Origin of the sequence: uncultured Aliiroseovarius sp., from assembly GCF_947497285.1 — a bacterium.
Taxonomy (GTDB): Bacteria; Pseudomonadota; Alphaproteobacteria; order Rhodobacterales; family Rhodobacteraceae; genus Aliiroseovarius.
Genome location: NZ_CANMFT010000007.1, coordinates 114,751 through 226,724, shown reverse-complemented (window position 1 = coordinate 226,724; position 111,974 = coordinate 114,751). Strand labels below are relative to the sequence as shown.

Genomic DNA, 111,974 nt, shown 5'->3' with positions numbered 1-111,974 from the left:
GCCGCACCGGTGATCATGTTCTTCACATAGTCAGCGTGGCCGGGGCAGTCGACGTGGGCGTAGTGACGCGCGTCGGTTTCATACTCAACGTGAGCGGTCGAGATCGTGATCCCGCGTGCTTTTTCTTCCGGCGCGCCGTCAATCTGGTCATACGCCTGGAAGTCACCGAAATACTTGGTGATCGCAGCGGTCAGCGTCGTTTTGCCGTGGTCAACGTGGCCAATCGTGCCAATGTTGACGTGCGGTTTGGAGCGTTCAAACTTTTCCTTAGCCATGTGCCATAAGCCTTGTGTCTGGTGGGGTTCCGCCGAACCCGGATTCATATCGCGCGCTGACTACTCGGTCGCGCAGGGAAAATCAAGACTTCCCTCACCTTTGGCGACTGGAATGCGTATTGTTTTCGCATCAACTCCAAAAGCTGGGCAAAGTTTGGGGTGTCGCCTGCGCAATCAAGCTGCGAGCGGCTTCTACGGCCAGCTTTTCTTGATCGCGTCGTCAGGCTGCGTGGCTGCACCTGTTTCAGGGGTGCAAACAGCTTGCAACGCCGTCCATTCCAACCCCGACAGGATAGAGCCATAGTCGCGTGTCGTGCTAACAGCGGCCTGCGAAGCTGCGATCCGCGCACCCATCTGCGGGTGTGACATGAAATGCGCAATGATACCTTCTGCGTCGCCATATTCGGCCCGCAAACGTTCAAACATGGTGCCCAGTGACGAAGGCGAGATATCAGCATTGTCCAGCAAAGCATGCGCATAGGCGTCGGCGGTAGCTTCCGCGGCTTGGCTGTAGGACGCATTCACCAGTTGGTTGGCCAGAAACAGGGTAATTGTGCCCCCGGCAAAGTCGCCAAACAGTAGCCCCAAAACGCCAAGCGACCCGGCGGACCTAAGCGCATCGCGGGTTGGATCTCGGTGCACGACATGTCCGATTTCATGAGCCAGAACCGCGGCAACTTCTTCGGCAGTTTCGGCTTGATCAATCAAACCACGAAAGAACACGATGCGTCCGCCCGGTAAGGCGAAGGCATTCACCATGTCATGATCAAGCACATGGATCTGCACGCCATACGGCAGGTCAGACGCTGGGTTTAGCCGCTGATACATCGCTTGCATCGCCGCATTGCCTGCAGGGTCGTCGCAAATCGGCGTGCCGGTAAAACCTGTTTCGTCCAGCGCCGTGCGAATCTGTTCGAACGTGGCGTCGCCCAAGGCTTTTTCGCCCTCCGGCGGCAGGATCTCTGCCAGTTGGGCCGCCATCAACGGCACAAGAACGAAAATGATCGTAACGACCGAGGCGACCGCCCCGCCGGCCCAGACCAGGAGCTTTGACAGCGGAACCATGTTGTCCCGCTTCTTGAGGTGCGACGCATGTGCCTGCACCTCGGCGATCAGGGCGGCATCGCGCAAATATAGGCGCGCGAGTTTGTTGTCAGATCGGCCAAGCACCAAGTTTGAAGGGTCCGCCTGGTCGGGAAGGCGTCGCACTTCAGCCCACGGCCAAAGCAGCGCGCTGCCATCCGGCATCTCGATCATCAAACCCGCAGATTGGGGCTGAAGATGCACCCGCGACACAAACGCGCGTTCGCCATGCACGAAATCTGCAAACCCAGTTTGTTGCGCCACCCGGTCGGTCATATCGCAGCCCCGACATCCAGCGCCTCGGCAAACCCTTCAGCCTCGGCGAACTCGTCCCGGTCGCGCTGTGCAATCAGATGCAAATCGGCGGCGTTCACGATGCGGGTTGCTTCGGCGAAATGGGCAGCAAGCGGTAGCGTGATCCACGCATGCGCCATCGCGCGATATCCCAAAAACAGACCGAAATAAGCGAGCACCAGAACGGGCACACTTGTCACAAGCATGTCTTCAAGTTGATCAAGGTCCGCGCCGTCGATCCCGAAATTACCGTGCAGCAAAAACAAACCGCCCAGCAGCACCAGAAAGAACCCGCTGATCACCAAATTCATCAAAAACCAGCCCAGCGCATAGATGCCAATGATGGTCCACGGCTTTGGAGACGACTGGAAACGGATCACGCCAAGCTCTTTCGCTTCGGTCATCCGCTTGAAGCTTTCCGCCCGCCAATAGGCAAGACCGTAGATCAGCCAGGGGGTGGTCAGGACAAACAGGGCAAACCAAGCAGGGTTCTCAGAAAACGCCGCCATTGCGCCACCGACACCGGACAAAAGCACGGGGTAGTAGACGTGCTTCATCGCCCCGAACAGCAAACCGCGTCGCCCCCCCTGCACGAACCGTTGATCCCCATAGTAGGTGCGCCCAGCTTTGTATTTCTCCAACCAAAGGGTCGTCAAAGGCCAAGTCAGCCCAAGCGTCACAAGTGCAAGCAGCCAATGCACGATGGACCGCCATGAAAACCCCCAGGCGCCAGGATCAAGCCCGAACCTGATCCCGCGCCAGCGCGTGCGCGCAAGGATGTAGCGTCGCGCGCGATACTGCGCGAAAAAGATGATCGGTGCGAGCCCAACGAAGCTGAGAAAGTAGGCCGCCACACTGCCCTGCAACAGCGCGAAGCTGAAATACATCAAAAGCAGGTTCATGATGCCGATATAGAACGCCATGAACACGACAGCGACCAAAAACCCCAACAGTTTCTCAAGCGGGTCGCCAACATATTCCAAGGGGATGCCGCCGGGACGGATGGCGCTCCAGTAATATCGGCGCAGTCGTGTTTTCGCCCAGAAGCGATAAAACCCCAACGTCAGAACCGTCAAAACCCCGGTTTTCAGCGCCAGCCAAAGCATCGGCCCCTTGCCCCCGGAATAGCTGATGGTCAGGACGGCAGGGGGCATTGATCACTCGAACTTGTTGTCACGCGGAAAGCCGTGCGGAGGGGCTTTGCCAACACCTGCCCGCTTGCCCAGCCACGGCGACATATCCGCCTCGGTCCGGGTGCGGTCGCCCGTGGCGGGCCAGGACAGGCCAACCTCCCAGTCAAAGGTCTTGAGGTCTGACAACCCACCGTCCAGTTCAAGCACACCCTGCTTGCCGCGTGCGCTGTGGTATTTCTGAAGCCGCACACCCTTGCCGCGTGTCATTTCGTTAATCTCAGTCACCGGGAAAACAAGCAGCTTGCGGTTCTCGGATACGATCGCGACATGATCCCCTTCGACCGGTTTGCATATCTTGGCGCGGGCGTCGCCCACATTCAGCACCTGCTTACCATTCTTGGTCTGCGCCAGAACATCATCTTCGTTGACGATAAACCCGTTCCCTTCGGTCGAGGCAACAAGCAGTCGTCGCCCCGGCTGGTGAATGAACAGATCGACGATCTCTGCCTCGTTCGGCAGATCAACCATCAGACGCAAAGGTTCGCCCATGCCCCGCCCGCCCGGCAGGTTTGCCGCCGACAGCGTGAAGAATTTGCCGTTCGAATCGAAGACCAGCAGCTTGTCGGTGGTTTCCGCATGGAACACGAAGCGGGGGGCATCACCGTCGCGGAACTTCAACTCGCGCGTCAGGTCGATATGCCCCGACATGGCACGAATCCAACCCATTTGCGAGCAGACAACGGTGATCGGTTCCTTCTCGATCATCGCCTCCAGCGGCACATCTTCGACTTCGCCCGCTTCGGCGAATTGCGTGCGTCGTGCACCGCCCTCGTAATCCTTGCCGAAAAGCTTTTTGGTTTCCTTCAACTGCTCCGCGATCCGGGCCCATTGCAGGTCGCCACTGTCCAGAAGATCCTCAAGACCTGCACGCTCTTCCATCAACTTGTCACGCTCGCGCACCAGCTCGATTTCCTCAAGGCGCCGCAAGCTGCGCAGGCGCATGTTCAGGATCGCGTCGGCCTGAAGCTCGGACAACTCACCTTCGCCCGGCGCGGGGCTGACATAATCCGTTTCGTTCATGGCGCGGACGTGATCGCGCGCCCAATCCTCGCGCATCAAGGCCGCTTTGGGGTCATCATCATAACGGATGATGTCGATCACGCGGTCGAGGTTCAGGAAGGCGACAATGAAGCCTTCCAACACCTCAAGCCGGTGGTCGATCTTTTCCATCCGGTGGGTCGAGCGGCGCAACAGCACGTCGCGGCGGTGATCAAGGAAGGCGCGCAGCACCTCCTTCATCGAGCAAACCTTCGGCGTCACACCGTCGATCAGCACGTTCATGTTCAGACTGAACCGTGTTTCAAGGTCCGAGTTGCGGAACATCAGGTTCATCAGAAGCTCGGCATCCACATTCTTGGATTTCGGTTCCAGCACGATCCGAACGTCATCGGCGCTTTCGTCACGAATGTCGCCAAGAATCGGAACCTTCTTGGTCTGGATCACCTCGGCAATCTTCTCGATCAGCTTGGATTTCTGAACCTGATACGGGATCTCGGTCACGACGATGTGCCATTGACCGCGCCCCAGATCCTCAATCTCCCACTTACAGCGTAGCCGGAACGATCCACGCCCGGTGCGATAGGCTTGCGCGATGTTTTCGCGCGGTTCGACGATGATGCCACCGGTGGGGAAATCCGGGCCCGGCACATAGTTCAAAAGGGTGTCGTCACGGGCGTCCGGCACCTTGATCAGATGCAGACAAGCGTCAATCAGCTCTGCGATATTGTGCGGCGGAATATTGGTGGCCATGCCAACCGCAATGCCCGACGAGCCGTTGGCCAACAGGTTTGGAAACTCGGCTGGCAAAACCACCGGTTCCGTCAGGCGACCATCATAATTGTCGCGATAGTCAACGGCGTTTTCGTCAAGACCGTTCAACATGGCCTCGGCGACGAAGGTCATCCGGGCCTCGGTGTATCGGCTGGCGGCGGGGTTGTCGCCGTCGATATTTCCGAAGTTACCTTGCCCGTCGACAAGCGGATAACGCACCGCGAAATCCTGCGCCAAACGCGCCATCGCATCATAGATTGCGGCATCGCCATGAGGGTGGAAATCCCCCATCGTGTCGCCAGAAATCTTGGCCGATTTCAGGAACTTGCCGCCTGATGCCAGTTTCAACCTCGACATCGCGTAAAGGATCCGCCGGTGCACTGGCTTCAACCCGTCACGCGCGTCAGGCAAGGCCCTGTGCATGATCGTTGACAATGCATAAGTCAGATAGCGGTCGCCAATGGCGCGGCGCAGCGGTTCGGCGATGTCCGATCCCTGCCTGTCGGGGTTTTCAGTTACATTATTCATGGAAGCTGTGTATCTTTGAGGGAGACTCGCGTAAAGCGGCTGCGGGGAAACTTATATTACATTCCCCGCGATAGATAAAAAAGTTCTTGTGTAGATGTTGTTTGAGTAGGGGGGATTATTATGGGTCTTATAAAGACAACACTGTTTGCAGCAGGTGCCTTGGGCGTTGCGATGCTGCACTTTGGCCGAGACAGCGGCCTGCCTGCAGACCGAATTGGGCGCGAACCGACCATCGCGCAGGAAACGATTCAGCCCGTTTCTGCCGCAGTTCAGGATGCTGGCATGCTTGCTTCGCCCGAAACTGCCAAGGGTGAGGTGATCGCGACAGCCAATGCGGCAATCGCGGACGCCCCGCAGGCCGCCTTTGCGGCAAGCCCTGTTGCGTTGGAAAACACCGCGCCAGCGCAAACACCAGCCGAACTGGCGGAAGAGGCAGCCCGGCTCATGGCAAGTTGGGTTGGAACGCCCCAACCTGCATCGCCCGCGATCGCACCAAGCCCGTCATCCTTGCAATCCGTTTTTGTGAGCGGCAGTTCGGTGAACATGCGGTCGGGACCATCCACTCAGCACGGCGTCGTTGCACGCCTGTCACGCGGCACCGAGGTCATTGATATGGGCCCTGCAGGAAGTGGTTGGAGCCAGATCAAGGTTGTTGCAACCGGCGACCGGGGCTTCATGGCATCGAAATTTCTGAAAACTCAACTCTGAACGAGCCATAGCAATACACGACATTCAACCGAGTGCACCTGAGCGGCGCGTCCTTTTTGCGGGGCGCGTCGCTTTTACATTGACCCCTTCTTTGACTGCCGCCTAAGTGCCTCTGCGCGACAAACAGGAACAAATATGCCCAAATCTCCTCAATCAATCCTGATCACCGGTTGTTCGTCCGGCATCGGTTATGATGCGGCCCATACATTGGCCAAACGCGGATGGCGCGTGTTTGCAACCTGCCGGCAAGAGGCGGATTGCGAACGTCTGCGGTCCGAAGGGCTGGAAAGCTTCCGACTGGATCACGCCGACGAGCAAAGCATGGACGCCGCCATGGCCGAAGTGCTGAACCGCACAGGCGGCACGCTCGACGCGCTGTTCAACAATGGCGCTTTCGCCATTCCAGGCGCCGTGGAAGATCTGCCGACAGACGCGCTGCGTCACATCTTCGAGACCAACCTGTTTGGCTATCACCACCTGACACGACTTGCGCTGCCTGTCATGCGCGCCCAAGGTCACGGCAGGATCATCAACAACTCGTCCGTGCTGGGCTTCGCAGCGCTTCCATGGCGCGGCGCCTATGTCGCCACAAAATTCGCGCTAGAGGGGCTAACGGATACATTGCGGCTTGAAATGCGGGGCATGGACATCAAGGTCATCCTGATCGAACCCGGCCCGATCACCACGCGCATCCGCGAGAACGCGATCCCACAGTTTGAACGCTGGATCGACTGGGAAAACAGCGCCCGCGCTGGGCTTTACCACAAACTGCGCGAACGCCTTTACGACGACAGCGGCACACCCGACACGTTCGAATTGCCGCCATCTGCCGTAACCGACAAGCTGGTCCACGCGCTGGAAAGCCGCAACCCAAAGCCACGTTATTATGTCACGACGGCCACCCGCATCGCCGGGATTGCGCGCCGCCTTTTGTCGACCCGTATCCTCGACCGGTTTACGCCCAACGGCTAGGCGCGACGGATTACCCCTCGCAATCTTGCGGTTTCGGGGCTATCTGAAACACGAGATACTGACCCAAGGAAACAGCATGTTCGACGATCCGCTATTTGCCCTAGTCGTAGTTGCGGTTGGCAGCGTTGCCATCATTCTATTGATGGGCATCGGCACGTTCGGCATCGGCGGAGAGACATCGCGCAAGCACTCGAACCGGTTCATGCGGTATCGGATATATGCGCAAGCCGTCGCGATCGCGCTGATCCTGCTGTTCGTTTGGATACGAGGAGGAAACGGCTGATGGTTGTCCTGAACAAGATTTACACGCGCACCGGCGACAAGGGCGAAACAGCACTGGGCGATGGGTCGCGCGTTGCGAAGCATTCGGCCCGCGTTGATGCCTATGGCACCGTGGACGAAACCAATGCCACGATTGGGCTGGCCAGACTGCATGCCGAAGGTGACATCGACGCGGCCTTGGCCCGCATCCAGAACGACCTGTTCGATCTGGGCGCTGACCTGTGCCGCCCGCATAGGGACAAGGATGACGAGGCCGAATACCCGCCGCTTCGGATGAATGACGCTCAGGTTGACCGGCTTGAGGCGGAAATCGACGCGATGAACAAAGCGTTGGAGCCCCTGCGCAGCTTCATCCTGCCCGGCGGGTCCGCGCTGGCCGCCTATCTGCATCTAACACGCACCGTAAGCCGCCGCGCCGAACGGCTGACGACCGAGCTTGCAACCGTCGAAGACGTGAACCCCGCCGCTATCAAATACCTGAACCGCCTGTCGGACTGGTGTTTCGTGGCCGCGCGTGTCGCAAATGACGACGGCAAATCGGACGTGCTTTGGGTGCCGGGGGCGAACCGCTAAGTCAGCTTGCAGGGCGTCACTTTACGGGAACCCAGATTTCATACGCCATCGCGTCCGCGCTGTTGCGTGGATCATCCGGGTAGCGTTCAAAACACGCGCCCTCACGTGGCTGTAGCCCTTTGGCCGGCAAATCCTTGGTGAAAACAAGGTCGAAGACTTGTGGCAATTCTTTCATAGGACCAAACGCCCGACGCACGGCATATCGCCCTTCTGACAAATCAACATAGCTTAAACCGGAAGCCAATGTTGCCGACCGGTCGGACACTTCGCGACCGACAGCATAACGAAATGCGCCGGTGGCATCGGCATCGAACGAAACACCAAACATCGCACCTTCGACACCGTGTTCGAACTGAGGGCCCGCATCGTAGAACGCTTGCCATTGGGCAGGAATGGTCGCGCGCGATTGCATGTCATAGGATTTCACTGTGCCCGCTATCGTCCGCGCCGGCGCGTCTAGGACCTCTAATGGTTCCGTTGTTGTCTGCATTTCGGACCCTCCTTGCCGATTCCCGTTCAATATGCACGCTGCTCCCACGCCGAAGCAAAAGGTCTTGATTGGCGCAGGGTGGAAACATTCTCGCAATGAATCCCCTGCAAAACCAAAAAACGCGGCGTCCTTAGCGCAGAACGTGACGATTTTACGCTGTTTTCAGCGCCCACGACCCGGTAAACGGGAGAAGAACTGAGACCGCCCCATCCGGGGCTTAATTGGGAGAGACACGCCAATGAAGGTGCTTGTGCCTGTGAAGCGCGTGATCGACTACAACGTGAAGGTTCGTGTGAAAGCGGACGGATCCGGTGTCGATCTTGCAAACGTAAAAATGTCGATGAACCCCTTTGACGAGATTGCCGTCGAAGAAGCCATCCGCCTGAAAGAAGCTGGTAAGGCCGACGAGATTGTCGTCGTGTCGATCGGCGTAAAGCAAAGCCAGGAAACGCTGCGCACCGCGCTTGCGATGGGCGCGGATCGCGCCATTCTGGTGGTTGCGGCTGATGATGTTCATAACGACATCGAACCGCTGGCCGTGGCCAAGATTTTGGCGAAAGTTGTGGAAGAAGAGCAGCCGGGCCTCGTGTTGGCCGGCAAGCAAGCCATCGACAACGACATGAACGCCACCGGCCAAATGCTGTCGGCCCTGCTGGGCTGGTCGCAAGGCACGTTTGCCTCTGAACTGGACATTGACGGCGACAAAGCCGTTGTGACCCGCGAAGTGGATGGCGGTCTTCAGACCATCAAGGTTTCGATGCCGACCATCGTCACCGTTGATCTTCGTTTGAACGAGCCGCGCTATGCGTCGCTGCCCAACATCATGAAGGCCAAGAAAAAGCCGCTGGACGAAAAAACTGCCGCCGATTACGGCGTCGACGTCACACCGCGCCTTGAGATCGTTTCGACCGCTGAACCCGCTTCGCGTGCCGCAGGCATCATCGTGGGTTCGGTCGACGAACTGGTAGAGAAACTTAAAGAAGCGGGGGCTGTATAATGGCTGTTCTTCTTCTCGCAGAAGTCAACAATGGCGAACTGGCGATGGACGCCACCGCCAAGGCTGTCACCGCCGCGAAAGCACTGGGTGACGTGACGGTTCTGGCCGCTGGCGCATCTGCCGCCGCTGCTGGCGACGCTGCCGCGAAAATCGACGGTGTGTCGAAGGTGCTGATCGCCGAAGATCCTTCGCTGGGTCATCGTCTGGCAGAATCAACCGCAGCGCTGATCGTGTCGCTGGCAGGTGATTACGAGCACATTGTTGCGCCCGCCACCACCGACGCCAAGAACGTGATGCCCCGTGTGGCAGCACTTCTGGACGTTATGGTGATCTCGGACGCATCGGGTGTGGTGGACGCCAACACGTTTGAACGCCCGATCTATGCCGGTAACGCCGTGCAGACCGTCAAATCGTCAGATGCCAAGAAGGTCATCACCTTCCGCACCTCGACCTTTGATGCGGCTGGCGAAGGCGGGTCGGCTTCGGTTGAGACCGTGTCTGCCGCTGATAACCCCGGTCTATCGGAATGGGTCGAAGACAAGGTTGCCGAAAGCGACCGGCCCGAGCTGACGTCGGCTGGCGTTGTCGTGTCCGGTGGTCGTGGCGTGGGGTCCGAAGACGACTTCGCGTTGATCGAGAAGCTGGCAGACAAGCTGGGCGCCGCTGTTGGCGCTTCGCGCGCGGCGGTTGACTCGGGCTACGCCCCGAACGACTGGCAGGTGGGCCAGACCGGTAAGGTCGTCGCCCCTGACCTCTACATCGCCGTTGGTATCTCGGGCGCGATCCAGCACTTGGCTGGCATGAAAGACTCCAAGATCATCGTCGCGATCAACAAAGACGAAGAAGCACCGATCTTCCAGGTTGCCGACTTCGGTCTGGTGGCCGACCTGTTCGACGCAGTGCCTGCGCTGACCGACAAGCTCTGATCAGACGGAAATCGAAAAAGCAAAGGCCCGCCTGAGTGGCGGGCCTTTCTATTTGAAATGGCCCAACGTTGGGAAAGCTCGACCGCCCTTTTCCGGTCGCACCCGCCGCGGTCACCGTCAAATCACCGTCTGAAGCACCTCTTGCAATGCGCGGTTTGCCTTTCGATGTGCAACCGTGCCCAGCATTTGATGGGTCGCGGGTTCATCCATGTCCGAATAGACAAGATCTTCACGCCCGACCGAAATCTCGCTTTCTGCCACGACGACCTCGACCAGTTCGCGCACGAAGGGCTTTACCTCGTTGATCATGTCCTGATCCACGAACAACGGGTCTGTTCCGTGAATACCGTCCCGTCCACCGTCAGCAATCGCGTGGTCCGACATCCACAACAAAACCACGTTGCCGTTCAAACGCGAGATCAGCATTTTCATCCGCGCCACCCAAGCTTCTCGCAATTCCTGCTGGATCATCGCAAACCGGTCAGCCGAAATCTCCTCCAACGTGTTCAGCAAATGACGCGTGAAATTGAATTCCGTAAAATCCACCTCGCGATAGATTGCTTTCAACAGCTTCGAGGCGCGCAGGAACCTGTCATTTCGGCGCGGATGAACCGCATAGAACCGGTTCGACATGTTGTGTGCGCCCATGATCTGCACCACTGTCATCTCTGCCTTCTTGCAAGCATCAATTAGGGTGTCATCATAGACGAAGGCGTCGACACCTGCGTTCGGACAGCCCAGATTTACCGACGTAATCCCTGCATCACGCTCGACCAGCGCCGGATAGGGGCGTTCGACAAATTTTCCATAGGTTTCTGTCCCGCCCAGCATCGCCAGATAGGGTTGCGTCAATTTCTTTTTCGGTCCTCGAAACAAAATCTTCGACGCGCCATATCGACACGGCACGTAATCAAGGGACCCTTTCCCAAGTGTCTCGTAAGCCATACCACCCACTCCAAATATATTTCACCCGAGACAGAGATTCGCACCGACCCGTTGCCAAATCGCTAATGCTCAAATGCAGGTAATTCTCTTAGTGGTCGCTTAACCCTTGCGCCTGTGCCGCAGCGCCGCATAGTCTGAGGCCAGACAAGGAAAGGGATAAGATGACCATCGAGACCGTAGGGGTTGTGGGCGCCGGCCAAATGGGCAACGGCATTGCACACGTGTTGGCATTGGCCGGGTATGAAGTGCGCCTGAACGACATCAGCCAAGACAGTCTGGACGCCGCGATTGCACGCATCGCCAAGAACATGGATCGCCAGGTGTCCCGCGATGCCATTACCCAAACCGAACGTGACACAGCGATGGGTTTGATCTCGACCACGATGAAGCTGCCAGAGCTTGGCGCGACTGATTTGATCATCGAGGCCGCCTCTGAAAACGAAGCACTGAAGAAACAGATTTTCGATGGGCTGCTGCCGCACCTGAAGCCTGACACCATCCTGACATCCAACACCTCGTCGATCTCGATCACGCGGCTGGCCAGCGGCACCGACCGCCCGGAACGCTTCATGGGGTTCCACTTCATGAACCCCGTGCCGTTGATGCAACTGGTCGAATTGATCCGCGGCATTGCAACAGACGAACCCACATTCAACGCCTGTCTTGGCGTCGTGGAGCGGTTGGGCAAAACTGCCGCCAGCGCTGAAGACTTCCCCGCTTTCATCGTCAATCGTATCCTGATGCCGATGATCAACGAGGCCGTCTATACGCTTTACGAAGGCGTTGGGTCGGTGAAGAGCATCGACACCTCGTTGAAGTTGGGGGCCAACCACCCGATGGGGCCGCTTGAGCTGGCTGACTTCATTGGTCTTGATACCTGTCTTGCCATCATGAACGTCTTGCATGACGGGTTGGCCGATACCAAATATCGCCCCTGCCCGCTTTTAACAAAATACGTCGAAGCCGGGTGGCTGGGCCGCAAGTCGAAACGAGGGTTTTATGATTATCGTGGCGATGAGCCGGTCCCGACGCGGTAATCCAGACCAACACGCAAGATCAGGGCCTGATCGGGGGCCTTTTCGCGACAGCCTGCAACTTAGCCTTTTCCAAGCGCCAGCGTGTGATCGCGCAGCCATGTCATAAACCCACGTGGGTCTGTGTGCAGACGTTCCATCTGCTCTTCATTCAGGGGTTCGCCGACAACCGGGCTTACCGGACGATTGCAACTGTTCACGATCTCATGCAGCAAAAGCGCCTGCCGCATCGTTGCTGAAAGTCGGTTTGCAATCTGATACCAACGCGAATTTGCACCCGGGAAATAGATCGGAACGACGCGGGCGCCGGAACGACGAATAAGCTGCGCGGTGAAGACATTCCATTCGCGTTCAATTGCCGGCCCCATCAATGTCTTTGACGACGCAACCACACCTGACGGAAACAAGGTTACAAGCCCGCCAGCTTTCAGATGTGCCATGGTTGCAGCGCGCATATCGACCATCTTTTGTTGCGCGTCTGGATCGTGCGGAAAAGGCACCGGGATCATATAGGATGACGCAACAGCATCCAGACCATCCAACACGGATCGCGTCAGGATGCGATAATCATCCCGGCGTCGCCCGATGAGTTCAGCCAGCACCATCCCATCCACCAACCCATGCGGGTGATTGGCCACCACAACCACCGGCCCCGCGTTGGGGATGTTGGCCAACTGGTCATCAGGCGTTTGAACCTGAATGCCCATGACATCCAGACAAGCGGTCCAAAAGGCATGGCCCATCGGCGCGCCACGTCGTTCAAGCTTGCGCACCATTCGCAAGATAGACAGCTTGCCAGTGCCCCATTCGACCGCGCGAATGACGACAGACTGCACCGGATTGTTGAACGAATTCGCGTAGGTCAGACTGCGTCGGTCGTAGTGATCAAAGGACAGGTTGTCCCGCGCCACTTCTCCGATTTCATTGTTCGCCTTCTGCACCACGGTCCATCCTATCGCATTCACGCAAAGAAAAGGTCATTACATGCCTTCGCCGAACTTGTCAGCAACCAAAGCCTCCAGCGCCTCTAGCAATTCGGGGGCTTGTGGGCCAGCGGTTTCAACATGGATCGATGTGCCCTGCGACGCGGCAAGCATTAACAAGCCCATGATCGAATCCCCTTCCGCATCCAAACCATCCTTGGAAACGCGCGCCGTCGCATCATGACATTCCACTGTCTCGACGAATTTGGCCGAGGCCCGCGCGTGCAGGCCCTTTACGTTGACAATTTCCAGATCACGGCTGGTGCTCATGGCCCTATACCCCCTGTATACCGTCCATACAGTCGATATATTTTCGCCCTGCTGCAAGCGCCTTTTCCGTTGCCTTGCCTATCGGCAAATGTCTGGATTTCGCAAGCTTGACCAACATCGGCAAATTGGCCCCGTAAAGGATCATCCGATCTGGCTTGCTACAGGCAGGCAGCGAAAGATTGGCTGGCGATCCGCCGAACATGTCAACGACAACGATCACGCCGTCGCCCTGGTCGACACTGTCCGCCGCGGTCGAGATTTCGTCACTCTTACTGTCGCGATCGCATTCCGCATCTGTCGAAATAGCACGCATGCCAGATTGCTTGCCGACGACGTGTTCGACAGCGGCCAGGTATTCCCTGGCAAGCCCGCCATGCGCGACGATCACGATGCCGATCACGCTCATTACCCCAACTTGTTTGACGCCAGTCCCGCTTCGGCCCGGCGTTCCAATTCCCGGTGTCTAATTGACACCTGCCAGCCCTTCTGCGCAAGCGTCTTTGCCAACCTTTCCGTCAGGGCAACCGAACGGTGTTGCCCACCTGTGCAGCCAAAGCCGATGGCCAGATGCGATTTCCCCTCTTCCCCGTAGGCGGGGATGAGGAATTCGACCAGCTCGGACACTCGCGTAAAGAATTCGTCGAATCGTTCGTCTGCCGCCACATAGTCCGCGACCGCCGCCGATCGCCCGTCCAATACGCGCAAGTCGGCTTCCCAATGCGGGTTTCGCAGGAAACGAGCATCCAGCACCATATCAAGACCGCGCGGAACGCCGCGTTTATACGAAAACGAGTGGACCGATACGGCCAGATTCTCGGCGCCCGATTCCGACAGCCATCGCATGATTTCATCTTTGAGGTCATGCGGTGACAGCTCGGAGGTGTCGATCAGCACATCTGCGCGCCCGCGCACCGGGATCAACAACTCTATCTCCCGCGTGATCCCATGGTCAGGCGTTTCGGCTGGGGCCAGAGGGTGGCGCCGCCGGGTCTCGGAATATCGGCGGATCAACACATCGCGTGAGCAGTCCAGATACAGAACCTCAACCTCATGGGTGTGGTCCTCGCGCAGGTCCTCGATCACCTGCAGCATCATCTCGGTCGAAAAATCGCGGTTGCGCACATCAACGCCCAGCGCCAGAGGACGCCCCAGCGCAGGCCCCGACAGAACCCGGCTGATCAACGACAGCGGAAGGTTGTCGATCACCTCATAGCCGATGTCTTCCAGCACGCGAATGGCGGTCGTTCGTCCAGCCCCGGAAGGTCCGGTTACCAGAACAACCTTTTGTTCGATCTTGTCGCTGTCATCCGCCATTCTGATCGCCTAGTTAGTGTCGGAAAACCTGCCATTGTTCAGCAGGTGGTATAAGGCACTCGCGAAATAGGGGGCGTCAACCCGCAAGACCCGCTCGACTGCACATCCTACAACGGTTGTGACAAGTTGTGATCTGGGGAACCGCTCAAGCTGATTTTCCGACATATCGACGACCAGATGTAACCGGGCTTCAGCCCCCCAGGGAACTTGGATTAACCCGACACCGCGCGCTTCGATGACACCGTGAAGGTGATCGGGGGCAAGCACGACAGGCGCGCCGTCGATCAGCGCGACACGGCTGATATCATCCGAAATCAGCTTGGCCCCCATCCCGATCAGCTCAAGCGCCAGCGCAGACTTGCCCGACCCGGACGGGCCAACGATCATGGCTGCGGCAGTCCCGACCGCGACGGTGGTCGCGTGGTGGTTTTCAATCAGCGTTCCGTCGGTGTCGATCACACCGGCAAACCCACGACAAAGCGCGCACCCAATGGGTCCGAGGTCACATCCGCATCCGTCGGACGAATGTTTTCGGCCCAGATCACCCCACCATGGGCTTCGACGATCTGCTTCGAGATCGCCAGCCCCAAACCAGAGTTGTTGCCAAACTGGTTTTCTGGCCGTTCGGAATAGAACCGCTTGAAAATCTTGCTGAGCGCCTGTTCGGGAATGCCAGGGCCGGTGTCTTCGATCACGACCAGAACGCGGTTTTCACGCCGCCGCGCCCAGACGCGAATTGCATCGCCTTCTTCACAGAAGCTTAGCGCGTTGGTGATGAGATTGACGAAAACCTGCGCGAGCCGCGCCTCCAGCCCGTTGATGGTGATCGGGTCGGGCGGCAAATCTGTGATAAACTCGACGCCTTTGTCGCTGCCTTCGTTGCCAAGATACTCGGCCAAGTTTCGCAGCATCTTGAGCAGGTCGAAAGATTCCTCCTCCTCCTTCACAAGTTCGCTGTCCAGCCGCGAGGCGTTGGAAATGTCGCTGACCAATCGATCAAGCCGGCGCACGTCATGATCAATGACATCAAGCAGTTTGGTGCGATGTTCGTCTTTCTTGGCAAGACGCAACGTGCCGATTGCCGACCGAAGACTGGCCAGCGGGTTCTTGATTTCATGTGCCACGTCGGCTGCGAATTGTTCGTTCGCGTCGATCCGATCATAAAGCGCGGCCACCATCCCGCGCAACGCACCCGAAAGGCGCCCGATTTCATCAGGGCGCGCCGTCAGGTCAGGGATGCGGACGCGTCCGGGTTTGACGTTCTTGCCATGTCCGTCGCCCCCCAGCTCGGCTGCGGTCGCAAGGTCGGACAAAGGGTTCGCAATGGTCGAGGCAAGCACGAGGCTTAGCCCGATAGACACGAGAATTGCGATCACGAACATCTGCAAAAGCTGTTCACGCTCGGCCCGCACAAGTTCATCCAGTTCACCTGCGGCACTGGTGATTGCCACCACACCTGCCGGCACACCGCCCTGAAGGATCGGCGTCGCCACGGTGAAAACTGTGCCACCATTCTGGTCAACACCGTTAGACACTTGGGTCGTGCCGCTCATCGCGACAGGGTATAGCGTGCGTGCCATCACTTCGGCGTCAAGCGGGACCGAGAACTCGTCGCCCTTTGCAATAAGGCCCGAGACCCCTTCCCACAGAGAGTTCAGCATGTCGGTGATGATCGTCGATCCCACCTCGCGCTGCAGCACGTCTTTGGGCGAAACTTCGTCGCGTGGCTGTCCCACAGATGAAGCGATCAGCAATTCGTCGGCATCAAAGATGAAAACCTCGAGCCCAACGGGCAAGTGAAGATCTGCTAGGGTTTCCACGAAATTCGGTTCGGCAGGTGCTACGGCCACCAGTTCGGTCTCTGCCTCGCTTTCGGACAAGAAGACATCGGGGACGTCCTCTGGATCGACGATCTGCAATTCGCCGACCTGCTCCAATTGCGCCTCGAAAACATCCGCGATCAGTTCGGCTTCGACAACAAGTCCACGCTCACGCTGGAAAAGAAGGCTGTCACGGAACGGGTTCAGATACAGAACACCCGCGACCAGCACGACAAGACCCAACAGGTTGAAGGTAATGATCTTGCGCGCCAAAGGAGACCGATTGATGGAGATCAACCCGCGTTTGGCGCGTTTGTCGCGCAGTTCATAGTCCATCTCGCCAGTCGGCGAGACCCAATCTTCACCCAGAATAAGATCCGAGCCAGATGTGGCTTTGGTGTCTCTCACCTTCGTCACCGTCATTTCCAACGCGTTGGGCGTTATTCTTCGTTGTATCTATACCCGATACCATAAAGTGTTTCGATGGCCGAAAAGTCATCGTCAGCCGTGCGCATTTTCTTCCGAAGCCGCTTGATGTGACTGTCGATCGTGCGGTCATCTACATAAACCTGATCGTCATAGGCAACATCCATCAGCTGGTCGCGGCTTTTCACAAAGCCCGGACGTTGCGCCAAAGCCTGAAGCAACAGGAACTCAGTTACCGTCAGGGACACATCGTTGCCCTTCCAGGTCACCGCGTGCCGCAGCGGGTCCATTGTCAGTTCGCCACGCACCAGCGACTTGCTTTCCTCGACATCGCCAGCATCGTCCTTGGCGATCACCTCCTGCCGCCGCAAAAGCGCACGAATGCGCTCGACCAACAACCGCTGGCTGAAGGGCTTGGTGACATAGTCGTCTGCGCCCATGCGAAGCCCTAAAACCTCGTCAATCTCGTCGTCTTTTGAGGTCAGGAAAATCACCGGCATGGTCTTGGTTTTCTGCCGCAGGCGTTGCAGCAAATCCATCCCGTCCATGCGCGGCATCTTGATATCCAGCACCGCCAGATCAGGCAAACGCTGATTGAACGCGTCCAGCGCGCTTTGTCCGTCATTGAAAGTTTCAACTTCGAAGCCTTCGGCTTCAAGCGTTATCGCGACGGATGTCAGAATGTTCCTGTCATCGTCAACCAAAGCGATCCTCGACATGAGAGGTCTCCTCGCACTGCTCAATTTCTTTTATCGTTTTGAGCCATTGTTCAGTTTTCAGTCTTTCGAATCAACAGGGATCTGCGAATCGAAGGAGCGAAGAGTATCAATCTTTCACGGTTTGTGCGAAATGTTGGCGAATATGCCTCACAATCCTGCATTCGGTTGCGAAACATGGTTGCGCAAACACGCTCTTGGTTGCGCTAACTGCGCGCTTGCGACCTGTTCCATTTGAAACTCACCATGCTATAGCGCGATTATTGGCCCTCGTTCACATGAGGGTCAGCGCGCGGGGTTCGTGCCTTGCGCTTTTATGTGAAACCAGAACACGCCGGCCGCAGACATGCCGGCGACAGGAGCACAACATGACCACTGGACGGGTAAACCCAGAACGCCGCTTGGAAGATCAAGGCATCACGGGGCTTGGCAATGTCTACTACAACCTGATGGAGCCTGCGCTGATCGAAGCTGCCCTCGACCGCGGTGAAGGGAGCCTTGGCAATGGCGGTGCATTCCTGGTCACGACCGGAAAGCACACAGGCCGTTCACCGTTGGACAAGTTCGTCGTCAAAACACCGGGCGTCGAGCCGCATATCTGGTGGGAAAACAACCCGCCGATGGACCCGGCCAAGTTCGATGTTCTTTATGACGACATGCTGAAGCACATGAAGGGCAAGGATTACTACGTGCAGGACCTGTTTGGCGGCGCTGACCCAGCTTATCGGCTGGACGTTCGCCTGGTGACTGAGCTTGCCTGGCATGGCCTGTTCATTCGTCACATGCTACGCCGCCCAGACCGTGACGAGCTGGACGAGTTCGACCCCGAATTCACCGTCATCAACTGCCCGACCTTCAAGGCAGATGCAAAACGGCATGGTTGCCGGTCTGAAACCGTCATTGCGCTGAATTTCGAACGTAAGATCATCCTGATCGGTGGCACGGAATATGCCGGCGAGAACAAGAAGTCGGTCTTTACCCTTCTGAACTACATTCTGCCGGAAAAAGGCGTGATGCCGATGCACTGCTCGGCCAACCACGCCAAAAGCAACCCGGTCGATACCGCAATTTTCTTCGGCCTGTCCGGCACCGGCAAGACGACACTTTCGGCGGATCCAGAGCGCACGCTGATTGGTGATGACGAACACGGCTGGTCGGATACCGGCACCTTCAACTTCGAAGGTGGCTGCTATGCCAAGACAATCAACCTGTCCCCCGAAGCCGAGCCCGAGATCTATGCCACGACGCAAAAGTTCGCGACCGTGATCGAAAACATGGTCTACGACGAAGAGACCAAAGAACTTGATTTCGAAGATGACAGCCTGACGGCGAATATGCGCTGCGCCTATCCGCTGCATTATATCGCCAACGCGTCGAAGTCAGCCATCGGTGGCCACCCCAAGAACATCATCATGCTAACCTGCGATGCATTTGGTGTGCTGCCTCCGATCGCGCGGCTCAGTCCCGCACAAGCGATGTATCACTTCCTTTCTGGCTTCACTTCAAAGGTCGCCGGCACTGAAAAAGGTGTGACCGAGCCCGAGCCCACATTCTCGACCTGCTTCGGTGCGCCTTTCATGCCGCGCCGCCCGGCTGAATATGGTGCGCTGCTGCGCGACAAGATCGCCAAACACGGTGCGACATGCTGGCTGGTCAACACCGGCTGGACTGGTGGTGCATACGGCACCGGGTCACGGATGCCCATCCGCGCCACCCGCGCCCTTCTGACTGCAGCCCTTGATGGATCGTTGGCCGATGTCAAATTCCGCAAGGATGAGAATTTCGGCTTCGAAGTGCCCGTCACCGTTGAGGGCGTTCCTGACCTTCTGCTGAACCCGCGCCGCACATGGCAGGATGCAGCGGCCTATGACGCGCAGGCTCAAAAGCTGGTTAAGATGTTCTCGGAGAACTTCACCCAATACGAAACCGATATCGACGACGACGTTAAATCCGTCGCAATTGGCTAAGACCTCTTGCCCAGATCGACAGAACAAACGCCCCGGTCCTGCGCCGGGGCGTTTTTTTTGCAAGCTAACGCTTCGTCACGGCGAACCTTCACATTAACGACCGGTTGACGGCGCGTTGGGGCAAGTCGGCCGAACGAGTTTTTGCTATCACACTGCCGCGCTTCGGAAACGGATCGCAGGCTAACCCATCAACCCCTTGCGGATCAGATTCAGCCCAGCCACCGTCAGAACCATCAAGGTTGCCCGTTTGAATGTTTTCTGCGGCATTCGGTCATGAAACCAGTTTCCAACCACCATACCGGCCAGTGCCGGCACCAGCATCAACGCAGAAAGCGGCGCGGTCTGCGCATTGAACACACCGGATTTCATATGCGCCATGACCAGCGCGATGGCACCCGCCCCATAGATCACGCCCTGCACGCGCATTTGTTCGGTTTTCGGCGTTTCGATTGCTGTCAGATAGGCGACCGTTGGCGGCCCCCAAACACCGGACAAACCGCCCACGAACCCCGCAAAGGCCCCGATCAGCCCCTCATCACGCAGTCTATGCTCGGGCTTCAGCACGGGCTTCCAGCCGCTCAACTGCATCAGGCAAAACGCCACGATCGGACCGCCGATCACGATGAACAACGTGCTTTGCGGCAATTGGGTGACAAGCTGAGCACTGAGGGCAAGGAAGATGATCATCGCGACCAGGAACACCCGAAACTTTGACACCGCAGCCAAGGCCGCCGCTGGCCCCTGACGAAGCGCTTGTTGAACATTCGTCAACACGGTTGGCAAGATCAAAGCCGCCAACGCCATTTCTGCAGGCATAACCGTCGCCAGACCGGAGATCATGATCAACGGCATGGCAAATCCGACAGCGCCTTTGACGAATCCCGCGAACAAAGTGATCGCGAAAGCCAGAAGCAACGTAACCATCGAAAGCTCGGCCAAAATACCCATCGTTTCTTCCCGTGAAGACTACCTTTTCAGCTTCTATCCGAGGCATCAAAGAAATGCAGTATGCAATTTGTCGCGTCATAAATTTACGTTTTCGGGTCGATTGTTGTATTTTAATTGCGCTGCACCTGCAAAAGGATTATTTCTCTGCAGACGCGAGATATCCAGCCGAATCCCGGCTCAGACTGTGACAGGAGACAGTGATGACAAGCCCCCTGATCGACAACCTTTTGAACCTGACGGGCGCGGCCCTGGCCCCGGTTGAAACCGTTTTCAAGGCCGCCAAATCATCCGTCCACACAATGGTTGTCGATGGCGACCGCATTTCAGGGGCCAAGCTGGAAGAACACCAAGCCGCTGCGCACGCCTTGTCGTGGCTCGCAACCTATGTCGAAAGCCTGCGTCAGATGCACGCTTGGGCGACACGGCTAAGCGAAAACGCCCGCTTGGGCGAAATGGAAAAGCTGATCCTGCAAATCGCCTTCGGGGAATATCTGTCCCAGATGAAGGGCGGTATCATGATGAGCCAGAACGAGTTCGCCCGCCTTTCGGATATGGGGATCGATGGCACCGCGCTGGACACCGATGCGATTGAGACGCTGATCGCTGCGGGCAACAGCCAAGCCGCTCGTTCGCGCCTTGTTGAATTGATGCGCGACAACGCGGGACACGCCACATTCGGCGCCTCTGGCCTGGATGAAGAGCTTGAGATGATCCGCGAAACCTTCCGCCGCTATGCCGATGACCGGGTCGTTCCCAACGCGCATGAATGGCACCTGAAGGATGACTACATCCCGATGGAAATCCTCGAGGAACTGGCCGAGATGGGTGTCTTCGGCCTGACCATTCCCGAAGAATACGGCGGCATGGGGCTGTCGAAAGCGTCGATGGTCGTCGTGTCCGAAGAACTGAGCCGCGGCTATATCGGTGTCGGCTCGCTGGGCACCCGGTCCGAGATCGCTGCCGAGTTGATCTTGGCTGGCGGCACAGACGCGCAGAAGGAACACTGGCTGCCGAAAATCTCGTCGGCCGAGATCCTGCCCACCGCCGTTTTCACCGAGCCCAACACCGGTTCCGACCTGGGGTCGCTGCGCACTCGCGCGGTCAAGACCGCAGACGGTGATTACGAAGTGACGGGCAACAAGACCTGGATCACCCACGCCGCTCGCACACATATCATGACGCTTTTGGCGCGCACCGATCCGAATTCGACCGATCATCGTGGTCTGTCGATGTTTCTGGCCGAAAAGCAACCCGGCGATGACGAAAACCCCTTCCCCACCGAGGGCATGACCGGCGGCGAGATCGAGGTGCTGGGCTATCGCGGCATGAAGGAATTTGAGCTGGCCTTTGATGGCTTCAAGGTGAAGGGTGAAAACCTTCTGGGTGGCGAAGAAGGTCAGGGCTTCAAGCAGCTGATGAAAACCTTCGAGGCCGCCCGCATCCAAACCGCAGCCCGCGCGATCGGTGTCGCCCAGAACGCCCTGGAAATTGGCATGCAGTATGCCGAGGACCGCAAGCAGTTCGGCAAATCCCTAATCAATTTCCCACGTGTTGCCAACAAGCTGGCAATGATGGCGGTCGAGATCATGGTGGCGCGCCAGCTGACCTATTATTCCGCTTGGGAAAAAGACCATGACCAACGCTGCGACCTTGAAGCCGGTATGGCGAAGCTGCTGGGCGCGCGCGTCGCATGGGCCTGCGCTGACAACGCGCTTCAAATTCACGGCGGCAATGGTTTCGCGCTGGAATATCAGATCAGCCGTGTGCTGTGCGACGCGCGCATTTTGAATATCTTCGAAGGCGCTGCCGAGATCCAAGCCCAAGTGATCGCCCGGCGGTTGCTGGGATAGGTAACAGTCGATGCCGCCCTGCGGCATCGGCGGAACTTGGCCTCAAATGGGGGCATGCAGGCAGCTTTCAATATACACGCTTGCGCATGATTTTGGTCGCTGATAGGCCGCGCATACGCCTGCGTATGCAATGCATTGGAAAATCGTAATGACTGCGACCAAACCCCGCCTCAAATCAGAAGACTGGATAGTTGCGGGGTTTAAAGCCCTGTCAGAACATGGCCCAGAGGCGCTCAAGGCAGAACCGCTTGCACGCGTCCTAGGCACGACAAAGGGTTCTTTTTATTGGCATTTCAAGGATGTCCCTGACTATCACCTGCGGCTTCTTGCGCTGTGGGAACAGCAATTGTCGGATGCGATAGATCTTGCGCGATCCGAAGAGCAAGACCCTGTAAAACGACTGCATCGGCTTGGCGACACATTGCACCCACACAACGCGCTGCACGGACCCGCGACTGCCGAACCTGCTATTCGTGCGTGGGCTTACGGATTTTCGGACGCTGCGACCGCTGTCCAGCGTGTTGACCAAAAACGCCTGTCTTATTTGGACGAAACTTTGAAAGAACTGGGGCTCTCCAACCCAGACTTCAAACGCATCGTCTATGGAGCGTATATCGGGCTTGGGTCGCTTTCAGCCACCGACACCAGTGACGACAGAAACACCCTATCGACGCTTCTGGCCGCGATACTGGCCCTTCGTGACGCGTGAGCCTATATTGAAAGCCTGAAACCAGAGGATGAATCCCATGCAAAGAACCGCACTGACAGCCGTCGCAATTGCCGCTCTGACCGTGACGGCATGCAAAGACGAGACGATTTCAGGGTTTGCGGATCGCAAGGACAATTGGGTGCTGCAGGAACTGGATCGCGAGCCATTTGATGCAGTGGCGACGATATCCTTCCCTGAACCCGGGCGCATTTTTGGCCAAGCGCCGTGTAATCGGTATTCAAGCGAACAAAAAGCGCCCTATCCTTGGTTCGAAATCGGGCCCGTTGCCGCAACAAGAATGGCGTGCGACGCGCTGCCGCTTGAACAGGCTTTCTTTGATGCACTGGGTCAGATGCGGCAAATCGAAGTGCTGGATGACACATTGATCATGTCAAACGATGCAGGTCGGCAAATGGTGTTCCGCGTCCAGAACTAAGCACTAGCGGTTAAGCCCTTTCGCACCCAAATCACGCTTTAGTCGATCGACAAGCCGCGCGCGCGCTTCAGGAATTGGCTTGTCACCCAGCGAATGTGCAAGCCAACGGGTTAGAAAATACCCAGTGGTAACAAGCCCGTCGACCACGTTCTGCGCCGAACCATCGCCTGACCCCAAAAGCTCGGGCGGCAAGGGGAGCAGCCGTTCAGCCCAATCACCCGCAGCTTCGGCGGACACCGCGCGGCCCGTTCTGGGCGAGACATAGGCAAGGTCGTCGCACGCGCCGGACACGGCGCATGCGCTCAGGTCCAGCCCGAACCCCATATCCTCCAACAACGCGAGTTCCCATTTCAAGTAAGCCGTCGGCCACGCTTCGTTTGTGCCAAGCAGATCCAGCATGGCTTGCGTGCGGTGGTAAAGATCAGGGTGCGGTTCACGCTCTGCCAGCGCGAACCCCAAAAGCGACGTGATCGCGTTCAATCCTGCCAGGGCGGTTCGGTCAGACAAAACCATCGCCCGACTTTTCACAGGTTCGACATTGAAGCTGCCAATATGCTCTTCGAGCCGCGCGCGCCATGCAACATCAAGCTGCGCACCAGGTTGCAGGATTGGGGCTAACTTCCGGCTGATCCCACCGCGGACCACACCGGAATGACGCCCGTGCTTTTCCGTAAACACGTCGATAATGACTGAGGTTTCGCCATGCTTGCGCACAGACAAAAGCGCGCCCTGATCCCGCCAATCCATGCCTGTCACCCTCCTGCGATCAGCCTAGCCTTCGACGCGCTGTTGGCAATGGCGTTAGTCCGACAACCCAGGCTCATCCAGCAGATGGCGCCCATTGCGGTCTTCGACTTCGATCACCCAAAGGTCCGGGTCAAAGCTTTTCTGCCGGGACAGCGCCGCGTCAACATCGGCCTCGTCACCTTCTGACAGCACCACCCAGCAGCGGTCCCCGGTCATCAGATCAAAGCTGCGTTGATAGACAACGGCCTGCCCGTCCAGCGTGTTCATTTTCACCAAGACGGCCCCGGCGGTCGCGTCACCCTTTTGGGTAATAAATGCCGGGATGTCAGACAGGCGCAGCCGTGTCAGATAGGCGGCGACCCACAGATCAGCGGTCAGCCGCGTCAAGCGTTACCGTCCTTGAAATCAAGGCCCATTTCCGAATAACGCTCTTTTTCATCCAACCAGTTCGGGCGCACCTTCACCTGCAGGAACAGGTGGATTTTGCGACCCATGAACTCCTCCAACTCGGCGCGGGCGGATTGGCTGACGGCTTTGATCGTCTCGCCCTTCTTGCCCAGGATAATGCCCTTATGACCGTCGCGGGCGACATAGATGATCTGATCCACACGGGCAGAGCCGTCTTTGCGTTCTTCCCAGTTCTCGGTCTCAACGGTCAGTTGATAGGGCAATTCCTGATGCAGACGCAGGGTCAGCTTTTCGCGGGTCATCTCAGCGGCGATCATGCGCATGGGCAGGTCGGCGATCTGGTCTTCCGGATACAGCCAAGGCCCTTCGGGCAAGCGTTCTGCCAACCACGTCCGCAGCGCGGCCACGCCATGGCCCTTTTCGGCTGAGATCATGAATGTCTCGGCAAAGTCATAACGCTCGTTCAAATCCTTCGCCAAGGCCAGCAACACCTCGGCCTTCACCTTGTCGATCTTGTTGATCGCCAGCGCGACGGTGCGGCCTTTGCCGATATCTTCCAGCCCCTCAAGGATGCGCTTCACGCCTTCGGTCACGCCGCGATGCGCTTCGACCAGCAAGACGGTAATGTCCGCATCCGCAGCCCCGCCCCACGCGGCGGCAACCATCGCGCGGTCCAGACGGCGACGCGGCTGGAACAGGCCTGGCGTGTCGACGAAAACAATTTGCGAACTGCCTTCGATGGCAACACCACGAATGCGCGCCCGCGTGGTTTGCACCTTATGCGTCACGATCGAGACCTTGGCCCCCACCATATAGTTCGTCAGCGTCGATTTCCCGGCATTGGGTTCACCGATCAGGGCGACGAAACCGGCGCGTTGCGGTTGATCTGTCATTTCTTGCTCTCCAGCTGCTTCAGCAGCGCGCGGGCGGCCGCTTGTTCGGCGGCGCGTTTTGAATTGGCCTTGGTTTCGGCCGACCGTCCATTGGACAGCTTGGCAGTGATTGTAAACATCGGCGCGTGGTCAGGGCCTTCGCGGCCGGTTTCGACATATTCCGGTGGCGGCATTTTGCGCGCCTGCGCCCATTCCTGCAACGCGGTCTTGGGGTCGCGCGCATCATCTTCAACCTTGTCGATGCGGTCACCCCAGAGCGACAGTATCATTCTTCGCGCCGCTTGCAGCCCGCCATCCAGATAGACCGCCGCAATGACGGCCTCCATCGCGTCGCCCAACAAGGCCAGCTTGCGCCGCCCGCCGGTCTTCATCTCGGATCGACCCAGCTTTAGCACGTCGCCAAGATCGATCTGACGCGCGACATCGGCGCAGGCTTCTTTGCGCACCAGCGCGTTATAGCGCGGTGCAAGCGTGCCTTCGGGCGCCTCCCGATCATCGCGCAAAAGCTTTTCGGACATCACCAGCCCCAGCACCCGGTCGCCCAGAAACTCCAGCCGTTGGTTGTCAGGTCGGGTTGCAGACGAGAACGAGCCGTGGGTCAGCGCGCGGATCAGCAACTCGGGGTCTTTGAACTCATACCCGATACGGCCTTGAAAGGCTTGAAGATCGCTGGACAGCTTCACTCGATCGCCTTGAAGAACCGGTCCGAGCGCCACGTCCAGAAGAAGAACAGACGTTTGCCCGCCGCCGAAAACATGATGCGATCCGCGCGGCCCAAAAGGTATTCGGCAGGCACGAAGCCCACGCCGCCTGCATTGGGGCTGACCCGGCTGTCGGTCGAGTTATCGCGGTTGTCGCCCATGAAGAAGTATTCGCCAGCCGGAACGGTGAACACGTTGGTGTTGTCCAGTCGCGTGCTGCGCACGTTCAGCACCGAGTGGGTGACGCCGTTGGGCAGTGTTTCGATGGACTTCTCCTTCACGCAGGTTCCACCCTGTCCAACCGGACTGTTGGCACATTGGGGGAAGGTCGCGAACCGGCCCTGCGCCTGCTTGATCTCTTCAAACGTGCCGTTGGGAACCTGTGTAGCTTCGTCACCATTGATAAACAGGACGCCATTCTTGATCTGAATTTTGTCGCCGGGCAGACCAATCAGGCGCTTCACATAGTCAGTGCCAAGGCTTGGGTGGCGAAACACCACCACGTCGCCGCGTTCGGGTTCTGACCCAAACAGGCGCCCGGAAATCGGGCAGGACGAAAACGGGCAGGAATGGCGCGAATAGCCATAGGCCATTTTGTTCACGAACAGGAAGTCGCCAATCAAAAGCGTGTCTTTCATCGACCCGGTCGGGATCCAGAAGGGCTGGAAGAACAGCGTGCGGAACACACCTGCAATGATAAGCGCCCAAAAGATCGTCTTGACGGTCTCTAGAATGCCTTCTTGTTTCTTTTCAGCCATTGTTGGTTCTGCCTCTTTGGGTCGAGCCGATCCACGCCGGCCCTTTGGGGGTGTGGGCGATATGGGCGGATGCGCGCGCGGAGTCAAGTTGACCCCGCCGCCTTTGCCATCAATCCGAAGTGAATTCGACCGGTCGCGCTTCGATCACCACAAAAGCCTGCGCCCAAGGGTGGTCATCCGTCAGAGTGACGTGGATCGTCGCCGCGTGGCCGTCAGGCGTCATTTCAGCAAGCCGGTCTGCCGCCCAGCCCGTCACCGCCATGACCGGTTGACCCGTGCGCAGGTTGCTGACCGCCATGTCGCGCCAGCTGATCCCCATGGCAAGCCCGGTGCCCAACGCTTTCGAGCACGCCTCTTTCGCCGCCCAGCGTTTGGCCAAGGTGCCCGCCTCGTCTTTGCGACGCGCAGCTTTTGCCAGCTCGGTTTCGGTGAACACGCGGTGGCGGAAACGATCGCCGAACCGGTCCAACGTGCCCGCGATCCGGTCGATATTCGCAAGGTCCGTGCCGATGCCAAGGATCATTCAGGCCTCCGTTGAGGGCGATCGAGGCCCGTCATCCACGCGCCGCGTCCATCAAACGACGCATCTCGGAAAGAACGTCGGGAAGTCCGCGAAAGATTGCCTCTCCAATCAGGAAATGGCCGATGTTCAGTTCCATCACCTCGGGCATCGCGGCGATGGGGGCGACGGTGTCATAGGTTAAACCGTGGCCCGCGTGCACCTCTAGTCCCAACGAATGGGCGAGCGTCGCGCCTTCGCGCAGGCGCTCAAGCTCTGCGTCGCGTTCGTCAAACCGACCTTCGGCATGCAGATCGCAATAGGCACCTGTGTGCAGTTCGATCACCGCAGCACCAATGCGGGCAGAGGCTTTGATCTGCTCTGGGTCAGCGGCAATGAACAGCGATACACGACACCCAGCGTCGCGCAGCGGGGCGATGAACTCGGCCAATTTGTTGTCCTGACGCGCAACTTCCAGCCCGCCTTCGGTGGTCAGCTCTTCGCGCTTTTCCGGCACGAGGCAGACCGCGTGCGGCTTATGACGAAGCGCGATCGCTTGCATTTCGTCGGTTGCAGCGCACTCGAAATTCAAAGGCACCGCCAGCTCTGCCACCAGCCGTTCAATGTCATCATCAAGGATGTGCCGCCGGTCTTCGCGAAGGTGGGCGGTGATGCCATCAGCCCCGGCCTCTTCAGCCAGCTTCGCGGCGCGAACCGGGTCCGGATAAGCACCTCCGCGCGCATTGCGCACCGTCGCTACGTGGTCGATATTCACGCCAAGTCTAAGTTTGCCGCCCTGTTTGGTCATGTCGCGCGCCCTTTCTTGCAGGTGGTGGCATTTGTCAGCCCAGTCTTACCGGTTTTCAACGCTATCGCCAGCCTTGTCAGGTCGCGCGCTCAGCCGTTTTTCATATCGCTCTTTCAGCTTCTTGATGCGCCGCCGCTGATAGGCATGGATCAAGGGATTGGCGAGCACATACCCGGCCGTTCCGGCGACGATCCCAGGCACAAGGCAGCCAACCAGATAGGGATAGAACACCCGGTCGACGAACTGCGAAAGGCGCGACCAATCCGCCACATCCTCGGTGAACCCGGCGCGTAGATTGGCCCAAAGATCGGTGGTCGCCCCGGCAAACTGCGCGGCGATTTCGGGCAGGTGAACATCCGATGGCAAACCCAACATCGCATTGCCAAGATTGACCGAAAGCTCAGCAATCAGGGGAAAGGTGATCGGATTGCCTATGAAGGTGGCAAGCAGGGACGCCAGCACATTTCCACGCATGATCCATGACAAGATCGCTGCAGTTAGGAAGTGCAGCCCGAAGAACGGCGTGAAAGAGGCAAATATCCCCGCCGCAATCCCTCGCGATATCCTGTGCGCGGGGTCCGGAAGCCGTCTGAGCCGATGGATCACATACTGCGCCGCCCGATACCAGCCCCCGCGCGGATAGAAAAACTCCGCGATTATACGCAGATAGGAGCGCGGGTTTCTCTTGAACACGGGTGATCCCTTTCGGCCAATAACGGCGAACTACGGTTTGCGGGTGATATCCCTGTGCCTACGAACTTCGGCAACGTCACTATCCGCTTCAAGTGTCAGCATGATGGCGTGCAAATGTTCGATATCGCGCAATTCCACATCAACAATCAGACGGTAAAAATCCGGCTTCCGATCCAAAAACCTCAGGTCCGAGATATTGGCCTTCTGCTCGCCGATCAATGTGCAAATTCGCCCCAGCACGCCCGCATCATTCGAAATGGTCAGGCTGAAACTGACGGTGTGAATAGGCGGATGCTGTCCGGCATGCCAGTGCAGATCAACCCAACGCGAGCTGTCTTCGTGCAGCTCGGCCAGCGCTTCACAGTCGATCGTGTGCACCATCACACCCTTGCCGCGATACGAAATACCCACGATCCGTTCACCGGGAACAGGCTGGCAGCATTGCGCGCGGGCAAAGTCCTGCCCAGCCTCAAGCCCAATCACGAAGGAATCGCCGTCAATCTCGTCTTCTTCGGCAGCAATTTCCGGATAGAGCGCTTCGATCACGTTACGGGCCTGCAGCTCTGCCGAGCCAAGGCGCGCAAGAAGCTCTGACGCGTCCTTCAGGCGCATTTGCTTGGCGGCCGTGGTCAGTGCTTTGTCTGTTGCTTTGCGCCCCACATGTTCAAATGCCACGCGCGCCAGTTCCCGCCCCAACCGCACGAACCGATCGCGATCCACGCTGCGCAGACTTTTGCGAATGGCGGCCTTGGCGCGCCCTGTGACCACAATGTCGATCCACGTGGCTTGGGGGCTTTGCCCTTCGGCTGTCATGATCTCGACCGACTGGCCGTTCTTGATGCGTGTCCACAGAGGCACCCGGATACCGTCCACTTTGGCCCCAACACAGCTGTCGCCAATTCGGGTGTGGATCGCATAGGCAAAATCCAGCGGCGTCGCACCGCGCGGCAGCTTCACAACTTCGCCTTTCGGCGTGAAACAGAACACTTGGTCTTGATACATTTCAAGCTTCACATGCTCTAGAAACTCGTCATGATCTTCTGCGGCTTCGAACCGCTCCGTCAGCGATGAAATCCACTTGGCCGGGTCAACGGCAAACGGGTTCTCTGCCCGCACACCATCCTTGTAGGACCAGTGCGCGGCCACGCCTGCCTCGGCCACGTCGTGCATTTCGCGGGTGCGAATCTGCACCTCGACCCGTTTTCCATCCCGGCCGGAAACGGTTGTATGGATCGACCGATAGCCGTTGGATTTGGGCTGACTGATATAGTCCTTGAACCGCCCCGGAATGGCACGCCAGCGTTGATGGATCACCCCCAGAACACGATAGCAATCAGCCTCGTTTTCGGTGATGACGCGAAAACCATAGGTATCCGACAGGCGCGAGAAGCTCTGGTTCTTCTCCTCCATTTTGCGCCAGATCGAATAGGGCTTTTTGGCGCGACCAAAAGCCTCTGCCTCGATGCCAGCCTTGTCCAGCTCCAGCCTGATATCGCTCGTGATCTTTTCGATCACATCGCCGCTTTCTTTCTGAAGCCGCAAGAACCGACGTATGATCGAACTGCGGCCTTCTGGGTTCAGCACGTGAAAGGCCAGGTCTTCCAGTTCTTCACGCATCCACTGCATACCCATGCGCCCGGCAAGCGGTGCGTAGATATCCATTGTCTCGCGCGATTTCTGCACCTGCTTGTCAGGTCGCATCGCGCGGATGGTGCGCATGTTGTGCAATCGGTCGGCAAGCTTCACCAAAATCACGCGCAGGTCCTTGGACATTGCCATGAAAAGCTTGCGGAAGTTTTCGGCCTGCTTCGTTTCAGAGGAGCTAAGCTGCAGGTTCGTCAGCTTGGTGACCCCGTCCACCAGCTCTGCGACATCGCTGCCAAACAGCTTCGAGACTTCGGAATAGGTTGATCCGGTATCTTCGATCGTGTCGTGCAAAAGCGCTGTGATGATGGTCGCATCATCCAGTCGCATGTCCGCCAGTATCTCGGCGACAGCGAAAGGGTGCGTGAAATAGGGCTCGCCAGAATGGCGGGTCTGACCTTCGTGCATCCGTGCGCCATATTCATACGCCGCACGGATCAAATCAGTTTTGGATTTCGGGTTGTAGCGGTGGATCCGGTCAACCAGCCCATCGAGATCAAGGTCAAGATCTGGAAGATCGTTCATCCGGTCCGCCACCCGCGGGGTCTAAGCGCCCCTTAGCCCTGACCTTGCGCTTCCATCAGCGCACGCAGAAGCTTTTCTTCAGACATGTCATCATCAGCCGGTTTGTCAGACGCTTCTGCACCCATAAGAAGCGACATGTTGTCGTCTTCGGGTTCGTCAACTTCGATCTCGGTCTGATGGCTTTCGATCATGCGCTCGCGCAGTTCGTCAGCTGTCTGGGTTTCGTCTGCAATTTCTCGCAGGGCAACGACAGGGTTCTTGTCGTTGTCACGATCGACCGTAAGTCCGGCGCCTGCCGAAATCTCTCGTGCGCGATGCGACGCAAGCATCACCAGTTCAAACCGGTTCGGCACTTTGTCTACGCAATCTTCAACCGTCACGCGGGCCATGACTTAACTCCATTCCTTGCAAGGGGATGTGAAACGCCTATCTAGGGCCCTTGCCGCGCATATACAAGCGAAAACAGGGCTGATTCAGGGGGACGGAATGGCGATTACGCCCTTTTTGTCCGCCTCTGGCAGGTCATGAGCCATCTCGCGCACGGTTTTGCCTGTGATGGGGTGGATCCAGTCTGGGGCGACGTCGGCTAAGGGAATCAGCACAAATGCGCGTTCGTGCATCCTTGGGTGCGGTAGAACCAATTGGTCAGGGGCAATCCTTTTTTGGTCCTCCAAAGGAAGATCCATCCATTGCCTTAGAACCTCAGCATCCGGCAGGACCTGCGATTCATAGGCCACCAGATCGATATCAAGTGTGCGCTGCGCCCAGCGCGATGGACGTTCGCGACCGAATGCGTCTTCCACCTGATGGAACAATGCCAACAGGTCTTTTGCGGCCAAGTCGCTGTCCAGTCCGATTGCAACATTCACGAAATCAGGGCCCGCACCCACCGGAAAGCAAGCTGTGCTATAATAATCCCCGATATGGGTGATTCTCAGGCCCAGTGCGGCAAGATGACGAATTGCGTCTCGCACTATTTTTGCTGACTGTTCCAAAGTTGACGTGGCGTTACTTCCAAGTAAAACCAGCACTTTTGGACAGGTATCTTGCCAAATTGTTACTTGCGACACGGTGTCGAGTCCCTAGATTGCATCGGGTGTTTCTTCGTTGATTGTTTTCTTCATTACCACTCACGGATTTGATCAGCGAAGAGAATTTGAAAGGATCAATTATGTTCTATCGAGACGAACGGCTTGCGCTGTTCATTGATGGTTCAAATCTCTATGCGGCCGCCAAATCGCTGGGTTTTGACATCGACTACAAACTTCTCAGGCAGGAATTCATGCGACGCGGCAAGCTTTTGCGTGCGTTCTACTACACCGCCCTGCTTGAGAATGACGAGTATTCGCCAATCCGCCCCTTGGTGGACTGGCTGCACTACAACGGCTTTTCGATGGTGACCAAGCCCGCGAAAGAATACACCGACTCGATGGGTCGGCGTAAGGTCAAGGGCAATATGGATATCGAGCTGACTGTCGATGCGCTGGAACTTGCGCCACATATCGACCACGCTGTGATCTTCTCTGGTGACGGCGATTTCAGACCCCTGGTCGAAGCGTTGCAACGGCAGGGGGTTCGCGTTTCTGTCGTCTCAACCATCCGCAGCCAACCGCCTATGATCGCAGACGAATTGCGTCGCCAGGCGGATAATTTCATTGAGCTGGAGGAACTGAAGGACGTGATCGGTCGCCCGCCTCGGGAATTTGAACGCACCGACGCGCCGGATGCGTAACCTAAGTTAGCAGCACGCTAAAGGCCGGGGACTTCTCCGGCCTTTTTATGTGCAAGCGCCCGCGTGCCTGTGCCGCGGTCAGGTTTGCAAGGCACTAGACCTTTCGGGACAAAATGCGTAGCCATTGCTGCATCGGAGGACCCCATGACAAAGCCCGCCCTCAAACTGTTTCTTGCTGCGCCCAACGGCTTTTGCGCCGGGGTGGACCGTGCCATCAAGATCGTCGAAATGGCGATCGAAAAGTGGGGGCCGCCAATCTATGTGCGCCACGAGATCGTGCACAACAAATTCGTCGTGGATGGGTTGCGCGCAAAGGGGGCTGTCTTCGTCGAAGAGCTTGACGAATGCCCGAATGATCGGCCAGTCATTTTCTCGGCCCACGGCGTGGCCAAAGCAGTCCCTGCCGAGGCAAGCCGGCGCGAAATGGTCTATGTTGATGCGACCTGCCCGTTGGTCTCCAAAGTCCACATCGAAGCAGAACGCCACCACCAATCCGGCCTTCAGATGGTCATGATCGGACACGCGGGACATCCCGAAACCGTCGGCACGATGGGTCAGTTGCCCGAAGGCGAGGTGTTGTTGGTCGAAACCGTGGAAGATGTGGCCCATCTTGCACCCCGCGACCCGGACCAGTTGGCGTATATTACCCAGACAACTCTTTCCATCGATGACACCGCCGCTATCGTCGAGGCACTGCGGGCGCGGTTTCCCAAGATCATCGGCCCACACAAAGAAGACATTTGTTATGCCACCACCAACCGGCAAGAGGCCGTGAAAGCCGTGGCGCCCAAGGTGGATGCCCTCCTGGTGATCGGGGCGCCCAACAGCTCCAACTCGCGCCGCTTGGTCGAAGTCGCCCGCGCCAGCGGCTGCGACTATGCCATGCTTGTGCAACGTGCGACAGAGATCGACTGGCGCGCCATCGACGGCATCCGATCGGTCGGTTTGACGGCGGGCGCATCCGCCCCACAGGTTCTTGTGGACGAGGTGATCGACGCTTTTCGCGACCGGTTCGATGTCACTGTCGAACGGGTTGAAACCGCCAAGGAAGACATCGAGTTCAAAGTGCCGCGTGTCTTGCGCGAACCCGCGTAAGTCGTTGGTAAAGTTGAGATACCTGACATGTTGACCCTCTACTCCATGCCCAGCTCTGGCAATAGCTACAAGGTGCGGTTGTTGCTGGCACTGCTCGGACGACCGTACCAACACGTCGCGTGTGAAACGCAATCGGCTGCACTGGACGCAGCAAAGACTGAAGGCAAGTTGCCACAAGGCAAGGTGCCTGCGTTGCACCTTGAAACTGGCGAAGTGCTTGGGGAATCCAATGCCATCTTGTGGTATCTGGCAAGCGGCACCGATTGGGTGCCGACCGACTCTTTGTCCCAGGCGCAGATGCTTGGCTGGATGTTCTTTGAACAAAACCGACACGAGCCGGTCATCGCCGTGCGCGCCTCGCTGTTGTGCTATCCCCACCTTGCGCGCGAGGCGACACCCGAGGTTTTGAGCGATCTGCTAAGTTCCGGTCAGCACCTTCTGGCGATTCTGGATCAAGGGCTGGAGGGCCGCAACTGGCTCTGCTGCGATCGGCCAACCATCGCGGATATCAGCCTGTATGCTTATACCCACACCGCCGAAAGCCGAGGCGGCTTTGATCTGTCACCCTTCAAGAATGTGCGCGCTTGGCTCAGCAGAATGGGGTCGCTTCCGGGGTATATCGCTTTGACAGACATGGCAGGACAACGGGATGGCTGAGTTCTTCGCCTACACAGACGGCGCTTGCTCTGGCAACCCCGGCCCCGGCGGTTGGGGTGCGCTTTTGCAGGCCCGAGAGGGCGACACCGTCGTCAAAGAACGCAACCTGAAAGGTGGCGAAGCTGAGACCACCAACAACCGCATGGAACTGATGGCGGCGATTGTCGCGCTTGAAACCTTGGGCAAACCCTGTGCCATTACGGTCATCACAGACAGTGCTTATGTGAAAAACGGGGTAACGGGTTGGATCCATGGATGGAAGCGAAACGGGTGGAAAACCGCGTCTAAAAAGCCGGTGAAAAACGTCGAGCTTTGGCAACGTCTGGATGACGCCCAGGCACGCCATCATGTGACCTGGGAATGGGTGAAAGGGCATGCAGGGCACCCGGAAAACGAACGCGCAGACGAACTGGCCCGCGCCGGAATGGCGCCTTTCAAAGACTAACGCTTGGACCCAGACAGGTCAGAATTCCAGCCACAGACCCAGGGCGACTTCGTCCTTGATTGCGCCTTCTACAGCACGGGTCCATTCAAGATGCATGTGTCTTCCATCGCCAAACTCCCACGCGACTGATGGGATGGCATTGATCTGCACGCTATCCCCCACTGTCAGCACATCAAGCGCCATCATCGTCATGACACGCTTGTGCGGCTTAAGCCCGACCAGTGCATAGGCACCAAAGTCCGAGCCCCATGTGTCGGTTGAGACCTGCGCACTAAACTCGACGTCCAACCAGCCGGGTCCCAGTGCTGTCTCGAACCCCCGACCAAGATGAAATGCTGGTGTCAGGAACTGGTTTTCTTCGTTCCCTTCGATTCCAAGGCTCAACGCTTTGCGAAGCGCGCCTTCGCTGTCCGGGAAATGCCAGCGGCCAAAGATCTGAGCAAAGGGGATATCCTTTTGAGTGACATCATAGTCCAACCCGCCACCCAAGGTGAAACGATTGGTCAGCCCATATTCACCATAACCGCTGACCAGCGTGATATCCGTGGGGCTTTCGGTTTCTGAGCTTACATGCGCAGAAACGAAACTGTCGCCCTTGGCGCGCGGCCAAGCTCCGGCCAATGCCGGGTCATTGCAAAAAAGAAGCACACCAAGCGCCAAGACCAAAAACCGAACCATCATGGGACGACTTTGGTGTCGATTGGTTAACCAATGCTTAAAGAAACGTCAGAAAGAGCGTCACGACCGACCGCTATACCGTTGCCACAGCCAGATTACGAAAACCGCACCGACCACCGCACCGACAAAGCCGAAAGCAAGACCTGTCAGCATCAGAATGAACCGCAGCAGCAAGCCGCCAATCAGCGCACCGGCCACACCGATGGCAACAGTCGTCGCCACGTCAGTTCTGAGGTCCATGATCCGAGTGGCCAGAAACCCGGCCGCCGCACCAATAATGATAAGCATGATTACAGGCATGCCGTTAATATGGCTGTGCAGGCTGCAAATTGTAAGGGGTTAACCCACCCGTTCAGGCAGATCGAAGCCACGCAAGAAATCGGCGCTGTCCATCGCGCGCTTTCCGGGCCGTTGGGCGCGCAGGATTTCGACAGCGCCTTCACCGCATGCGATGGTCAGACCGTCCAACACTTGACCGGGCGCCCCCAAGCCATCCACGACACGCGACGCGAGCAGCTTCACTTGTTCGCCCCCCATATCGCATTTCGCACCGGGAAACGGCGACAGCCCACGGATCAGCCGGTCCATCTCAACGGCCGGGCGGGTCCAATCGACCTGCGCCTCGGCCTTGTTGATCTTGTGGGCATAGGTGACACCGTCCTCAGGTTGCGGCACGGGGGTCAGGTCGGGCAAGCGGTCCAGCGCCTGAACAATCAGACGCGCACCCATTGCGGACAGGCGGTCATGTAACTGGGCGGTGGTTTCCTCAGCGCCAATCGGTGTCGCCTCGCGCAGCAGAACCGGGCCGGTGTCCAACCCAGCCTCCATCTGCATGATGCAAACGCCGGTCTCGGCGTCCCCCGCCATGATCGCCCGATGAATGGGCGCGGCCCCCCGCCAGCGGGGCAGAAGCGAGGCGTGGATATTCAGACACCCATGCTTGGGCGCATCAAGAACTGCTTGCGGCAGGATCAGGCCATAGGCCACGACCACCGCAACGTCAGCGTTCAACGCGGCAAACGCCGCCTGCTCATCGGCACCCTTCAACGACACCGGATGGCGCACCAGAAGCCCCAGTTCCGCGGCCCGGGCATGAACCGGACCGGGCCGGTCCTTCTTGCCGCGCCCGGCGGGGCGTGGGGGCTGGCAATAGACAGCGGCGATGTCGTGCCCAGCATCCACCAGAGCCTCCAACACCGGCACCGAAAAATCGGGCGAGCCCATGAAAACCAGCCTCATCGCACCAGTTTCCTTGCTTTCTTGATCAGCATATCGCGCTTCACCTTGGACAGATTGTCGAAATACATCCGCCCATTCAAATGGTCGATCTGGTGCTGGACCGAGGTGGCCCAGATGCCGACGAAATCCTGTTCCTGCTCCGCACCGTCTTCGTTAAGAAACCGCACCGTGACCGCGCGCGGGCGGCTGATCACGGCTGACACGCCGGGCAGGTTCGGGCTGGCTTCTTCATGGTCGCGAAATTCGATCGAGCGGTGCAGGATTTCCGGGTTCGCCATCCGGACCGCCTTGCCCCGTTCGTCCGACGCATCGACGACCGCCAGACGCTGCATGATCCCCAACTGAGGGGCCGCCAGACCAACGCCCGGCATGGCGTCCATCGCCTCGATCATCTCGTCCCATATCACGCGGGTGTCATCCGTCACCTCGGCCACCGGCTCAGCCGCTGTGCGCAGGCATTTGTGCGGATATCTCAGAAACGGGCGATGGGTCACATCCGCGCCATTTCGCGTTTCAGCTTTTGCATCTTGCGGGTGATCATCTGCCGCTTCAGCGGTTTCAGATAGTCGATGAACAGCTTGCCGTTCAGGTGGTCGATCTCGTGCTGCACACAGGTCGCCCACAGTCCGTCAAAATCGCGCTCCTGCACGTTGCCGTCACGGTCGACCCAACGGACCGAGACCTCTTCCGGGCGCGTCACTTCAGCGTATTGGTCGGGGATCGACAGGCAGCCTTCCTCGTAAGTATTCAGATCGTCGGACGACAGAATAACCTCGGGGTTGAACATGATCATCGGCTGGGGCGGCTCGCTGTCGTCACGTACACAATCCATTACGATCAGCCGCGTCAACACGCCCACCTGCGGCGCGGCCAGACCGATGCCCGGCGCGTCATACATGGTTTCCAGCATGTCGTCGGCCAACTGGCGCAGCTCGTCAGACAAATCTGGCACCGCTTCGGCAACCTTCTTGAGGCGCGGATCAGGGTGAATAAGGATCGGTTTAATACTCATGCGGTGGATTTAGGGGATGAGCGCTCGCTGCGCAATGGTTGCGTCAGAACGAAGCGGTGAAACCTCTTGTCACACATGACGCAACTCGACTTGCACCTGCCGTCCAAACCGCTACCGTGCCACCAGAAAGGAGACCCCATGAGTTTCGACAAGATCATCGACCGCCGAGGCACCCATTCGTCCAAGTGGGACAAGATGGAGAAGCTGTTTGGCGTCTCCCCCGAAGACGGGCTGGCCATGTGGACCGCCGACAGCGACTACCCCACAGCTCCATGTGTAATTGATGCGGTAAAGCGTGCCGCAAATCACGGTGTTTTCGGTTATTCTTGGGAATATCCCGAGTATCTGAACGCCGTCGCGTGGTGGATGAAGACCCGGCACGGCTGGGATGTCGACCCGCAGTGGGTCTTGACCAGTCAGGGGCTGGGCAATGCGATTGCCCTGTGCCTGAACGTCTGGAGCGAACCGGGCGACGGTATCGTGATCTTCACACCCGTCTATCATGAATTCGCGCATAAAGTCCGGAAGAACAACCGCGAGGTGGTGGAATGTCCGCTGGCCCTAAACGGCAACCGATATGAGCTTGATCTGGACGACGCGCAATCGCGCCTGACAGGCAACGAAAAGATACTTCTGTGGTGTTCACCGCAAAACCCCTCGGGCCGGGTTTGGAGCGAAGACGAACTGCGCGCGGTGGCTGAATTTGCGGACCGCAACGATCTGTTGCTGGTGTCGGACGAAATCCACCACGATCTGGTCTATCCCGGAAACACATTCGTTCCGATGGCGGTTGCGGCACCTGACGCACGATCGCGGATGGTGACACTGACCGCTCCGTCAAAGACATTCAACATCGCCGGCCAGCGCACCGGCAACATGATCATCCCGGACAGTCGGCTGAGGGCCGAGATGCACAACCAGCTCAACAAGCTGGACTATGCACCCGGCATGTTGGCCGTGGCGATGATCACCGCAGCCTATTCGCCCGAAGGGGCGGTTTGGGTGGATGAACAGATCGCCCATCTGGCGCGCAACAAAGCCCTGTTCGACGAAGGCATCAACAGCATTCCGGGCGTGTCATCCATGCCCCTGCAGTCCACTTATCTGGCTTGGGTCAACTTTGCAGGCACCGGTATGTCGCATGAGGAAGTTGAGGCCCGCATTCGCGATGATGCCAAGATCGCTGTCAGCCCCGGCCCGGCCTTCGGCACCGGTGGCGATGGGTTCCAGCGCTTCAACCTCGCCACCCAAGGCGCGCGGGTCGAAGACGCCGTGGCGCGCATGAAGCGGGCATTCAGCGACCTTCAATAGTGCCGTTGACGGCAGGGAATCGCCCAGAGAGATTCACATTGTTATTCGGGCTTGAACAAGTGGCGCGCATGTAACAAATGCGCGCCATGAACAGATTGGCCCGCTTCTTCTCTCGCCTGTCCCTATTGGCTTCGATTGGGTTGGTCAGCGTGATCCTCTGGGACCGGTATACGCCACCTGCCCCACCGGCGACATTAGAACCGATCAACGGGCAGATCGACCGCATCCTGATCGACAAGTCAGAGCGTAAGATGACGGTCTTTCAAGACGACACGATCGTTCGCACATACGAAATCGCACTGGGCTTCACGCCCGAGGGCGACAAGATGCTCGAAGGTGATGGCAAAACACCAGAAGGCATTTTCAAGATTGACCGGCGAAATGATCAAAGCGCGTTCCATTTGTCTTTGGGGCTCAATTACCCCTTGGCGGAAGACCGGGCACGTGCCGCTGCCGATGGTGTCAGCCCCGGTGGCGATATCTTCATTCACGGCCAGCCCAACGGACGACAACGTTTCGAACCGATATTGCACGATTGGACAGATGGGTGCATCGCGCTCTCTGACGCTGAGATCGAGGAGTTATGGGGCGTAACACCCATCGGCACCGAAGTCGAAATCACCCCGTGACCACTGGCGAAATCCGGCACGCTTTGACTAGCGTTTCTCTTCAATCAGGGCGACAGGCGCGCTCTCTTCCGGCGCGAAATCAAGGGGCGCGTGGTCATGCGCTTCGGCCTTGCGCTTGAAGTCGTATTTCATTTGCCCCTCTTCTTCTTCGGACGCGATGATCAAACACTGATATAAGTGTCGCGACCCGTCATAGAGGTCTACAAGCCCGCGCAGATGGGGCGCGCGTTCGGCGTCCAGGGAAAACCCTGTTTCCCAGAATTTCAGCACTGGAAAGACCTCTTCGTTCACACGAATCCGAAGCCTGCTTTTCTTCTTGAGGTCTTTCTTGCGTGCGGCTTCCAGCCCTTCACGCACCTCTTTTGGCAAAAATTCCAGCATGTTCCACCTCCAAACCCAGCCCATGATGGCATGGAAAGTGTAACGGTCAAGTGAAGGATTGGATTTGATGGTCGTTCAGTCGGGGTCCGTTGGCGAATTCGACAGGGACTTAAACGTCTCCAGCGCTGCGTTCCGCGCGGTTGCGTGATCCACCATAGGCTGGGGATACGTTGTGCCAAGAACAACGTCCGCGTCGGCAAGCACATCCGCCGGGGCCGTCCATGGTGCCGCCAGATATTTGTCCGGCAGGCTTGCGATTTCGGGCACGTATTGGCGGATATAGGCCCCGTCCGGGTCAAACTTTTCGGCTTGTGTCATCGGGTTGAACACGCGGAAATACGGCGCGGCATCGGCGCCGCAACCCGCCACCCACTGCCAACTGGCCGCGTTCGAGGCCAGATCACCATCCACAAGCGTATCCCAGAACCAATCGCGCCCCGCACGCCAGTCGATCCGCAGATGTTTCACCAGAAAGGACGCAACCACCATGCGCACACGGTTATGCATGTATCCGGTTTGCCAAAGCTCGCGCATGCCTGCATCGACGATGGGATATCCGGTCTGGCCTTTTTGCCATGCGGTCAGGTCATCCGTGTCATAGCGCCATGGGAAGTCGCGAAATTTAGGCTGAAACTCGGTGTCCTCGAAATCGCGGTTGTGAAACAGCAGATAGGCCGCGAAATCGCGCCAGCCCAGTTCTGCGCGAAACTTCTCGGCATCACGGCCCGACATCTGGCCCAGATGCTCGGCACGGTCCAGCGCCGCCCAGATCTGGCGCGGGCTTATGTTGCCGGACTGCAAGAAGGGCGACAGGCGCGAGGTGTGCGGTTCCGCCGGGAAGTCGCGCCCCTTGGCGTAACCTTGCGCGCCCTCTTCCAGAAACGCGTCCAGCCGGTCCAGCGCGCCCTCTTCTCCGGGCTGCCACAGCGGTGTGAACCCTTCGGCCCAATTGGGCGCTTTGGGCAACAGGTCGAATTCATCAAGCGAGACGGAAGCGACTTCATCGGCGAACGTGATGTCCTTCGGCACCGGCAACGGGTCGCCAAGCCCCGCGGTGCGGATTTCTTCGCGGCAGGCGCGCCAGAAGGGGGAGAACACCTTAAACGGCGTGCCGGATTTGGTCGTGACCCGCCATGGCTCCAGCAGGTATCTGCCGGGATGGCTGTGCACGGTGCAGCCTTGTGCGGTCAGATCGGCCTTTAACGCGGTGTCGGCGGCGACCTCGTCGGGGGTGTAGCGTCGGCACCAATAGATATGGGTCGCGCCTGTCTCCTTGCGCAGATCAGCCAATACATCGGCCGTCGCACCTGTGCGCAACACCAGTTGCCCACCGAGGTCAGCCAACTGCTTTGTCAGCGAGTCCAACGCATGGTGAAGCCACCAGCGCCGCGCACCACCGGGCGCGTAAGGCGCATCCGGGTCCAGAATGAACGCACAGGTCAGGCACTGGCCCGACTGCGCCGCAGCGGTCAGCGCGGGGTGATCCAACAGCCGCAGGTCGTCGCGAAACAGTAAAATCGCATTGGACTGATCAGGCGTGCTCATCCTCTGTCCTTATGTTGGGCCGCTTTACCAGAAATATACGCGCAACTGCCGGGTTTGGATCAACTTAGGTATTGTGGTCTTCCACCAGATCGACGCCAACCACCGGGCGCAGCACATGCGGTTTGGCGGGATCATAAAGCGCGCTGTCCTTGAAATCACGCCCACGATCCAGCGCGGGACCAACGAGGATCAGCGCGGTACGGGTGATTTTCTCGGCGCGCACTTTCTTGCGGATGTCAGCGATGGTGCCGCGAATGAACATCTCGTCCGGCCAGCCGACGCGATAGGCCACGACCGCCGGGCAATCCGCGCCATAGTAAGGCGTCAGCACCCGTTCGATTTCACGCATGTTGCGCACCGCAAGGTGGATCGCCAGTGTCGCGCCGGTTTTGGCGAAGTTTTCCAGAGTTTCGCCCTCGGGCATCGAGGTCGATTGCATCGACATCCGCGTCAGCACGATGGATTGCGCAATTTCCGGGATGGTCAGTTCCTGCCCCAACGCGGCGGCGGCGGCGGCATAGGCAGGCACGCCAGGGATGACCTGATAGTCGATGCCGTCGGCCTTCAAGCGGCGGATTTGTTCGGCAATCGCGCCATACAGCGAGGGATCGCCGGAATGCACCCGCGCCACGTCCTGCCCGCGCGCGTGCGCCGCTTTGATTTCAGCGTGGGTGTCGTCCAGCGTCATCGCCGCCGTGTCCATCACCTTGGCCCCTTCGGGCGCGCAGGCGACAACCTGCGGCGGCACCAGAGATCCTGCGTAAAGGCAGACCGGGCATTCACCAATGATGCGCTGCGCTTTCAGGGTCAGGAGCTCGGGATCGCCGGGGCCTGCGCCGATGAAATAGACGGTCATGACAGATCTCCATCAATGCGGCGGGCATAGCCGCGTGGGGTGAACATGCGGGGGCCTTCGCCCAACTGCGCAAGGCGTGAGTTTGACGAGCCGACCAGCACGACGGTCAGCATGTCGACCTCGTCGACTTCAAGTTCGGATAGCTTGCGATAGCGGATATGTTCCGTGGGACGACCCAGATTGGATGCCAGCATCACCGGCGTATCGGAGGGACGGTGCTTCAGCAGAATGTCCCGCGCCTCGGCCAGCAGGGTGCGGCGTTTCTTCGATACGGGGTTGTAAAAGGCGATCACGAAATCCCCTTCGGCGGCGGCATGAAGGCGCTTCACGATGTCTTCGCGGTGGGTCAGAAGATCGGACAGCGAAATGGCGCAGAAGTCATGGCCCAAAGGCGCGCCAGCCCGCGCGGCGGCGCCTTGCAGCGCGGATACGCCGGGGGTCGAGACAACCTCGACCCGGCGGGCGGCGTCGCTGACACCCTTCTCGTCTGGCCCGCGATCCAGCAGTTCATAGACCAGAGCGCCCATCGCATAGATGCCCGCGTCCCCCGAGCAGACCAGCGCGACGTTCTTGCCCTTGCCTGCCTGCTCTAACGCGTAGCGACAGCGATCCTCTTCACCGCCCAGCGGGAAGTCAGAACGGGTTTTGCCAGCCGCAAGAGGACCGATCAGGTCGATATACAGACCATAGCCCACGAGTTCTTCGGCTTCTTGCAGCAGATGGCTGGCTTCGGGCGTGCGCCATGTGTGCTGGCCGGGGCCAATCGAGACAATCGATAGCTTGCCGCGTGCGCGGCCGCGCATCTTGGTGATCGGCTCTGGCGCGCGCGCAATTGCGCAGGTGGTGTTCGCGGTCTTCACTTTGGGAACGACCAGTTCGGCGTCTGGGCCAGCGGCGGCAAGCGCCGCGCCTTCCGACACGCCATGGCAACCGACTTCGGCGAACACCACGTCGGACGGGTTCGCCAACCGAGGCGCTTCAGCCTCAAGCTCAGCAGCGGTGAATACACGAAACGGCACGCCCAAACGAGCGGCTAAAGCGTTCATTGCCAGTTCGTCCGCCTTCAAATCAAGCGAGGTGACACAGGCAATCGCACCCGGCGCGATGTTGGCAGCGGCAAGCTGTTTGCTCACCAACTGCCAAAGCTCTTCGGGGTCGGCACCCCGCGCACAGCCCACACCCAGCGCGAAGCGTTGCGGGTGATAGGCCAGACGGGTCGGACCGGTGTCGACCGGGGCCTCGGTCACGGCGAGTTCGACCGCACCGCCGGTGTCCTCGATATCAAAGATGTTCTCGCCTGTGATCGCGACGCCCGCGCCTGACAGCAGTTCCGCCATTGCCTCTTTCGCGTCTTCGGGGTTGGCAAGACGATAGCCCAAGGGCGGTTCGTCCAGCGCGACACCCAGCGATACATCGCCCGCCGTGGTGACAGCAGCGGTCGCGCCGATTTCTTCCGCAATCCGGCTGGCCAAACGGTTCGCGCCGCGATGCCCACCCAGAAGCGGCACCACGACCGATCCGTCATCGGCCACCGAGACTACGGGTGGCTCGGTCGTCTTGTCAGCCAGAAGGGGGGCAACGGCACGGATCAGGATACCGGCTGCGCAGACGCCGACAACGGGCGTGCCCGCAGCAAACAGCATCCGCACGTGATCCAGCGCATTGGGGAAGAACGCATCCGCCTTTTTAACGCGACCTTCGCGCCCATGCACCTGAGCCCCCAAGAGGGTTGCGACCCGATGGGCCAGTTCTTCACCTGATTTGTTCAGGCAAATTACAACAGGCGTCACAGCCATGGATCATTTCCTTTCGCAAGAAGGATCATCGAGAAATAGGGGGCTTTGTCGGGGGCATCTGCGAGCGGCAGCACGACCTCTTCGGGCAGGGAAGCACGCTCGATATAGGTGGCTTTGTCCACAAGGCCCAGCGCTTCGATCACGCCGCGTATTTTGGGCAGGTGGCGGCCAACTTTCATGATCGCCACGCTTTCAGCCCCTTCGATACGGGCGCGCAGCTCGTCTTCGGGCAGCGGGCCGGGCAGAACGGTCAGGCGTTCGTTACGGGCGACAAGCGGGCTGCGGGCCCGTGCGGCACAAGCGGTGACAGACGTGACGCCCGGCACGATCTCGGTTTGGAACCGATCGGCCAGCCGCGCAAACAAATACATGAAGGATCCATAGAAAAACGGGTCGCCTTCGCACAGGACGACCACGTCATCTCCGGCCTCAAGTCGCGCAGCGATCTTGGCAGCGCCCACGTCATAGGCTTTTTGTGCAGGGGCACGCTCGACGGTCATCGGGATGTCCATCGCGATTTCATCCGCATCCTTGGCGATCAGATGTGCAGCGATGGAACGGGCAAAACTGTCGCCACCCTCCAGCGTCGGATAGGCGACCACTTTGGCAAGTTCAATCAGCCGCGCGGCCCTGAGCGTCATCAGGTCGGGATCACCCGGTCCAAGGCCCACACCGTAAAGCGTTCCGCTCATCTTTTGATCAGGCTCCACTGTGTGACGGGACGCAGGGGTTTCCAACCGGAATGAGGCCCGAGTGGCTCGGCGCGTTCAACGGACAGCTTCACCAGTTGACCCCCATGTTTTTGGTGCAGGGCGGTAAGACACATCTCGCTTTCGATGGTGACAGCGTTCGCGACCAGTCGCCCCAAGGGTTTCAACTCGGCCCAAGCGGCATCGAATACCTGTTCCGACAATCCGCCACCAATGAAGATCGCATCGGGCGCTTCCAAACCGTCCAGCGCGGCGGGAACTTCGCCTTCGACCAAATCCAGCTTCGGCACGCCCAGCGCCAAGGCGTTTGCGGCAGCCATGGCCCGGCGATCTGCGCGCGGTTCGATCCCGATGGCACGGGCATAGCGCGCGCCACGCATCCATTCGATGGCAATCGACCCGCAACCGGTGCCGATGTCCCACAAAAGCGCCCCGCGCATCGGCATGAGCTTTGCCAGTGTAATCGCGCGGACCTCTTGCTTGGTCATGGTGCCGTCGCTTTGAAACAGCTTGTCAGCCAAGCCCGGCACACGCGGCAGAAGGGCGGCGTCCGGCGCGGCGACGCATTCAACGGCCAGCGTGTTGAACTCTGGCACGGCGTGGTTCCAGCTTTCGGCAATGCCATCAAAGCGCGCTTCGTCCTTGCCGCCCATATGGGCCAGCACGGTCATGCGCGATTTTCCGAAGCCACGTTCGGTTAGGAAGCGGGCGATCTGGCCCGGCGTTTCCGAGCCGGTGGTCAGAACAAGAAGCCGGATGTCGGGCTGGATGAAAGCGATCATCTGCTCAACCGGGCGGCCATGCACGGTCAGCGTCTCCAAGTCCGCCATCGACCAGCCCATGCGCGCGGCGGCCAGTTGGAATGCGCCCACTTGCGGGTGGTAAACGATCTGCGCCGGGTCGATATGACGGCCAATTTTCGCACCGACCGAATACCAAAGCGGATCGCCGGTTGCCAAGACAACGACCCGTTTGCCGTTGCGCTTCGTCAACTCGTCTATCAGGCTGTCAAACGGCGAGGGCCAAGCGAGCCGCTCGGCATTCCCATCGATCAGGTCGTGGTGGCGCGTGCCGCCGACGATCACCTCGGCGGCGTCAACAACCGCGCGGGTGGCGGGGGTCAGCCCGGCAATGCCATCTTCGCCGATCCCGACGATGTGAAGCCACGGGGTTGTCATGCGCACTCCTCCGGCAGTCCGGCGGCCAACGCGTTGACGGCAGCAGAGGCAATGGCAGACCCACCACGCCGCCCACGCAGGGCGACAAATTCGCAGCCGCGCGGGTTGTTTGCCAGTTCCGCCTTGCTTTCCGCAGCGCCCACAAACCCGACCGGAAAGCCAAGGATCACGGCAGGTTTGGGTGCACCTGCGTCGATCAGCTCAAGCAGGTGGAACAGGGCTGTTGGCGCGTTCCCCACAGCGACCACCGCACCTTCCAGACGGTCCAACCACAGCTCGACCGCGGCGGCGGAGCGCGTGTTGCCGATGGACTTCGCCAGTTCCGGCACAGACGGATCGTTCAACGTGACAATCACATCGTTTTCCGATGGCAGATAGCGGCGAATGATGCCCGCCCCGACCATCTCGCAATCGCAAAACACAGGCGCACCGGCCTTAAGAGCAGCGTGACCTGTTTCATAGGCGTTCGCAGAAAAGGCCAGTCGATCCGCAACTTCGACCATGCCGCAGGCGTGGATTACACGGGTCGCAAGGGCCGCCATGCCGCCGGGAAAGCGGTCCAACCGCGCCTCTTTGCGCAGGGTCGCGAAGGACTGCGCATAGATGGCGGACGGGTCGCGCTCATACCTGAGCGCCGGGCGCGAAGGAGCGGCCCCGTTGGGGCCCGAAGAGCGGCCGCCTTCGCTCATTTCGAACGGGCCGATTCAGGCCCATGCGGATGTTTTGCATGGGGATATTCGGCATGCACGTGATCATGGTGATGATCGTGATGATGATGGTCGTGACCGTGGTCGTGATCATGATCGTGACTGTGATCATGATGATGGTGATGCCCCATATGCAGTCGGCATTCGCCGGTGCAGAAGGTGTCGCAGAACGAACAATCGGCCACGTTCGACCCCGGTGCGGACGCCCCCTGCCCTTCGACATGGTGATGGTGGCTTTCCTGAATGGCGCCGACTTCGGCTTCAAACCCCAGCACCTCGACCCGGTATTTGCACATCACGCAGGTGGGCGGCGGCACGTCGGCATAGGCCGGGTGCTTGGCGCGATCTTCCACCGGAATGGTGCGGTCTTCGCCCTCGTCCAGCGCCAGAACCTGGGTGCGATAGCCACAAGTGCCGCAGTTGGGCGGCGGAACGGTGCCAAGCTGTTCAGTGATCCGCTCGGCGAAGGTCTCAAGCACCTTGGGGTGGTCGTTCAGATACCCGGCCTTCACGAATTCGATCTCGGGATGGGCGGCGGCGACCTTGTCGGTGAAACCATAGATCCGGTCGATCAGGATGCCCGAGAACAGGAAATAGGGGAACACGACAACGCGTTTGTAGCCCAGCTTGACCACGTGGTTCAGGCAGGGTTCGACCAGCGGGAAGGTGACGCCGGAATAGCCGACTTCCAGCCATCCAAAGCCCAAACCTTCTTGCAGCAGACGTGCCACCTTGGCGACGTTGCCGTTGGCATCAGGGTCTGACGCGCCCCGCCCGATGACGACAAGGCAGGTGTCTTCCAGCGGCACTTCGCCATGTTCTTTGTTTGCGGCATCGACAGCCTGACGCACGCGATCTCCGGCGGCAGCGATCATCTTCGGGTCCACGCCCAACTCGCGGCCATAGGTCACGTCGATCCCATGCTTCTTGGCATAGGTGTTCAGGACGGTCGGAATGTCATTTTTCGTGTGCATTGCGGCAAACAGCATCCCCGGCACGGCCAGGATACGGTCGCAACCCGCTTCGCGCAGCCGGTCCAACCCGTCGCGGATCACCGGGTTGGCAAATTCCAGATACCCATAGTCGGTCATCCAGTCCTTGGGCAACAAAGCGGGCAGCTTTTCGGCCAGCACCGCGAACTGATCCACCGCGTCCTGACTGCGCGAGCCATGCCCGCAGATCATCACACCAATCTTGGTCATGGCTTATGCCTCCTGCGGTTCGTTTGCGTCAGCGTCATCGCTGTCGTCTTCACGCTGGGCCTTTGCCTCTTTCGAGCCCTTGAGCGCCGCCCAAAGCCCGATGGCAGCCGCCAGTCCGATCAGGATCATGCCGCCAACATGACCATGTCCGGCCAGCTCTCCGATATGACCGGGATGGGCGATGGCAGGGCCAGCCAACAGGCCAAGAGCAAGAAGTATCAGACGGGTCATGCGGTCATCCTTTCACGCAAAATCTGGGTGCAAAGAGGCCGCGCCTTGTTGTCAACGACGCTGCGTCTGATCCCCGTTGCGGGTCGATCGTCGACAGCCAACCTCTCTGGCCCAATGGGCTTCGTCGCCCATCCGTATAGGCAGAGCGTAGGGGAGTCGCAACGGGAAAGGCGGCAGAATAGCGCGCAGCGGCGACCAATTGACGCAAACTTGCGCAAATGCTGCTGGTTGGATCAGCTGCCTGTGCAGCCGCGGATATCGACGCCGCGCCCATCCGCCAGAACCGTCATGCGCAGATCGGATCGGTTTAACAGGAAAGGCTTGCCTGAACTGGGCACAAGTTCTGCAATGGTGGTCAGTGCGCCTGCAACGCGCGATGTGGAAACCTCGGACACCCAGACCGACGGATCGGCCGTTTCAACCACCACGACCTCGTCCCCACCGACGCGCGGCATGTCGATCTTCACAATCACGCGAAGCCCATCAGAGATGGGTTCGACATCGCACACCGCCCGACGCAGGCCTGCTTCAGAGGCGGTGTCGGGACGCTGGCGCAATGCGCGTTTGATAGGCCCTTTCGGCCCGACATCGCGCGACGGCAACACAACCGAGATCGTGGCGTCCATGGGCATGCAAACCTCCTGGCAAACTCCAAGAGCAAGCTCGCCTTCAAGGCTGATCGGATCGCCATGCGTCTTCGGCGTCAGTGTCATAGGAAGGACCAGCTCATGCGAATACCCGATGGTGCGCATGCCGCTTGAATAAAAAACCTCAGGCACTGGCCAATGAAAGGTTACCCCCGCCAGATTGTCAGAACCGCGCCAGTTCAAGCTGGGCGGAATGCCGGCTTGTCCCGGTGCCCGCCAATAGGTCTTCCATCCATCGGCCAATTGGATACGCAAGGCCGCGACGTGCTGCCCATCGGGGCCACGCCAACCGGGCAGAACGTCGATTTTGACGACATCTTCAGGGGCGGGCGGGCTATTGCTCCCCGCCAAAGCGGGTGCAGAAAACACAGCAAGCCCCAAAAAGGCTGCGCGGAGGGCAAGTCGAAGGTTCATGCAACGATACATAAAGCGCAAGCCTGCAATGTGAAATCACATTTCAGGGATGGATCGTTACCATCGATCGGCATTCAGACTTGCCTTTCCAACTCTGCGGCGCTTTTCTGGAGGTATGAGCGCAACCGACAACACACCAATGGACTTGAGCGGCAAACTTCTGATCGCGATGCCGGGCATGGGCGATCCGCGGTTCGACCACTCGGTTGTGTTCATGTGCGCCCATTCGCCAGAAGGGGCGATGGGATTGATCATCAACAAGCCAGCACCCGATGTGTCGCTGGGTGATATCCTTGCCCAACTTGATATCGACGCAGGCATGGGCACCAAGACAACAAACGTGTTTTTCGGCGGTCCCGTCGAAGGCGCGCGTGGGTTCGTGTTGCATTCGGGCGAATATGACAACGACGCCTCGACCCTGAAGGTCGACGACGCGTTTTCCATGACCGCCACGCGCGATATTCTTGAAGCGATGGCGAATGGCGTCGGCCCCGCAAACACGCTGGCGGCCCTTGGCTATGCCGGCTGGTCCCCCGGCCAGCTTGAAAGCGAAATCCAGCAAAATGCCTGGCTGACCTGTGACGCGGAAGAAGCCATCGTCTTTTCCGATGACAGTGACGGGAAATGGACAGCGGCGTTGGCGAAACTTGGCGTTGATCCGCTGCTTTTGTCTGCAGAAGGCGGGCACGCGTGACCGCTGATTAATCGCGCGGGGCTGCCGCCCGGCGCAAACGATCATTGATTGCCCGGCCCATCCCGTGATCGGGGATCGGAGATACGGCGATCGGGGCGTCGCCTTCGTCGTCCAACTGGTGCAAATACCGAAACAGGTTGGCCGCCGCCTCGACCAGATCGCCGGACGGGGACAGGTTCAGATCAGCCTCGACATGCCCGAACCCCAGCAGACGTTCACCCGGTTTCGCTTCAACGGCGTTCAGACGCATTTGCGCGTTTGGCGCATAATGCGAGGACAATTGACCGGGCGCTGTGACGCCTGCGCTGGCTTGCCGGACGGCAATCGTGCCGCCCAGCGCGGCTTCGAGGGCTTCGACCGGCAGGCCGCCGGGGCGCAACAGGACCGGGGCGGGGTCGAACCCGACGATCGTGCTTTCCAACCCGACCTCGCAGGGGCCACCGTCCAGCACCGCCGTGATCCGACCGGACAGACTGTCCAGAACGTGCTGCGCAGTGGACGGGCTGATGCGTCCCGACGGATTGGCAGACGGGGCAGCGACGGGAAGACATGCGGCCTCCAGCAGTTTCTGCGCCAACGGGTGGGCGGGCACGCGGACGGCCACAGTCGGCAGACCCGCAGACACAAGGGCAGATAGCGGGCTGTTGGGTTTTAGCGGCAACACCAAAGTGAGCGGTCCCGGCCAGAACGCCTGCGCCAAATCTAGGGCACGCCCATCCAGCACTGCAATCTTTGATGCCGCCTCCAGCGACGGCACATGGACGATCAGCGGGTTGAAATGGGGGCGCCCTTTGGCGTTAAATATCCGCGCGACAGCGTGGTCATTCGTGGCGTCAGCGCCAAGGCCATACACCGTCTCAGTCGGGAAGGACACAAGCGCGCCTTCCCGCAAAAGCTCTGCGGCCCGCGCGACACCGGCTATGTCCGCCGATAGAATTTCCGTATCCAAGCCGTCCGCACTCATGACGCTGCGTTTTCCTTTGCCACCCCTCTGACCTTCGGTAAGGGGAATAAAGGCCCAGTTAATGGCCTATCGCCCAGATGCCAAGAGATTTGCCGAGGACTCCCATGACCTACCGCGCGACAACCGACGATTTCCAGTTCCTGTTCGACCATGTCATCGGCTATGATCAGCTGCCCGAAACCGAGCGGTTTGCCGACGCCACCCCGGATGTTGCGATGGCTGTTCTGACCGAGGCAGGCAAGATGTGCGAAGACATCCTTGCCCCCCTGAACCGCAACGGCGACCTGACCCCGGCTGTGCTTGAAAATGGCGTCGTGCGCACGTCACCCGGCTTTGCGGATGGCTACAAGGCAATCGCGGAAGGTGGGTGGATCGGCATGGCGGCGGACCCTGAATATGGTGGGATGGGCTTACCCCTGACCCTGCAAACAGCGGTGAACGACATGATGTCGGCAAGCTGCCTGTCGCTTCAATTGTGCCCCTTGATGACGCAGGGCCAGATTGAGTCGTTGGAACACCACGCCTCGGACACGCTGAAAGACCTGTATCTGCCCAAACTGATCAGCGGTGAATGGGCGGGCACGATGAACCTGACCGAACCGCAGGCCGGGTCGGATGTGGGCGCGCTGTCGTCGAAAGCCGAAGACAATGGCGACGGGACCTATTCGGTCACCGGTCAGAAGATCTTTATTTCATGGGGTGACAACGACATCACCGGGAACGTCTGTCACCTTGTGCTGGCGCGGCTGCCGGACGGTGCGCCCGGCACCAAGGGTATCAGCCTCTTTATGGTTCCAAAACTGATCCCCGATGCTGACGGCAATCCGGGCGAGCCAAACAGCCTGCGCGTCGTCAGCCTTGAACACAAAATGGGCCTGCACGGCAGCCCTACCGCCGTGATGTCCTTCGAAGGGGCCAAAGGCTGGATGGTCGGCGAGCCGCACAAGGGCATGGCCGCCATGTTCACCATGATGAACAACGCCCGCATGGGTGTGGGCGTGCAGGGCTACGGCGTGGGCGAACGTGCCTATCAAGAGGCGCTGGCCTATGCGATGGAGCGCAAACAGGGCCGCACTCCGCTGGGCGACGCTGGCACCGGTGCGATCATCGACTTTGCCGATGTGCGCCGGATGCTGACCCAGATGCGCACTGAACTTTTTGCCGCCCGGTCCATGGCGATGTCGTTGGCGCTTGCGATAGATATGGCGCATGCGACGGGCGACGAGGAATGGAAGGCGCGTGCCGCCCTTCTGACGCCAATCGTCAAGGCCTACGGTACCGAGGTTGGAATGCTTGTCAGCCATCTTGGCGTTCAGGTGCATGGCGGCATGGGGTTCATCGAAGAAACCGGCGCCGCCCAGCATTCCCGCGACGTACGTGTCACCGCGATCTACGAAGGCACAAACGGCATTCAGGCAATGGACCTTGTCGGTCGCAAGATGATGGACGGGGGCGAGGCCGCCTTCCGCCTGCTTGATGAGATCGAGACACAGGCCGAAGCTGCCCGCGCCGATTTCCCCAACATGTCCGAAGCTGTTTGGTCGGCCGCAGAAGACCTGCGCGAAACCACCGAATGGATGGTCGAACAATCCGACATGCAAGACCGTTTCGCCGGTGCCGTGCCGTTCCTGATGGGCTTTGCACGTGTTCTTGGCGCGCATTACCACTTGCGCGCCGCGATTGCCGAGGGTGGCAAGGGGCCGCGTTCAGAGCTTGCCCGTTTCCACATCAACCGGCTGTTGCCCGAGCACACCGCACACTTCGCGCAGGCGCGCACCGGGGCTGCGGGGCTCTATGCCCTTAGCCCGGAAGATTTGGCATCGTGACCACCAAACCGAGCGCGCCACTGGCTTTTCCCTTCCCGGACATTCCCGGCGAGGGCGAAGCGGTTGAGGTCGCTAAGGGCGTCCTTTGGATGCGCCTACCGCTCCCGATGGCGCTGGATCACGTCAACATCTTTGCCTTTGACGATCCCGACGGCTGGACCATCGTGGACACCGGCTTTGACACGAACAAGACGCGCCGCATCTGGGATAAGCTGTTGGCGGACCCATTGGGCGGGAAACCCATTGCGCGGGTGATCGTGACCCACCACCACCCCGATCACGTCGGGCTGGCCGGGTGGTTGCAACGCGACCACGGGGCCGAGCTGGTGACCACGCGCACCGCATGGCTGTTTGCGCGGATGCTGCTGCTGGACGAGCAAATGGTGCCAGTGGACGAAACGCTGGCTTATTGGCGCGCGGCGGGCATGGCCCCTGACGTCTATGAAAAGCGGCTCACCGAACGCCCCTTCAACTATGCCGACATCGTAGCCGACATGCCCTTGGGCTTTATACGCATCAAAGAAGGCAGTCGCCTTCATTTTGGCGGGCGCGAATGGGATGTGCGGATTGGCAACGGTCACGCGCCGGAACACGCGACACTCTGGTCGACGGATGGCGCGCTGGTGATAGGTGGCGACCAGCTTCTGGCCACGATCAGCCCTAACCTTGGCGTCTATGCCACCGAGCCCGAGGCCGATCCGGTCGGGGAATGGCTGGAAGCCTGCGAACGCCTGTCGCAATACGCAACCCCGGATCAACTGGTTCTGCCGGGGCACAAACTGCCCTTCACCGGCCTGCCCACACGCATGCGCCAACTGATCACCAATCACCACAACGCGCTGGACCGGTTGGAAGCCTTTCTGGCCGATCCCCACGTGGCCGGCGACTGCTTCCCCCCGCTGTTCAAGCGCGAGATTTCGGGTGGCGAATATGGGTTGGCCTTGGTCGAGGCCGTCGGCCACCTGAACCACCTTCTGCACGAAGGGCGCGCCACACGCACCCGGCGCGAGGATGGCGCGTGGCTGTGGCAGAAGGCCTAGCTGTGCCCACGCGGCACCACCTCATAGCCCGCCTCCTCCGGCTCATCATCTACCATCCCAGCGGGGAAACCGGGGGCGGTGATGTCCAGCCCGGTCGCCTCTTCCAGCCTACGGATGATGTCGTCTGACTGCGCACGTTCGCCGTAGCGCGCGATGCCGTCGTTGAAAATCTCAACCATCAAAGGTGAAATTTCGAGCGGCACGCCTGCCCGATCAGCAATCGCCTGAAACAAGCCGATATCCTTCTTCACCAGGTCCATGGTGAAGGATATGTCACGCGAGCCGTTCAGGATCACCTGGCTTTCGGTTTCATGCACAAAAGACGTGCCGGACGAGATCTTGATCGCCTCATAGGTCGTCGCAAGATCAAGCCCGGCAGCTTTCATCGTCACCAATGCCTCGCAACAGGTCAGCAGGTTGGCGGTCGCAAGATAGTTGGTCATAACCTTCAGGACCGAGGCCGAACCCAGTTCACCCGTATGCAGAACACGCCGCCCCATCGTGGTCAAAAGCGGCAGCACCCGCTCAAACGTCGCGCGCTCACAGCCCGCGAAGATCGAGATGTTGCCGGTGTCTGCCCGATGGCAACCACCCGACACCGGACAATCGACCGCATCGCCACCGCGCGCGATCACCTCGGCGCCCAAGCGTTTGACCTCGGCCTCGTCAGTGGTGGACATTTCCAGCCAGATTTTGCCGGGTCGCACGTGATCCAGCATTTGGCTGACCACGGCATTCGACGCAGCGGGCGATGGAAGGCAGGTAATGACGACGTCGCAGTCGCGCATCAGGGCCGCGGGGTTATCCGCTGCATTTGCCCCGCGCGCGGCGAAACCTGCGACAAGGTCCGGATCAAGATCAAGCACGGTCAAATCTTTGCCATTGCGCAGCAAACTGCCCGCCAGCTTGCCCCCCACATTTCCCAAACCAACGAAACCAATTCTCACAGCCATCCCTCCGCTACGACCATACGTCCCTGATCAAGACCAGCTCTTGCCCCCTATGCGAGATAGATATCCATCTCGCGTTCCTCGCGTGACGCCCTTGCGCGCTTGTGCCAAAAAGGGTTCAGTGAAGTGTAGATCGTTGTGAGGCCAGATGGCGAAGAAAAAGCAGACAAAGCAGACAACCCGTTCCAACCCGCCCCGCGCGCATACTGCCAGATGCAGCGAGGATGGGCCTGTTGTCGTCAAAGACCATCCCTTGCCCAAGAAGGTTGCCCAGAAGCCTCTGGAAGACAAAAGCCCCGCCGAATGGGCGTATGAGCGTCTGATCCTCTATATCAAGAACTTCGAGGAACAGTTGGACAATGAACACGAGGTCGCAATGGGCTTCACTGGCGGTGATGCCGGTATCTTACGGATCGAGGGCATCGGCTTTTTCGATCCTGATGTGCTGACCTTCTATGGGGCAGATGTCGAAGGGATCAAAACCCAATTGATCCAGCATGTCAGCCAACTGTCGGTGATGCTGCGCGCACTGCCCAAGCAAGTTGAAAGCGAAGCGCCCAACCGGATCGGTTTTCGACTGGCCGCCGAATTCGAGGATGATTGAATCCAATCGCGGCGCTCTGACAATCCGGGTCGTGACAGGGCTGTTCAAATCCGCTATTCGATGATCAACACAGTTCTTTAACACGGGAAGCAAGACATGGCAGACAAGGATCACGTCGTTGGCACGATGGACACCAGCGAGCAGGAAAAGACCTTTGAAGGGTTCGTGAAATTCTCTGGTCGTTCGGTTGCGTTCTTTCTTTTCATTCTGGTTTTGCTGGCGCTGTTCAACGCCTGAAGCATTCCCCCTTCGGTGTGAGTAGGATCTGCCTATGCTGCGATTGATCTTCGCCTTGACGCTTGTTCTGGGTCTGACGGCTTGCGGTGGCGCAGACAGTATCTGGGCCAGTGACGAAGCCGTATCGCGCGCCGCCTATCGTCACCCCGGACCGCCCACCATTACCCTTTTGACAGTCGTCTCCAACAAAACTGGTGGCGGGGCACACTCAGCGCTGCTGATCAATGCCTCTCAGCGCGCGATTTTTGATCCGGCCGGGACATGGCATCACCCGAACCTGCCTGAGCGCCATGATGTGCACTATGGAATGACCGACAAAGCGGTCGATTTCTACATCGACTATCACGCGCGCATCACCTACCACGTCGTGCGTCAGGATATTGTTGTCTCGCCACAAGTGGCCGAACAGGCTTTGCGCACGGTGCAGCAATATGGGGCAGTCCCAAAGGCGAATTGCGGATCTGCCGTTGGTGCGATCCTGCGCACCCTTCCGGGCTTTCAATCCATCCCAGGTTCGTTCTTTCCGAAATCTGTGATGAAGGCGTTTGGTGAGCTGCCGGGCGTCACTGAACGCAAGTTCTATGACAATGACCCAGAAGAAAACGGAGAGATCCTGACCCGCGGGATCTGATCTGAAGGGTTAGCCAAGCAAGAACAGTAACGCATAAAGCGTCGCTGCGCCCGACAGGATTGCGGCAAGAACGTTGCGGCTGAAATACCCAACCGACAGTGTAACCAATGCTGCGGCAAGCCGCGCAGGGTCAGGCATGCCCGCTGTCGCGGCCGGCCAAAGCACCAAAGGTGCGACCAAACCAGGGAGCACGGCCACCGGCGTATAACGAAGGTGGCGCAACACCCATTCCGGCATCGGACGGTCTCCGATGAAGCCCAAGAAGCTGAACCGGATCAGGAAGCTACCCACGGCCAGCGAAACAATGACAATCCAGACGACGCTGTGGTCCATGCTCATGTGCGTGCCCTTCGTGCCATGACACCTTCAATCTGCGCCCCAACGATCATCGCCCCGATGGCAGCCACCAGAAGTCCCGAGCCATAAGGCATCCATGTCAGAAGCAACGCCAACACAACCGACGTCGCCGCCGCCGCCACATGCGCGATCGTCCGCAGCGCAGGCGCGACCATTGCCAGAAAGGTGATCGGCAGCGCGAAATCCAAGGCAAAGCTTGCGGGGATCTGCGTGCCCGCCACCGCGCCGATATAGCTGGCGGCATACCAAAGCGGCGCAAGCGGCACGACCGTGCCGATATAGTAGGCAAAGCGTTCTGGCACTGTCAGCTCCGGCTCCAGCTCGTATTTAATCTGCGACAACGCGTAGGCCTGATCCACCATGAGGTAAGCAACAAGCGCCCGCTTCCAGACCGGGGCCTTTCCCAGAAAAGGTGTCAGCGACGCGCTATACATTGCCATGCGCAGGTTCACCGCAAGAGCGGTCAGGATCACGATGATCGTCGGCGCATTTTCTGTCATCAACTGCACAGCGGTAAACTGCGCCGCACCGGCGATCACCAGAACTGAAAAGCCCATGACCTCGGCCACGTTCAAGCCGGCTTCCGTGGCGACGACGCCGAACAGCAGGGCGAAGGGCACGATCACCAGAACAAATGGCAATGCATCCTGAGCGCCGCGCAGAAAGTATCTTTTGGGGTTGGACGAAGTCATAATCGGGTCCTAAGTTGCCCCTCACGCTTATGGTGAAGCGGCAGGAGATTCAATTGGCCACTGAGAAGAATATCCACGACTACGTGATTGCGCCTGATCCCACTGCCGCTCGTTTGACCCGTGCGGTGTCTGGCCATGATGAACATGGCGATGGTGTCACCGTATCGGTTGTCGAAGAACGTCCGCTTACCATTTTCTTGAATTCGCGCGAGATCGTCACCGCAATGACCATCGGGGACTATCCCGACTACCTTGCGCTCGGATTTCTGCGCAATCAGGGCATGCTGACCACAGCCGACAAAATCACCGGGGTCGACTATGACGAAGACATCGAAACGATCGTTGTCCGCACCGCGCGCGAAACCGACTACGAAGACAAGTTGAGCCGCAAAACGCGCACCTCAGGCTGTGCCGTCGGCACCGTTTTTGGCGATATGATGGAGGGGATCGAGGGTCTTACCCTTCCACCCGCATCGGTCCGAACCTCGTCGCTCTATGCCCTGTCGCAAAAGATCAACCGCACCCCGTCGCTCTACCTTGAGGCCGGTGCCATCCACGGCACCGTTCTGTGTCAGGGGGACCGCCCGCTGATCTACATGGAGGATGTCGGGCGCCACAACGCCGTGGACAAGGTGGCCGGCTGGATGCTTGCCGAAGGTGTTGAGGGCGCAGACAAGATCTTATACACGACCGGACGGCTGACTTCGGAGATGGTGATAAAGACCGCGCATATGGGTATTCCCGTGCTCGTCTCTCGGTCCGGTTTCACCGCTTGGGGGGTCGAGATTGCGCGCGATGTTGGCTTGACCCTGATCGGTCGCATGCGCGGGCAGCGGTTCACCTGCCTGTCTGGCGAAGACCGCCTGATCCGTGATACCGACCCGAAGCATGCGCCACGCGAGGACAGCAAGCACCACCGCAAGGGAGCAGCGAAATGACCGCGCCCTTCGGGATCATCCTTGCAGGAGGTCAAGCCACGCGAATGGGCGGCGGTGACAAAGGACTTTTGCCGCTTGGCGATGGCACGCTTCTGTCACAGGTCATCGACCGCCTGTCACCGCAAGTTGACCAAATGGCGCTGAACGCCAATGGCGACGCCGCTCGGTTCGCCACGTTCGGCATGCCCGTTTTGCCAGACAGCATCGAAGGTTTCGCGGGACCGCTGGCCGGTGTTCTGGCAGGTCTGGACTGGGCTGCGGACCACGGCGCGACGCATGTTGTGTCTGCCGCTGCCGACACACCATTCTTTCCGCACGATCTGGTTGCACGCCTGCAAAGCGCGGCGCACGAGGCTGATACTCAGATTGCACTGGCCGCCACGATGGACGTGGATCGCGGCCCAATGCGTCAGCCGACTTTTGGGCTTTGGCCCGTTGCCTTGCGCGATGACCTGCGGGCCGCGTTGCATGATGGCCTGCGCAAAGTGGTTCAATGGACCGACAGGCATGGCGCAGCGCTGGCTGTGTTCGACCCCGATCCAATCGACCCGTTCTTCAACGTCAACACGCCTGACGACCTGACCCTTGCACAGCAGCTGGTGGGAGACCTCACATGAAGATCTTTGGTGTCACGGGGTGGAAAAACTCTGGAAAGACCGGGTTGATGGAACGGCTGGTCGCTCATTTCGCTGCCCAAGGTCTGCGCGTTTCCACCCTGAAACACACGCACCATGGCGTCGATTTGGAACGGCCGGGAACCGACACGCATCGCCACCGACAAGCCGGTGCACAAGAGGTCGTTCTGGCCTCAAGCGCGCGGGTGTCGATCCTGCACGAACTGCGCGATGACCCCAAGCCGCGCCTGGCAGACTTGATTGCGCGGCTTGCCCCTTGCGACCTTGTGCTGGTCGAAGGCTTCAAAGGCGCATCGCACCCCAAGATCGAAGCACACCGCGCCGCCACGGGCGAGGCGCTTCTTGCCCCCGACCATGACACCATCTGCGCTGTGGCAAGCGATACGCCCCTGCCTGATCTTGACCTGCCAGTCTTTGACCTTGATGACACAAGCGCCATCGCCAGCTTCATCGCAGAGGCAACCGGTCTTGCACCACGTCCGCGCATCGGTTTGAAAAATGACTGTTTCGCGCTTCCTCCGGGGGTCAATTGGACACCCGTTGACCAAGCTCTCGCCACGCTGAAAGAGCGCATCGCGCCGGTGGTCGGGGTCGAAACCATCCCGGTTGCCGAGGCACGTGGACGGATCCTTGCAACGGATCACGTGGCCGCGCGGTCAAACCCGCCGGGGGCAAACTCAGCGGTTGATGGCTACGGCTTCGCCTCTGCGGGACTGCCCGACAGTGACCCGGTGCAGCTTCCACTTGTTGACGGCCGCGCGGCGGCAGGCGCCCCTTACAAAGGTAACGTTCCTATGGGGCACGCCATTCGCATCTTGACGGGTGCGTTGCTCCCCGATGGAGTGGACACCGTGGTTATGCAGGAAGATGTGCAACGCGAAGGCGCGACGCTTGTTTTTCCAGCGGGCGTGAAACCCGGCGCGAATGCCCGTGCCGCAGGCGAAGATGTGAAGGCCGGCACGACCGCATTGAAGGCTGGTCACACGATGCGCCCTCCAGATATCGCCCTGCTAAGCGCCTTGGGGGTCGGCATTGCAAAGGTCCACGCGCGCCTGCGCGTCGGCGTTCTGTCCACGGGTGACGAACTGGCCGAACCCGGCAGCACCCTTGACGTTGCCCGCACCTTTGACGCCAATCGCCCCATGCTTTTGTCACTGGCCGAGGGGTGGGGCTACAAACCCGTCGATCTTGGCCATGTTGCAGATGATCGCAGTGCGCTTCGGGCTGCCCTTGATGACGCGGCGGACAGGGCGGATGTCATTGTGACCTCGGGCGGTGCGTCGGCGGGCGATGAAGACCATGTTTCTGCGCTGCTTGGGGAAACCGGGTCGCTTCACCACTGGCGCGTCGCGATCAAACCCGGCAGACCGCTGGCGTTGGCACAATGGAACGGCGTGCCTGTCTTTGGCCTTCCCGGCAACCCGGTCGCCGCCCTTGTCACGACCCTGATCTTCGCACGACCCGCTTTTTCGCAACTGGCTGGCGGCGCGTGGCTAGATGCGCCCTCAATCTTGCGTCCTGCGGCGTTTGCGAAACGAAAAAAGGCTGGGCGGCGTGAATACCTTCGCGCCCGTATCACCAAAGATGGAGAGGTCGAGGCCTTTCGGTCGGAAGGGTCCGGTCTTGTCTCGGGTCTCAGTTGGGCAACGGGGTTGGTCGAGCTTGGCGATGAAGCGTGCGACGTAGCCCCCGGCGATCTTGTGCGCTTCCTGCCCTATGACGCACTGGGTGTGCTGTAAGGAAAAAGGCTAGTCGCCATGCCGCAACAGGCGTTGCTTCTGGCGGCCCCAATCGCGCTTGGCTTCGGTCGCCCGCTTGTCATGGGCCTTCTTGCCCTTGGCGATCCCGATCTTGATCTTCACCAAGCCTTTATGGTTGAAATACATGACCAGCGGCACAAGGGTCATCCCCTTGCGCTGGGTGGCATTCCACATCCTTGAAATCTCGCGACGGGACGCCAGCAACTTGCGTTTGCGACGTTCCTGATGGCCCCAGGTTATGGCCTGTTTATAGGGCGCAATATAGGCGTTGGTCAGAAACAGCTCACCATCTTCGACGGCGGCATAGCTTTCGGCGATATTGGCACTGCCTTCGCGTAGGGATTTGACCTCGGACCCCATCAGCGCAATGCCACATTCAATATCTTCATCGATCGCGTAATCATACCGCGCCCGCCGATTTTCGGCGATCACCTTGTAGTTCGGATCGTCTTTCGTCTTGGCCATGTGGCGGATGTAGGCGTTCGGCCCGGCGCTGTCCAGCCCGGCAATCGACACAGTGGTCAGATTGTCGGCCGGCAATGCTTAGGTCAAAAGACCGGCAAAACGCATGGCAGCGTCTATCGCGTCTTTTGTGTCGTCCAGAAGTGGCGTCAACGGGCTGCGCACCTCGGTCGAGCAAAGCCCCAGCTTGGACAAGGCATATTTCGCCCCGCACACTCCGGGTTCTGCAAAAATCGCCTTGTGCAAGGGCATCAGCCTATCCGCGATTGTCAGCGCCGCACCAAAGTCACCCGACAGGGTCGCCGCTTGAAGGTCCGCGCACAGGCGTGGTGCCACGTTCGCCGTGACAGAGATACAGCCCACACCGCCTTGTGCGTTGAACCCATGTGCGGTGGCGTCTTCACCAGACAGCTGAACGAAATCCGTGCCACAGGTCATGCGTTGAAAGCTGACCCGCGCCAGATCGCCGGTCGCGTCTTTCACGCCGACGATATTTTTGTGCTTTGCCAACTGCCCCATCGTGTCAGGTGTCATATCGACAACAGACCGACCGGGGATGTTGTAGATGATGATCGGCAGGTCGACCGCGTCGGCCAATGTCGTGAAATGCGCAATCAAACCGCGCTGCGTTGGCTTGTTGTAATAGGGCGTGACCACCAATCCGGCAGCGGCTCCGACACGTTTGGCATGCTCTAAGAAACGAAGCGATTCGGAGGTATTGTTAGACCCTGCGCCCGCAATAACTGGCACGCGGCCTGCGGCTGCATCGACGACGGCTTCAATGACAGCCTCGTGTTCCTTGTGCGACAGCGTCGGGCTTTCACCCGTCGTCCCAACCGGCACAAGCCCGTTCGACCCTTGGTCAATCTGCCAGTTAACCAGTTGTTTGAGCGCGTCGAAATCCACGGCGCCGTCCTTGAACGGCGTGACCAGGGCAGGAAGAGATCCTTTGAACATGACACGCTCCAATTTTGTGTTTCCATATTACTGCGGGCCTGTGCTGAATCGCACCCGCAAACGCGGCGGAAACTAGCCGGGTTCGCTGCAAATGCCAAGTTTGTGTGTTGCGTATCCTGCCTGCTTAACTAGTTTTTTCCAATGATCTGGATTCTGAAACCCTCACTTATAGCCGCATCACTGGCTTTTTCGTTGTCGATGACACCTTTTTCAGGCGCATTGGCGCAGGACGCGGTGGCGGTCGCCGAGCTACAAAAGGCCTTGAAATCAGCGCGTTCCGGTGACTGGCCGGGTGCAGAAGCGTCTGCAACCGCGCCTTTGGTACGCGATATTCTGGAATGGCACCAGTTGCGCAAGGCAGAGGGAAGCTTTGAAGACGCCCGTGCCTTTTTGGCCCGTCACCCCGACTGGCCGGGGCTTGCTTACCTGCGCAAACAGACCGAACAGTCCATTCCGCATCGCTATGACCCTCAGAAGGTGCTTGAGTTCTTCGCGACCGTCGCCCCTCAAACCGGTCGTGGCGCGCTGCGCCTGATCGAAGCGCTGGAGGCGACAGGTGCGGCCGAGGAAGCCCAGAAACAGGCCATTCTGGCATGGACGACACTGTCATTGGATGATGAAGAGCACGAGGTGTTTCTGGCGCGCCATGGCGACATTCTGAAACCCCATCACTGGGCGCGCACCGACAAGCTTTTGTGGCAGGGTGATGTGCGCGAAGCGACGGCCATGCTGGACCTGATCGACGCCGGTCAGAAAGCCTTGGCGAAAGCTCGAATGGCGCTGCGCAAGCACAAAAGTGGCGTTGACGATCTGATCAACGCCGTCCCGGCCGCCTTGGCGGATGATCCGGGGCTGGCCTATGAGCGTTTCCTTTGGCGGGCCGCAAAGGGACGGAACCAGGACGCGGTTGATTTGATTTTGGAGCGGTCTGAAAGTGCCGCCAAGTTGGGACAACCCGAACGCTGGGCCAGTTGGCGCCGTGTATTGGCGCGGTGGTCGATGCGCGAAGGGCTGGCGCAGCAAGCCTATCAGCTGGCAAGTTTTCACCGCCTAACGGGGGGCGCAAACCAGAACGACCTTGAATGGATCGCTGGCTACGTGGCCCTACGCAAACTGAACGACCCGGTCACCGCGCTGGAGCATTTTCAGAATTTCAGCGCCGCCGTGGACACGCCGATCAGCCTTGGACGCGCCGGGTATTGGCTGGGGCGCGCGCATGAAGCCGCCGGCGACAGCGAGATGGCGCAAGCGTCCTATGAATTCGGCGCGGAATTTCAAACCAGCTTTTATGGCTTACTTGCCGCAGAGAAAGCCAATGTTGCCATGGCTCCAACCCTGACCGGAAACGAGCCATTCCCATCCCCCGAACAAGCCTCCTTTTGGGGGGGATCCGTGATGGAAGCGGCCCGTCTTCTACAAGCCGCTGGCGAGCTCTATTGGACGGAACGGTTTGCGGTCCACCTGGCGGAAGGCCTGTCGCGCGAACAGATCGGTCAGTTGGCGCTATGGGCCGAAAGCGTGAACGAGCCACATCTACAGGTGATGATCGCCAAACAGGCGGCGCGTACGGGGATGGTTTTAGAACGTCCCTATTTCCCCACACCCGATATAGGGCGTGGCAACAGAACCGTTCCGCGCGCACTGGAACTGGCAATCGCGCGGCGCGAAAGCGAATTTGACCCCAGCGTGATGTCAGGCGTCGGCGCGCGTGGATTGATGCAGCTTATGCCCGGCACGGCCTCGGACATGGCGGATCGGCTGGACCTGCCCTATTCCAAGGTGCGGTTGACCACTGATCCGGCGTATAACACCCGGCTTGGGTCAGAATACCTTGCTAAGCTGATCGAGGATTTTGGCACGAATCCGGTGCTTATTGCCGTCGGCTATAACGCCGGACCAAGCCGAGCGACCGCGTGGTCAGAGCGGTTCGGGGATGTGCGCGCAGCCTCAACCGATATCGTCGATTGGATCGAACACATCCCGTTTCGTGAAACACGAAACTACGTGATGCGGGTGGCAGAAAGCTTGCCAGTCTATCGGGCGCGACTGACTGGCAAGACAGAGCCGATCACCTTGTCAAAAGAACTAAAGCAATAAGCTGGGTGCCATCAGGCGACCCGTCGACTGTGCAACAATGTAAAGATGCCAGCAGCGACCACGATAGCCGCGCCAAGGACCACATTGGCGCGGATCGCTTCTCCGAACAGCGTGACGCCAACGATTGATACGAAGACCAGCTGAAGATAGGCAAAGGGCTGCACGATACTTGCTTCGGCGAACTCGTAGCATTTGATCAACAGCCAATGGCCCAGAACGCCCGTCACACACAAAAGCGCCATCCACGCCCAGTCCGGGCGGCTCATGGGCTCCCAGAACCAAGCACCAATCAGTGTCATCACGATCGCGCCGATGATCCCGGTCCAGAAAAAGCTGGTTTGCGTGCTGTCAGTCTTTGCCGCCAACCGGGTCAAAAGCCCGTAGAGCGCAAACATCAACGCCCCGACCAAGGGCACGATCGCTTCGGGTGCAAACACCCCAAAGCCCGGCTTCAGGATGACAAGAATGCCGAAAAATCCCACCCCGATCGCCGCCCAGCGCCGCCACCCGACAGCTTCGCCCAAAACTGGCCCCGAAAACGCGGCCACCAGCAGCGGATAGCACGCAAACACGGCATGGCTTTCCACCAGCCCCAGCAATGTAAAGGACAGCACCGTCACGCAGATCTCTAACGCCAGCAAAGCGCCGCGAAATATTTGCAAGTAAGGTCGCGCTGGTCGCAACGCTTTTTGCAGCCCGCCATTGCGGCGCGTGATCCAGAGCACGAAGGCCGCAAAGAACCAATAGCGGATCATCACAACCATCCAGACGTTATAGACGCCGCCCAGATGGCGCGATATTCCATCCTGCATCGCAAAGACAAACGTCGCACCGATCATGAGCCAGATGCCCGCGCGGTTGTTTTCCTTCATTTGCAGCCTCCTCAGGGACGCAAGGTGCCACGGCTCATGTGCCGTTTGCGGCCGTATCCCGGCACGCGCTCCACCTCAAAGCCAGCCGCATCAAGCGCCCGGCGAACGAACCCCGCGGCAGTGTAAGTCGCAAACGAGCCGCTGGGGGCGGTATGCGCCCCAACCTGCGCCAAAAGACCTTCGCCCCAAAGTTCGGGGTTCTTCGCGGGCGAAAACCCGTCCAGAAACCATGCATCGGCCCGGCCGGGCCACGCCGCTAGCGTGTGGCGGGCGTCGCCTTCGACCACCTCGACTGTGAAGCCGCCAAGGTCGAAGGTGCGCCTGCCTTCCGTCCATGCTTGCAATAGGGGCTCGGCGGCGCTCTGCAGTTCTGGAAATGACCTTAGCGCCTTGGCGATATCAGCCGGCGACATGGGGAACGCCTCGAACGATGTGAACCGCACGCCCTTAGGAGCCCCCACTTGATGCCACGCCTGCCACGTGGCCAGCATGTTCAACCCGGTTCCAAATCCAAGCTCTGCAATGTGAAAGCCCGGTGTAAACCTTGCAGGAAGGTCGTTTCCGTCAAGAAACACATGTCGCGTTTCAGCCAGCCCGTCATCAAGCGAGAAATATGGATCGTCAAACTGCGTCGCCACCGGCACGCCGTTATCTTTCCACGCGATCTCTGCGATCTGGTTCTTCGTCATGACATGCCCTAGAACTCGGTTCAACGCGCGCGACCATGAAGAAGGACCAGAGCTTTGGCAATCGTGGATGTGACCGTCTATGGGGCGGGAATATTTGGTCTGTCAGTGGCGTGGAGCTGCTTGCAGCGCGGCGCGAGTGTGCGTGTGATCGACCCGAACGGCGTCGGGGCCGGATCATCAGGTGGACTGGTCGGCGCCTTGGCCCCCCACGTGCCCGAACGCTGGAATGCAAAGAAGGCCTTTCAATTCGACAGCCTGATCATGGCCGAAGCCTATTGGGCCGAGGTCGAGGCCGCGTCTGGCCTGACGGCTGGATATGCGCGCACAGGTCGGTTGCAACCCATTGCTGACGACAGGCTCTTGGATCTGGCCCGCGCACGCAGCACAGAGGCATCAACGCTTTGGCAAAACAAGGCCACTTGGCAAGTGCGCGCGACCCACGACTTTCCCGGTTGGGCACCGGAAAGTGCGACCGGTTATGTAATCTATGACACACTGACGGCCCGCATGAACCCTCGTCTGGCGGGGGCTGCACTTGCCGCAGCCATTTGCGAAAAAGGTGGCGAAGTGGTGACTGACGCCGCCCCAGAAGGGTTGGTTGTCTGGGCGACTGGATGGCAAGGGTTGCTCGCTTTGTCGCAAGATCTTTCAAAGGCCGTTGGCAATGGAGTCAAAGGGCAAAGTGCGCTTCTTGATTTTGATGCACGGGATTTGCCGCAGCTTTTCACCGACGCGCTGCATATCATTCCGCATGCCAATGGCACTGTGGCAATCGGGTCAACAAGCGAACGGGAATTTGACGACCCAACCACCTGCGACGCGGCGTTGGAGGATGTCATCGCCCGGGCCCGAAACGCCTGTCCAGCCATCGCCAATGCCCCCGTTTTGGAACGCTGGGCCGGCGTTCGACCCCGCGCCAAATCGCGCGCACCGATGCTGGGCGCATACCCGAACCGCCCCGGTCATTTCATCGCCAATGGCGGCTTCAAGATCGGCTTCGGTATGGGCCCAAAAGTCGGAGAGGTCATGGCGGATCTGGTTCTGGACGGCAAAGACACCATCCCAGACGATTTCCGCGTCGAGGCGAGCCTTTAGCGTCACACAGCGCGGCGGTCCACTTGGGCGCGCAGTTTGTCCATCAGCCCCTGTAAGCCGGCTTCATAGCGCGCATTGGTCAGCAGCCCATCGTCATCAAATTCGTTTCTGCTGCCTGCGACGGCAACTTCAGGACCAATTACAAGCCGGGGATGGAAAGGCATCATTGCGGCAACCAGCGAGCTTTGCGCGCCAGACCCACCTGCGCGCCCGGCAGCCGCTGACATCAGGGCCACCGGTTTGTCAGTCCACGGGTTCGGTTTCAGCCGACTGACCCAATCAAGGGCGTTCTTCAAGACGCCTGACAACATCTTGTTGTATTCCGGGGTTGATATGATCACCGCATCGGCAAGGGCGATTTGCTCGGCCAGGCGGTTCACGCCTTCCGGCGCGCCAAATTCGGCTTCGTCATCCGCGTTGAACAGCGGTAGATTTAGATCGGCTTCGACAAACGTCGTGGCGCCATACAGGCGTGCTGCATTGCGCAGCAGAAACCTGTTCGTCGCCTCCATGCGAAGCGAGCCGGACAGGCCAAGCAATCTATGGCTGGTCATCTTTCCCTTACCCTCTCACTTCGCCTTGTCCTGCCCGACTTGCCATCAGACGCTTGGCATGTCCATCATCTGGGCCAGGTGCAGCACACCCATCTTGGTAAATGGGCAGTCCAGAGCGATCTTCTTGGCCGCCTCTGCATCGGGTGCTGTAAATACGCAAAATCCCATCGTCGGCGACGCATATCCATCCTGAACGCCGCTTTCATCCACTGTCCATTGCGCCGAGAAAGGGCTTTCGGGAACATCAAAGGCCGCAGCGTGCGCCGACGCCCATGCCTTGTGTTCCGCCTGCATTTCACCCTTCTTGTCGGGCGCGACGTCGCGCGGGTCGTGATAAGCCATATAGAATTTCGGCATGTTCTTCCTCCCTGAAGGCGTCAGAATTCGACACCTATTTGCGCTTTGACCCCAGACCGGAATGGGTGCTTGATCAGCTCCATTTCGGTAACAAGGTCGGCGATTTCGATCAGTTCGTCCTTGGCGTTGCGCCCCGTCAGAACCACATGGGTCATAGGCGGCTTTTCTTCGGTGAGGAATTTGACGACTTCGTTCACATCCACATAATCATAGCGGATGGCGATGTTGATTTCGTCCAGCAAAACCATGGTGTTTGACGGATCACGGATCAGTTCTTTCGACTTCTCCCACGCGGCCTGCGCCATTTCCACGTCGCGAGTGCGGTCCTGTGTTTCCCAGGTAAAGCCCTCGCCCATCGTGTGAAACTCGCAGATGTCAGAGAAGTTCGCATCGATCAGATCACGTTCGCCGCAATCCATTCCGCCCTTGATAAACTGCACAACCGCACTTTTCATCCCATGCGCGATGCAGCGGAAGATCATCCCGAACGCGGCCGAGCTTTTGCCCTTGCCCTTGCCGGTATGGACGATGATCAAGCCCTTTTTGTCGGTCTTGGTCGCCATGATCTTATCGCGGGCGGCTTTCTTCTTGGCCATCTTCGAGGCGTGGCGGTCGGGGTCTACGGTCATGGTATCCTCATGAATTGCTCGCCCGTCACTGTGCGGGTCATGAAGACCAGATGCAAGAGAGGGCGCGCCGTTTCAGGCACGCCCCCAATCATTTCAGCGGAGTTCAGGTCACTCTGCAGGCACAGCCTGTGGTGTCGCGCGCCCGAAATGCTGCTTGTTTAGGCGGAAGACCATGGCAACCATGGCAAACTGGAAGGCAATCGCGATCGCCGTCACAATCCAGTAAATCACCGAGTACTTGTCCACCACGCCAGCTTGCACCAGCCCCGCATTCACGAAGAACTGCGTCAGCACCGACAAGGCTACACCGGGGCAGACCAGCGCATAGGATCCTGGCGAGGTTTCACTGCCAAGAACGTAGCTTTTCCAGTATCCATGGCGGGCCAAGACAACCAGACCCATCAGACCGAACAGCACCTGAATGGTCAGCAACCGGGCCAAGAAGACCATGGTTTCCCCAGCGGTGACATGCGCATCAAAGGTGGCGTGCAGGCCGTGGCTCTGGCGCAAGGCCATGATGCCAAGAACAGTCATCAGCGGGATCACGATCAGAAGCGTCGGCGCGGTTTCTTTCGACGTGCCGTAGTGCAGCATCGAACTGAATGCCGTGAACAAGGCCAGCGCACCATAGATGATTGACGCCATCCCGAAGAATGTGGACCCAACCAGCGAGACACCGACGACGACCGAGTTTGTGCTCATCGCAGCAGGCGCCGAGAAACCGACCGCGATCATCGACAGCGCGAAAGCCGGCAGCATCTGGGCAAAGCTGTTATGTGCGGTGACGTCGAAGACGCCCCCCTTGGTCAACACGCGGCCAAGGAAATCACCGATATAGATCAGCGCCTGAATGCCGATGGCCAGAAACGCCGCCATCGCGAAGGGGAACAGGTATTCAACGATCGACCACAGGCCCGGCACGAACACCAAGCCGACGATGAACAGCGCGTTCACGCTCATCGCTAGCGCCAGTGGCATCGCCAGAAGGGTGGTTTCAGCGTTCGAGTTCTTCAGCGTCTCATAGGCGTCGGTCTTGCGAAATGCCGAGAAGGATTTGAGGTTCCAAACAAGATATTTGATGTTCAGAAACACAAAGGTCGCGATACCGGCCAGCGCAACTGCAATGGCAATCTGCAGACCGATCGAACCGGTTCCAAGGGCGGTAAAGATGTCTTCGAAGACGGGCACCGGGCGGCCTTTGTGCGGCACCCAAAACATCAGATACATGAAAAACGTGACCGTCAGGCCACCGGCGCCGACAGACGCCAGAAAGTAGAGCGGCGAATACTTGTCCGCTGGGCGATTGGCTTGCATTGGATCTCTCCATTCATATTCATATTTATGAATATTTATAGGCTGAGTCCCTTTTGAAAGCAAGTCCGAGTGTGGTCCAAGTTGTCACACCCTCTGCCCTCGCGGAATTTCACGGTTTGTTAACCAAAACCGCTCACCATCGTGCGAAACCATCGGCGAAAGGGCCATTCAGATGCAAACCACTAGACCGTTGGTCGCGATTTTGAGTCTTGGAGTGTTTCTGGCCGCCTGCGACAGCCCCAGCCCGCAATTCATGTCCGCCGACACCAGCGTGAAGAAAGCAACCGTCGACGGCTCTACCTTTTCGGTCCACCGGCGCGAAAACTTCGTCGAAGTCTATCGCACAAGCTTCGAAGCCCTGCCCCGCCTTCCCATCATCCTTACCCGCGCGCAAATCGCGATCGAACAAGCGACGGGATGCCGGGTTGTCAAAGGGTCATTGTCTGGCGATCAAGCCATCCAACGGGCCGAGATTGACTGTAGCTAGCGCTCAGGCAGTGCTTTCTCGAACCGGCATGACGTAGGGCGGTCATATCCGGGATGGGCAGTTTCGGCGGTCTTCACGAACCCAAGTTTCTCAAATATTGCGTGATTTTCGATCAGTTCGACTCGTGTCTGCAAGATAAGCCGTGCACACCCCAACGCACTCGCTCGATTTTCAGCCAGCGCGATAAGGGCTCGCGCCAATCCCTGCCCGCGCACTGATGAATCAACTGCCAACTTGCCAACATAAAGCGCCGGAGGTGTCTCGTCTGGAAGGGGTGTCAGAAAAACACAAGCTGCTTCGCCGATGACCCAAACCTCTCCTTCGCGCGCCTGATTTGCGATATCGGCCTTTGTCAAACGGTGCAGCGAGCTGGGTGGATCAATCCGTCCCTCCATATTGACAAACGCACGATGCAGAAGCGCAAGGATTGGCGCAGCGTCTTCATCAGGGTCAAACCGGCGGGGCTTCATCTGAGCGTGTCCAACCTCGCCCGTGCCGAATTGGAGCGCGGAGTCCAAAGGCCCCGCTCGATCGCTTCCGTCAGCCGTTCAGCGATCTCTTTCAGCGCGGGCGCATTGTGTTCGTCGATGAAATCGCGCGTCTCGTCATCGTCGATGAATGCCGAATAGACCAGATCGAAATGATGCCCTTTCACCGCGCCCGTGGTGGCGGCGAAGGCGAACAGGTAATCGACGGTCGCGGCAATCTCGAACGCGCCCTTGTAGCCGTGGCGTTTCACCCCATCGATCCATTTCGGGTTCACGACACGTGACCGCACCACGCGCCCAATCTCGTCATCCAGTGTGCGGATCACCGGGCGTTCGGGCCGGGAATGGTCGTTGTGATAGATCGGCCGGTCGCGGCCTTGCAGTGTCGACACCGCTGCCGCCGCCCCGCCTTCAAACTGGTAGTAGTCATCGCTGTCCAGAATATCGTGTTCGCGGTTGTCTTGGTTCTGCACGATAGCCTCGACCTGACCCAGACGTGCTTCGAACCCTTCGCGGTCGCGCGCGCCTTCGGCTCCTGCGCCATAGGCATAGCCGCCCCATTCCAGATAAGCGTCCGCCAGATCAGCCTTGTTGGCCCAAAGCCGTTCATCAATCATTGCTTGAAGGCCTGCGCCATACGCGCCGGGTTTCGACCCATAGACCCGATGCGCCGTCTCACCTTCCCGCACACGCGCGGCGGCGGGGTTAACGTCTTCCGGTTCCTCCAGCGCCTGCACGGCGCGTGCGGCACTGTCGACCAGTGATATAAGCTGCGGGAACGCATCGCGGAAGAATCCAGACACGCGCAAGGTGACGTCCACACGCGGACGGCCCAGCGCAGTGGCTGGGATCACCTCGAACCCGGTCACGCGACGGTTGGCTCCGTCCCATTTTGGCTTCACGCCCATCAGCGCCAGTGCTTGTGCGATGTCATCCCCGCCCGTCCGCATATTTGCGGTTCCCCAAGCCGTGACGAGCAAAGCGCGCGGCCAGTCGCCATGGGTTTGCAGGTGTTTCTCGATCAAAAGGTTCGCTGATTTCCAGCCCAGCGCCCATGCGGTCGGGGTTGGCACGGCGCGGCTGTCGACGGAATAGAAGTTGCGGCCAGTCGGCAGCGTGTCCAGCCGCCCACGGGTTGGCGCGCCGGACGGCGCGGGAGCGACGAATTGCCCAGCAAGGGCGGTGAGGAGCCCCGTTTCCTCGCCGGGGCCACAGGCCGCCACATTCGGGCGCACGCGTTCTTTGATCTCATTCAGAACGGCGGTGCTGGCGCTGCCCGGTGCAGGAGTTTCTCCGTCCAGAAGACGGGCGGCCAGTTGCTCCAGCCGCTCAACTGTATCGCCGTTGCTGCGCCAAGCATCATCACCAGATAGGATGTCAGGCCGCGGGCCGCCCCACGGCTCGGCCATATCGCAATCCAGCGGGTCGAACTCCAAACCAAAATCAGACGCCAAGGCCCGGATCAACGACGCGTCCCCACCTTCACCTGTTCCGCGCGGTACCCGCACCAAAGCTTGCACCAAGTCACGCTCCAACCGCCCCTCAGGCGACTGACCAAACACGTGAAGGCCATCACGGATTTGCGCCTCTTTCAACTCGCACAGATAGGCATCCAGCTTGGCCAGATCCTGATCCTCATCATCCCCCGCCATACCGACATCGACATCCAGCCCGGTGGCAGAGGTCAGGCTCAGGATTTCACGGCGCAGATGGGTAATCCTGCGCGGGTCGACCCCGGCGGCCTCGTAATACTCGTCCACCAGCGCTTCCAGATCGCGCAGCGGGCCATAGGTCTCGGCGCGTGTAAGCGGCGGAGTCAGGTGGTCGATAATCACCGCTTGCGATCGGCGCTTGGCTTGCGTGCCTTCACCCGGATCGTTGACGATGAACGGATAGACATGCGGCGTTGGACCCAGCACAGCTTCGGGCCAGCATTCACCAGACAGGGCCACGGATTTCCCCGGCAACCATTCAAGGTTCCCATGCTTGCCCATATGCACAATCGCGTGCGCCCCAAAGGTGTGTCGCAGCCAGAAATAGAACGCGAGGTAGTTGTGCGGCGGCACAAGGTCGGGGCTGTGATAGGTGTCGGTCGGATCAATGTTATAGCCACGCGCAGGCTGCACCCCGACGACCACATTGCCGTATTCCAGAACCGACAACGCGAACGAACCGCAATCGACCGAACCGGGGGTATAGAACGGATCGGCTTCAGGCTTGCCCCAGCGCGTTTCAATCGCTTCGCGCAGTGCCCATGGCAGTTGGCCATAGCTGATCTGATACTCTGCCATCGACAGGGTTACCCCACCCGAGCGCGCGGCCCGGTCAGTCAGCCAATTGGTCGGCCCCGCCATCACGGCGTGCATCAAGGCATCGCTGTCGGCGGGTGCATCTGTGACGCGATAGCCGTTGGCTTCCAAAAGGCCCAGCGCGTGCACAACCGCGGCGGGTGTATCCAGCCCAACGCCATTGGCCAGTCGTCCGTCCTTGTTGGGATAGTTCGCCATGATCAGCGCCACGCGCCGATCGGCTGGGTCAGCCCGTCGCAGCTTGGCCCAACTGGCCGCAAGCTCGGCCACGAACTGCACCCGGTCGCCGCGCGCACGATAGGTGGCAATGGGGCATTCGGTGGCGTCGTCAAAGAACGCTTCGCCCTTGAAGCTGATTGCACGGGACAGGATGCGCCCATCCACCTCGGGCAGGGCCACATTCATCGCAATGTCGCGGGCAGAGAGGCCGGTCAAACCCTCTTCCCACGCTGCCTCGCTTGATCCAGCCAGAACGACCTGAAAGACCGGCGCGGCTTGGCACCAAGGCATCTGGAAGGGGTTCGATGCCCCTGACTGATGCTCGCCCTCATGCGGTGATCCGACCGCGAAGGAGGTGCAGTTCAGGATCACTGACGGGGCGGCCTCGGTGAACAAATGCTCCATCGTCGCGACCGACACTGGGTCTTTCAGCGACGCGACAAACACGGGCAGAGGGTTCAGACCCTGCCTGAGCAGCGCCTTCACCAATCGGTTGATCGGGTTCAGCCCGGCCCCCTGCACCAGCGCACGGTAGAACACAATCGGCACCACGGAGGCACCATCGGTCCATTCCGCCCGCGCCGCGTCCAGATCGGCGACCCCTGCGCCGGGCCAATAGACGCCAGCACGCAGCAAGGGGCGCGCGGCTTCGGGTTTGTCGCTGCCATCCAGCATAGCGCGGGTGTAGCTCAGGAACCCGACCGCATTTTCCGGCCCGCCCTCGACCAGATAGGCCCAGAGCGCGTCATAATCCTCATCCGAAACCGTAGACAACGCCCGCAATTCCGCATCCGGCTTGTCGTCACCGGGCAACAGCGCGAGCGGGACACCCGCATCGCGCAAATGCGCCGCGTATTGTTCGGCCCCGTATTTCCAATACCCGACACCGCCCAGCACGCGGGCGATCACCAATTTGGATTTGGTCGCGCAATTGTCGATATGCAGATCAACCGACATCGGGTGCGCCAGATGCATCATGTTGGCCAGACGCAATCCGGGTGGATCGGCCATTTCAACGCGCGCCTGCGACAGACCCGCCAATTCCGTATCTGCGGCCGAGATGAACACCACGTCGGCAGGCGTTTGCCCCAGATCAACGGGTTCCTTTCCGTCGTCGATGGAACCGGGTGTGGCGGCCAGAAGATGCATGTCGCGCCCTTTGCGAATTGGTGTTATGTGACCGGGCAATCTCATGCCCAATCAAGGTAGAACGATGGACTATAAAGCAGCCGGCGCGCCCAAGCCCGCCAAAGGCACCCCGCGCCACGCCGAACATAACGCCCGTGGCACCGAGAAGAACCCGCTGAACCGCAAGGACGACAAAGCGGCGCTGTTGGCCCGGATGAAAGCCGCCGCTGAAGCGAAGAAGGGCTGAGCGTTCGTCACAGCGCCTTCTCCATGAAGATTGAGCTGTTGGCCTCGGGGTAATCCCCAAACGGCCTGCAAATGCTGAACCCGGCGCGCTGGTAAAGCCGGTGTGCCGCATGAAGCACATTGCCGGTTTCCAGCTTCAAGGCGGCCAGACCCTTTTGGCGGGCTGTCTCTTCGATCCGCGCCAGCAGTGCCTCGCCCACGCCTTTGCCGCGCGCCTCGGTCGCGACGAACATCGACTTGACCTCGCCATAACTGCCCTTGTCGGCCAGTGCGCCGGTGCCAAGAACACTGCCCCCGTCGCGCGCCACGAAGAACGAAATCTCGGGCACGCAAAGGTCGTTTATGTCCAGATAGAAATTATCCTCGGGCGGGAATAATTCTTCCATCAGCGAATGACTTTGCTGAAGCAGAGCCGTTGCCCCCGGATCACGGGGATCGCCGGGGGTGACGTCGATGGTCATGCCACCAAGGCCTTTTCGATGGCGACGCGGTCCAGCCCGGACTGGCCGATCACCACCAGACGGGTTTCGCGCGGCTGGGCGCCGAAGGGCTGGTCATAATACGTATCGACACGTGGACCAACCGCTTGCAAGGTCAGGCGCATCGGTTTGCCTGAAACGGCGGCAAAACCTTTCAGGCGCAGGATGTTATGGTCACGGATCGTTTGGGCAACTTGCTCGGCAAACGCCGCCGGATCAGCAACTTCGGCCCGTGTCACAACAAAGCTTTCGAACGCATCATGGTCGTGGTCATGATGATGGTGGTTGTCATCGTCGTGATGGTCATCATCGTGATCATGGTGATCATCGTGATGCCCTTGCTCGTGTTGTGACAAGCGTGCGTCCATGTCATCTTCGGCACCGACACCCTGACCCAGCAACACCTCGACCGGCAAAACACCCATCGACGTGCGCACGACCTGCACACCCTTTCGCGCATCGCCGGACAGCTTGCCCACCAATGCTTGGGCCTCATCCTCGCCCAGCAGGTCAGACTTGTTCACGACGATCATGTCGGCGCAGGCCACCTGATCGGCGAACAGTTCGGACAACGGTGTTTCGTGGTCAAGGTTGTCATCCATCTTGCGCTGTGCTTCGACCGCCGCAAGGTTCGACGCGAACTGACCGTCCGAAACGGCTTTGCCATCCACCACGGTGACGACGCCATCGACGGTCACGCGAGTGGAAATCTCGGGCCACTGAAAAGCGCGCACCAAGGGTTGCGGCAGCGCCAGCCCTGACGTTTCAATCACAATGTGATCGGGCGGCGTATCACGATCCAGCAGCTTTTCCAGCGTCGGGATGAAATCCTCGGCCACGGTGCAGCAAATGCAGCCGTTCGACAGCTCCATGATGTCATCCTCGGAACAGGTTTCGTCCCCGCAGCCTTTCAGGATGTCCCCATCCACGCCCAGATCGCCAAATTCGTTGATGATCAGCGCAATGCGCTTGCCGTTTGCGTTGTCCAGCATGTGACGGATCAGAGTGGTTTTGCCAGCACCAAGAAAGCCAGTGACAACAGTGGCGGGTATTTTGCTTTGCATCTTGTCCTCCAAGCCCCGTCTCCCCGACGGGTGGGTTTCATTGCGCATGGCAGGTCTCCTGGCTTTGCGGGTCAAAGCGTCCGTCCGCCTTCCCGGCCCGTTTGGGCCAGTGGCATCAGGTGGACGCTCACCGCTTACAGTCGCGGGGGCGGCTGCAGCATCGGGCCCCGGATTGGGTCACCCTCACTGCATTCCCTATTCTCCCCTGAACGGGGAACCATGCGGCCCCTGTTTGCCGTGCGAGGCTTGGCAGGGTCAAGCCGGAAACCGACCCGACACCACGCTTTGACGGCAATGCCCGGCGCGAGGGGCGGTTCAAATGCAATATCTTGTGGATAACCCGCCGAAATCATCCATATGTCGCGGTCAGTCGTTGACTCGCCCACAATCCCCCGAAAAACTCAGTGTCTGAGAAGAATCAAAGATGAGGCAGACCGCTTGCGGTTTTCAAAACTCCGCCTGAATGGCTTCAAAAGCTTCGTGGACCCGACCGATCTGGTGATCGCGGACGGGCTGACAGGCGTGGTCGGGCCAAATGGCTGCGGCAAGTCGAACCTGCTGGAAGCCCTGCGCTGGGTGATGGGCGAAAACCGCCCGACCGCCATGCGCGGCGGCGGAATGGAAGACGTGATTTTTGCAGGTGCCTCGACCCGACCCGCCCGCAACTTTGCCGAGGTGGCGCTTCTGCTGGATAACAGCGAACGGCTGGCCCCGTCCGGTTTCAACGACAACGACAATCTTGAGATTGTGCGCCGGATCACGCGCGATGCGGGCTCGGCCTATAAGGTCAACACCAAGGATGTGCGAGCGCGCGACGTGCAGATGCTGTTTGCTGACGCCTCGACCGGGGCGCATTCGCCCGCGCTGGTGCGTCAGGGGCAAATCAGCGAGTTGATCAACGCGAAACCGAAATCCCGTCGGCGCATTCTGGAAGAGGCCGCCGGCATTTCCGGGCTGTATCAACGCCGCCATGAGGCTGAGTTGAAGTTGAAGGGCACCGAGACCAACCTGTCGCGTGTTGACGATGTGATCGAACAATTGGCGTCGCAACTGGGCCAGTTGGCGCGGCAAGCCCGGCAGGCGGCCCGCTATCGCACCATCGGGGATGATCTGCGCCGCGCCGAGGGGCTGTTGCTCTATCGTCGCTGGAAAGAAGCGGACGCCGCCCGCGCCGAGGCGGAAGCCCAACTGACTGAGCGGGTGAAAGCCGCCGCTGCCGCCGAAGGTGCCGCGCGTGCGGCCAGCAAAGCCCGGCAAGAGGCCGAAGACCGCCTGCCACCGCTTCGCGAAGAAGAAGCCGTCGCCGCCGCCATCCTGCAGCGCCTTCAAGTGCAACGCGACCAGCTGTCCGATCAGGAAGCCCAGGCCCGCCAGCGGATTGAAACCCTGACCGCCCGGATCACCCAACTTTCCCGCGACATCGAGCGTGAAAGCGGGTTGAACAAAGACGCTGGCGAAACGATTGAACGGTTGGAGTGGGAACAGGCGCAGCTTGCCAAAGCGTCGGATGGCCATGACGCGGCGCTGGAAGCTGCCCATGCCGATGCGCGCGAAAGTGCGGCGATTTTACAGGAGCGCGAAGGCGATCTGTCCCAACTGACCGAAGACGTCGCGCGCCTGTCCGCGCGCCACCAATCGGCGCACCGCCTGTTGGAAGACAGCCGCAAGACGCTTGAGAAAAGCGAAGGCGAGGCTGAACGTGCCCGCGCCGCAATGGACGACGCCAAAGGGGCATTGGACAAGGCGGGGGCAGATTACGACGCGGCCAAGACCGCTGAAACCACCGCCGCAAAAGCCGCCGAAGCCGCCGAAGCCGCTTTGGTCGCCGCAGACGAGGCGCGCGCTGACGCACAGGCCCGCGAGGCCGACGCCCGCGCTGCCCGGTCCTCGGCCGAAGGTGAGGTGAACGCGTTGCACGCCGAGGTTCAGGCATTGGCGCGGCTGGTCGAACGTGATGCGTCCGAAGGCGGGCAGGTTCTGGACGATCTGCGGGTCAAGCCCGGCTATGAAAAGGCGCTTGGCGCGGCGCTGGCGGATGACCTGCGTGCGCCCGCGATTGATGGGGACGCACCGTCTGGCTGGGCATCGCTACCCGCTTATGCGCAAGCACAGCCCCTGCCCGATGGCGTCAACGCCCTGTCCAATTATGTCACGGTTCCAGAGGTGCTGGCCCGCCGGATGAGCCAGATCGGGCTGGTCAATACAGAAGACGCCACCCGTCTGCAGGCTGACCTGAAACCGGGCCAGCGCCTGGTGTCGACCGAAGGCGACCTGTGGCGTTGGGACGGGTTCCGGGCTGGGGCAGAAGATCAACCCTCGACGGCTGCCCTGCGCCTTGAACAGCTGAACCGCCTGCAAGAACTGAAACAGGATCTTGAGGAAGCCTCGGCCCGTGCGGATGGCGCACGCGCGGCCCATGAAACGCTGAAAACCCGACTGATTGAGACCACCGATGCCGACAAGCGCGCACGCGACGCCCGTCGCGACGCCGACCGCGCGATGGCGGACGCCAACCGCGCCCTGTCCCGTGCCGAAGCGGATCGCAATATCGCTGGTGGCAAGCTGGAAAACCTCGGCATGGCCCTGAAACGCCACGAGGAAGAATCCATGGGGTCGCGGCAGCGGTTGGTGGAAGCCGAACGCGGCGTGGCCGATCTGGGCGATCTGGACGCGGCGCGCGCGCAGGTCGAAGACGTCAAGATGGCCGTGGAAGCCGCGCGGATGACGATGATGGCCAAACGCTCGTCCCACGATGAATTGCGCCGCGAAGGTGAAGCGCGCACCCGCCGCTCGCAGGAAATCATCAAAGAGGTGTCCGGCTGGAAACACCGCCTTGAAACGGCGGGAAAACGGATTGCCGAGCTGGAAGAGCGCAAAACCGAAAGCGAAGCTGAGCTGGCGGAGGCGAGCGCGACCCCGGAAGCATTGGCCGCCAAACGTGACGAACTTGCCGACGCGATCGACGAGGCTGAAACCCGGCGCAAAGGTGCCGCGGACAAGCTGGCCAAGGGCGAAACTGCAGAGCGCGAGGCGACAAATGCCGAACGTGAAGCCGAACGCGCCGCCGGTGAGGCCCGCGAGGCCCGCGCGCGCGCAGAAGCGCGCACCGAGGCCGCCCGCGAGACCGTGACCTATGCCGTTGAACGCATTGCCGAGGACATGGAAACAACGCCCGACGCGCTATTGGAGAGCCTCGACGGCGACCCCGACAAGATGCCGTCAGCCGAGCAAATCGAACACGACGTGAACCGCCTGAAACGCCAGCGCGATGCCTTGGGGGCCGTGAACCTGCGCGCCGAAGAGGACGCGAAAGAGGTTCAGGAAGAACACGATACGCTGCTCAAGGAAAAGACCGATCTGGAAGAGGCGATCAAGAAGCTGCGCAGCGGCATTGCCAGCCTGAACAAGGAAGGGCGCGAACGCCTTTTGACCGCGTTTGAAGAGGTGAACGGCAGCTTTGGCAACCTGTTCAAACACCTGTTTGGCGGTGGCGAAGCGAAGCTGGTTCTGGTCGAAAGCGATGACCCGCTGGAAGCTGGGCTTGAGATCATGTGCCAACCGCCGGGCAAGAAGCTATCGACGCTCAGCTTGCTGTCGGGTGGTGAACAGACACTGACCGCTCTGGCCCTGATCTTCGCCGTTTTCCTTGCCAACCCCGCCCCGATCTGCGTGCTGGACGAAGTCGACGCGCCCTTGGACGACGCCAACGTCACGCGGTTCTGTGACCTGCTGGACGAAATGACGCGTCGCACCGACACAAGGTTCCTGATCATCACCCACCACGCGGTGACCATGGCGCGGATGGACCGCCTGTTTGGCGTCACAATGGCCGAGATGGGCGTCAGCCAACTTGTCAGCGTCGACCTGAAGAACGCCGAGGCCTTGGTCGCCTAAAGCCGGATCGTTGCGCCGGATGTGAAACCCAAATAGGGTGTGCGCAGAGCGATTTCAGGGAGTTGGGATATTGAAACCATTTTTGCTTGCCGCAGCGGCATTTTTTTCCGCAGGCTTTGCCACGGGTGCTTGCGCTGAGACGATCAAGGCGTCCGAGCCGCAATCGGTTCTGGACTACTTCACCGCGATCGGAGCGCCAGCGAACCTGACCGAAGACAATGTCGGCGATCCCCTGATCGAAATCCAGTATTATGGCACCAAGTTCGCGGTGTTCTTCTATGGCTGCCGAGAGGCGAAGAATTGCGATTCGCTTCAGATGTTTTCGGGCTATACCGCTGACACCAAGATCACTTTGGAAGCTTTGAACGCCTGGAACGCAGAACAGCGCTATGGGCGGGTCTACCAAGCCGAGGACGGGCGCAAGCTGCTGGAATACGACATCTACACCGGGAATGCCGGGGTCAGTTCAGACGATTTCGACGAGATATTCGACATCTGGACAGAGCTTGTCAAAAGCTTCGAAGACGCGCTGTCCTGAGCCCAAAATCTCCTTTTGGGGCCATTTTTTGCCGAGGGTCGCAATGGTGTTCGGGCTGGGACCGATCAAAGCGCCTTTAACAAGCTGGCTGTCGGCCAGGAATCGGCTGGAAGGCCAAGGCGGATCTGCTCTTGCTGAATGGCGACGCGGGTCTTGGCACCAAGGATTCCATCGACCTTTCCGACATCATGCCCACGCGCCTTCAACTTTTTTTGGAGCGATTTCATCTGTTGACCCGAGAAGGCCGGATCCGGTTTGCCCACCGTGTAGACTGGCGCGCCTTCAAGGCGTGTGGCGAAATAGGCCGCTGTCATCACGTAGACGAAGCTTTTGTTCCATTCGAAATAAACCCTGAAGTTCGGGTAGGCGATGAAGGCTGGGCCTTTGCGACCCTGCGGCAGAATGATTGATGCCTCAAGATTTGACGGACCCAAGGCCCCATGGCGCGGCTTGACGCCCAGTTGGGCCCATTGCGCAACGCTCATCTGGTGAGTCAAACCGGTCTTAGACCAGTCTAAGTTCTTTGGCACTGCAACCTCTTGCAGCCAGGGCTCACCCGCCCGCCAGCCCAGTTTGCGCAGCATGTTGGCTCCAGATAGAAGCGCATCGGCAGGGGATGTGCGCAGATCGACACGCGCGTTTCCATCAGCGTCTACACCCGCTTCGATGATATCGCCCGGCAGCATCTGGACCATGCCAATTTCGCCGGCCCATGCGCCCTTTGACGTGGAAGGGTTAAAGCTTCCGTGTTCAAAAAGTTGAAGGGCAGCAAAGACTTGCGGTTGAAACAGCTGTGGCCGTCGGCAGTCATGTGACAAGGTCATCAGAGAGTTCAGAGTGTTGAAATTGCCCTGCACCGCGCCATAGTCGGTCTCAAAAGCCCAGAAGGCAGTCAGAACACCGCGGCTGACTCCATATTTGCTTTCCATCACATTGAAAACACTTGAGTGTTTTTGCAGCATCGACTTGCCACGCGCCAATCGGTCATTGCTGATCAAACGCTGTGAGAAGTCTACAAACGGTCGCTGAAAGATGCCTTGCGCCCGATCCGCCTTCAGGGTGGCAGGATCCTGGCGAACAGAGGCGAAAAACTTGTCGACGCTCGCCTTGGTGTGCCCGCGCGAAACGGCCTCGTCCTTCATCGCCGACGTGAAGCTTTTGAATCCACCACCACACGGCACAAGCGTGCCAGCCTCGGACGGTGCGGCGCCAAGCAAAAGAGCCGCGACAACGCCCCTGAATAGATTTCGCATAGATAATCCCCCAGAACGGTAACCAGAGCACAGGTTACCTGACTGGTGTCACGTGGCAACCGCAAGAAGGATTACAAACCCCAAGAGCAACCACCAGCCGGACCACAGCATATCAACGGATTGGTCGATTTCCTTCGCGCCGATGTCGCGTGCGCCTTTGCCGTTTACCCATGGAAAGTCCTGCAGACGACCCTCATAAGACCGGGGGCCGGACAGTGCGACATCCAGGGTTGCGGCCATCGCGGCCTCGGGCCATCCGGCGTTCGGGGAACGATGCAATGGGGCGTCTCGGCGGATCAAAGGCAAGGCACCCCAACCGCGTTTGCTCGCAATGAAAAGCAAGGCCGTCGCGCGCGCCGGAATCCAGTTCATCGCATCATCAAGACGGGCTGCGAACTTGCCAAACGCCTCGTGGCGTGGCGTTCGATGGCCGATCATGCTGTCAGCGGTGTTCACCAATTTGTAGACGAACAAGCCGGGCAGTCCTGCAACAAGGAACCAGAAAACAGGCGCAACGACCCCGTCTGAAAAATTCTCTGCAGCGCTTTCGATCGCGCTTCGTGAAACTGCTGCGCCGTTCATGTCCGACGTATCCCGCCCCACGATCATGGCGACCGAGGCGCGCCCTGCAGAAACAGAGCCGCGCAGCCCATCGGCAACGGCCTGAACATGGTCCGACAGGGACCGTTGTGCCAGCAGGATGGCTGCGATGAGGATCTCGAATAACCCGCCCATGGGCAGATCAGAAATGACCCAGCCCAGCGCAGCAGCAATGACGCAGAAGGCCAGCACGCCAACCGCACCCTTGGCAAATCGGTTGGCCCCTTCATTGAAGGTCTCGTCCAGCCAGCCAACCGCGCGGCCCATCAGGACAGCAGGATGCGGAACCCGTTTCCAAAGCCAAGCAGGTTCGCCCAAAAGCGCATCAAGGATCATTGCGAGCGCAAGGCTACCGGCCAAGCTCATAGCGCGGCCTCCACCTGATCCCAACGATCAGACGCGGGCAGACCCAGCCGCAACCAGCGATCTGAATACGGGAAGATGCGCGACCAGACCTGACCGCGTGCAAACCGATCCTGCCACGCCACCGCGTCGCCCACGTCATAGAGCCGAAACAAGGTCGTGCCGCCGACCAGCTTGGCGCCTTTAGCGGTGACCAGCGCGTCAAGCCGTGCGGCGTCGCGCCCAAGCCGTTGCCGGGTCGAAGTGGCCCACGATTGATCGGACAGCGCCCGCGCACCGATTTCCAAGGCCGGGCCAGACACCTGCCACGGGCCGATAGCCTCGCGCAGCTTGTCGATCAGAAGCGGGTCACCTACAGCAAAGCCAAGCCGCACCCCTGCAAGCCCCCAGAACTTACCAAAGCTTTTCAGAACGATCACACCGGGCCGCGTCGCTGCGGCGATCAGGCTGGCAGCTGGTTCGACATCACAAAAGCTTTCATCAATCACACTAAGGGCTTGGTCATACGAAGGGTCGCGCCAGAAATGCCCATCAGGATTGTTGGGGTGAACGATCACGCGCGCATCACCTAAGCCAGCTTCATCGACATGCCACCCCTGCGCACGAAAAGCGGCGGCGTGTTCATTGTAGGTTGGGCCAGAAATCACGACACGCCCCACTGACTGCAACGTCGGCACACGCGCGATCAACGACGAGGCCCCGGGTGCGGCAAGAACAGCCGCGCCTTCAGGCACAGTCCAAAACGCGCGCGCCGCGGCTTCGAGTCGAGAAAACGCTGCTTGGTCCGGCAAGGCCGTCCACGCATTGGGTGAGATGTCACCAATCGGGTAAGCCATAGGGTTGATACCCGTAGACAGGTCAAGCCAACGGTCACGCTGTCCGCCATATGTGGCGATGGCGGCATCCAACCCACCACCATGGTCGCGTATGTGTTGGCGCTGCGTCATTCGTCGTCGGGTAACGGCATGTGGCGGGTTACGAAATGGCCTTTCACCGCCTGCGGCCATTCGCGGTAAGGCACCTGACCTGAGGCACTGTTGGCATGTGCCTTGGCGTAATCCACGACGCCCTGCGCGGCCTCGACCGTTGGGTCGAATTTGCCCAATGTATAGGCCAGTTTGCCTTCAGCCTGAATGGCAACGTTACAGCTGTTGTCACACCCCATCAGGCACGACACGCGCCGTGTCCGGACCTCGGATCCATCGGCGCGGGCCTCGATCAGGGCGGCCAGAACCTCGCCATCAGTCAAAGGGGAGCGGATTGCATCCCAATCTTCGCGTTTACAAGTATCGCAAATCGTAATCCAGGTGGTCATCGCGCGCTCCCTTTTCCTGCTTGGGGTTGAAACGGAAAACCACGAAAAAGACAATGGCATTTGCCGAATCCAAGCCAATTGCGCCACCGACGCCAATTCGATGGATGCACAGACGCCAAGTTTCCCCTTAACCCTAACTGCGCTTACCGATAGGAAATCACATCTGCGCATGTCATCATGCAAGTTGGAGAGCAAAAATGAGGGTTCTGATCGTAGAAGCCAGTCCAGGTTTGGCGCATGTCTGGTCCAGCCACTTGTCACGACAAGGGGCAGTTGTTTCATGTGCTCATTCAGGCGCAGACGCCACAACGACACTGAACGAAAACCACTTTGACGTGGTGGTGATAAATACCGATTTCGAAGACGGAAAAGGTCTGGCGATTGCTGACTTCGTCGCTTTTCGCCTGCCAGATGCGCGGGTCGTCTTTGTCACCGGATCAAGCTTCTTCTCAGACGGGTCGATCTTCAACCATGCCGCCAACGCACACGCTTGCGTATCAGCAGATACGTCCCCCGAAGATCTTGCAACTGTCGTCGATTTCCACGGACGCGCGAGCCGCGCCTGAGCATCTGACTTGCAAAGCCGGGCGACTGGGATAGGGTTCGGGTATGACCTTAAACCAACCCCAATCCCCCAAACCCGACGCCGTAGTCTTCGACATCGGGAATGTCCTGATCCGCTGGCAGCCCGAAGACCTGTATGATGAATGGATCGGGCCCGAGCGCCGTCGGCAAATGTTCGATACCGTCGATCTTCACGCGATGAATGATCGGGTGGATCGCGGCGAGGGGTTTCGACAGATCATCTATGACACCGCCGAGGCCTATCCGGAGTTTCGCGCGGAAATCCAGTTGTGGCATGACCGCTGGCTGGACATGGCGCAGCCTGCCATTGATCTGTCTGTCAAAACACTCCGCGCGTTGAAGGCACGCGGTGTGCCCGTATTTGCCCTGTCCAACTTCGGACGAGAGACCTTTGATCTGGCAAAGGCAAAATTCGACTTCCTGTCCGATTTCGACCGCCCCTATATCTCGGGCCATATGGGCGTGATCAAACCCGAGGCACAGATTTACGAGATGGTCGAGGCCGATTGCGGCGTCGCCCCAGATGGTCTTTTGTTTGTTGACGATCGCGCCGACAATATCACCGCCGCAGCCGGGCGCGGCTGGCAAACCCATCACTTCTCCGGGCCAGAGGTTTGGTCCGATCATCTGATCGCACTTGGATTGATCGACAAGGCGGACTTATGACCCCAGACATGATCCCGTTCGACGCTGAAACGCTGTTGGATTGGCGCGCGCTGACCGATGCATTGATCCAAGGCCATACCCGCCCAAAGGCCGAAATCGGCGACACGTTCCTGTATCGTGGCGAGGATACGATGCTGACCCGATCCGCGTGGATCGACGGGCTGGGGATTGCCGTGAAGACCGCCAACATCATGCCCGGCAATCCGGGGCGGGGCGAGCCAATGATCCACGGTGCGGTGAACCTGTATGACGACGTCACAGGACTGCTGGATGCGATTGTCGATTTTCACTTGGTCACCAAATGGAAAACCGCTGGAGACAGCGTGTTGGGCGCGCGGCTTTTGGCACGTCCCGACAGCAAGGTGATCTTGATCGTCGGCGCAGGCACGGTCGGGCGAAACCTGCGCGAGGCGTATGGTGCTCTATTCCCACAAGCGCGTTTTCTGATCTGGAACCGCAGCCCTGACGGGGCCACGCGCTTCGCTGACGATTGCGACAAGACAGAGACGATCGCCTCGCTGGAAGAGGGTGTCGCGCAGGCGGACATCATCACTTCAGCCACCATGACCACGGACCCGCTGATCAAGGGCGACTGGCTGCGCCCCGGACAACATCTGGACCTGATCGGCGCTTATCGCGCGGACATGCGCGAGGCCGACGATACCGCCCTGACCCGCGCACGTCTGTTCATGGACAGCCGTGATACCGTTCTGGATCATATTGGCGAATTCAAAGACCCGCTCGCGCGTGGCGTGATCAAGCAGGGCGACGTTGTGGGCGACCTTTATGATCACAAAGACGGCGTATTCACGCGCCAGCCTGACGACATCACGCTTTATAAAAACGGCGGCGGCGCGCATCTGGATCTGATGACCAGCCGATACATTCTGGATGCTTGGCGGACGGCGAATTAATCCCCACCAAAAAAACAAACCCCCGAAGCGGATGCTGCGGGGGTCGTTTTTGGCGAGCGGTTGACAACCCACTCACCGGGTCGCTTGGGGATGATTTACATCATACCTTCGCGTTGTGCTTTCTTCCGAGCCAGCTTGCGCTGACGGCGAATCGCTTCCGCTTTTTCGCGAGCTTTTTTCTCGGAGGGCTTCTCGAAATGTTGCCGAAGCTTCATCTCGCGGAAGACACCTTCACGCTGAAGTTTCTTCTTCAGCGCACGAAGCGCTTGGTCTACGTTGTTATCGCGTACCGAAACCTGCATGTGGTTGTCACCACCTTTCTAAGTTAGAGTTTGCAGAATTGCAGGAAGCGCCCGTCTAGCAGCCCTTGCCGCTTTTGTCCAGTTCACCCTTATTTGCGAGGAACGCACCATGACCGACAAAGAAAAGATGCTCGAAGCCGCCATCGCGCATGTTCCGTTTGACGGGTGGAGCGACGCGACTCTGATCGCCGCCGCGCAGGATTGCGACATGTCCGAAGCCGACGCCCGCGCCATGTTTCCCCGCGGCGCACTGGATCTGGCGCTGGCCTATCACCGTAAGGGGGATGCCGACATGGTGGCCCGGCTGAATGCCGCGGATTTGGACGGTATGCGGTTTCGCGACCGGATCGCGGCGGGCGTGCGGTATCGGCTTGAGGTCGCGGACAAGGAGCTTGTGCGCAAAGGCATGGCGTTCTTCGCATTGCCGCAGAATGCAGGCGACGGTGCCGCCGCGCTATGGGCCACCTGTGGTCTGATCTGGGAGACATTGGGCGACAAATCGACCGACCTGAACTGGTACACGAAACGCGCCACGCTGTCGGCGGTCTATTCATCCGTCGTGCTGTTCTGGCTGGGTGATGAAAGCGAAGGGAACGAGGCGACATGGGCCTTTCTGGACCGCCGCATTGACGATGTGATGAAGATTGAGAAGATCAAGGGCCAGGCCCGCGACAGCGCGCTTTACAAGGCGTTCATGTCCGGGCCGGGCAAGATCCTTGACACGATCAAGGCGCCGGGGGGACCCAATCCGAATTACCCGGGACGTTGGGAACCGGAAGACACAGGGGCAAAGAATGACTGACACCATGCGCGCAATCGAGATCACGGAACCCGGCGGGCCCGAGGTTCTGCAATTGTCAGACCAGCCGATCCCGACACCCGGCCCCGGTGACATCTTGATCCGCGTGGCTTTTGCCGGCGTCAACCGCCCGGATGCGCTACAACGGGCAGGATCATACGCACCGCCCCCAACCGCCAGTCCCGTACCCGGCCTTGAAGCCTCGGGCGAGGTTGAGGCGGTGGGCGAAGGCGTGACCCAATGGGCCGTCGGCGACAAGGTCTGCGCCCTTCTGCCCGGCGGCGGCTATGCCGAATACGTCACCACCCCCGCCGCCCACGCCCTGCGCGTGCCCGACGGCATGGGCATGAAAGAGGCCGCCTGTCTGCCCGAAACCTTCTTCACGGTCTGGTCCAACGTGTTCATGCGCGGCGGGTTGCAGGCAGGCGAGCGTTTCCTTGTGCATGGCGGCAGTTCTGGCATCGGCACAACCGCGATCCAACTGGCCAACGCCTTTGGCGCGCGGGTGTTCACCACCGCAGGCTCGGACGAGAAATGCGCTGTCTGCCTCGATCTGGGAGCTGAACGCGCCATCAACTACAAGACCGAGGATTTCGTCGAGGTGATGAAGCATGAAGGCGGCCCCAACCTGATCCTCGACATGGTGGGTGGCGACTATATCGCGCGTAACATCAAATGTTTGGCGATTGAGGGTCGCATGGTCCACATCGCCTTCCTGTCCGGCCCGAAAGCCGAGATCAACTTCGCCATGATCATGGCCAAACGCCTGACCGTGACGGGGTCAACCCTGCGCCCTCAGTCCGATTTGGCGAAAGCGCGGATCGCCGAGGAGTTGGCCGAAAAGGTGTGGCCACTGCTTGACGCTGGCCGTGTAGCCCCGGTGATGGACCAAACCTTTCTACTGGAGGATGCCCACAAGGCTCATGCTCGGATGGAGACCAGCCAGCATATCGGGAAGATCGTGTTGGAGGTTGGGGCGTAAAGTTTGCGGCTGATATTTAATTATTCGAAAATGTCTTCTTGGCGGACTTAGCGCGCATTGGTCAACTCTTCTCCGATGGCCGCTTTTGGCCCTGGCCAAGACCGTCCATGAACTACCATCGCGAATGGCTTTGAGATGCATTGTTTGCGCGGCTATTGTGGCAGACTAAGTTGCACCAAGGAACGGTAAACCGAACCCGAGCCACGCAACAACGAGACCAATGGAAAGGCCCAAGGGAAGGCTTAGGCGTCTTCCAACTGGCTTGGGAGGTGGATTCCTAGCGGGCTTAACCCCACTAGGAAAGAACCTCTCAAAGACCACATCCATCCCTCGATCCAACAGCAATACACCGAGAAAGAGAACTGGAATGAGGATTGCTACGGGCCAAAACGCAGTTGTCATCAAGCCAATGAGCTTGTAGGCGGCCCAACCCAAAAGGATGCCGATAACCAGATTGACTGCTGAATTGAACCAGTCCCCAATATTCACGTTGTGCTCCCGTTCCAGTATATGTCCGCTCGGTATTAGCCGATTTTGCTGTTGTCTGGAAACCGCCATTCGCGCGCAATGCAGCATTTGTCGCTTTGGGCTCAAACTGACCTTACACGTCTTCCAACCTCAGGCGACATTTCTGTAACTCTCCCGGCGCAGGCGGGACTGGCTACCGCACCGGGTCCAACAACGCCTTCTGCGCCCTGCAATCCAGGCGGACATCTCGGGCGCAAATCCTCGGCTCCAGATCGCGGGTCAGGCACAGGCGGGCCTCTTGGATGCGGCCTTCGCGGCAGGTGATGGTCAGCATGTCGGAGTGCCAATCGGGATTGGCTTGCAGGAAGGCCTCTTCCACCACGGACGCTGGCAGACGAACGGGGTTGGTCAGTTTTCGCAGCACCTCGGGGCGATTCACCATGCCGTAGGCGCGCCGGACGAGGTCATAATACTCCTCGGCCTCCAGCCCCGCGCAAACGCCGTGTTTTTTCCATTGATACCAAGCCGCCCCACCGGCCCCGAAAATATCAGCCTGCGCATTGGTCAGGCCTCGCGATGGCGGGCGCTCGGATGTATGGCAATAGCTGGGCCAGCCTTGCTCATATTGCGGCCACAGACCATGCACGACCCAGCCAAGGTCTCGGCCCCGGTCACATTGTTCCGACCCGCGCTGATCGCCTTCGACGGCGCACCAATTTGGTGACCAGCTCAGCGACAGGACATAATAGTCAAAATCGCCCGCCTGCTCGCCATCAGCCCATACGCCCAGCGCAGATGCGAGCCATAGAATGCCACCAAAAAAGGCCTGCCGCATTTTGTCTTTCCTCTTTAACGCTTCCCCCTTATATAGGCCTCAAGTTCCCCGACAACGGAAACCGGCCTGACAAAGTCCACGCGACACAGGCAGCCCAGCCAGGGCGCGGGAAAGTTGTATCCGGGGTCATATCTAAGGAGTGTTCAGATGAGCAAACTGATCATGGCAAAAGCCACAGCCGTTTGGCTGGTGGACAACACAACACTAAGCTTCAAGCAGATCGCCGATTTCTGTGGCCTGCACGAGTTGGAAGTTCAGGGCATCGCCGATGGCGATGTGGCAACCGGGGTCAAAGGGTTTGATCCCGTGGCCAACAACCAACTGGATGCCAGCGAGATCGAGAAAGCCGAGAAAGACCCGCTGCACAAGTTGAAGCAAAAGTTCTATGCGGCTGCGACCGGCGAGGAAAAACGCCGTGGACCGCGCTATACTCCGCTGTCCAAGCGTCAGGACCGTCCGAACTCGATCCTGTGGCTGGTGAAGTTCCACCCCGAACTGGCCGATGCGCAAATCTCGAAACTGGTTGGCACCACCAAGCCGACCATCCAGTCGATCCGTGAGCGCACGCACTGGAACATCGGGAACATGGAGCCGATCGACCCGGTGGCATTGGGCTTGTGCAAGCAAAGCGAGCTGGACCTTGCGGTGCAGAAAGCCGCCGCCAAGAAAGCCAAGGAAGGCGGCGTGATGTCGGATGACGAGCGTCGCAAGCTGGTGTCGACCGAGCAAAGCCTTGGGATGGACACAGAGCCCAAGATCCCCAGCGCCATTGAAGGGCTTGAGACCTTCACCCTGTCGGGCGCGCCGGATGACGACAAAGAAGAGGCTCTGCCGGACGCAGAAAGCTTCTTCAACTTGCCGGACGCCGACGACAAGGATGCCGACGAAGACGAAGACAAAAAAGACTGATCCAGCGACGGATCCAGCAAAGCCCCGGTCTAGCGCCGGGGCTTTTTTGTTGGGCCGGCCCATTTCTGCTCTGCTGTTAAGACCCTGTTCACCCTGTTCCCTGATGCTGAGTCACATAGAACGTGGCGACTCGGAGAACCGGGGATGAAAATTGAAGATATCCTTGCCCAGGAAAGGCGCGCCAGAATGGCCGCTGAACAGCTTTTGGCCCAAAAACAGGCCGAGCTGAAGGATGCAAACCGAATGCTGTCCAGACATGCGTTAACGCTGTCTGACGAGATCATCGAGACCCGCGAGGTCGTCGAAGAGATCAAGGGGGAGAACTCCCAAGTTCGCGCCGATCTGGAAAAAGCGAACAAGGAAGTCGTGATTGCAAAGCGACGCTTGTGGGATTCGCTAGAAACCATCGAAGATGGTTTTGCTGTCTTCGATCAAAGCGATCGGATGATCGCCGCCAACAGCGCGTATCTGGAACCCTTCGACGGGCTAAAATGTGTGGCCCCCGGCATCCACTATCCCGAGATCCTGAACATCGTCACCGAAGAAGGTATTGTCGATATCGGCGACCTTCGCCCGCTGGCCTGGCGCGATATGATGCTGGATCGGTGGCGCGCGCCCAGCCGTGACCCCTTGGTGCTACGTCTTTGGGATGGCACCCATATCAAGTTGGTCGATCGTCGCTCACGCGATGGGGACATGGTAAGCCTTGGACTTAACATCACCGAAACCATCACCTATCAGACGGAACTGAAGCAGGCGCGTCATCGCGCCGAAGCCGCCAACCGTGCGAAATCAGCATTCCTTGCAAACATGAGCCACGAGATTCGAACGCCGATGAATGGTGTTGTGTCGATGGCTGAGCTTATGGCCGAAGGTGAGTTGAATGATGAACAGCGCCTCTACATAGAAACGATCCGGCAATCTGGCGAAGCACTTTTGACCATTATCAACGATGTGCTGGACTACTCCAAAATCGAGGCGGCGAAGCTGACCTTGCACACCGAACCGTTTGATCTGGAAAGAACCATTCTGGATGTGGTCACATTGCTTCTGCCTACCGTGCAGGAAAAAGCCATCCAGATCACGATCGATTTCGATCTGTTCCTGCCGACATTGTTTAAAGGCGATGTCGTTCGCATTCGACAAATTCTGACAAATCTGATCGGCAATGCCGTCAAGTTCACCTCTGAGGGGCATGTTCTGATCCGTGCGATCGGTCTTCCGCTGGAAAATAGCGACGAGCAGAAGGTTCACATCACGGTCGAAGACAGCGGCATCGGGATCGCGGAGGACATGAAAGACCACATTTTCGGTGAGTTCAATCAAGTCGAGGATGAACGCAACCGCAGATATGAAGGCACAGGGCTGGGCTTGGCGATTACCCAGCAACTCGTGAAGCTCATGGGCGGTGAAATCTGGGTGGAAAGCCGCCAAGGAGAAGGCTCCTGTTTCGGTTTTCACGTCACGCTTCCGGTCGAAGAACACGTCGATCCGCCCAAGCTGCCACAATCACCGGGCCGCGCCATTCTGATGATGCAAGACGGGCTTGATCAGCGCATTCTGGAAAAGCACCTCCAAGCCTGCGGATTCGAGGTCACATTGCTGGATCGCGCGGACAGCCTTCCCGCAAGCGTCGGTGAGGCCCATCTGATCATGGTGGACGAGCACACCTGCGCATCCGAAAAAAGTCATTCCGGCACATCGCTGATCGAGGCCCTCCAAAGCGCTGTTTCCGACGCCCCTGTTTTTCTTCTGGCCTCCCAACACAGTGCTTCCGCCCAAAATAGTGAAGATGCCGCCCACGCGACACGCGTTCTGCAGCTTCCCCTGATCCGAAGCACGATCTTTGACATGATCCGCCAGATTGACCCCCCAAAAGAGAGTGCTCGCGACGAGATCAGGATTAGCGACGACACAACTTCAGACGTAGAGACGGAAGAGCCTTCAGCAAACCGGCAGATGCGCATTCTTGCTGCGGAAGACAACAAGACCAACCAACTGGTGTTCTCGAAGCTGGTTAAAGCGCTCGATATAGACCTGCAGTTTGCCAACAATGGCCTTGAAGTGGTCGAAGCATTTCTGGAGTTCAAACCCGACCTTATTTTCATGGACATCTCGATGCCCGAGGTCGATGGAAAAGAAGCCACCCGACGCATTCGCGCCCTCGAAGAAGTTCAAGGCCTCGCTCCGACACGAATTGTCGCCCTGACGGCACACGCCATGACCGGAGACGCCGAGGAGATCTTAGCGTTCGGACTGGACGAACACCTGACAAAGCCGCTCAGAAAAGCCGAAATCATCGACCAGATTTTGGGCCATTGCCCCGATAATGCGCGGTGCCCGCTGCCAGAAGTTATGGCTTAGGTTTCGTCGCGCAGGAAAACCAGGTCATCACCATCGCTCATAGATGGCTGAAACTTGTAACCACCCAGATCGAACGATTTCAGGGTCTCGGGGTCCCGCACGCGATTTTGGACAATAAACCGCGCAAGCGCACCACGCGCTTTCTTGGCGAAGAAACTGACCACTTTCGGCTGGCCAGCCTTCATTTCAAGGAATTGTGGCGTGATGATCCGCAGGTCCAACGCGCGTCGGTCAACCGCCGAGAAATACTCCACCGATGCGCAGTTCACCAACAGGTCGCTACCCGTCGACTTCGCCCGCGCCATAAATTCACGCGAGATGCGATCGCCCCAGAACTCATACAGGTTCTTGCCGCGGGACGTCTTGATGCGCGTCCCCATCTCAAGCCGGTGCGGCGCGATCTGGTCCATGGGTCGCAGAACCCCATAGAGCCCCGACAAGATGCACAGGTGATCCTGCGCGTAACGCAATTCATCATCGTCAAGGCTTGCCGCATCCAAGCCTGCATAGGTATCGCCCGCGAACATCTCGATCGCTGGCTTTTCACCAGCACCCGTGCCGAATTCTGCAAATCTTGCGACATTCAACGCGCCCAATGCGGGCGAGATATGCATCAGCTTTTCCAGATCCTTGCTCTTCAAGCCACGCGCAGTTTCAGCAAGGGTATTTGCCTGATCCTGAAATACAGGTTGGGTTCCTTGCATTGACTTAGCATCCGTTTCATCCAGCCGTTTGGCCGGAGATACAACAACCAGCATATCAGTTTCCCTCGGTCAGAATTTCAAGAAAAGCAGGCCCGAACCGTTCTGACTTCGAGGCCGTCATACCAGACACGCGGGCAAGCTCGTCGATCGTGGCAGGTTTGCGTTCGGCAATATGGCGCAGCGTCGTTGCCGTCAGCGTCATGTATTTTCCTGCGCCATCCTCGCCTCGCGCAAGCTGTCCAGCTGTGGCTTGCAACATGTCAAAAAGGGTGCCTGCGGCGCGACCGGCAAGTTTGCGCCGCGCCGGATGCATGTCGGCCACAGCGCCTGCGATGACATCCAAAAACGCCCGCCCATAGCTTTCAAGCTTCTTCGCTCCGACACCGCCGATCCCGGCCATTTGGTCCAGATCCACTGGCCGCTTTTCGGCCATCTCGATCAATGTCTTGTCGTTGAAGACGACATAGGCCGGCACGCGTGCGGCCTCTGCCAGGGCGCGTCGCTTGGCCTTGAGGGCGGACAAGAGCGGCTCGTCTTCTTCGGACACCAACATTTTGGCAGCTGGTCGGTGCGCATGTGCCCTAAGGGTGTCGCGGCGCAGTTCAACCTGCGCCTCACCGCGCAAAACCGGGTGCGCCTTTTCCGTAATCCTCAGCGCCCCGTGACGTTCTGGGTCAGGACGCACAAGATCAAGACCCAGCATCTGCCTGAAAATGGCTTGCCACATGCGTTTGTCGTGGTCCTTGCCGACACCAAAAGTGGGCAGGCCATCATGGCCGCGGTCGCGAATGCGGTCCGTCAGGTTGCCACGCAGAACATCAATCAAGTGCCCCGACCCAAAGCTTTCACCGGTGCGAAGTATTGCTGACAAAGCCTTCATGACATCGACCGTTCCATCGAACAGATCTGGTGGCGTTGCACACAGGTCGCAATTCCCGCAGGGCTGCGTTGTTTCACCGAAATAGCCCAACAGTTGCTGGCGTCGGCACCCATGCGCTTCGGCCAGTCCCAACAGCGCGTTCAAACGCCCGTGGTCCGCCCCTCTACGCTCCGCCGGAGCAAGGCCTTCGTCAATTTGTGATCGCCGTAGTCGAATATCATCCGCGCCAAACAGCGTCATGGTTTCAGCAGGCGCCCCATCGCGTCCTGCCCGTCCAATCTCTTGATAATAAGCCTCGATTGACTTGGGCAGATCGGAATGAGCGACCCACCGGATATCTGGTTTGTCGACCCCCATGCCAAAGGCCACGGTCGCGACAACGATCAGCCCATCTTCTTGCTGAAACTGCCGTTCAACCTCGCGCCGGTCTTCGGGGTCCATACCACCGTGATAGTGCACCGCATCGTGACCAGTGTCACGCAGCGCCTTTGCCAGCGTTTCTGTGCGTGCGCGGGTCGCGGAGTAGACAATTCCCGACTGCCCTTTGCGTGCAGCGGCGAAAGCCAGGATCTGATTGCGCGGATTGTCCTTGGCAGAGAATGCCAGATGTATGTTGGGTCGATCAAATCCATGAAGAAAAGTGCGTGGCGTCGCCTCATCAAACAGTTTTTGGATGATTTCGGCACGGGTTTCTTCGTCTGCCGTCGCGGTGAAGGCGGCCAAGGGCACATCCAACGTGCGACGAAGCTCTCCGATCCGCAGATAGTCGGGGCGGAAATCGTGGCCCCACTGGCTGACGCAGTGAGCTTCATCCACGGCGATCATCGTGACGCCAGCATTGCGCAAAAGGTTCAGCGTGCCGCCGGACGCCAACCGCTCGGGCGCCATGTAGAGCAGCTTCAAATCACCACGCGACAGGGCATCAAACACCGCATCGGTTTCGTCCTGCGTGTTGCCAGAGGTCAGCGCGCCTGCCGTCACGCCCGCCGCCTGAAGCGCCCGTACCTGATCGCGCATCAGGGCAATCAAAGGCGAGATCACGACCGTTACACCATCGCGGATCAGGGCTGGCAGTTGAAAACACAGCGACTTGCCACCGCCTGTGGGCATGATGGCCAAGGTATTTTCACCACGGGTCACAGCCTCGACAATTTCGGCCTGTCCGGGGCGAAATTCATCGAAACCGAAAACGGATTTCAAAAGGTCCAGATCGCGGGGCATGATGTGCTGCTCGGTGTTTTGAGGCACAATCCCATGCGCGACCGCAAGGAACAAGGGGCTTTAGTAGAAGGCCTGCGCGTTGTTGATCAGAATAATCCGGATCGCATAAAGCGCAACCAGAGCGACCAACGGCGCCAGGTCAAGCCCCCCCATGTCCGGCAGGAAGGCCCGGATGCGGGAATAAACGGGCTCTAGCAAGCGGTTAAGGCCATACCAGATCTGCGCCACGATGTGTTGCCGCAGGTTCAGAACCTGAAAATTGATCAGCCAAGACATCACGATATGCGCGATCAGAATGAACCAGGCGATATCCACGATCAGCATCAGGATTTGAAACAGGGACTGCATGAAAGCTCCTTCTGGGTTGCCCGTTCCATCTAGGCAAGGTTGCCGCGCAGGGCAAGGGTGACGCGTGGTTCCGGTTGACGTTTCCAAGGACTGGCGGCAGGTCGGACACAACCTGAAGGAGCCATCATGTATCCGTTTATCCGCATGACCAAAGAGCTAATCAAGAACGCGCGGGTCGACAAGCTGCCTGTCACAGGAACCCATGTCAGCCATCACCGGTGCTGGCCGTGGGACATTGACCTGTGGCGCGAGTTGAACAACGGGCGGACCTTGACGCTTTATGATCTGGGGCGCATCCCGCTGGCCGGGCGCACAGGGCTTAGTCGGATGCTGATCAAGAACCGCTGGGGTTTGACCATGGCGGGCGCCTCTGTTCGATACCGCAAGCGTATCCGCACCTTCACGCGCGTCGAAATGCGCAGCCGGGTTGTCGGCTGGGATGACCGGTTCATCTATGTCGAACAAAGCATGTGGCTGGGAAAAGACTGCGCGAACCAGATCGTCTATCGGTCCGCAGTGACGGATCGCAATGGGATCGTTGCGACCGATCGCGTGATCGAGGCCCTCGGATATGAAGGTTCGCGCCCCGAAATGCCACCTTGGGTTCAGTCGTGGATCGATGCAGATGCCGTGCGCCCGTGGCCGCCCCATGAATGACACCACTTGCTCAGGCGTGGATTTCCCTATTTGATCACATCAAACAGGGAGCAGGCATGGCAGAGATAACAGCGCGCAAACGCATTTGGGGATGGTATTGGTTCGACTGGGCCAGCCAACCCTATCACACGCTGCTTCTAACCTTCATCTTCGGCCCGTTCTTTGCCGCCGTCGCCACTGAATTCTTCATGTCGCAAGGCCTGCCAGAGCTTGCAGCAGACGCCAAAGCCCAAAGCATTTGGTCATGGGGGCTGGCAGCCGCTGGGCTAATCGTCGGTTTCGGCGCACCGATCATGGGCGCATTGGCCGACACAGCGGGCCGCGTTCGGCCGTGGGTCGCTTTCTTTGGCATGCTCTATGTCATTGGTGCGGGGTCGCTTTGGTGGACGCAACCTGACGGCTCTAACATCTGGGCAATGATGGTTGCCTTCGGGGTTGGGTTCATCGGCGCTGAGTTTGCATTGGTGTTCACTAATTCGCAGCTTCCCAGCCTTGCCGACCAAAACGAGGTCGGAGAGATCTCGGGCTCTGGTTTCGCCTTTGGCTATGTGGGCGGCTTGGTCGCTTTGGCAATCATGTTGGTGCTGTTTGTCGAGCAGGCAAATGGCAAAACATTGATCGGACTGCCCCCAGGCCTGGGGCTTTTGGATGCAGACACACGAGAAGGCACACGCATCGTCGGACCGTTCGTCGCCCTGTGGTTCGTCGTGTTCATGATCCCCTATGCACTTTGGGTGAAAGATGTTCCCAAACCCGGCAGCAAACACAGTTTGAAAGGCGCCTTCGCGATTTTGGGTCGCACGATCCGCAGCCTAAGGCACAAGCGAAGCCTCGCTGCCTATCTTGGCAGCTCGATGTTCTACCGCGATGCGCTAAACGGCCTTTATGGGTTCGGCGGGGTCTATGCGAGCCTTGTGTTGAACTGGCCGATTATTCTGATTGGCGTCTTTGGCATCGTCTCGGGCATAGCGGCGGCGGCCTTCAGCTGGCTTGGTGGGCGGGTCGACGGAAAGCGCGGTCCGAAGCCCGTGATCATCGGCTCGGTATTGGTTCTTATGACCGTATGTTTGGTGATCGTGAACATGTCGCGAGACGCGTTTTTTGGAATTCCCTTGACCGCCGGTTCGAATTTGCCCGATATCCTCTTTTTCGGGTGCGGCATGTTGATTGGCGGCATGGGCGGCACATTGCAATCCGCCAGTCGCTCGATGATGGTGCGGCATGTGGATCTTGATGCACCCACCGAAAGCTTCGGTCTTTACGGGTTGTCCGGGCGCGCCACCGCTTTCATGGCACCGGCTCTGATCGCATGGTTCACGACAGTAACCGGCAGCGCGCGCCTTGGCGTGTCCCCGCTTATCGGATTATTTGCACTGGGACTTGTGCTGTTGATTTGGGTTAAACCACAAGGTGAGCGGTGAAAGGCAAAATGGACATGACCTCGAACTTCAGAAAATACCTGATCACATTTGTGGCGCTCGGACTGATCGCGCTGTTGGGAACGACCGGGACGGCACGTGCGGATCGTCCCGCAAAAGAGCTGTTCGGCGCGGCGCGGGAGGGATCAGCGCACAAACCGGCGGCCTTCGGATCCTACGCCAAAGGGTGTCTTGCAGGTGGCGAACAGCTGGCGGAAACCGGACCGACCTGGCAAGCTATGCGCCTGTCGCGCAATCGCAACTGGGGTCACCCAGACCTGATCGACTTTCTGAAAGATCTGTCACGCAAGGCCGCACGACAACCCGGATGGGATGGGCTCTATATCGGAGACCTTAGCCAGCCACGCGGTGGTCCGATGTTGAGCGGTCACAGATCACACCAGATCGGGTTGGATGCAGACATCTGGATGTTGCCACCAAGCCGACTGAACCTGTCCGTTGCAGACCGCGAAAACATCTCGTCGATCTCAATGCGGCGCGCAAAGGGGGCCTATGTCAACAAGGCATGGTCGCGCAGCCATCATGCCATCCTGAAAGCCGCGGCAAAGGACAGGCGTGTTGCACGTATCTTTGTCTTTCCCGGCGCCAAGGTGCAGATGTGCAAAAGCGAAAAAGGGGATCGCACATGGCTGCGTAAAATCCGGCCATGGTGGGGTCATCACTATCATTTCCATGTGCGGTTGAAATGCCCCAAGGGCCTGCGCGGGTGCGTTGACCAAGCGCCGCCGCCACCGGGCGACGGGTGTAAGGACGCCGAGAAATGGGTGCAGGATATTCTGCATCCAAAGCCGGCACCGCCCAAGCCGTCCAAGCCCGCCAAACCGCGTGGCCCCCTGACACTAAAGGATCTTCCCAAGCAATGCGGTTCCGTTCTGTCTTCGCGATAGGGGCGCTTGGCGCGCTGCTGTCGGTTGACCTTGGCGCGCAACCCGTGTCCGAGGCGAAACTTGTGTCAGCCACCAGGTGGCAAGGGCAGGGTGAAGATTTTGGGGGCTTTTCGGGCATTGAGGTCAACGCTGATGGCACCGGTTTTGTCGCCATCACTGACCGCGCCTATTTCGTGCAAGGTAAATTGACGCGCAAGGAAGGCGCCATCGTCGCGATTGAGGCCAGCCGCCCTCTGCCTCTCAGATCCGCGAAGAACCGACCGTTCAAACGATTCTGGACGGACAGCGAAGGGCTGGCTCTGGCACCTGACGGCCGCATGTTTGTCAGCTTCGAAGCCAAACACCGGTTGATGAGCTTCGAAGCCCCGCAAGAAAGCGGTAAGAGCCTTCCAAAGCACGCTGACTTCAAAGCTTTGCAAAACAACTCGGCGCTGGAAGCTTTGGCCATAGATGCAAGCGGCACCCTTTACACGATCCCCGAACGCAGTGGGCGCGAAACGACCCCGTTCCCTGTGTATCGCCTGCGCGCCGGCGCGACAGCTTGGGAAAAGCCGTTTTCGATCCCACGGTCTCCACCCTATTTGCCAGTTGGGGCCGACATTGGCCCGGACGGACGGCTATATCTGCTAGAGCGTCATCTTAGCAGCATCCTTGGCTTCACCAGCCGCGTGCGGAGGTTCGACCTTGGGCCTGACGGTCTGACAAACGAGGTCGAGCTATTGCGAAGCGCGGTCGGGGCACACGACAATCTTGAAGGATTGGCGGTCTGGCAAGACCAGGACGGGAACATGCGGCTGACCATGGTGTCCGACGACAACTTCAGGTTCTTTCAAGTGACCGAGATTGTGGAATATGTCGTGCCAAGCCGATCTTTCCGCAAAACCGAAAGCTTGAACAAGGGGCAATGATCCGCTAACAGCGGCGCGTCCCTGACGTTTGGGGCCAAGTCTCCGCAACCTTGTTAAAACGGACCAACCTAATGACCCGTATCCTTCCCGGCGTGATCGCCATGGCGACCATTGTCGTCGCCTCAAACATCCTTGTGCAGTTTCTATTTGGCCAATGGCTGACTTGGGGGGCGTTCACCTATCCCTTCGCGTTCCTTGTGACCGACATCACAAACCGCCTCTATGGCACAGGCGCCGCGCGGAAAGTCGTTTTTGCCGGCTTCGTCGTTGGCGTGATCTGCAGCTTCATCGGCACAAGGATCATCGGCGAGTTCGGACCGCTCGTGACCCTGCGCATCGCTATTGGGTCTGGGCTGGCCTTCTTGACCGCGCAACTCCTTGATGTTGCGATTTTCGACAGGTTACGCGCCGGAAAATGGTGGCGCGCACCTGTCGTCAGCACCCTTTTCGGAGGCTCACTGGACACGGCGATCTTCTTCACGATTGCCTTTTCAACCAGCCTGACATTTCTGGAGCCCGTCAATGATGTCAGTTGGGCCGGCGAGGTTCTGCCGCTTCTGGGTGCCGGTCCCGAAGTCCCACTTTGGGTGTCTTTAGCGGTTGCCGATTGGCTTGTAAAACTGTGTCTCGCGCTTGCGGCATTGATTCCGTTTCGCCTCATCGTTGGAAAACTTTCACAAAATACTGCGTGAAAAGTTTTGACAAACGCAAAATCTGTGGCAACCTCCTAGATATAGCAACAACGAGAAAGGAGGTGTCCATGTCAAGAGAGGCAACGGAGCGAGGTGCCGGGACAATCTAGGTCGCGACTTTCCGGGGCAGCCCCCGGCAGGACACGCGGGTCTTTTTTGGCTTCGGCCTAACCGGCCCCACCTCCTAAATTCTCGAAAGGGTCGTCCCAAAGCGGACGGCCCTTTTTCGTTCTTTTCTTTCTTTCAGATCAGGCATTCCCGTTTCGGATCCGAAACGCTAGGGTGCCGCCATGATCCGTGTGACTGACGATATCACCTTGCAAGACTGGGAACTGAGTGAAAGCTTTACGCGCAGCTCCGGGCCCGGGGGGCAAAACGTCAACAAGGTTGCAACTGCTGTTGAGCTGCGCTTTGAAGCAGCGCGATCGCCGCATTTGTCGCAACCGGTCAAGGCGCGGTTGAAACGGATTGCCGGGCGCAAATGGACCCAAGATGGTGCAATCGTGATCCGGGCTGAAGAAACGCGCAGTCAGGCGCGCAACCGCGAGATCGCACAGAACCGGTTGGTCGAGATGATCCAGCGCGCACTCGTCACACCCAAGCGCCGCATCGCGACCAAACCCACGCTTGGGTCAAAGAAACGCCGACTTGACACCAAAACACGTCGCGGTCAGGTCAAATCCCTTCGCGGCCCGGTCAGCGAAGACTGACCCACATCGGAGCCCCAACATGCCGGAAATCGCCACCCTTCTGAAGAGACGAGCACGCCTTCTTGGTCCCAACATGACGACGTTCTACGACAAGCCTGTGCACATCGTACGGGGCGATGGCGCATGGCTTTGGGATGCCGATGGGCACCGCTTTCTTGATTGCTATAACAACGTGCCCCATGTCGGTCACGCGCATCCGAAAGTTGTCGAGGCGATCACCCGGCAAGCGGCCACGCTGAACACGCACACGCGGTACCTGCATGAGGGGATTTTGGACTATGCAGAACGTCTGACAGACACGATGCAACATGACCTTGAAACGCTGATTATGGTGTGCACCGGGTCCGAAGCCAATGACATCGCCTTGCGCATGGGCCGCGCCGTGACTGGCAAAACCGGCATTGTCTGCACGGACAACACCTATCACGGCAACACAGATCTGGTCTCGCATTTGTCCGCCAAGAAAACACCCATCGGCGGGGCTGTGGACTGGGTCAAGAAGGTGCCTTCGCCAGATACGCTCGCGCCATTGGGGGGCAGCGTTGACGCCCAACCACAGGCCTTCGCAGACGAAATCCAGAAAGCAATCGACGCGCTGGAAGCCGAGGGCCATGGCTTTGGCACGCTGATCCTTTGCCCCTTCTTCGCCAACGAAGGCTTTCCCGACCTGCCCAAGGGCTTTCTTGAACCGACCGTCGAAGTCGTGCGCCGGGCGGGTGGTGTCATCATCGCAGACGAAGTGCAGCCCGGATTTGGCCGAACCGGCAGGAATTTCTGGGGGCATGACCGCATCGGACTTGCCCCGGATATCGTCACGATGGGCAAACCGATGGGCAACGGCCACCCCGTCGCTGCGGTCGTCACGCGACCCGAGATCATGGCCGAATTTCGCACCCGTTTCGGCTATTTCAACACGTTTGGTGGCAACCCTGTCTCAGCCGCTGCCGCAATGGCGGTATTGGATGTTTTGGAAGACGAAGGGCTCGTTGAGAACGCCCGCGACACAGGCGACTATACCCTGGGGCTGCTGAAAGAGCTTGATCACCCGATGATCGCCGACATTCGTGGGGCAGGCATGTTCCTTGGGGTAGAATTCGCAAAGGATGGCGATACGCAAGCCGCCGCTGCGTTCTGTGCACAAACCGTCGAAGGCATGCGCGAAAGAGGCGTTCTGCTTCACAGCGTCGGACGCCACTATCACGGTATCAAGATCCGTCCACCCATGTGCTTTGACAAGGCGCAGGCTGATGTGCTCGTTGAAACCCTGTCCGCGACACTGAAGGCGCTTCCAGCATGAGTGCGCTGCAAGACGCATTGAAGGCCTGGCGCGCGCAGGACATTCGCATGATCAAGGACCGCGAGAACATCGTGCACGAGGTCCGCGTGGATAGCCGTTCGGCCGCATTGCGGTTGCACCGCCCCGGATATCAAAGCCCCGCTGCCATCCAGTCCGAACTTGACTGGATGGCGGCCCTGGCCCGCGCCGGGATGCGTGTTCCCGCACCGATTCCGACGGCAAGCGGGGACACCGTGGTCCGCCTTGGCGACGGTCAATGTGCCACGATGATCACATGGGTCGAAGGCAAGCCGATCGGCGAAGGTGGCGTGCCGCTTGACGGCGGTGCAAACCAGCACTGCGCCCTTTACCGCAGGGTTGGTCGTGAAATCGCGACGCTGCACAACCTGACCGACCAGTTGTCGTTACCGACAAAGTTTTCACGACACAGATGGGACATTCCCGGCCTGTTGGGTGATCAACCCTTTTGGGGTCGATTTTGGGAAAGCCCTGCCTTGTCCGCAGACGAACGCGCTTTGGTTTTGCGTGCGCGCGCTGTTGCGCATGACAAGGCGACCGCTTTTGCCGAAAACGGCGCCGATTTTGGTCTGATCCACGCCGATGCCCTGCGCGAGAACATCTTTATTCACAAGGGCGACCTGACGTTGATCGATTTTGACGACGCGGGCTTCGGTTTTCGGCTGTATGACCTTGCCGTTATGATGACCCAGAACGAAGAGGAACCCGCGGCCGACGCAATCCGCGATGCGGCCATCGCAGGGTATCGCGAACTGCGCCCCTTGCCTGACGACGCCGAAGCACTGCTGCCAATGTTTGTCATGATGCGACGTTTTGCATCGATGGGTTGGGCCGTGCCGCGCAATCCCGCCGACAGCCCGGTCGTGCGCGAGTATGCCGTGAAAGCCATACGGGCGGCACGGGCGTTTCTGGATCAGTAGTCATCGTCTTTTCGCGCCTGTCTGCGCTTAGACAATGACCTCCATTTCAGGCTGTTTGCCGACACCAAAAACGCGCTTATAACGCTCGATTTCAGACTTTGGCCCCATGGCCTTGCGGGGGTTATCCGACAGCTTGACCGTCGCCCGCCCATTGGCCGCAACCGCTTTGCAGACCAGCGAAAACGGCGCAAGCGCATCGTCTGGCACAAGACCGCGGAAATCGTTGGTCAAAAGCGTGCCCCAACCAAAACTTGTCCGCACACGCCCTGCAAATTGCTGATGAAGTTCGATGATCTTGGCCGTATCCAGGCCATCCGAGAAGATCACCATCTTCTGTGTCGGGTCTTCGCCACGTTCCTTCCACCACTTGATGGCGATCTCGGCGCCCTCAGCCGGGTCACCGCTATCGATCCGGATACCCGTCCACCCGGCCAGCCAATCCGGCGCATGGTCCAGAAAGCCCTGCGTGCCATAGGTGTCAGGCAGGATGATCCGCAGATTCCCATCATGTTCTTCATGCCAATCCGCTAGCACCTCATACGGGGCTTGCGCCAAGGCTGCGTCATCATCAGCCAAGGCAGCATAGACCATGGGCAATTCGTGCGCGTTTGTGCCGATCGCCTCGATGTCGCGTTTCATTGCGATCGAACAATTCGAGGTGCCGACGAAGCGATCCCCCAACCCTTCCATCATCGCCTGAACGCACCAGTCTTGCCACAGATAGCTGTGGCGACGTCTGGTTCCGAAATCGGCCAGACGCAAATCCTCAAGCTGGCGGAGTTGCTCGATCTTTTCCCAGATCCGGGTCATCGCACGGGCATAGAGCACCTGAAGTTCGAACTTTCCCATGCCGCGCAGCACGGCCCGGCCACGCAGTTCCATCAGCACCGAAAGCGCAGGGATTTCCCACATCATGACTTCGGGCCACGACCCTTCGAACGTAAGCTCGAACTGATCGCCGACACGTTCAAGATGGTAATCGGGCAAGCGCACACCTTCGAACCACTCCATGAAATCCGGGCGAAACATCTGGCGCTTGCCATAGAAGGTATTGCCCCGCAGCCACGTGCTTTCACCACGCGACAAGCTCAGCGACCGGATATGGTCCAACTGCTCGCGCAGCTCGCCTTCGTCGATCAGATCGGCCAAGGGCAAAGACTTCGTGCGGTTGATCAGGCTGAATGTGACGTTGGTGTCCGGCTTGTTGCGAAACACTGATTGGCACATCAGGAGCTTATAGAAATCGGTGTCGATCAACGACCGGACGATCGGGTCGATCTTCCAATGGTGGTTGTAAACCCGGCTTGCGATATCGACCATCTATGCCTCCAACGTCACGCCTGCGGCGCGCATGTTTGCGCGGGCAATGTCCAGTGATCCGTCAAGATCAATTGCACGACACGCAGTTTCCAGAACGGTCACGTCAAATCCAAGTTTGGCCCCGTCGATAGCGGAATACGCCACGCAGAAATCGGTGGCCAGCCCCACAAGCGTCAGCTTCGATACGCCACGCGTGCGCAAATACCCTTCCAGCCCGGTCGGCGTTGTCTGGTCATTCTCAAAAAAGGCCGAGTAGCTGTCAATCTGGGCGCGGAACCCCTTGCGGATGATCAGATCGGCGCGATCACGATGCAGATGTTCATGAAATGCTGCCCCGATGCTGCCCTGAATGCAGTGATCCGGCCACAGAACCTGCGTGCCATAGGGCATTTGTGTCGTGTCAAAAGGTGCTTTTCCCTTGTGGGAAGACGCAAAGGAGCTATGGCCCGCCGGGTGCCAGTCCTGTGTCAGAACTTTCACCTGAAAATCAGCTAGCATCGCGTTGATCACCGGAATGATTTTGTCGCCCTCGTTGACCGCCAACGCGCCGCCGGGGCAAAAGTCGTTTTGGACATCGATCACGATCAGGGCTTCGGTTGCGTCACGCATGGGCGATCCTCCTTGAAACTCAATGGGTAAGCACCGCGCGAAGGCGGGTCAAGCGCAGGGCGGGCTTGATCCTTTGAAAACATGGGCGTATGCCGCCCGTATGTATACAATCGCAGCACTTTATCACTTCACCCGGTTCGACAACCCCGAAGCCTTGCAGGCACCTTTGCTGGAGCTTGCCCAGCGCGAGCATGTCACAGGCTCTTTGCTTTTGGCGCGCGAGGGGATCAACGGAACCATCGCTGGGCCACGCAAGGGGATCGACGCCGTCATCGCGCATATCCGCGCCTTGCCGGGATGTCATGATCTGTCCTGGAAAGAAGCAACCGCCAAGGATCAGCCCTTTGGCAAGATGAAAGTGCGCCTGAAGAAAGAGATCGTGACCATGGGCCTGCCGGATGTCGACCCGCGCGCCCGTGTCGGGCACTACGTGCTGCCCGAAGACTGGAACGACTTAATCTCGCAAGACGATGTCGTTGTGATCGACACACGCAATGACTACGAAGTGTCGATCGGCACCTTCGAGGGCGCAATTGATCCCGAAACGAAGACTTTCCGCGATTTCCCTGCTTGGTGGGAAGACAACAAAGACCGCTTTCACAACAAGCGCGTGGCGATGTTCTGCACGGGCGGCATTCGATGCGAAAAGTCGACCAACTTCTTGCTTGGCCAAGGGATAGAGGACGTTTTCCACCTGAAAGGTGGCATCTTGCAATACCTCGAAGATATCCCGGCAGAGGACAGCCTATGGAATGGCGCATGCTTCGTGTTCGATGGCAGGGTGTCCGTGGAACATGGATTGGCAGAGGGCCCGCACGAACTGTGCCATGCCTGCCGCCGCCCAATCCTTCCGCAAGACAAGACCCGCCCGGAATACGAAGACGGGGTCAGTTGCCACCAGTGTATTGAAGAATTCGATGACGCACGCCGTACCCGGTTCCGAGAGCGGCAAAAGCAGATCGCCCTGTCACGTGCGCGCGGGGAAAGGCATCTGGGGCGCCAGCCAGGCTAAGCAACTGGCGCGGGGGTTGCCCGCGCCAAAAAAAGTTCTACAGCTTGTTCACATCAACCGCCGTGCCCGCGATCTTGCGAAGCAGGTCAAGCAACACGCTAACCGATGCAACAGAGCTTTCGGTCACCAACACGGTGTCTTGGCTGTGAACGCTGAACTTCCCTGCACTGAACAGTCCATCGGCCGTGGTCAGGTCAATCACGAAAACACTGCGTGTGTTGTCTGGACCCGAATTATCGGCCCGAACGGCTTTCGATGGGTATTCCCGCAATATCAAGATACCTTTCGGATTTGCGCGAATATCCGACAGCCCGCCGATCATCGACATTGCATCCAGCGCCGAAATATCGGCCTTCGAGAACGGGATCAGCGCCTCGCGGCTGGCGGCACCCAACGACCGGAAATAGCGTTTGTCCTCTTCAACCGCGACCTTGTCGCCGGGCTGAAGCACAACGTCATAGCTTGCATTGGCCATCACTTGCTCTAGCGGCCGACGGTAGGACCGGTTGCCACGGATAAGTTTGACCAAAGGATTGTCAATTCTGGCGCTTGGGCCACCAGCTGTGGCGATGGCATTTAGCACCGTGAAATCGGGATCTTCCATCGTGATCGGGCCGGGGCGCGAAACACCCGACACCACGGAAACGGCACCCCGTGTGCCTGGCTGAACATTAAGCTGGACCTGAGCGGAGGGTATGACCTCTTCGTATTTGCGCTGAATACGCGTGCGCGCCGCGGCGTGGGGCATGCCCGCAATATGGACTGTGCCAACAAATGGCAAAAACACCGTCCCGGCAGCCGAAACCTGCATGCTTTGCATCTGAACTGTGTTTTGGCCCGGCGACGACAGCAACGAGTCTTCTTCACTGTCCCAAACCGTCACATCCACACGGTCAAAGGCCCGGATTGCGCGGTCTGCAGCGGGTGCCCCGCGCGCTGGCCATGAATACGCCGCGCTATTGTTGGGTGAAGGCCATCTGGAAATCGAGGACAGCGTTTCGCGAGACACACGATAAACCGCGAGATCTGACCGTTCTTCCGCTTCTTTTCCGATAATTTCCGACTGAATAGGTGCCCCACGTGGCAAACTACAGCTAGCCAAGGCAAACACCGATACGGCGACCAATACAAAGCGCATAAACGCGACCCCCAAAAATGCAGCAAGCTTGAAATTCACAAGCCAGTTTCGCGCACAATAGGGCGACAAAAGGCCTTTCACAAGCCTGTCATCACCATATTTCGTGGTCTGCAGCCTCTCAGACACAAGACAGTTTGTTGCCAAATAGCGCTGTTAGTTCGCAATCTGCCTGTGAACTTCGACGGCTTCCGTAACGTCTTCATAATAGGTCAGTTTTCCGTCTTCCAGAATACATGCAGCGTCGCAGACATTCGTGATGACGCGCAAGTTGTGGGTCACAAGAAGCGCCCCGCTGGATTCCATTCGGTCGCGAAACACTGCCATGCTCTTCTTGCGAAAGGATGCGTCGCCGACCGAAGTCACCTCGTCCACCAAATAGACGTCAAACTTGATCCCCATCGAAACCCCGAACGCAAGCCGGGATTTCATCCCTGAAGAATAGGTTCGAACTGGCATATGGAAATGTTGCCCCAGCTCGGCGAACTCTTCGACATAGGCGCGAAGCTCATCTGTATCGATGCCATAAATCCGCGCCAGAAACTTTGTGTTTTGTGCGCCCGTCAGATCGGCGTGGAAGCTGCCCGAAAACCCGACCGGCCAAGACACCGTGCCGTCGATTTCGATCGTCCCGCTATCGTGACGCATGGTGCCTGCGACCATGCGCATCAGGCTGGATTTGCCCGCACCATTGCGCCCCAACAACCCAATAACTTTGCCCGCTTCGAAGTCGACATTGATATTGTCGGCGACCACCTTGGTCTGGCCGCGCAGGTGGTAGGCTTTGCAAAGGTTGCGAATACGGATCATGCGGTCGCTCTATTTCCGGTCACGCACCGAATAGTAAACCATTACGGCAACCGTCCAGATACCAAGCAGGAAAGCCAGCATGGTCGCCAGAATGGTCAGGCGATTGGGATACTGAGCGGTTTCGGCCAATGTTGGTTCGATATATGCCGCCAGATAGCGTGACTTGCGCGCCGCTTCGGCCGTCGCCCCATCCAATGCAGCCAAGGCTGACAGATAAGCAGTTTCGGCGAATTGCTTGTCGACCGAGAGGCTTTCATATTCGCCAATCAGGTCGGCATATGCACCGTTTACCGTGCCCTCTTCCGAGCTGAAGCGCTGCCGTTCTTCATGCAATCGTTCCGTGATGACATCGACGCGCCGCTGCGCCTGAGACAACCGCGGATCATCCGCACGAGAGCCTTGCATGAGCAAATCCAGATCAATCTGCGCACTGGCCAGCTGGGATTGTAGCGAATTCAACAGACCCATCCGGCCAACGATGTCGGCCTGAGGGTCAATAATCTGGGTTTTCAGCCTGAACTTCTGAATGGCCGTGCGGGTTTCGCGCAGTCGCTCCACCGCAAGGCTGAGCTCCTCACGCGCATAGCGCGTCGCATCAGCGCGCGCGATTGCCGTGAGATCGTTGATCATCTTGGAGCTCTCATCATAGATAGCGTCCGCGACGGCTTTCGCATCTTCGGGTCTGAACGCCGTCACACGCACTTCGATCAGCCCGGATCCGCTGTCGTAAAACACTTTGACAATCCGCGACCAAAACGATTGGAGCGTTTCGATCTTGGCGTCTTGGTCCACGCCGAAAATCGGGTCCGAAGGCATGTAGTACATGCTCTTAAGATCAAGGCGATCATCGATCAGCCGGACAATCCGCTGGCTCTGAATGAACTCAAACAAAACATCCGTATCTGTCCCGCTGGAGGCGCCAGACAGGTTGGTGATACCGCCAAGGATCTCGACCGGGGATGCCGTTTCTTCTGCACGCACCAAGAACCCAAGATGAGAGGCATACTGATCCTTGGCTACAAAATACAGATAGGCACCAGCAAGAATCATCGGAAGCAGAACAACGATGTAGAAGGACTTCAGAAGCATCCCATGCCTGCGGCGGAATTTTGCCTTACCTGCGGGTTTTGGAGTCGGCTGAACCACTGGCTGCGCAGGCTTCTCTGTTTTGGGCGTCTTCTTCTTTTTCTTCGGTTCTATTGGGCCTTCGTCCCATGAATCATCGGCAAGGTCGTCAATATCGTCCTTGGACAGCGCTTTGGCAGTCGAAGGGGATGCCTTGCTTTTGGGCTTATTAGAGCCTGCATCTTTCATTGCGCCGCCTTTTGCGTTAGTCATCCGGGAACACACGCCAGAAGCGTGATTTTGTCTATAATCTATGCGGGTTGTTATCGGACACCCGCCCCCATGATTCAACTCGATTTTACACAATGTCCCAGCCACTAACAGCCGATACCACTTCTTTTAAGTCAGGGCGCACGATTGTGGCCCTGATGTTGCGCGAGATGTCGTCAACATACGGCAAGTCCTCGCTTGGGTATCTCTGGGCATTGGCCGAGCCGGTTGGCGGGATTGCCTTTCTATCAATAGTTTTCGCCTTGGCGCTGCGTTCGCCATCGCTGGGCGACAGCTTTCCCCTGTATTACTCGACCGGTTTGCTGCCCCTGTCGCTGTTTCGCGAGGTTAGCTCGAAGACCGCCGTCGCGATCCGGTATTCCAAGCCGCTTTTGGGGTATCCGCGGGTAACCTATATCGATGCGATCATCGCGCGCGCGCTGTTGAACGGACTGACCGGAGCAATGATCGGTGCTGTTCTGATCGGCGGCATGGTAATCCTGAACCCCTCTTTTGTGTTTCTGAACATTCCCGAAATGGCGCTGGCCTATACGATGGCGTTAGGCCTTGCACTTGGCTTTGGCACCTTGAACTGTTTTCTGTTCTGGAAATTCACCTTCTGGCAGCAGATTTGGGGCATTCTCATGCGGCCGCTGTTTTTGATTTCGGGTGTCTTGTTCAACTTCGAAGACCTTCCAAAGGTCGCGCAGGATATTCTTTGGTACAACCCGATTGTTCACGTCATCGGCCAGATGCGCATGGGGGTCTATGCGACTTACGAACCGACGTATATTTCCTACATTTATATCTTCGCGATCATTCTTGCGACTCTGTCAGCCGGGCTGATTTTGCTGACGCGCTACAATCAAGACATCATGTACAACTGACATGAGCTTCTCTGATCACGTTCACATTTTGATGTGCACCTATAACGGTGCAGACTTCATCGCAGATCAGTTGGAAAGCTTTGCACGTCAGGACCACCGAAACTGGTCTCTTTGGGTCCGCGACGACGGCTCGTCCGATGACACTCTGGCGATCGTTCAGGCGTTCCGTGACACGCACCCACAACACGAGGTGCACATCCGCCAAGGCGCTCAGGATGGTGTCGCGATGAACTTCCTGACCCTTCTGTGCGACGCAGAGCTGGCCCAACGACCCGGATTTGTCGCACTGTCCGATCAGGATGATGTCTGGTTGCCGCACCGGCTGTTGCGCGGGCTTGAGGCCTTAGGGCGTCTGCCCAGCGACGAACCGGCACTGTATGGCAGTCGCACGATCCTCGTGGATGAAGACCTGACGCATCGGCGCGAGTCGCGCCCGTTCCGGCGCCCACCTGGTTTTGCCAATGCGCTTGTGCAGAACATACTTGCCGGCAACACAATGCTGCTGAACGAACCCGCCTTGCGCCTGTTGCGCGAAGCCGGCCCGCAAAGCGACATCCCGTTTCACGATTGGTGGATTTATCAACTGCTTGCCGGCGCCGACGCCACCATCGTCGCCGATCCCGAACCCGCGTTGCTGTATCGCCAGCACGGATCGAATACCTTGGGGGCCAACTTGGGTCGTGGTGCCTTGCAACGGCGTCTCAGCTTGTTGCGAAACAGGCATTTCAAAAGCTGGGTGGACGGAAACAACGCCGCACTGACCCGCAATGCCAAACTGCTAACCAGCGAGAATGCGCAAAAGCTGGAAACGTTCATCCACCGTCACGACCGCAACAGGTTCAGTTCTGTCTTTACCCTTGGTCGCCACGGTATCCGGCGACAAAGCACGCGTCAGACTCTGGTGCTGTATACTGCCTTCCTGATGGGCCGGTTTTAAGGCACCAACATCGCTTGAGGGAGCCTTTGAAGCTCAG

At 58.9% G+C, this 111,974-nt stretch carries 120 protein-coding genes, 1 pseudogene and 1 riboswitch (1 of these 122 running past the window's edge); of the genes and pseudogenes, 50 read left to right on the top strand and 71 right to left on the bottom strand.

Annotation, left to right across the window (positions count from 1 at the left end):
• The 4 genes from Q0864_RS13645 to parC form a co-directional block, all read right to left on the bottom strand.
• A partial coding sequence (locus tag Q0864_RS13645; RefSeq protein WP_298570847.1) for a GTP-binding protein occupies positions 1-275 on the bottom strand: 275 nt, incomplete at its 3' end.
• Positions 276-467: 192 nt separating this feature from the next.
• Entirely contained in the window at positions 468-1,634 is a 1,167-nt protein-coding gene (locus Q0864_RS13640; RefSeq protein WP_298570845.1) for a M48 family metallopeptidase, read from the bottom strand.
• Positions 1,631-2,806 carry a DUF898 family protein gene (locus tag Q0864_RS13635; protein ID WP_298570843.1) on the bottom strand — a complete coding sequence of 392 codons (1,176 nt, stop codon included), beginning with the start codon at positions 2,804-2,806 and terminating at the stop codon, positions 1,631-1,633. The genes Q0864_RS13640 and Q0864_RS13635 overlap by 4 nt, the downstream gene beginning before the upstream one ends.
• A 3-nt stretch (positions 2,807-2,809) precedes the next feature.
• Entirely contained in the window at positions 2,810-5,143 is a 2,334-nt protein-coding gene (gene parC / locus Q0864_RS13630; RefSeq protein WP_298570841.1) for a DNA topoisomerase IV subunit A, read from the bottom strand.
• A gap of 120 nt (positions 5,144-5,263) precedes the next feature.
• Between parC and Q0864_RS13625 the strand changes: the two genes are divergently transcribed.
• The 4 genes from Q0864_RS13625 (at position 5,264) to Q0864_RS13610 (ending at position 7,678) form a co-directional block, all read left to right on the top strand.
• Positions 5,264-5,851 carry an SH3 domain-containing protein gene (locus tag Q0864_RS13625; protein WP_298570839.1) on the top strand — a complete coding sequence of 196 codons (588 nt, stop codon included), beginning with the start codon at positions 5,264-5,266 and terminating at the stop codon, positions 5,849-5,851.
• Between the two features lie 135 nt (positions 5,852-5,986).
• Complete coding sequence (locus tag Q0864_RS13620; protein WP_298570838.1) at positions 5,987-6,823, top strand: SDR family NAD(P)-dependent oxidoreductase; 837 nt, start codon at positions 5,987-5,989, stop codon at positions 6,821-6,823.
• Positions 6,824-6,899: 76 nt separating this feature from the next.
• The gene (locus Q0864_RS13615) at positions 6,900-7,106 is read left to right on the top strand and encodes a twin transmembrane helix small protein (protein ID WP_298570836.1); all 207 of its coding nucleotides are present in this window, start codon (positions 6,900-6,902) and stop codon (positions 7,104-7,106) included.
• Entirely contained in the window at positions 7,106-7,678 is a 573-nt protein-coding gene (locus tag Q0864_RS13610) for a cob(I)yrinic acid a,c-diamide adenosyltransferase (RefSeq protein ID WP_298570835.1), read from the top strand. Before Q0864_RS13615 ends, Q0864_RS13610 begins: the two co-directional genes overlap by 1 nt.
• Before the next feature lie 16 nt (positions 7,679-7,694).
• On the opposite strand, the gene Q0864_RS13605 is transcribed toward Q0864_RS13610, so the two are convergent.
• The gene (locus tag Q0864_RS13605; protein ID WP_298570833.1) at positions 7,695-8,168 is read right to left on the bottom strand and encodes a GyrI-like domain-containing protein; all 474 of its coding nucleotides are present in this window, start codon (positions 8,166-8,168) and stop codon (positions 7,695-7,697) included.
• A gap of 238 nt (positions 8,169-8,406) precedes the next feature.
• Between Q0864_RS13605 and Q0864_RS13600 the strand changes: the two genes are divergently transcribed.
• Entirely contained in the window at positions 8,407-9,165 is a 759-nt protein-coding gene (locus Q0864_RS13600) for an electron transfer flavoprotein subunit beta/FixA family protein (protein ID WP_298570831.1), read from the top strand.
• Complete coding sequence (locus Q0864_RS13595) at positions 9,165-10,091, top strand: FAD-binding protein (RefSeq protein ID WP_298570829.1); 927 nt, start codon at positions 9,165-9,167, stop codon at positions 10,089-10,091. The genes Q0864_RS13600 and Q0864_RS13595 overlap by 1 nt, the downstream gene beginning before the upstream one ends.
• 117 nt (positions 10,092-10,208) lie before the next feature.
• Here Q0864_RS13595 and Q0864_RS13590 read toward each other — a convergent pair whose 3' ends face one another.
• Entirely contained in the window at positions 10,209-11,036 is an 828-nt protein-coding gene (locus Q0864_RS13590) for a DUF6473 family protein (protein WP_298570827.1), read from the bottom strand.
• A gap of 161 nt (positions 11,037-11,197) precedes the next feature.
• On the opposite strand from Q0864_RS13590, the gene Q0864_RS13585 reads away from it, so the two are divergent.
• The gene (locus Q0864_RS13585; protein ID WP_298570826.1) at positions 11,198-12,073 is read left to right on the top strand and encodes a 3-hydroxybutyryl-CoA dehydrogenase; all 876 of its coding nucleotides are present in this window, start codon (positions 11,198-11,200) and stop codon (positions 12,071-12,073) included.
• Positions 12,074-12,132: 59 nt separating this feature from the next.
• On the opposite strand, the gene Q0864_RS13580 is transcribed toward Q0864_RS13585, so the two are convergent.
• From Q0864_RS13580 to Q0864_RS13550, 7 genes are read right to left on the bottom strand one after another with little or no spacing between them, the layout of a single operon-like run.
• Positions 12,133-13,011, bottom strand: coding sequence for a lysophospholipid acyltransferase family protein (locus Q0864_RS13580; protein ID WP_298570824.1), 879 nt, complete (start codon positions 13,009-13,011; stop codon positions 12,133-12,135).
• A 39-nt stretch (positions 13,012-13,050) separates the two neighbouring features.
• Positions 13,051-13,323 carry an HPr family phosphocarrier protein gene (locus Q0864_RS13575; RefSeq protein ID WP_298570822.1) on the bottom strand — a complete coding sequence of 91 codons (273 nt, stop codon included), beginning with the start codon at positions 13,321-13,323 and terminating at the stop codon, positions 13,051-13,053.
• A gap of 4 nt (positions 13,324-13,327) precedes the next feature.
• Positions 13,328-13,723 carry a PTS fructose transporter subunit IIA gene (locus Q0864_RS13570; RefSeq protein WP_298570869.1) on the bottom strand — a complete coding sequence of 132 codons (396 nt, stop codon included), beginning with the start codon at positions 13,721-13,723 and terminating at the stop codon, positions 13,328-13,330.
• A gap of 5 nt (positions 13,724-13,728) precedes the next feature.
• Complete coding sequence (gene rapZ / locus Q0864_RS13565) at positions 13,729-14,637, bottom strand: RNase adapter RapZ (RefSeq protein WP_298570820.1); 909 nt, start codon at positions 14,635-14,637, stop codon at positions 13,729-13,731.
• A 9-nt stretch (positions 14,638-14,646) separates the two neighbouring features.
• A complete protein-coding gene (locus Q0864_RS13560; RefSeq protein WP_298570818.1) occupies positions 14,647-15,096 on the bottom strand; it encodes a serine kinase in 450 nt (149 codons plus the stop codon).
• Positions 15,093-16,880: a sensor histidine kinase gene (locus Q0864_RS13555; RefSeq protein ID WP_298570816.1), complete on the bottom strand. Its 1,788-nt coding sequence runs from the start codon at positions 16,878-16,880 to the stop codon at positions 15,093-15,095. The genes Q0864_RS13560 and Q0864_RS13555 overlap by 4 nt, the downstream gene beginning before the upstream one ends.
• 17 nt (positions 16,881-16,897) lie before the next feature.
• Positions 16,898-17,602: a response regulator transcription factor gene (locus tag Q0864_RS13550; RefSeq protein WP_298570814.1), complete on the bottom strand. Its 705-nt coding sequence runs from the start codon at positions 17,600-17,602 to the stop codon at positions 16,898-16,900.
• A 365-nt stretch (positions 17,603-17,967) separates the two neighbouring features.
• Here Q0864_RS13550 and Q0864_RS13545 point away from each other — a divergent pair, with 365 nt between their 5' ends.
• Positions 17,968-19,566 (top strand): phosphoenolpyruvate carboxykinase, encoded by a 1,599-nt coding sequence (locus Q0864_RS13545; protein ID WP_298570812.1) that lies wholly within the window; start codon positions 17,968-17,970, stop codon positions 19,564-19,566.
• Positions 19,567-19,746: 180 nt separating this feature from the next.
• On the opposite strand, the gene Q0864_RS13540 is transcribed toward Q0864_RS13545, so the two are convergent.
• Positions 19,747-20,514 (bottom strand): sulfite exporter TauE/SafE family protein, encoded by a 768-nt coding sequence (locus Q0864_RS13540; protein ID WP_298570810.1) that lies wholly within the window; start codon positions 20,512-20,514, stop codon positions 19,747-19,749.
• 200 nt (positions 20,515-20,714) lie between these two features.
• Here Q0864_RS13540 and Q0864_RS13535 point away from each other — a divergent pair, with 200 nt between their 5' ends.
• From Q0864_RS13535 to Q0864_RS13525, 3 genes are all read left to right on the top strand, one after another.
• Positions 20,715-22,364, top strand: coding sequence for an acyl-CoA dehydrogenase family protein (locus tag Q0864_RS13535; RefSeq protein ID WP_298570808.1), 1,650 nt, complete (start codon positions 20,715-20,717; stop codon positions 22,362-22,364).
• 148 nt (positions 22,365-22,512) lie between these two features.
• Positions 22,513-23,073: a TetR/AcrR family transcriptional regulator gene (locus Q0864_RS13530; protein WP_298570806.1), complete on the top strand. Its 561-nt coding sequence runs from the start codon at positions 22,513-22,515 to the stop codon at positions 23,071-23,073.
• Positions 23,074-23,110: 37 nt separating this feature from the next.
• A complete protein-coding gene (locus tag Q0864_RS13525; protein ID WP_298570804.1) occupies positions 23,111-23,509 on the top strand; it encodes an META domain-containing protein in 399 nt (132 codons plus the stop codon).
• Between the two features lie 3 nt (positions 23,510-23,512).
• Here the strand turns inward: Q0864_RS13525 and recO are convergent, their stop codons facing one another.
• From recO to folK, 11 genes are all read right to left on the bottom strand, one after another.
• On the bottom strand, positions 23,513-24,256 hold the full coding sequence (gene recO / locus Q0864_RS13520; protein WP_298570802.1) for a DNA repair protein RecO: 744 nt from the start codon (positions 24,254-24,256) through the stop codon (positions 23,513-23,515).
• Positions 24,257-24,310: 54 nt separating this feature from the next.
• On the bottom strand, positions 24,311-24,643 hold the full coding sequence (locus Q0864_RS13515) for a DUF1491 family protein (RefSeq protein WP_298570800.1): 333 nt from the start codon (positions 24,641-24,643) through the stop codon (positions 24,311-24,313).
• Positions 24,640-25,557 (bottom strand): GTPase Era, encoded by a 918-nt coding sequence (era, locus tag Q0864_RS13510; RefSeq protein WP_298570798.1) that lies wholly within the window; start codon positions 25,555-25,557, stop codon positions 24,640-24,642. Before era ends, Q0864_RS13515 begins: the two co-directional genes overlap by 4 nt.
• The gene (rnc, locus tag Q0864_RS13505; RefSeq protein ID WP_298570796.1) at positions 25,554-26,240 is read right to left on the bottom strand and encodes a ribonuclease III; all 687 of its coding nucleotides are present in this window, start codon (positions 26,238-26,240) and stop codon (positions 25,554-25,556) included. The genes era and rnc overlap by 4 nt, the downstream gene beginning before the upstream one ends.
• Entirely contained in the window at positions 26,237-27,016 is a 780-nt protein-coding gene (gene lepB, locus Q0864_RS13500; protein WP_298570794.1) for a signal peptidase I, read from the bottom strand. Before lepB ends, rnc begins: the two co-directional genes overlap by 4 nt.
• 109 nt (positions 27,017-27,125) lie before the next feature.
• Entirely contained in the window at positions 27,126-27,539 is a 414-nt protein-coding gene (acpS, locus tag Q0864_RS13495; protein WP_298570793.1) for a holo-ACP synthase, read from the bottom strand.
• Between the two features lie 31 nt (positions 27,540-27,570).
• Complete coding sequence (locus tag Q0864_RS13490; RefSeq protein WP_298570791.1) at positions 27,571-28,323, bottom strand: pyridoxine 5'-phosphate synthase; 753 nt, start codon at positions 28,321-28,323, stop codon at positions 27,571-27,573.
• Positions 28,324-28,368: 45 nt separating this feature from the next.
• On the bottom strand, positions 28,369-29,016 hold the full coding sequence (locus tag Q0864_RS13485; protein WP_298570790.1) for a DUF2062 domain-containing protein: 648 nt from the start codon (positions 29,014-29,016) through the stop codon (positions 28,369-28,371).
• Positions 29,017-29,046: 30 nt separating this feature from the next.
• Positions 29,047-31,185: a bifunctional (p)ppGpp synthetase/guanosine-3',5'-bis(diphosphate) 3'-pyrophosphohydrolase gene (locus Q0864_RS13480; RefSeq protein WP_298570789.1), complete on the bottom strand. Its 2,139-nt coding sequence runs from the start codon at positions 31,183-31,185 to the stop codon at positions 29,047-29,049.
• A gap of 32 nt (positions 31,186-31,217) precedes the next feature.
• Positions 31,218-31,574: a DNA-directed RNA polymerase subunit omega gene (gene rpoZ, locus Q0864_RS13475; RefSeq protein ID WP_298570787.1), complete on the bottom strand. Its 357-nt coding sequence runs from the start codon at positions 31,572-31,574 to the stop codon at positions 31,218-31,220.
• Between the two features lie 84 nt (positions 31,575-31,658).
• Positions 31,659-32,255 (bottom strand): 2-amino-4-hydroxy-6-hydroxymethyldihydropteridine diphosphokinase, encoded by a 597-nt coding sequence (folK, locus tag Q0864_RS13470; RefSeq protein ID WP_298570785.1) that lies wholly within the window; start codon positions 32,253-32,255, stop codon positions 31,659-31,661.
• 101 nt (positions 32,256-32,356) lie between these two features.
• Between folK and Q0864_RS13465 the strand changes: the two genes are divergently transcribed.
• From Q0864_RS13465 to rnhA, 4 genes are all read left to right on the top strand, one after another.
• Entirely contained in the window at positions 32,357-32,917 is a 561-nt protein-coding gene (locus tag Q0864_RS13465; RefSeq protein WP_298570783.1) for an NYN domain-containing protein, read from the top strand.
• Between the two features lie 144 nt (positions 32,918-33,061).
• Positions 33,062-34,012: a 4-hydroxy-3-methylbut-2-enyl diphosphate reductase gene (gene ispH / locus Q0864_RS13460; RefSeq protein ID WP_298570781.1), complete on the top strand. Its 951-nt coding sequence runs from the start codon at positions 33,062-33,064 to the stop codon at positions 34,010-34,012.
• A 27-nt stretch (positions 34,013-34,039) separates the two neighbouring features.
• Positions 34,040-34,669, top strand: a complete 630-nt coding sequence (locus Q0864_RS13455; protein WP_298570779.1) for a glutathione S-transferase family protein — start codon at positions 34,040-34,042, stop codon at positions 34,667-34,669.
• Positions 34,662-35,114: a ribonuclease HI gene (gene rnhA, locus Q0864_RS13450; RefSeq protein ID WP_298570777.1), complete on the top strand. Its 453-nt coding sequence runs from the start codon at positions 34,662-34,664 to the stop codon at positions 35,112-35,114. Before Q0864_RS13455 ends, rnhA begins: the two co-directional genes overlap by 8 nt.
• A gap of 18 nt (positions 35,115-35,132) precedes the next feature.
• Here the strand turns inward: rnhA and Q0864_RS13445 are convergent, their stop codons facing one another.
• The 5 genes from Q0864_RS13445 to def (Q0864_RS13425) are packed head-to-tail and all read right to left on the bottom strand — an operon-like array spanning position 35,133 to position 38,043.
• A complete protein-coding gene (locus tag Q0864_RS13445) occupies positions 35,133-35,795 on the bottom strand; it encodes a hypothetical protein (RefSeq protein ID WP_298570775.1) in 663 nt (220 codons plus the stop codon).
• Positions 35,796-35,852: 57 nt separating this feature from the next.
• Positions 35,853-36,092 carry a GlsB/YeaQ/YmgE family stress response membrane protein gene (locus Q0864_RS13440; protein ID WP_298570773.1) on the bottom strand — a complete coding sequence of 80 codons (240 nt, stop codon included), beginning with the start codon at positions 36,090-36,092 and terminating at the stop codon, positions 35,853-35,855.
• Between the two features lie 39 nt (positions 36,093-36,131).
• Complete coding sequence (gene fmt, locus Q0864_RS13435) at positions 36,132-37,031, bottom strand: methionyl-tRNA formyltransferase (protein WP_298570771.1); 900 nt, start codon at positions 37,029-37,031, stop codon at positions 36,132-36,134.
• A complete protein-coding gene (def, locus tag Q0864_RS13430; RefSeq protein ID WP_298570769.1) occupies positions 37,028-37,525 on the bottom strand; it encodes a peptide deformylase in 498 nt (165 codons plus the stop codon). Before def (Q0864_RS13430) ends, fmt begins: the two co-directional genes overlap by 4 nt.
• Complete coding sequence (gene def, locus Q0864_RS13425) at positions 37,522-38,043, bottom strand: peptide deformylase (RefSeq protein WP_298570767.1); 522 nt, start codon at positions 38,041-38,043, stop codon at positions 37,522-37,524. The genes def (Q0864_RS13430) and def (Q0864_RS13425) overlap by 4 nt, the downstream gene beginning before the upstream one ends.
• Positions 38,044-38,181: 138 nt before the next feature.
• On the opposite strand from def (Q0864_RS13425), the gene Q0864_RS13420 reads away from it, so the two are divergent.
• Positions 38,182-39,354 carry a MalY/PatB family protein gene (locus tag Q0864_RS13420; RefSeq protein ID WP_298570765.1) on the top strand — a complete coding sequence of 391 codons (1,173 nt, stop codon included), beginning with the start codon at positions 38,182-38,184 and terminating at the stop codon, positions 39,352-39,354.
• An 86-nt stretch (positions 39,355-39,440) separates the two neighbouring features.
• Positions 39,441-39,983: a L,D-transpeptidase gene (locus tag Q0864_RS13415; protein WP_298570763.1), complete on the top strand. Its 543-nt coding sequence runs from the start codon at positions 39,441-39,443 to the stop codon at positions 39,981-39,983.
• Between the two features lie 27 nt (positions 39,984-40,010).
• Here the strand turns inward: Q0864_RS13415 and Q0864_RS13410 are convergent, their stop codons facing one another.
• From Q0864_RS13410 to Q0864_RS13365, 10 genes are all read right to left on the bottom strand, one after another.
• Entirely contained in the window at positions 40,011-40,364 is a 354-nt protein-coding gene (locus Q0864_RS13410; protein WP_298570761.1) for a hypothetical protein, read from the bottom strand.
• Between the two features lie 75 nt (positions 40,365-40,439).
• Positions 40,440-41,909 carry a deoxyribodipyrimidine photo-lyase gene (locus tag Q0864_RS13405; RefSeq protein ID WP_298570760.1) on the bottom strand — a complete coding sequence of 490 codons (1,470 nt, stop codon included), beginning with the start codon at positions 41,907-41,909 and terminating at the stop codon, positions 40,440-40,442.
• 64 nt (positions 41,910-41,973) lie between these two features.
• Positions 41,974-42,765, bottom strand: coding sequence for a precorrin-4 C(11)-methyltransferase (cobM, locus tag Q0864_RS13400; protein ID WP_298570759.1), 792 nt, complete (start codon positions 42,763-42,765; stop codon positions 41,974-41,976).
• Positions 42,762-44,561, bottom strand: a complete 1,800-nt coding sequence (cobJ, locus tag Q0864_RS13395) for a precorrin-3B C(17)-methyltransferase (RefSeq protein ID WP_298570757.1) — start codon at positions 44,559-44,561, stop codon at positions 42,762-42,764. Before cobJ ends, cobM begins: the two co-directional genes overlap by 4 nt.
• Positions 44,552-45,253, bottom strand: coding sequence for a precorrin-2 C(20)-methyltransferase (gene cobI, locus Q0864_RS13390; RefSeq protein ID WP_298570755.1), 702 nt, complete (start codon positions 45,251-45,253; stop codon positions 44,552-44,554). The genes cobJ and cobI overlap by 10 nt, the downstream gene beginning before the upstream one ends.
• Positions 45,250-46,449: a precorrin-6y C5,15-methyltransferase (decarboxylating) subunit CbiE gene (gene cbiE / locus Q0864_RS13385; RefSeq protein ID WP_298570753.1), complete on the bottom strand. Its 1,200-nt coding sequence runs from the start codon at positions 46,447-46,449 to the stop codon at positions 45,250-45,252. Before cbiE ends, cobI begins: the two co-directional genes overlap by 4 nt.
• Positions 46,446-47,138, bottom strand: coding sequence for a precorrin-8X methylmutase (locus tag Q0864_RS13380; protein WP_298570751.1), 693 nt, complete (start codon positions 47,136-47,138; stop codon positions 46,446-46,448). Before Q0864_RS13380 ends, cbiE begins: the two co-directional genes overlap by 4 nt.
• Positions 47,135-48,358 carry a sirohydrochlorin chelatase gene (locus Q0864_RS13375; RefSeq protein WP_298570749.1) on the bottom strand — a complete coding sequence of 408 codons (1,224 nt, stop codon included), beginning with the start codon at positions 48,356-48,358 and terminating at the stop codon, positions 47,135-47,137. Before Q0864_RS13375 ends, Q0864_RS13380 begins: the two co-directional genes overlap by 4 nt.
• Before the next feature lie 3 nt (positions 48,359-48,361).
• A complete protein-coding gene (locus Q0864_RS13370; protein ID WP_298570747.1) occupies positions 48,362-48,589 on the bottom strand; it encodes a DUF6732 family protein in 228 nt (75 codons plus the stop codon).
• A gap of 233 nt (positions 48,590-48,822) precedes the next feature.
• Positions 48,823-49,650 (bottom strand): protein-disulfide reductase DsbD domain-containing protein, encoded by an 828-nt coding sequence (locus tag Q0864_RS13365; protein WP_298570745.1) that lies wholly within the window; start codon positions 49,648-49,650, stop codon positions 48,823-48,825.
• Between the two features lie 115 nt (positions 49,651-49,765).
• Between Q0864_RS13365 and Q0864_RS13360 the strand changes: the two genes are divergently transcribed.
• A complete protein-coding gene (locus tag Q0864_RS13360) occupies positions 49,766-50,344 on the top strand; it encodes a YqgE/AlgH family protein (protein ID WP_298570744.1) in 579 nt (192 codons plus the stop codon).
• Between the two features lie 7 nt (positions 50,345-50,351).
• Here Q0864_RS13360 and Q0864_RS13355 read toward each other — a convergent pair whose 3' ends face one another.
• Entirely contained in the window at positions 50,352-51,308 is a 957-nt protein-coding gene (locus Q0864_RS13355) for an L-threonylcarbamoyladenylate synthase (protein WP_298570742.1), read from the bottom strand.
• Positions 51,309-51,412: 104 nt separating this feature from the next.
• Here Q0864_RS13355 and Q0864_RS13350 point away from each other — a divergent pair, with 104 nt between their 5' ends.
• Complete coding sequence (locus Q0864_RS13350) at positions 51,413-53,134, top strand: acyl-CoA dehydrogenase (RefSeq protein WP_298570740.1); 1,722 nt, start codon at positions 51,413-51,415, stop codon at positions 53,132-53,134.
• The gene (locus Q0864_RS13345; protein ID WP_298570738.1) at positions 53,131-54,174 is read left to right on the top strand and encodes an MBL fold metallo-hydrolase; all 1,044 of its coding nucleotides are present in this window, start codon (positions 53,131-53,133) and stop codon (positions 54,172-54,174) included. Before Q0864_RS13350 ends, Q0864_RS13345 begins: the two co-directional genes overlap by 4 nt.
• Here the strand turns inward: Q0864_RS13345 and Q0864_RS13340 are convergent.
• Positions 54,171-55,121, bottom strand: coding sequence for an NAD(P)-dependent oxidoreductase (locus tag Q0864_RS13340; protein ID WP_298570867.1), 951 nt, complete (start codon positions 55,119-55,121; stop codon positions 54,171-54,173). The genes Q0864_RS13345 and Q0864_RS13340 overlap by 4 nt on opposite strands.
• Positions 55,122-55,395: 274 nt before the next feature.
• Here Q0864_RS13340 and Q0864_RS13335 point away from each other — a divergent pair.
• From Q0864_RS13335 to Q0864_RS13325, 3 genes and pseudogenes are all read left to right on the top strand, one after another.
• Positions 55,396-55,728: pseudogene (locus Q0864_RS13335) on the top strand (DUF6173 family protein); the annotation flags it as partial.
• Between the two features lie 96 nt (positions 55,729-55,824).
• Positions 55,825-55,965: an aa3-type cytochrome c oxidase subunit IV gene (locus Q0864_RS13330; protein WP_298570736.1), complete on the top strand. Its 141-nt coding sequence runs from the start codon at positions 55,825-55,827 to the stop codon at positions 55,963-55,965.
• Between the two features lie 34 nt (positions 55,966-55,999).
• Positions 56,000-56,596, top strand: coding sequence for a hypothetical protein (locus tag Q0864_RS13325; RefSeq protein WP_298570734.1), 597 nt, complete (start codon positions 56,000-56,002; stop codon positions 56,594-56,596).
• Positions 56,597-56,605: 9 nt separating this feature from the next.
• On the opposite strand, the gene Q0864_RS13320 is transcribed toward Q0864_RS13325, so the two are convergent.
• Both Q0864_RS13320 and Q0864_RS13315 read right to left on the bottom strand, forming a co-directional pair.
• Entirely contained in the window at positions 56,606-56,929 is a 324-nt protein-coding gene (locus tag Q0864_RS13320; RefSeq protein ID WP_298570865.1) for an AzlD domain-containing protein, read from the bottom strand.
• A 2-nt stretch (positions 56,930-56,931) separates the two neighbouring features.
• Complete coding sequence (locus Q0864_RS13315) at positions 56,932-57,645, bottom strand: AzlC family ABC transporter permease (RefSeq protein ID WP_298570732.1); 714 nt, start codon at positions 57,643-57,645, stop codon at positions 56,932-56,934.
• Positions 57,646-57,692: 47 nt separating this feature from the next.
• On the opposite strand from Q0864_RS13315, the gene Q0864_RS13310 reads away from it, so the two are divergent.
• From Q0864_RS13310 to Q0864_RS13300, 3 genes are read left to right on the top strand one after another with little or no spacing between them, the layout of a single operon-like run.
• Positions 57,693-58,583, top strand: coding sequence for a formate dehydrogenase accessory sulfurtransferase FdhD (locus Q0864_RS13310; RefSeq protein ID WP_298570863.1), 891 nt, complete (start codon positions 57,693-57,695; stop codon positions 58,581-58,583).
• Complete coding sequence (mobA, locus tag Q0864_RS13305) at positions 58,580-59,200, top strand: molybdenum cofactor guanylyltransferase MobA (RefSeq protein WP_298570730.1); 621 nt, start codon at positions 58,580-58,582, stop codon at positions 59,198-59,200. Before Q0864_RS13310 ends, mobA begins: the two co-directional genes overlap by 4 nt.
• Positions 59,197-60,957 (top strand): bifunctional molybdopterin-guanine dinucleotide biosynthesis adaptor protein MobB/molybdopterin molybdotransferase MoeA, encoded by a 1,761-nt coding sequence (locus tag Q0864_RS13300; protein WP_298570728.1) that lies wholly within the window; start codon positions 59,197-59,199, stop codon positions 60,955-60,957. The genes mobA and Q0864_RS13300 overlap by 4 nt, the downstream gene beginning before the upstream one ends.
• A gap of 9 nt (positions 60,958-60,966) precedes the next feature.
• Here the strand turns inward: Q0864_RS13300 and smpB are convergent, their stop codons facing one another.
• Both smpB and dapA read right to left on the bottom strand, forming a co-directional pair.
• The gene (smpB, locus tag Q0864_RS13295) at positions 60,967-61,443 is read right to left on the bottom strand and encodes an SsrA-binding protein SmpB (protein WP_298570861.1); all 477 of its coding nucleotides are present in this window, start codon (positions 61,441-61,443) and stop codon (positions 60,967-60,969) included.
• A gap of 78 nt (positions 61,444-61,521) precedes the next feature.
• Positions 61,522-62,397 (bottom strand): 4-hydroxy-tetrahydrodipicolinate synthase, encoded by an 876-nt coding sequence (dapA, locus tag Q0864_RS13290; RefSeq protein ID WP_298570726.1) that lies wholly within the window; start codon positions 62,395-62,397, stop codon positions 61,522-61,524.
• A gap of 141 nt (positions 62,398-62,538) precedes the next feature.
• On the opposite strand from dapA, the gene Q0864_RS13285 reads away from it, so the two are divergent.
• Positions 62,539-64,494, top strand: coding sequence for a lytic transglycosylase domain-containing protein (locus tag Q0864_RS13285; protein WP_298570724.1), 1,956 nt, complete (start codon positions 62,539-62,541; stop codon positions 64,492-64,494).
• An 11-nt stretch (positions 64,495-64,505) separates the two neighbouring features.
• Here the strand turns inward: Q0864_RS13285 and Q0864_RS13280 are convergent, their stop codons facing one another.
• On the bottom strand, positions 64,506-65,366 hold the full coding sequence (locus Q0864_RS13280) for a DMT family transporter (protein WP_298570722.1): 861 nt from the start codon (positions 65,364-65,366) through the stop codon (positions 64,506-64,508).
• Positions 65,367-65,377: 11 nt separating this feature from the next.
• The gene (gene mnmD / locus Q0864_RS13275; RefSeq protein ID WP_298570720.1) at positions 65,378-66,055 is read right to left on the bottom strand and encodes a tRNA (5-methylaminomethyl-2-thiouridine)(34)-methyltransferase MnmD; all 678 of its coding nucleotides are present in this window, start codon (positions 66,053-66,055) and stop codon (positions 65,378-65,380) included.
• Positions 66,056-66,109: 54 nt separating this feature from the next.
• On the opposite strand from mnmD, the gene Q0864_RS13270 reads away from it, so the two are divergent.
• A complete protein-coding gene (locus tag Q0864_RS13270) occupies positions 66,110-67,150 on the top strand; it encodes an FAD-dependent oxidoreductase (RefSeq protein WP_298570718.1) in 1,041 nt (346 codons plus the stop codon).
• A 2-nt stretch (positions 67,151-67,152) separates the two neighbouring features.
• Here the strand turns inward: Q0864_RS13270 and Q0864_RS13265 are convergent, their stop codons facing one another.
• The 4 genes from Q0864_RS13265 to Q0864_RS13250 form a co-directional block, all read right to left on the bottom strand.
• A complete protein-coding gene (locus Q0864_RS13265; RefSeq protein ID WP_298570716.1) occupies positions 67,153-67,704 on the bottom strand; it encodes an NAD(P)H-dependent oxidoreductase in 552 nt (183 codons plus the stop codon).
• A 45-nt stretch (positions 67,705-67,749) separates the two neighbouring features.
• Positions 67,750-68,061 (bottom strand): YciI family protein, encoded by a 312-nt coding sequence (locus tag Q0864_RS13260; protein ID WP_298570715.1) that lies wholly within the window; start codon positions 68,059-68,061, stop codon positions 67,750-67,752.
• 20 nt (positions 68,062-68,081) lie between these two features.
• Entirely contained in the window at positions 68,082-68,690 is a 609-nt protein-coding gene (gene cobO, locus Q0864_RS13255) for a cob(I)yrinic acid a,c-diamide adenosyltransferase (RefSeq protein WP_298570713.1), read from the bottom strand.
• A gap of 108 nt (positions 68,691-68,798) precedes the next feature.
• Positions 68,799-70,004, bottom strand: a complete 1,206-nt coding sequence (locus tag Q0864_RS13250) for a hypothetical protein (protein WP_298570711.1) — start codon at positions 70,002-70,004, stop codon at positions 68,799-68,801.
• A gap of 172 nt (positions 70,005-70,176) precedes the next feature.
• Here Q0864_RS13250 and Q0864_RS13245 point away from each other — a divergent pair, with 172 nt between their 5' ends.
• Complete coding sequence (locus tag Q0864_RS13245; protein WP_298570709.1) at positions 70,177-70,491, top strand: hypothetical protein; 315 nt, start codon at positions 70,177-70,179, stop codon at positions 70,489-70,491.
• Here Q0864_RS13245 and Q0864_RS13240 read toward each other — a convergent pair.
• Together Q0864_RS13240 and cobN are read right to left on the bottom strand one after the other, a co-directional pair.
• Positions 70,488-70,961: a GNAT family N-acetyltransferase gene (locus tag Q0864_RS13240; RefSeq protein WP_298570707.1), complete on the bottom strand. Its 474-nt coding sequence runs from the start codon at positions 70,959-70,961 to the stop codon at positions 70,488-70,490. The two genes, Q0864_RS13245 and Q0864_RS13240, sit on opposite strands and share 4 nt — an antisense overlap.
• A complete protein-coding gene (cobN, locus tag Q0864_RS13235; RefSeq protein WP_298570705.1) occupies positions 70,958-74,656 on the bottom strand; it encodes a cobaltochelatase subunit CobN in 3,699 nt (1,232 codons plus the stop codon). Before cobN ends, Q0864_RS13240 begins: the two co-directional genes overlap by 4 nt.
• A gap of 64 nt (positions 74,657-74,720) precedes the next feature.
• Between cobN and Q0864_RS13230 the strand changes: the two genes are divergently transcribed.
• The gene (locus tag Q0864_RS13230; protein ID WP_247038451.1) at positions 74,721-74,882 is read left to right on the top strand and encodes a hypothetical protein; all 162 of its coding nucleotides are present in this window, start codon (positions 74,721-74,723) and stop codon (positions 74,880-74,882) included.
• 7 nt (positions 74,883-74,889) lie between these two features.
• On the opposite strand, the gene Q0864_RS13225 is transcribed toward Q0864_RS13230, so the two are convergent.
• Positions 74,890-75,342 (bottom strand): GNAT family N-acetyltransferase, encoded by a 453-nt coding sequence (locus tag Q0864_RS13225; protein ID WP_298570701.1) that lies wholly within the window; start codon positions 75,340-75,342, stop codon positions 74,890-74,892.
• The gene (gene cobW / locus Q0864_RS13220) at positions 75,339-76,424 is read right to left on the bottom strand and encodes a cobalamin biosynthesis protein CobW (RefSeq protein WP_298570699.1); all 1,086 of its coding nucleotides are present in this window, start codon (positions 76,422-76,424) and stop codon (positions 75,339-75,341) included. Before cobW ends, Q0864_RS13225 begins: the two co-directional genes overlap by 4 nt.
• Before the next feature lie 30 nt (positions 76,425-76,454).
• Positions 76,455-76,661, bottom strand: a riboswitch (cobalamin riboswitch).
• Positions 76,662-76,862: 201 nt separating this feature from the next.
• Here cobW and smc point away from each other — a divergent pair.
• Complete coding sequence (gene smc, locus Q0864_RS13215) at positions 76,863-80,318, top strand: chromosome segregation protein SMC (protein ID WP_298570697.1); 3,456 nt, start codon at positions 76,863-76,865, stop codon at positions 80,316-80,318.
• A 70-nt stretch (positions 80,319-80,388) separates the two neighbouring features.
• Complete coding sequence (locus Q0864_RS13210; RefSeq protein ID WP_298570695.1) at positions 80,389-80,856, top strand: YbjN domain-containing protein; 468 nt, start codon at positions 80,389-80,391, stop codon at positions 80,854-80,856.
• 65 nt (positions 80,857-80,921) lie between these two features.
• Here the strand turns inward: Q0864_RS13210 and Q0864_RS13205 are convergent, their stop codons facing one another.
• The 4 genes from Q0864_RS13205 to Q0864_RS13190 are packed head-to-tail and all read right to left on the bottom strand — an operon-like array spanning position 80,922 to position 84,387.
• A complete protein-coding gene (locus Q0864_RS13205) occupies positions 80,922-82,109 on the bottom strand; it encodes a lytic murein transglycosylase (RefSeq protein ID WP_298570693.1) in 1,188 nt (395 codons plus the stop codon).
• Between the two features lie 48 nt (positions 82,110-82,157).
• Positions 82,158-83,075, bottom strand: a complete 918-nt coding sequence (gene cbiB, locus Q0864_RS13200) for an adenosylcobinamide-phosphate synthase CbiB (protein WP_298570691.1) — start codon at positions 83,073-83,075, stop codon at positions 82,158-82,160.
• Positions 83,072-84,019, bottom strand: coding sequence for a threonine-phosphate decarboxylase (locus Q0864_RS13195; protein WP_298570689.1), 948 nt, complete (start codon positions 84,017-84,019; stop codon positions 83,072-83,074). Before Q0864_RS13195 ends, cbiB begins: the two co-directional genes overlap by 4 nt.
• On the bottom strand, positions 84,016-84,387 hold the full coding sequence (locus Q0864_RS13190) for a DUF1636 domain-containing protein (protein WP_298570687.1): 372 nt from the start codon (positions 84,385-84,387) through the stop codon (positions 84,016-84,018). The genes Q0864_RS13195 and Q0864_RS13190 overlap by 4 nt, the downstream gene beginning before the upstream one ends.
• 197 nt (positions 84,388-84,584) lie before the next feature.
• Here Q0864_RS13190 and Q0864_RS13185 point away from each other — a divergent pair, with 197 nt between their 5' ends.
• Genes Q0864_RS13185 through Q0864_RS13175 form a run of 3 tightly spaced genes read left to right on the top strand, consistent with a single transcriptional unit; the run spans position 84,585 to position 86,552 of the window.
• Complete coding sequence (locus Q0864_RS13185; protein WP_298570685.1) at positions 84,585-84,953, top strand: response regulator; 369 nt, start codon at positions 84,585-84,587, stop codon at positions 84,951-84,953.
• Positions 84,954-84,996: 43 nt separating this feature from the next.
• Complete coding sequence (locus tag Q0864_RS13180) at positions 84,997-85,638, top strand: HAD family phosphatase (protein WP_298570683.1); 642 nt, start codon at positions 84,997-84,999, stop codon at positions 85,636-85,638.
• Entirely contained in the window at positions 85,635-86,552 is a 918-nt protein-coding gene (locus Q0864_RS13175; protein WP_298570681.1) for an ornithine cyclodeaminase, read from the top strand. The genes Q0864_RS13180 and Q0864_RS13175 overlap by 4 nt, the downstream gene beginning before the upstream one ends.
• A gap of 95 nt (positions 86,553-86,647) precedes the next feature.
• Here the strand turns inward: Q0864_RS13175 and rpsU are convergent, their stop codons facing one another.
• Positions 86,648-86,854 carry a 30S ribosomal protein S21 gene (gene rpsU / locus Q0864_RS13170; RefSeq protein WP_091427324.1) on the bottom strand — a complete coding sequence of 69 codons (207 nt, stop codon included), beginning with the start codon at positions 86,852-86,854 and terminating at the stop codon, positions 86,648-86,650.
• Between the two features lie 109 nt (positions 86,855-86,963).
• Between rpsU and Q0864_RS13165 the strand changes: the two genes are divergently transcribed.
• Positions 86,964-87,656 (top strand): COQ9 family protein, encoded by a 693-nt coding sequence (locus Q0864_RS13165; protein WP_298570677.1) that lies wholly within the window; start codon positions 86,964-86,966, stop codon positions 87,654-87,656.
• Positions 87,649-88,635, top strand: a complete 987-nt coding sequence (locus Q0864_RS13160; RefSeq protein ID WP_298570675.1) for an NAD(P)H-quinone oxidoreductase — start codon at positions 87,649-87,651, stop codon at positions 88,633-88,635. Before Q0864_RS13165 ends, Q0864_RS13160 begins: the two co-directional genes overlap by 8 nt.
• A gap of 661 nt (positions 88,636-89,296) precedes the next feature.
• Here the strand turns inward: Q0864_RS13160 and Q0864_RS13155 are convergent.
• On the bottom strand, positions 89,297-89,938 hold the full coding sequence (locus Q0864_RS13155) for a ribonuclease T2 (RefSeq protein ID WP_298570673.1): 642 nt from the start codon (positions 89,936-89,938) through the stop codon (positions 89,297-89,299).
• A 147-nt stretch (positions 89,939-90,085) separates the two neighbouring features.
• On the opposite strand from Q0864_RS13155, the gene Q0864_RS13150 reads away from it, so the two are divergent.
• Both Q0864_RS13150 and Q0864_RS13145 read left to right on the top strand, forming a co-directional pair.
• Positions 90,086-90,847 (top strand): cell cycle transcriptional regulator TrcR, encoded by a 762-nt coding sequence (locus Q0864_RS13150; RefSeq protein WP_298570671.1) that lies wholly within the window; start codon positions 90,086-90,088, stop codon positions 90,845-90,847.
• A 144-nt stretch (positions 90,848-90,991) separates the two neighbouring features.
• On the top strand, positions 90,992-93,211 hold the full coding sequence (locus Q0864_RS13145) for an ATP-binding protein (protein WP_298570669.1): 2,220 nt from the start codon (positions 90,992-90,994) through the stop codon (positions 93,209-93,211).
• On the opposite strand, the gene yaaA is transcribed toward Q0864_RS13145, so the two are convergent.
• Genes yaaA through Q0864_RS13130 form a run of 3 tightly spaced genes read right to left on the bottom strand, consistent with a single transcriptional unit; the run spans position 93,208 to position 96,364 of the window.
• Positions 93,208-93,969, bottom strand: coding sequence for a peroxide stress protein YaaA (gene yaaA, locus Q0864_RS13140; protein WP_298570667.1), 762 nt, complete (start codon positions 93,967-93,969; stop codon positions 93,208-93,210). The genes Q0864_RS13145 and yaaA overlap by 4 nt on opposite strands.
• Before the next feature lies 1 nt (position 93,970).
• Positions 93,971-96,016: a DNA helicase RecQ gene (recQ, locus tag Q0864_RS13135; RefSeq protein WP_298570665.1), complete on the bottom strand. Its 2,046-nt coding sequence runs from the start codon at positions 96,014-96,016 to the stop codon at positions 93,971-93,973.
• A gap of 60 nt (positions 96,017-96,076) precedes the next feature.
• Complete coding sequence (locus Q0864_RS13130) at positions 96,077-96,364, bottom strand: YggT family protein (protein WP_298570663.1); 288 nt, start codon at positions 96,362-96,364, stop codon at positions 96,077-96,079.
• Positions 96,365-96,490: 126 nt separating this feature from the next.
• Between Q0864_RS13130 and Q0864_RS13125 the strand changes: the two genes are divergently transcribed.
• The 8 genes from Q0864_RS13125 (at position 96,491) to Q0864_RS13090 (ending at position 103,892) form a co-directional block, all read left to right on the top strand.
• Positions 96,491-97,021, top strand: coding sequence for an acyl-CoA thioesterase (locus tag Q0864_RS13125; protein WP_298570661.1), 531 nt, complete (start codon positions 96,491-96,493; stop codon positions 97,019-97,021).
• 56 nt (positions 97,022-97,077) lie between these two features.
• Entirely contained in the window at positions 97,078-98,442 is a 1,365-nt protein-coding gene (locus Q0864_RS13120) for an MFS transporter (protein ID WP_298570659.1), read from the top strand.
• 14 nt (positions 98,443-98,456) lie between these two features.
• Positions 98,457-99,347, top strand: a complete 891-nt coding sequence (gene mepA, locus Q0864_RS13115) for a penicillin-insensitive murein endopeptidase (protein WP_298570859.1) — start codon at positions 98,457-98,459, stop codon at positions 99,345-99,347.
• Positions 99,320-100,255, top strand: a complete 936-nt coding sequence (locus tag Q0864_RS13110) for an esterase-like activity of phytase family protein (protein WP_298570657.1) — start codon at positions 99,320-99,322, stop codon at positions 100,253-100,255. The genes mepA and Q0864_RS13110 overlap by 28 nt, the downstream gene beginning before the upstream one ends.
• Positions 100,256-100,326: 71 nt before the next feature.
• Positions 100,327-100,947, top strand: a complete 621-nt coding sequence (locus tag Q0864_RS13105; protein ID WP_298570655.1) for a queuosine precursor transporter — start codon at positions 100,327-100,329, stop codon at positions 100,945-100,947.
• A 290-nt stretch (positions 100,948-101,237) separates the two neighbouring features.
• Entirely contained in the window at positions 101,238-101,657 is a 420-nt protein-coding gene (gene arfB / locus Q0864_RS13100; protein ID WP_298570653.1) for an alternative ribosome rescue aminoacyl-tRNA hydrolase ArfB, read from the top strand.
• A 19-nt stretch (positions 101,658-101,676) separates the two neighbouring features.
• Complete coding sequence (locus tag Q0864_RS13095; protein ID WP_298570651.1) at positions 101,677-102,954, top strand: aminotransferase class III-fold pyridoxal phosphate-dependent enzyme; 1,278 nt, start codon at positions 101,677-101,679, stop codon at positions 102,952-102,954.
• The gene (locus Q0864_RS13090) at positions 102,951-103,892 is read left to right on the top strand and encodes a phosphotransferase (RefSeq protein WP_298570649.1); all 942 of its coding nucleotides are present in this window, start codon (positions 102,951-102,953) and stop codon (positions 103,890-103,892) included. The genes Q0864_RS13095 and Q0864_RS13090 overlap by 4 nt, the downstream gene beginning before the upstream one ends.
• Before the next feature lie 27 nt (positions 103,893-103,919).
• On the opposite strand, the gene pncB is transcribed toward Q0864_RS13090, so the two are convergent.
• Positions 103,920-105,212, bottom strand: a complete 1,293-nt coding sequence (gene pncB, locus Q0864_RS13085; protein WP_298570648.1) for a nicotinate phosphoribosyltransferase — start codon at positions 105,210-105,212, stop codon at positions 103,920-103,922.
• Positions 105,213-105,821 carry a bifunctional nicotinamidase/pyrazinamidase gene (pncA, locus tag Q0864_RS13080; RefSeq protein ID WP_298570647.1) on the bottom strand — a complete coding sequence of 203 codons (609 nt, stop codon included), beginning with the start codon at positions 105,819-105,821 and terminating at the stop codon, positions 105,213-105,215. It lies immediately after the preceding gene.
• Positions 105,822-105,921: 100 nt separating this feature from the next.
• Between pncA and Q0864_RS13075 the strand changes: the two genes are divergently transcribed.
• Complete coding sequence (locus Q0864_RS13075) at positions 105,922-106,833, top strand: rhodanese-related sulfurtransferase (RefSeq protein ID WP_298570857.1); 912 nt, start codon at positions 105,922-105,924, stop codon at positions 106,831-106,833.
• A 37-nt stretch (positions 106,834-106,870) separates the two neighbouring features.
• On the opposite strand, the gene Q0864_RS13070 is transcribed toward Q0864_RS13075, so the two are convergent.
• From Q0864_RS13070 to Q0864_RS13060, 3 genes are read right to left on the bottom strand one after another with little or no spacing between them, the layout of a single operon-like run.
• On the bottom strand, positions 106,871-108,097 hold the full coding sequence (locus Q0864_RS13070; RefSeq protein ID WP_298570646.1) for a polysaccharide biosynthesis/export family protein: 1,227 nt from the start codon (positions 108,095-108,097) through the stop codon (positions 106,871-106,873).
• A 27-nt stretch (positions 108,098-108,124) separates the two neighbouring features.
• Positions 108,125-108,778 carry an ABC transporter ATP-binding protein gene (locus Q0864_RS13065; RefSeq protein ID WP_298570644.1) on the bottom strand — a complete coding sequence of 218 codons (654 nt, stop codon included), beginning with the start codon at positions 108,776-108,778 and terminating at the stop codon, positions 108,125-108,127.
• A 9-nt stretch (positions 108,779-108,787) separates the two neighbouring features.
• Complete coding sequence (locus Q0864_RS13060; protein WP_298570642.1) at positions 108,788-110,092, bottom strand: sugar transporter; 1,305 nt, start codon at positions 110,090-110,092, stop codon at positions 108,788-108,790.
• A gap of 179 nt (positions 110,093-110,271) precedes the next feature.
• On the opposite strand from Q0864_RS13060, the gene Q0864_RS13055 reads away from it, so the two are divergent.
• Positions 110,272-111,000 (top strand): ABC transporter permease, encoded by a 729-nt coding sequence (locus Q0864_RS13055; protein WP_298570855.1) that lies wholly within the window; start codon positions 110,272-110,274, stop codon positions 110,998-111,000.
• A gap of 1 nt (position 111,001) precedes the next feature.
• Positions 111,002-111,937, top strand: coding sequence for a glycosyltransferase family 2 protein (locus Q0864_RS13050; RefSeq protein WP_298570640.1), 936 nt, complete (start codon positions 111,002-111,004; stop codon positions 111,935-111,937).
• Between the two features lie 33 nt (positions 111,938-111,970).
• Here the strand turns inward: Q0864_RS13050 and Q0864_RS13045 are convergent, their stop codons facing one another.
• On the bottom strand, positions 111,971-111,974 hold the 3' portion of the coding sequence (locus Q0864_RS13045) for a M10 family metallopeptidase (RefSeq protein WP_298570638.1). Its footprint extends 1,640 nt past the window's final position; 4 of the gene's 1,644 nt are visible here — the last part of the coding sequence; its start codon lies beyond the right edge, outside the window; its stop codon occupies positions 111,971-111,973.

Bases quoted from the DNA above. Each gene is read 5' to 3' on its own strand.
- Q0864_RS13095 (WP_298570651.1), top strand. From the start codon at position 101,677: ATGCCGGAAATCGCCACCCTTCTGAAGAGACGAGCACGCCTTCTTGGT.
- cobJ (WP_298570757.1), bottom strand. From the start codon at position 44,561: ATGGCTGTGACGCCTGTTGTAATTTGCCTGAACAAATCAGGTGAAGAA.
- recO (WP_298570802.1), bottom strand. From the start codon at position 24,256: ATGGATTGGCGGGATCAGGGCGCGCTTTTGTCTGTGCGCAAGCATGGC.
- Q0864_RS13110 (WP_298570657.1), top strand. From the start codon at position 99,320: ATGCGGTTCCGTTCTGTCTTCGCGATAGGGGCGCTTGGCGCGCTGCTG.
- Q0864_RS13190 (WP_298570687.1), bottom strand. From the start codon at position 84,387: ATGACCACCTGGATTACGATTTGCGATACTTGTAAACGCGAAGATTGG.
- rpsU (WP_091427324.1), bottom strand. From the start codon at position 86,854: ATGCAGGTTTCGGTACGCGATAACAACGTAGACCAAGCGCTTCGTGCG.
- Q0864_RS13130 (WP_298570663.1), bottom strand. From the start codon at position 96,364: ATGCAGTCCCTGTTTCAAATCCTGATGCTGATCGTGGATATCGCCTGG.
- Q0864_RS13060 (WP_298570642.1), bottom strand. From the start codon at position 110,092: ATGAAAGATGCAGGCTCTAATAAGCCCAAAAGCAAGGCATCCCCTTCG.
- cobO (WP_298570713.1), bottom strand. From the start codon at position 68,690: ATGACCGTAGACCCCGACCGCCACGCCTCGAAGATGGCCAAGAAGAAA.
- Q0864_RS13090 (WP_298570649.1), top strand. From the start codon at position 102,951: ATGAGTGCGCTGCAAGACGCATTGAAGGCCTGGCGCGCGCAGGACATT.
- Q0864_RS13540 (WP_298570810.1), bottom strand. From the start codon at position 20,514: ATGGGTATTTTGGCCGAGCTTTCGATGGTTACGTTGCTTCTGGCTTTC.
- smpB (WP_298570861.1), bottom strand. From the start codon at position 61,443: ATGGCCAAGACGAAAGACGATCCGAACTACAAGGTGATCGCCGAAAAT.
- Q0864_RS13525 (WP_298570804.1), top strand. From the start codon at position 23,111: ATGCAAAGAACCGCACTGACAGCCGTCGCAATTGCCGCTCTGACCGTG.
- Q0864_RS13365 (WP_298570745.1), bottom strand. From the start codon at position 49,650: ATGAACCTTCGACTTGCCCTCCGCGCAGCCTTTTTGGGGCTTGCTGTG.
- Q0864_RS13160 (WP_298570675.1), top strand. From the start codon at position 87,649: ATGACTGACACCATGCGCGCAATCGAGATCACGGAACCCGGCGGGCCC.
- Q0864_RS13315 (WP_298570732.1), bottom strand. From the start codon at position 57,645: ATGACTTCGTCCAACCCCAAAAGATACTTTCTGCGCGGCGCTCAGGAT.
- rpoZ (WP_298570787.1), bottom strand. From the start codon at position 31,574: ATGGCCCGCGTGACGGTTGAAGATTGCGTAGACAAAGTGCCGAACCGG.
- cobM (WP_298570759.1), bottom strand. From the start codon at position 42,765: ATGACCGTCTATTTCATCGGCGCAGGCCCCGGCGATCCCGAGCTCCTG.
- Q0864_RS13535 (WP_298570808.1), top strand. From the start codon at position 20,715: ATGACAAGCCCCCTGATCGACAACCTTTTGAACCTGACGGGCGCGGCC.
- Q0864_RS13250 (WP_298570711.1), bottom strand. From the start codon at position 70,004: ATGCAAGCCAATCGCCCAGCGGACAAGTATTCGCCGCTCTACTTTCTG.
- Q0864_RS13480 (WP_298570789.1), bottom strand. From the start codon at position 31,185: ATGAACGATCTTCCAGATCTTGACCTTGATCTCGATGGGCTGGTTGAC.
- Q0864_RS13440 (WP_298570773.1), bottom strand. From the start codon at position 36,092: ATGCCTGTAATCATGCTTATCATTATTGGTGCGGCGGCCGGGTTTCTG.
- Q0864_RS13155 (WP_298570673.1), bottom strand. From the start codon at position 89,938: ATGCGGCAGGCCTTTTTTGGTGGCATTCTATGGCTCGCATCTGCGCTG.
- mobA (WP_298570730.1), top strand. From the start codon at position 58,580: ATGACCGCGCCCTTCGGGATCATCCTTGCAGGAGGTCAAGCCACGCGA.
- Q0864_RS13575 (WP_298570822.1), bottom strand. From the start codon at position 13,323: ATGAGCACCAGCCGTGATCTGGAAATTGTCAACGTAAAGGGCCTGCAC.
- Q0864_RS13445 (WP_298570775.1), bottom strand. From the start codon at position 35,795: ATGATGGTTCGGTTTTTGGTCTTGGCGCTTGGTGTGCTTCTTTTTTGC.
- cobN (WP_298570705.1), bottom strand. From the start codon at position 74,656: ATGCATCTTCTGGCCGCCACACCCGGTTCCATCGACGACGGAAAGGAA.
- Q0864_RS13625 (WP_298570839.1), top strand. From the start codon at position 5,264: ATGGGTCTTATAAAGACAACACTGTTTGCAGCAGGTGCCTTGGGCGTT.
- Q0864_RS13455 (WP_298570779.1), top strand. From the start codon at position 34,040: ATGTTGACCCTCTACTCCATGCCCAGCTCTGGCAATAGCTACAAGGTG.
- Q0864_RS13245 (WP_298570709.1), top strand. From the start codon at position 70,177: ATGCAAACCACTAGACCGTTGGTCGCGATTTTGAGTCTTGGAGTGTTT.
- pncA (WP_298570647.1), bottom strand. From the start codon at position 105,821: ATGCGTGACGCAACCGAAGCCCTGATCGTGATCGATGTCCAAAACGAC.
- Q0864_RS13125 (WP_298570661.1), top strand. From the start codon at position 96,491: ATGTATCCGTTTATCCGCATGACCAAAGAGCTAATCAAGAACGCGCGG.
- Q0864_RS13360 (WP_298570744.1), top strand. From the start codon at position 49,766: ATGAGCGCAACCGACAACACACCAATGGACTTGAGCGGCAAACTTCTG.
- Q0864_RS13595 (WP_298570829.1), top strand. From the start codon at position 9,165: ATGGCTGTTCTTCTTCTCGCAGAAGTCAACAATGGCGAACTGGCGATG.
- Q0864_RS13055 (WP_298570855.1), top strand. From the start codon at position 110,272: ATGTTGCGCGAGATGTCGTCAACATACGGCAAGTCCTCGCTTGGGTAT.
- era (WP_298570798.1), bottom strand. From the start codon at position 25,557: ATGACAGATCAACCGCAACGCGCCGGTTTCGTCGCCCTGATCGGTGAA.
- Q0864_RS13615 (WP_298570836.1), top strand. From the start codon at position 6,900: ATGTTCGACGATCCGCTATTTGCCCTAGTCGTAGTTGCGGTTGGCAGC.
- Q0864_RS13150 (WP_298570671.1), top strand. From the start codon at position 90,086: ATGAGCAAACTGATCATGGCAAAAGCCACAGCCGTTTGGCTGGTGGAC.
- Q0864_RS13105 (WP_298570655.1), top strand. From the start codon at position 100,327: ATGACCCGTATCCTTCCCGGCGTGATCGCCATGGCGACCATTGTCGTC.
- Q0864_RS13165 (WP_298570677.1), top strand. From the start codon at position 86,964: ATGACCGACAAAGAAAAGATGCTCGAAGCCGCCATCGCGCATGTTCCG.
- Q0864_RS13585 (WP_298570826.1), top strand. From the start codon at position 11,198: ATGACCATCGAGACCGTAGGGGTTGTGGGCGCCGGCCAAATGGGCAAC.
- Q0864_RS13590 (WP_298570827.1), bottom strand. From the start codon at position 11,036: ATGGCTTACGAGACACTTGGGAAAGGGTCCCTTGATTACGTGCCGTGT.
- Q0864_RS13415 (WP_298570763.1), top strand. From the start codon at position 39,441: ATGAACAGATTGGCCCGCTTCTTCTCTCGCCTGTCCCTATTGGCTTCG.
- Q0864_RS13410 (WP_298570761.1), bottom strand. From the start codon at position 40,364: ATGCTGGAATTTTTGCCAAAAGAGGTGCGTGAAGGGCTGGAAGCCGCA.
- lepB (WP_298570794.1), bottom strand. From the start codon at position 27,016: ATGGCTGAAAAGAAACAAGAAGGCATTCTAGAGACCGTCAAGACGATC.
- Q0864_RS13420 (WP_298570765.1), top strand. From the start codon at position 38,182: ATGAGTTTCGACAAGATCATCGACCGCCGAGGCACCCATTCGTCCAAG.
- Q0864_RS13530 (WP_298570806.1), top strand. From the start codon at position 22,513: ATGACTGCGACCAAACCCCGCCTCAAATCAGAAGACTGGATAGTTGCG.
- Q0864_RS13465 (WP_298570783.1), top strand. From the start codon at position 32,357: ATGTTCTATCGAGACGAACGGCTTGCGCTGTTCATTGATGGTTCAAAT.
- Q0864_RS13225 (WP_298570701.1), bottom strand. From the start codon at position 75,342: ATGACCATCGACGTCACCCCCGGCGATCCCCGTGATCCGGGGGCAACG.
- yaaA (WP_298570667.1), bottom strand. From the start codon at position 93,969: ATGCTGGTTGTTGTATCTCCGGCCAAACGGCTGGATGAAACGGATGCT.
- Q0864_RS13330 (WP_298570736.1), top strand. From the start codon at position 55,825: ATGGCAGACAAGGATCACGTCGTTGGCACGATGGACACCAGCGAGCAG.
- Q0864_RS13545 (WP_298570812.1), top strand. From the start codon at position 17,968: ATGACCACTGGACGGGTAAACCCAGAACGCCGCTTGGAAGATCAAGGC.
- Q0864_RS13370 (WP_298570747.1), bottom strand. From the start codon at position 48,589: ATGACCCGTCTGATACTTCTTGCTCTTGGCCTGTTGGCTGGCCCTGCC.
- Q0864_RS13195 (WP_298570689.1), bottom strand. From the start codon at position 84,019: ATGACGCAGCGCCAACACATACGCGACCATGGTGGTGGGTTGGATGCC.
- arfB (WP_298570653.1), top strand. From the start codon at position 101,238: ATGATCCGTGTGACTGACGATATCACCTTGCAAGACTGGGAACTGAGT.
- cobW (WP_298570699.1), bottom strand. From the start codon at position 76,424: ATGCAAAGCAAAATACCCGCCACTGTTGTCACTGGCTTTCTTGGTGCT.
- recQ (WP_298570665.1), bottom strand. From the start codon at position 96,016: ATGCCCCGCGATCTGGACCTTTTGAAATCCGTTTTCGGTTTCGATGAA.
- Q0864_RS13300 (WP_298570728.1), top strand. From the start codon at position 59,197: ATGAAGATCTTTGGTGTCACGGGGTGGAAAAACTCTGGAAAGACCGGG.
- Q0864_RS13285 (WP_298570724.1), top strand. From the start codon at position 62,539: ATGATCTGGATTCTGAAACCCTCACTTATAGCCGCATCACTGGCTTTT.
- mnmD (WP_298570720.1), bottom strand. From the start codon at position 66,055: ATGACGAAGAACCAGATCGCAGAGATCGCGTGGAAAGATAACGGCGTG.
- Q0864_RS13280 (WP_298570722.1), bottom strand. From the start codon at position 65,366: ATGAAGGAAAACAACCGCGCGGGCATCTGGCTCATGATCGGTGCGACG.
- def (WP_298570767.1), bottom strand. From the start codon at position 38,043: ATGAGTATTAAACCGATCCTTATTCACCCTGATCCGCGCCTCAAGAAG.
- mepA (WP_298570859.1), top strand. From the start codon at position 98,457: ATGACCTCGAACTTCAGAAAATACCTGATCACATTTGTGGCGCTCGGA.
- cbiE (WP_298570753.1), bottom strand. From the start codon at position 46,449: ATGACAACCCCGTGGCTTCACATCGTCGGGATCGGCGAAGATGGCATT.
- Q0864_RS13260 (WP_298570715.1), bottom strand. From the start codon at position 68,061: ATGCCGAAATTCTATATGGCTTATCACGACCCGCGCGACGTCGCGCCC.
- Q0864_RS13600 (WP_298570831.1), top strand. From the start codon at position 8,407: ATGAAGGTGCTTGTGCCTGTGAAGCGCGTGATCGACTACAACGTGAAG.
- Q0864_RS13050 (WP_298570640.1), top strand. From the start codon at position 111,002: ATGAGCTTCTCTGATCACGTTCACATTTTGATGTGCACCTATAACGGT.
- Q0864_RS13555 (WP_298570816.1), bottom strand. From the start codon at position 16,880: ATGACGGTGACGAAGGTGAGAGACACCAAAGCCACATCTGGCTCGGAT.
- Q0864_RS13350 (WP_298570740.1), top strand. From the start codon at position 51,413: ATGACCTACCGCGCGACAACCGACGATTTCCAGTTCCTGTTCGACCAT.
- Q0864_RS13320 (WP_298570865.1), bottom strand. From the start codon at position 56,929: ATGGACCACAGCGTCGTCTGGATTGTCATTGTTTCGCTGGCCGTGGGT.
- ispH (WP_298570781.1), top strand. From the start codon at position 33,062: ATGACAAAGCCCGCCCTCAAACTGTTTCTTGCTGCGCCCAACGGCTTT.
- Q0864_RS13550 (WP_298570814.1), bottom strand. From the start codon at position 17,602: ATGTCGAGGATCGCTTTGGTTGACGATGACAGGAACATTCTGACATCC.
- Q0864_RS13620 (WP_298570838.1), top strand. From the start codon at position 5,987: ATGCCCAAATCTCCTCAATCAATCCTGATCACCGGTTGTTCGTCCGGC.
- Q0864_RS13610 (WP_298570835.1), top strand. From the start codon at position 7,106: ATGGTTGTCCTGAACAAGATTTACACGCGCACCGGCGACAAGGGCGAA.
- Q0864_RS13205 (WP_298570693.1), bottom strand. From the start codon at position 82,109: ATGCGAAATCTATTCAGGGGCGTTGTCGCGGCTCTTTTGCTTGGCGCC.
- Q0864_RS13490 (WP_298570791.1), bottom strand. From the start codon at position 28,323: ATGACCAAACAGGGCGGCAAACTTAGACTTGGCGTGAATATCGACCAC.
- Q0864_RS13065 (WP_298570644.1), bottom strand. From the start codon at position 108,778: ATGATCCGTATTCGCAACCTTTGCAAAGCCTACCACCTGCGCGGCCAG.
- fmt (WP_298570771.1), bottom strand. From the start codon at position 37,031: ATGAGGCTGGTTTTCATGGGCTCGCCCGATTTTTCGGTGCCGGTGTTG.
- Q0864_RS13380 (WP_298570751.1), bottom strand. From the start codon at position 47,138: ATGAGCGAAGGCGGCCGCTCTTCGGGCCCCAACGGGGCCGCTCCTTCG.
- Q0864_RS13265 (WP_298570716.1), bottom strand. From the start codon at position 67,704: ATGACCAGCCATAGATTGCTTGGCCTGTCCGGCTCGCTTCGCATGGAG.
- Q0864_RS13325 (WP_298570734.1), top strand. From the start codon at position 56,000: ATGCTGCGATTGATCTTCGCCTTGACGCTTGTTCTGGGTCTGACGGCT.
- pncB (WP_298570648.1), bottom strand. From the start codon at position 105,212: ATGGTCGATATCGCAAGCCGGGTTTACAACCACCATTGGAAGATCGAC.
- Q0864_RS13355 (WP_298570742.1), bottom strand. From the start codon at position 51,308: ATGAGTGCGGACGGCTTGGATACGGAAATTCTATCGGCGGACATAGCC.
- Q0864_RS13180 (WP_298570683.1), top strand. From the start codon at position 84,997: ATGACCTTAAACCAACCCCAATCCCCCAAACCCGACGCCGTAGTCTTC.
- Q0864_RS13640 (WP_298570845.1), bottom strand. From the start codon at position 1,634: ATGACCGACCGGGTGGCGCAACAAACTGGGTTTGCAGATTTCGTGCAT.
- Q0864_RS13120 (WP_298570659.1), top strand. From the start codon at position 97,078: ATGGCAGAGATAACAGCGCGCAAACGCATTTGGGGATGGTATTGGTTC.
- Q0864_RS13230 (WP_247038451.1), top strand. From the start codon at position 74,721: ATGGACTATAAAGCAGCCGGCGCGCCCAAGCCCGCCAAAGGCACCCCG.
- Q0864_RS13375 (WP_298570749.1), bottom strand. From the start codon at position 48,358: ATGACCAAGATTGGTGTGATGATCTGCGGGCATGGCTCGCGCAGTCAG.
- Q0864_RS13175 (WP_298570681.1), top strand. From the start codon at position 85,635: ATGACCCCAGACATGATCCCGTTCGACGCTGAAACGCTGTTGGATTGG.
- Q0864_RS13405 (WP_298570760.1), bottom strand. From the start codon at position 41,909: ATGAGCACGCCTGATCAGTCCAATGCGATTTTACTGTTTCGCGACGAC.
- Q0864_RS13605 (WP_298570833.1), bottom strand. From the start codon at position 8,168: ATGCAGACAACAACGGAACCATTAGAGGTCCTAGACGCGCCGGCGCGG.
- cobI (WP_298570755.1), bottom strand. From the start codon at position 45,253: ATGAGCGGAACGCTTTACGGTGTGGGCCTTGGACCGGGTGATCCCGAC.
- Q0864_RS13240 (WP_298570707.1), bottom strand. From the start codon at position 70,961: ATGAAGCCCCGCCGGTTTGACCCTGATGAAGACGCTGCGCCAATCCTT.
- rnhA (WP_298570777.1), top strand. From the start codon at position 34,662: ATGGCTGAGTTCTTCGCCTACACAGACGGCGCTTGCTCTGGCAACCCC.
- Q0864_RS13145 (WP_298570669.1), top strand. From the start codon at position 90,992: ATGAAAATTGAAGATATCCTTGCCCAGGAAAGGCGCGCCAGAATGGCC.
- dapA (WP_298570726.1), bottom strand. From the start codon at position 62,397: ATGTTCAAAGGATCTCTTCCTGCCCTGGTCACGCCGTTCAAGGACGGC.
- Q0864_RS13075 (WP_298570857.1), top strand. From the start codon at position 105,922: ATGTATACAATCGCAGCACTTTATCACTTCACCCGGTTCGACAACCCC.
- Q0864_RS13635 (WP_298570843.1), bottom strand. From the start codon at position 2,806: ATGCCCCCTGCCGTCCTGACCATCAGCTATTCCGGGGGCAAGGGGCCG.
- parC (WP_298570841.1), bottom strand. From the start codon at position 5,143: ATGAATAATGTAACTGAAAACCCCGACAGGCAGGGATCGGACATCGCC.
- cbiB (WP_298570691.1), bottom strand. From the start codon at position 83,075: ATGAGCTTGGCCGGTAGCCTTGCGCTCGCAATGATCCTTGATGCGCTT.
- acpS (WP_298570793.1), bottom strand. From the start codon at position 27,539: ATGATCCTTGGCATCGGCACGGACCTTGCGAATATCGACCGGATCGCG.
- rapZ (WP_298570820.1), bottom strand. From the start codon at position 14,637: ATGGCGGATGACAGCGACAAGATCGAACAAAAGGTTGTTCTGGTAACC.
- Q0864_RS13185 (WP_298570685.1), top strand. From the start codon at position 84,585: ATGAGGGTTCTGATCGTAGAAGCCAGTCCAGGTTTGGCGCATGTCTGG.